The sequence below is a fragment of the Acidobacteriota bacterium genome (genome assembly GCA_009838525.1).
Classification (GTDB): Bacteria; Acidobacteriota; Vicinamibacteria; order Vicinamibacterales; family UBA8438; genus VXRJ01.
In genome coordinates this window covers 36,520-150,896 of the sequence record VXRJ01000010.1, presented here as the reverse complement: position 1 = coordinate 150,896, position 114,377 = coordinate 36,520, and the positions used below count along the sequence as shown (strand labels likewise).

The 114,377-nt window shown below is 67.7% G+C and carries 95 protein-coding genes, 1 tRNA gene and 1 pseudogene; 54 read left to right on the top strand and 43 right to left on the bottom strand.

Going from position 1 to position 114,377, the window contains the following annotated elements:
* Positions 1–16: 16 nt before the first annotated feature.
* From F4Y45_02140 to rsmI, 4 genes are read right to left on the bottom strand one after another with little or no spacing between them, the layout of a single operon-like run.
* Positions 17–2,317, bottom strand: a complete 2,301-nt coding sequence (locus F4Y45_02140) for an AAA family ATPase (GenBank protein ID MXY23306.1) — start codon at positions 2,315–2,317, stop codon at positions 17–19.
* A gap of 5 nt (positions 2,318–2,322) precedes the next feature.
* On the bottom strand, positions 2,323–4,167 hold the full coding sequence (gene glmS, locus F4Y45_02135; GenBank protein MXY23305.1) for a glutamine--fructose-6-phosphate transaminase (isomerizing): 1,845 nt from the start codon (positions 4,165–4,167) through the stop codon (positions 2,323–2,325).
* A gap of 40 nt (positions 4,168–4,207) precedes the next feature.
* Positions 4,208–5,626, bottom strand: a complete 1,419-nt coding sequence (gene glmU / locus F4Y45_02130; GenBank protein MXY23304.1) for a UDP-N-acetylglucosamine diphosphorylase/glucosamine-1-phosphate N-acetyltransferase — start codon at positions 5,624–5,626, stop codon at positions 4,208–4,210.
* On the bottom strand, positions 5,623–6,564 hold the full coding sequence (gene rsmI, locus F4Y45_02125) for a 16S rRNA (cytidine(1402)-2'-O)-methyltransferase (protein ID MXY23303.1): 942 nt from the start codon (positions 6,562–6,564) through the stop codon (positions 5,623–5,625). The genes glmU and rsmI overlap by 4 nt, the downstream gene beginning before the upstream one ends.
* On the opposite strand from rsmI, the gene F4Y45_02120 reads away from it, so the two are divergent.
* Together F4Y45_02120 and F4Y45_02115 are read left to right on the top strand one after the other, a co-directional pair.
* Entirely contained in the window at positions 6,431–8,326 is a 1,896-nt protein-coding gene (locus F4Y45_02120) for a DUF885 domain-containing protein (protein MXY23302.1), read from the top strand. The genes rsmI and F4Y45_02120 overlap by 134 nt on opposite strands.
* 14 nt (positions 8,327–8,340) lie before the next feature.
* Complete coding sequence (locus tag F4Y45_02115) at positions 8,341–8,691, top strand: zinc ribbon domain-containing protein (protein ID MXY23301.1); 351 nt, start codon at positions 8,341–8,343, stop codon at positions 8,689–8,691.
* Position 8,692: 1 nt separating this feature from the next.
* Here F4Y45_02115 and F4Y45_02110 read toward each other — a convergent pair whose 3' ends face one another.
* Complete coding sequence (locus F4Y45_02110) at positions 8,693–9,580, bottom strand: UTP--glucose-1-phosphate uridylyltransferase (GenBank protein MXY23300.1); 888 nt, start codon at positions 9,578–9,580, stop codon at positions 8,693–8,695.
* Positions 9,581–9,688: 108 nt separating this feature from the next.
* Here F4Y45_02110 and serS point away from each other — a divergent pair, with 108 nt between their 5' ends.
* Positions 9,689–10,975, top strand: coding sequence for a serine--tRNA ligase (gene serS, locus F4Y45_02105; protein MXY23299.1), 1,287 nt, complete (start codon positions 9,689–9,691; stop codon positions 10,973–10,975).
* A gap of 6 nt (positions 10,976–10,981) precedes the next feature.
* Here the strand turns inward: serS and F4Y45_02100 are convergent, their stop codons facing one another.
* Complete coding sequence (locus tag F4Y45_02100; protein ID MXY23298.1) at positions 10,982–14,434, bottom strand: TonB-dependent receptor; 3,453 nt, start codon at positions 14,432–14,434, stop codon at positions 10,982–10,984.
* On the opposite strand from F4Y45_02100, the gene F4Y45_02095 reads away from it, so the two are divergent.
* On the top strand, positions 14,211–15,677 hold the full coding sequence (locus F4Y45_02095) for a beta-lactamase family protein (GenBank protein MXY23297.1): 1,467 nt from the start codon (positions 14,211–14,213) through the stop codon (positions 15,675–15,677). The genes F4Y45_02100 and F4Y45_02095 overlap by 224 nt on opposite strands.
* Positions 15,678–15,719: 42 nt before the next feature.
* Here F4Y45_02095 and F4Y45_02090 read toward each other — a convergent pair whose 3' ends face one another.
* Positions 15,720–17,297: an aspartate aminotransferase family protein gene (locus F4Y45_02090; protein ID MXY23296.1), complete on the bottom strand. Its 1,578-nt coding sequence runs from the start codon at positions 17,295–17,297 to the stop codon at positions 15,720–15,722.
* A gap of 154 nt (positions 17,298–17,451) precedes the next feature.
* On the opposite strand from F4Y45_02090, the gene F4Y45_02085 reads away from it, so the two are divergent.
* Entirely contained in the window at positions 17,452–18,504 is a 1,053-nt protein-coding gene (locus F4Y45_02085) for a DUF2272 domain-containing protein (GenBank protein MXY23295.1), read from the top strand.
* Positions 18,505–18,533: 29 nt separating this feature from the next.
* Here the strand turns inward: F4Y45_02085 and F4Y45_02080 are convergent, their stop codons facing one another.
* The 3 genes from F4Y45_02080 to F4Y45_02070 all read right to left on the bottom strand — a co-directional run bounded on the left by F4Y45_02080 (position 18,534) and on the right by F4Y45_02070 (position 26,313).
* The gene (locus F4Y45_02080) at positions 18,534–21,284 is read right to left on the bottom strand and encodes a TonB-dependent receptor (protein MXY23294.1); all 2,751 of its coding nucleotides are present in this window, start codon (positions 21,282–21,284) and stop codon (positions 18,534–18,536) included.
* A gap of 110 nt (positions 21,285–21,394) precedes the next feature.
* Entirely contained in the window at positions 21,395–22,789 is a 1,395-nt protein-coding gene (locus F4Y45_02075) for an L-serine ammonia-lyase (GenBank protein ID MXY23293.1), read from the bottom strand.
* Positions 22,790–23,265: 476 nt separating this feature from the next.
* On the bottom strand, positions 23,266–26,313 hold the full coding sequence (locus F4Y45_02070) for a TonB-dependent receptor (GenBank protein MXY23292.1): 3,048 nt from the start codon (positions 26,311–26,313) through the stop codon (positions 23,266–23,268).
* Between the two features lie 203 nt (positions 26,314–26,516).
* Here F4Y45_02070 and F4Y45_02065 point away from each other — a divergent pair, with 203 nt between their 5' ends.
* The 11 genes from F4Y45_02065 to F4Y45_02015 all read left to right on the top strand — a co-directional run bounded on the left by F4Y45_02065 (position 26,517) and on the right by F4Y45_02015 (position 38,217).
* On the top strand, positions 26,517–27,404 hold the full coding sequence (locus F4Y45_02065; protein ID MXY23291.1) for a hypothetical protein: 888 nt from the start codon (positions 26,517–26,519) through the stop codon (positions 27,402–27,404).
* A 35-nt stretch (positions 27,405–27,439) separates the two neighbouring features.
* Complete coding sequence (locus F4Y45_02060) at positions 27,440–28,837, top strand: cytochrome c (GenBank protein ID MXY23290.1); 1,398 nt, start codon at positions 27,440–27,442, stop codon at positions 28,835–28,837.
* A gap of 244 nt (positions 28,838–29,081) precedes the next feature.
* Positions 29,082–29,882 (top strand): hypothetical protein, encoded by an 801-nt coding sequence (locus tag F4Y45_02055; protein ID MXY23289.1) that lies wholly within the window; start codon positions 29,082–29,084, stop codon positions 29,880–29,882.
* A gap of 61 nt (positions 29,883–29,943) precedes the next feature.
* Entirely contained in the window at positions 29,944–31,518 is a 1,575-nt protein-coding gene (locus F4Y45_02050) for a tannase/feruloyl esterase family alpha/beta hydrolase (protein MXY23288.1), read from the top strand.
* A 77-nt stretch (positions 31,519–31,595) separates the two neighbouring features.
* Complete coding sequence (locus F4Y45_02045) at positions 31,596–33,740, top strand: PQQ-binding-like beta-propeller repeat protein (protein ID MXY23287.1); 2,145 nt, start codon at positions 31,596–31,598, stop codon at positions 33,738–33,740.
* A 21-nt stretch (positions 33,741–33,761) separates the two neighbouring features.
* The gene (locus F4Y45_02040; protein ID MXY23286.1) at positions 33,762–34,760 is read left to right on the top strand and encodes a hypothetical protein; all 999 of its coding nucleotides are present in this window, start codon (positions 33,762–33,764) and stop codon (positions 34,758–34,760) included.
* Positions 34,761–34,785: 25 nt separating this feature from the next.
* On the top strand, positions 34,786–36,117 hold the full coding sequence (locus tag F4Y45_02035) for an alpha/beta hydrolase (GenBank protein MXY23285.1): 1,332 nt from the start codon (positions 34,786–34,788) through the stop codon (positions 36,115–36,117).
* The gene (locus F4Y45_02030) at positions 36,114–36,635 is read left to right on the top strand and encodes a hypothetical protein (protein MXY23284.1); all 522 of its coding nucleotides are present in this window, start codon (positions 36,114–36,116) and stop codon (positions 36,633–36,635) included. The genes F4Y45_02035 and F4Y45_02030 overlap by 4 nt, the downstream gene beginning before the upstream one ends.
* Before the next feature lie 108 nt (positions 36,636–36,743).
* Positions 36,744–37,286, top strand: a complete 543-nt coding sequence (locus tag F4Y45_02025) for a hypothetical protein (protein MXY23283.1) — start codon at positions 36,744–36,746, stop codon at positions 37,284–37,286.
* Positions 37,287–37,291: 5 nt separating this feature from the next.
* Complete coding sequence (locus F4Y45_02020; GenBank protein MXY23282.1) at positions 37,292–37,693, top strand: hypothetical protein; 402 nt, start codon at positions 37,292–37,294, stop codon at positions 37,691–37,693.
* Positions 37,694–37,725: 32 nt separating this feature from the next.
* Positions 37,726–38,217, top strand: a complete 492-nt coding sequence (locus F4Y45_02015) for a hypothetical protein (protein ID MXY23281.1) — start codon at positions 37,726–37,728, stop codon at positions 38,215–38,217.
* Here the strand turns inward: F4Y45_02015 and F4Y45_02010 are convergent, their stop codons facing one another.
* On the bottom strand, positions 38,218–39,279 hold the full coding sequence (locus F4Y45_02010; GenBank protein MXY23280.1) for a hypothetical protein: 1,062 nt from the start codon (positions 39,277–39,279) through the stop codon (positions 38,218–38,220).
* Between F4Y45_02010 and F4Y45_02005 the strand changes: the two genes are divergently transcribed.
* Positions 39,242–41,377, top strand: a complete 2,136-nt coding sequence (locus tag F4Y45_02005; protein MXY23279.1) for an alpha/beta hydrolase — start codon at positions 39,242–39,244, stop codon at positions 41,375–41,377. The genes F4Y45_02010 and F4Y45_02005 overlap by 38 nt on opposite strands.
* A 94-nt stretch (positions 41,378–41,471) precedes the next feature.
* On the opposite strand, the gene F4Y45_02000 is transcribed toward F4Y45_02005, so the two are convergent.
* Positions 41,472–41,816, bottom strand: coding sequence for a type II toxin-antitoxin system PemK/MazF family toxin (locus F4Y45_02000; GenBank protein ID MXY23278.1), 345 nt, complete (start codon positions 41,814–41,816; stop codon positions 41,472–41,474).
* Positions 41,810–42,046, bottom strand: coding sequence for a ribbon-helix-helix protein, CopG family (locus F4Y45_01995; protein ID MXY23277.1), 237 nt, complete (start codon positions 42,044–42,046; stop codon positions 41,810–41,812). The genes F4Y45_02000 and F4Y45_01995 overlap by 7 nt, the downstream gene beginning before the upstream one ends.
* 139 nt (positions 42,047–42,185) lie before the next feature.
* On the opposite strand from F4Y45_01995, the gene F4Y45_01990 reads away from it, so the two are divergent.
* Both F4Y45_01990 and F4Y45_01985 read left to right on the top strand, forming a co-directional pair.
* Positions 42,186–42,803, top strand: coding sequence for a PadR family transcriptional regulator (locus F4Y45_01990; GenBank protein ID MXY23276.1), 618 nt, complete (start codon positions 42,186–42,188; stop codon positions 42,801–42,803).
* Complete coding sequence (locus tag F4Y45_01985; GenBank protein ID MXY23275.1) at positions 42,800–43,549, top strand: hypothetical protein; 750 nt, start codon at positions 42,800–42,802, stop codon at positions 43,547–43,549. Before F4Y45_01990 ends, F4Y45_01985 begins: the two co-directional genes overlap by 4 nt.
* A 12-nt stretch (positions 43,550–43,561) precedes the next feature.
* Here F4Y45_01985 and F4Y45_01980 read toward each other — a convergent pair whose 3' ends face one another.
* Both F4Y45_01980 and F4Y45_01975 read right to left on the bottom strand, forming a co-directional pair.
* Complete coding sequence (locus F4Y45_01980) at positions 43,562–44,551, bottom strand: Fic family protein (protein MXY23274.1); 990 nt, start codon at positions 44,549–44,551, stop codon at positions 43,562–43,564.
* A gap of 240 nt (positions 44,552–44,791) precedes the next feature.
* Positions 44,792–45,655, bottom strand: a complete 864-nt coding sequence (locus F4Y45_01975; protein ID MXY23273.1) for a dienelactone hydrolase family protein — start codon at positions 45,653–45,655, stop codon at positions 44,792–44,794.
* 190 nt (positions 45,656–45,845) lie between these two features.
* Between F4Y45_01975 and F4Y45_01970 the strand changes: the two genes are divergently transcribed.
* From F4Y45_01970 to F4Y45_01945, 6 genes are all read left to right on the top strand, one after another.
* Positions 45,846–46,922: an alpha/beta hydrolase gene (locus tag F4Y45_01970; protein MXY23272.1), complete on the top strand. Its 1,077-nt coding sequence runs from the start codon at positions 45,846–45,848 to the stop codon at positions 46,920–46,922.
* Positions 46,923–47,060: 138 nt separating this feature from the next.
* Entirely contained in the window at positions 47,061–48,152 is a 1,092-nt protein-coding gene (locus F4Y45_01965; protein MXY23271.1) for a hypothetical protein, read from the top strand.
* Between the two features lie 8 nt (positions 48,153–48,160).
* The gene (locus tag F4Y45_01960) at positions 48,161–49,717 is read left to right on the top strand and encodes a BCCT family transporter (protein MXY23270.1); all 1,557 of its coding nucleotides are present in this window, start codon (positions 48,161–48,163) and stop codon (positions 49,715–49,717) included.
* A gap of 66 nt (positions 49,718–49,783) precedes the next feature.
* The gene (locus F4Y45_01955) at positions 49,784–51,004 is read left to right on the top strand and encodes a carboxymuconolactone decarboxylase family protein (GenBank protein MXY23269.1); all 1,221 of its coding nucleotides are present in this window, start codon (positions 49,784–49,786) and stop codon (positions 51,002–51,004) included.
* A gap of 257 nt (positions 51,005–51,261) precedes the next feature.
* Entirely contained in the window at positions 51,262–52,467 is a 1,206-nt protein-coding gene (locus F4Y45_01950) for an AAA family ATPase (GenBank protein MXY23268.1), read from the top strand.
* 3 nt (positions 52,468–52,470) lie between these two features.
* The gene (locus F4Y45_01945; GenBank protein MXY23267.1) at positions 52,471–53,055 is read left to right on the top strand and encodes a DUF4276 family protein; all 585 of its coding nucleotides are present in this window, start codon (positions 52,471–52,473) and stop codon (positions 53,053–53,055) included.
* On the opposite strand, the gene F4Y45_01940 is transcribed toward F4Y45_01945, so the two are convergent.
* On the bottom strand, positions 53,052–54,044 hold the full coding sequence (locus F4Y45_01940; protein ID MXY23266.1) for a PQQ-like beta-propeller repeat protein: 993 nt from the start codon (positions 54,042–54,044) through the stop codon (positions 53,052–53,054). The two genes, F4Y45_01945 and F4Y45_01940, sit on opposite strands and share 4 nt — an antisense overlap.
* On the opposite strand from F4Y45_01940, the gene F4Y45_01935 reads away from it, so the two are divergent.
* Positions 54,010–57,015, top strand: a complete 3,006-nt coding sequence (locus F4Y45_01935; GenBank protein MXY23265.1) for an ABC transporter permease — start codon at positions 54,010–54,012, stop codon at positions 57,013–57,015. The genes F4Y45_01940 and F4Y45_01935 overlap by 35 nt on opposite strands.
* 23 nt (positions 57,016–57,038) lie before the next feature.
* Here F4Y45_01935 and F4Y45_01930 read toward each other — a convergent pair.
* Positions 57,039–57,128, bottom strand: a tRNA-Ser gene (locus F4Y45_01930).
* 45 nt (positions 57,129–57,173) lie between these two features.
* On the opposite strand from F4Y45_01930, the gene pyrF reads away from it, so the two are divergent.
* Positions 57,174–57,959 (top strand): orotidine-5'-phosphate decarboxylase, encoded by a 786-nt coding sequence (pyrF, locus tag F4Y45_01925; GenBank protein ID MXY23264.1) that lies wholly within the window; start codon positions 57,174–57,176, stop codon positions 57,957–57,959.
* Positions 57,956–58,474, top strand: coding sequence for a DinB family protein (locus F4Y45_01920; protein MXY23263.1), 519 nt, complete (start codon positions 57,956–57,958; stop codon positions 58,472–58,474). The genes pyrF and F4Y45_01920 overlap by 4 nt, the downstream gene beginning before the upstream one ends.
* Positions 58,475–58,525: 51 nt before the next feature.
* On the opposite strand, the gene F4Y45_01915 is transcribed toward F4Y45_01920, so the two are convergent.
* Complete coding sequence (locus F4Y45_01915; GenBank protein MXY23262.1) at positions 58,526–60,178, bottom strand: acido-empty-quinoprotein group A; 1,653 nt, start codon at positions 60,176–60,178, stop codon at positions 58,526–58,528.
* A 63-nt stretch (positions 60,179–60,241) separates the two neighbouring features.
* On the bottom strand, positions 60,242–61,171 hold the full coding sequence (locus F4Y45_01910; GenBank protein MXY23261.1) for a c-type cytochrome: 930 nt from the start codon (positions 61,169–61,171) through the stop codon (positions 60,242–60,244).
* Positions 61,172–61,215: 44 nt separating this feature from the next.
* On the opposite strand from F4Y45_01910, the gene F4Y45_01905 reads away from it, so the two are divergent.
* Positions 61,216–62,031 (top strand): DUF4159 domain-containing protein, encoded by an 816-nt coding sequence (locus tag F4Y45_01905; protein ID MXY23260.1) that lies wholly within the window; start codon positions 61,216–61,218, stop codon positions 62,029–62,031.
* 40 nt (positions 62,032–62,071) lie between these two features.
* On the opposite strand, the gene F4Y45_01900 is transcribed toward F4Y45_01905, so the two are convergent.
* From F4Y45_01900 to F4Y45_01880, 5 genes are all read right to left on the bottom strand, one after another.
* Positions 62,072–62,482: a putative toxin-antitoxin system toxin component, PIN family gene (locus F4Y45_01900; protein MXY23259.1), complete on the bottom strand. Its 411-nt coding sequence runs from the start codon at positions 62,480–62,482 to the stop codon at positions 62,072–62,074.
* On the bottom strand, positions 62,472–62,723 hold the full coding sequence (locus F4Y45_01895; protein ID MXY23258.1) for a type II toxin-antitoxin system Phd/YefM family antitoxin: 252 nt from the start codon (positions 62,721–62,723) through the stop codon (positions 62,472–62,474). Before F4Y45_01895 ends, F4Y45_01900 begins: the two co-directional genes overlap by 11 nt.
* 77 nt (positions 62,724–62,800) lie before the next feature.
* Complete coding sequence (locus tag F4Y45_01890; protein MXY23257.1) at positions 62,801–63,817, bottom strand: hypothetical protein; 1,017 nt, start codon at positions 63,815–63,817, stop codon at positions 62,801–62,803.
* A gap of 108 nt (positions 63,818–63,925) precedes the next feature.
* A complete protein-coding gene (locus F4Y45_01885; protein MXY23256.1) occupies positions 63,926–66,295 on the bottom strand; it encodes a carbohydrate binding family 9 domain-containing protein in 2,370 nt (789 codons plus the stop codon).
* A complete protein-coding gene (locus F4Y45_01880) occupies positions 66,295–67,191 on the bottom strand; it encodes a hypothetical protein (GenBank protein ID MXY23255.1) in 897 nt (298 codons plus the stop codon). The genes F4Y45_01885 and F4Y45_01880 overlap by 1 nt, the downstream gene beginning before the upstream one ends.
* A 131-nt stretch (positions 67,192–67,322) precedes the next feature.
* On the opposite strand from F4Y45_01880, the gene F4Y45_01875 reads away from it, so the two are divergent.
* Positions 67,323–68,480, top strand: a complete 1,158-nt coding sequence (locus F4Y45_01875) for a hypothetical protein (GenBank protein ID MXY23254.1) — start codon at positions 67,323–67,325, stop codon at positions 68,478–68,480.
* Between the two features lie 87 nt (positions 68,481–68,567).
* On the opposite strand, the gene F4Y45_01870 is transcribed toward F4Y45_01875, so the two are convergent.
* A complete protein-coding gene (locus F4Y45_01870; GenBank protein ID MXY23253.1) occupies positions 68,568–69,710 on the bottom strand; it encodes an exo-alpha-sialidase in 1,143 nt (380 codons plus the stop codon).
* A gap of 99 nt (positions 69,711–69,809) precedes the next feature.
* Between F4Y45_01870 and F4Y45_01865 the strand changes: the two genes are divergently transcribed.
* Entirely contained in the window at positions 69,810–71,369 is a 1,560-nt protein-coding gene (locus F4Y45_01865; protein MXY23252.1) for a lytic transglycosylase domain-containing protein, read from the top strand.
* Here F4Y45_01865 and F4Y45_01860 read toward each other — a convergent pair.
* Positions 71,364–71,804, bottom strand: a complete 441-nt coding sequence (locus F4Y45_01860) for a two pore domain potassium channel family protein (GenBank protein ID MXY23251.1) — start codon at positions 71,802–71,804, stop codon at positions 71,364–71,366. The genes F4Y45_01865 and F4Y45_01860 overlap by 6 nt on opposite strands.
* A gap of 53 nt (positions 71,805–71,857) precedes the next feature.
* Between F4Y45_01860 and F4Y45_01855 the strand changes: the two genes are divergently transcribed.
* The gene (locus tag F4Y45_01855) at positions 71,858–73,192 is read left to right on the top strand and encodes a M20/M25/M40 family metallo-hydrolase (protein ID MXY23250.1); all 1,335 of its coding nucleotides are present in this window, start codon (positions 71,858–71,860) and stop codon (positions 73,190–73,192) included.
* Positions 73,193–73,259: 67 nt separating this feature from the next.
* Here F4Y45_01855 and F4Y45_01850 read toward each other — a convergent pair whose 3' ends face one another.
* Complete coding sequence (locus F4Y45_01850; protein MXY23249.1) at positions 73,260–75,221, bottom strand: PQQ-binding-like beta-propeller repeat protein; 1,962 nt, start codon at positions 75,219–75,221, stop codon at positions 73,260–73,262.
* A gap of 89 nt (positions 75,222–75,310) precedes the next feature.
* On the opposite strand from F4Y45_01850, the gene F4Y45_01845 reads away from it, so the two are divergent.
* The 4 genes from F4Y45_01845 to F4Y45_01830 all read left to right on the top strand — a co-directional run bounded on the left by F4Y45_01845 (position 75,311) and on the right by F4Y45_01830 (position 77,445).
* A complete protein-coding gene (locus F4Y45_01845; protein ID MXY23248.1) occupies positions 75,311–75,826 on the top strand; it encodes a cytochrome c in 516 nt (171 codons plus the stop codon).
* Between the two features lie 61 nt (positions 75,827–75,887).
* On the top strand, positions 75,888–76,238 hold the full coding sequence (locus F4Y45_01840; protein ID MXY23247.1) for a DUF2384 domain-containing protein: 351 nt from the start codon (positions 75,888–75,890) through the stop codon (positions 76,236–76,238).
* Positions 76,239–76,254: 16 nt separating this feature from the next.
* Positions 76,255–76,770, top strand: a complete 516-nt coding sequence (locus F4Y45_01835) for an RES domain-containing protein (protein ID MXY23246.1) — start codon at positions 76,255–76,257, stop codon at positions 76,768–76,770.
* A 15-nt stretch (positions 76,771–76,785) separates the two neighbouring features.
* The gene (locus F4Y45_01830) at positions 76,786–77,445 is read left to right on the top strand and encodes a TlpA family protein disulfide reductase (GenBank protein MXY23245.1); all 660 of its coding nucleotides are present in this window, start codon (positions 76,786–76,788) and stop codon (positions 77,443–77,445) included.
* Positions 77,446–77,559: 114 nt separating this feature from the next.
* On the opposite strand, the gene F4Y45_01825 is transcribed toward F4Y45_01830, so the two are convergent.
* The gene (locus tag F4Y45_01825) at positions 77,560–79,632 is read right to left on the bottom strand and encodes a PQQ-binding-like beta-propeller repeat protein (protein ID MXY23244.1); all 2,073 of its coding nucleotides are present in this window, start codon (positions 79,630–79,632) and stop codon (positions 77,560–77,562) included.
* Between the two features lie 67 nt (positions 79,633–79,699).
* On the opposite strand from F4Y45_01825, the gene F4Y45_01820 reads away from it, so the two are divergent.
* Positions 79,700–79,993 (top strand): hypothetical protein, encoded by a 294-nt coding sequence (locus tag F4Y45_01820; protein ID MXY23243.1) that lies wholly within the window; start codon positions 79,700–79,702, stop codon positions 79,991–79,993.
* 63 nt (positions 79,994–80,056) lie between these two features.
* Entirely contained in the window at positions 80,057–80,887 is an 831-nt protein-coding gene (locus F4Y45_01815; GenBank protein MXY23242.1) for a cytochrome b/b6 domain-containing protein, read from the top strand.
* Between the two features lie 37 nt (positions 80,888–80,924).
* Here the strand turns inward: F4Y45_01815 and F4Y45_01810 are convergent, their stop codons facing one another.
* From F4Y45_01810 to F4Y45_01795, 4 genes are all read right to left on the bottom strand, one after another.
* Positions 80,925–82,226: a hypothetical protein gene (locus tag F4Y45_01810; protein ID MXY23241.1), complete on the bottom strand. Its 1,302-nt coding sequence runs from the start codon at positions 82,224–82,226 to the stop codon at positions 80,925–80,927.
* A gap of 116 nt (positions 82,227–82,342) precedes the next feature.
* The gene (locus tag F4Y45_01805) at positions 82,343–82,807 is read right to left on the bottom strand and encodes a hypothetical protein (protein MXY23240.1); all 465 of its coding nucleotides are present in this window, start codon (positions 82,805–82,807) and stop codon (positions 82,343–82,345) included.
* A gap of 16 nt (positions 82,808–82,823) precedes the next feature.
* Positions 82,824–83,378 (bottom strand): zf-HC2 domain-containing protein, encoded by a 555-nt coding sequence (locus F4Y45_01800; protein MXY23239.1) that lies wholly within the window; start codon positions 83,376–83,378, stop codon positions 82,824–82,826.
* Between the two features lie 22 nt (positions 83,379–83,400).
* A complete protein-coding gene (locus F4Y45_01795; protein MXY23238.1) occupies positions 83,401–84,102 on the bottom strand; it encodes a sigma-70 family RNA polymerase sigma factor in 702 nt (233 codons plus the stop codon).
* A gap of 144 nt (positions 84,103–84,246) precedes the next feature.
* Here F4Y45_01795 and F4Y45_01790 point away from each other — a divergent pair, with 144 nt between their 5' ends.
* The 3 genes from F4Y45_01790 (at position 84,247) to F4Y45_01780 (ending at position 89,854) form a co-directional block, all read left to right on the top strand.
* On the top strand, positions 84,247–84,804 hold the full coding sequence (locus tag F4Y45_01790) for a periplasmic heavy metal sensor (GenBank protein ID MXY23237.1): 558 nt from the start codon (positions 84,247–84,249) through the stop codon (positions 84,802–84,804).
* Positions 84,805–84,980: 176 nt separating this feature from the next.
* Positions 84,981–88,367, top strand: coding sequence for a DUF1553 domain-containing protein (locus F4Y45_01785; protein MXY23236.1), 3,387 nt, complete (start codon positions 84,981–84,983; stop codon positions 88,365–88,367).
* 8 nt (positions 88,368–88,375) lie between these two features.
* Positions 88,376–89,854, top strand: a complete 1,479-nt coding sequence (locus tag F4Y45_01780) for a DUF1501 domain-containing protein (protein ID MXY23235.1) — start codon at positions 88,376–88,378, stop codon at positions 89,852–89,854.
* Positions 89,855–89,929: 75 nt separating this feature from the next.
* On the opposite strand, the gene F4Y45_01775 is transcribed toward F4Y45_01780, so the two are convergent.
* Both F4Y45_01775 and F4Y45_01770 read right to left on the bottom strand, forming a co-directional pair.
* The gene (locus tag F4Y45_01775; protein MXY23234.1) at positions 89,930–90,505 is read right to left on the bottom strand and encodes a ribonuclease HI; all 576 of its coding nucleotides are present in this window, start codon (positions 90,503–90,505) and stop codon (positions 89,930–89,932) included.
* Between the two features lie 147 nt (positions 90,506–90,652).
* Positions 90,653–91,903, bottom strand: coding sequence for an ATP-binding protein (locus tag F4Y45_01770; protein ID MXY23233.1), 1,251 nt, complete (start codon positions 91,901–91,903; stop codon positions 90,653–90,655).
* A 514-nt stretch (positions 91,904–92,417) separates the two neighbouring features.
* Here F4Y45_01770 and F4Y45_01765 point away from each other — a divergent pair.
* The 4 genes and pseudogenes from F4Y45_01765 (at position 92,418) to F4Y45_01750 (ending at position 94,135) form a co-directional block, all read left to right on the top strand.
* Positions 92,418–92,678: a hypothetical protein gene (locus F4Y45_01765; protein MXY23232.1), complete on the top strand. Its 261-nt coding sequence runs from the start codon at positions 92,418–92,420 to the stop codon at positions 92,676–92,678.
* 29 nt (positions 92,679–92,707) lie between these two features.
* Positions 92,708–93,136 (top strand): hypothetical protein, encoded by a 429-nt coding sequence (locus F4Y45_01760; protein ID MXY23231.1) that lies wholly within the window; start codon positions 92,708–92,710, stop codon positions 93,134–93,136.
* Positions 93,137–93,365: 229 nt separating this feature from the next.
* Positions 93,366–93,566, top strand: a pseudogene (locus F4Y45_01755) (cobalamin-binding protein).
* A gap of 71 nt (positions 93,567–93,637) precedes the next feature.
* Complete coding sequence (locus F4Y45_01750) at positions 93,638–94,135, top strand: SRPBCC family protein (GenBank protein ID MXY23230.1); 498 nt, start codon at positions 93,638–93,640, stop codon at positions 94,133–94,135.
* A 17-nt stretch (positions 94,136–94,152) separates the two neighbouring features.
* Here the strand turns inward: F4Y45_01750 and F4Y45_01745 are convergent, their stop codons facing one another.
* Positions 94,153–95,373: an ATP-binding protein gene (locus tag F4Y45_01745; GenBank protein MXY23229.1), complete on the bottom strand. Its 1,221-nt coding sequence runs from the start codon at positions 95,371–95,373 to the stop codon at positions 94,153–94,155.
* Between the two features lie 23 nt (positions 95,374–95,396).
* Between F4Y45_01745 and F4Y45_01740 the strand changes: the two genes are divergently transcribed.
* The gene (locus tag F4Y45_01740) at positions 95,397–96,203 is read left to right on the top strand and encodes a hypothetical protein (GenBank protein ID MXY23228.1); all 807 of its coding nucleotides are present in this window, start codon (positions 95,397–95,399) and stop codon (positions 96,201–96,203) included.
* 50 nt (positions 96,204–96,253) lie between these two features.
* On the opposite strand, the gene F4Y45_01735 is transcribed toward F4Y45_01740, so the two are convergent.
* From F4Y45_01735 to F4Y45_01720, 4 genes are all read right to left on the bottom strand, one after another.
* Entirely contained in the window at positions 96,254–97,543 is a 1,290-nt protein-coding gene (locus F4Y45_01735) for a TolC family protein (protein ID MXY23227.1), read from the bottom strand.
* The gene (locus F4Y45_01730) at positions 97,543–98,769 is read right to left on the bottom strand and encodes a copper oxidase (GenBank protein ID MXY23226.1); all 1,227 of its coding nucleotides are present in this window, start codon (positions 98,767–98,769) and stop codon (positions 97,543–97,545) included. Before F4Y45_01730 ends, F4Y45_01735 begins: the two co-directional genes overlap by 1 nt.
* A gap of 93 nt (positions 98,770–98,862) precedes the next feature.
* Positions 98,863–99,246 (bottom strand): hypothetical protein, encoded by a 384-nt coding sequence (locus tag F4Y45_01725; protein ID MXY23225.1) that lies wholly within the window; start codon positions 99,244–99,246, stop codon positions 98,863–98,865.
* Positions 99,247–99,259: 13 nt separating this feature from the next.
* A complete protein-coding gene (locus F4Y45_01720) occupies positions 99,260–99,946 on the bottom strand; it encodes a DUF2911 domain-containing protein (GenBank protein MXY23224.1) in 687 nt (228 codons plus the stop codon).
* 68 nt (positions 99,947–100,014) lie between these two features.
* Between F4Y45_01720 and F4Y45_01715 the strand changes: the two genes are divergently transcribed.
* A complete protein-coding gene (locus tag F4Y45_01715; GenBank protein ID MXY23223.1) occupies positions 100,015–101,163 on the top strand; it encodes an ATP-binding protein in 1,149 nt (382 codons plus the stop codon).
* Positions 101,164–101,269: 106 nt separating this feature from the next.
* On the opposite strand, the gene F4Y45_01710 is transcribed toward F4Y45_01715, so the two are convergent.
* Positions 101,270–101,707 (bottom strand): hypothetical protein, encoded by a 438-nt coding sequence (locus F4Y45_01710; GenBank protein MXY23222.1) that lies wholly within the window; start codon positions 101,705–101,707, stop codon positions 101,270–101,272.
* Positions 101,708–101,770: 63 nt separating this feature from the next.
* On the bottom strand, positions 101,771–102,997 hold the full coding sequence (locus F4Y45_01705) for a cytochrome C (protein MXY23221.1): 1,227 nt from the start codon (positions 102,995–102,997) through the stop codon (positions 101,771–101,773).
* Positions 102,998–103,025: 28 nt separating this feature from the next.
* On the opposite strand from F4Y45_01705, the gene F4Y45_01700 reads away from it, so the two are divergent.
* The 7 genes from F4Y45_01700 (at position 103,026) to F4Y45_01670 (ending at position 110,753) form a co-directional block, all read left to right on the top strand.
* Positions 103,026–103,757, top strand: coding sequence for a hypothetical protein (locus tag F4Y45_01700; GenBank protein MXY23220.1), 732 nt, complete (start codon positions 103,026–103,028; stop codon positions 103,755–103,757).
* A 7-nt stretch (positions 103,758–103,764) separates the two neighbouring features.
* Entirely contained in the window at positions 103,765–105,624 is a 1,860-nt protein-coding gene (locus tag F4Y45_01695; GenBank protein ID MXY23219.1) for a DUF1592 domain-containing protein, read from the top strand.
* A complete protein-coding gene (locus F4Y45_01690) occupies positions 105,621–107,024 on the top strand; it encodes a DUF1552 domain-containing protein (GenBank protein MXY23218.1) in 1,404 nt (467 codons plus the stop codon). Before F4Y45_01695 ends, F4Y45_01690 begins: the two co-directional genes overlap by 4 nt.
* Before the next feature lie 18 nt (positions 107,025–107,042).
* Entirely contained in the window at positions 107,043–108,413 is a 1,371-nt protein-coding gene (locus tag F4Y45_01685) for a PQQ-binding-like beta-propeller repeat protein (protein ID MXY23217.1), read from the top strand.
* A 225-nt stretch (positions 108,414–108,638) separates the two neighbouring features.
* A complete protein-coding gene (locus tag F4Y45_01680; GenBank protein ID MXY23216.1) occupies positions 108,639–108,974 on the top strand; it encodes a helix-turn-helix transcriptional regulator in 336 nt (111 codons plus the stop codon).
* Positions 108,940–110,211, top strand: coding sequence for a type II toxin-antitoxin system HipA family toxin (locus F4Y45_01675; protein MXY23215.1), 1,272 nt, complete (start codon positions 108,940–108,942; stop codon positions 110,209–110,211). Before F4Y45_01680 ends, F4Y45_01675 begins: the two co-directional genes overlap by 35 nt.
* 11 nt (positions 110,212–110,222) lie before the next feature.
* Positions 110,223–110,753, top strand: coding sequence for a hypothetical protein (locus F4Y45_01670; protein MXY23214.1), 531 nt, complete (start codon positions 110,223–110,225; stop codon positions 110,751–110,753).
* A gap of 49 nt (positions 110,754–110,802) precedes the next feature.
* On the opposite strand, the gene F4Y45_01665 is transcribed toward F4Y45_01670, so the two are convergent.
* Positions 110,803–112,098 (bottom strand): PQQ-binding-like beta-propeller repeat protein, encoded by a 1,296-nt coding sequence (locus F4Y45_01665; GenBank protein ID MXY23213.1) that lies wholly within the window; start codon positions 112,096–112,098, stop codon positions 110,803–110,805.
* A gap of 198 nt (positions 112,099–112,296) precedes the next feature.
* Positions 112,297–114,261, bottom strand: coding sequence for a PQQ-binding-like beta-propeller repeat protein (locus tag F4Y45_01660; protein ID MXY23212.1), 1,965 nt, complete (start codon positions 114,259–114,261; stop codon positions 112,297–112,299).
* Positions 114,262–114,377: the final 116 nt, after the last annotated feature.

Below are 114,377 nucleotides of genomic sequence, written 5' to 3'. Positions count from 1 at the left end.
TGTCCTGAGCGGCCGATCACGGCTGTCGCTTCAGGTTGGCGTAGCGCGCCAGCAGTTTCTTCCGTCCGACCGTTGCGAAGCGGACGGTGAGCTTGAGGTCGCCATCCACCGGCTCTACCTGAATCACTTCGCCGCGGCCGAACGTCGGATGCCGCACGCGCGCTCCGCGCGAGATCCCACCGGCTGACTGGTCCTCGTCCGCGTCATCCCACGGCGGCGCGGCCGCGTCCTCGTCGCGGTGCGCCGCAGCTGGCCGGCGCAACGGGTACCGGCGCGGCGACCAGCCGTTGCGGCGGCCCCCGCGGTAGGGCCGGGCGGTGAATGCCGGTTCGACCACATCGACCAGTTCCTGCGGTATCTCGGTCAGGAATCGCGACGGCTCCGTCGACTGATACTCGCCGAACACGCGGCGCCGGGCGGCGCTGGTGAGGATCAGGTAGGACTGGGCCCGGGTCATGCCGACGTAACAGAGACGGCGTTCCTCCTCGATCGCCGCGTCATCGTCGCTCTCGACGGATCGCATGTGCGGAAGCAGTCCATCCTCGAGTCCGGCGATCACCACGAGGGGGAACTCCAGTCCCTTGGCCGCGTGCAGGGACATCAACCAGACTCGCGCGTTCGGCGCGCCCTCCTCCTCGTCGGCTTCGGAAAGCAGCGACAGGCGGTCGACGAAGCCCGACAGGCTGGGGTCGACTTCACGCATCTCGTAATCGGCGGCGGCCGACACCAGTTCCTTGAGATTCTCCAGCCGGGCCTCCGATTCCTCGTTCCGCGCGTCGCGCAGCGCCTGGAGGTAGCCGCTGTCCTCGAGCGTCCGCGACACGGTCTCGGAGGCCGAGGCGCCGCACGCCAGCACCTCCTTTAGCGACAGGATGAGTGTCCGGAACGACGCGAGCACCCGATGCGCGCGCTTCGGGAGGTGGTCGCCGTCGACGGCGCGGCCAATCCGCGCCCAGAGCGAGTGCGGCGATCCGCCGCTACCGCCAGCGTCGTCATCCAGGGGTCCGTCGAACAGCGGCGCCGCGACAGCGGGGGCCGGGGCAACCGCCTCCAGCCGCTCCAGAACGCCCGGGCCTATACCGCGGGCCGGGACGTTGAGGATCCGCCGCAGACTGACGTCGTCGTCCGGGTTGAGGATCAGCTTCAGGTAGGCGAGCGCGTCCTTCACTTCCTTCCGTTCGTAGAAGCGGACGCCGCCGACCATCCGGTACGGAAGCCCGTCGCGGATCAAGACGTCCTCAAGCGCCCGGGATTGCGCGTGGGTCCGGTACAGAACCGCGGCACGGTCGGCGTCGGCGCCGAGCGCGTCGCGCAACCGCCGCAGGATGAAGTCCGCTTCCTCGAGTTCATCCCCCGCCTGGTGGTAAACGACTCGGTCGCCTCCGGCCAGGTGCGCGATCAGGCGCTTGTCCTTGCGCTCTCGGTTCCGGCTGATGACGCCGGTTGCGGCGTCGAGGATCACCTGCGTTGAGCGGTAGTTCCGTTCCAGCAGGACGACGGTGGCGTCGGGAAAGTCCGCCTCGAAGTCGAGGATGTTCCGGATGTCGGCGCCGCGCCAAGCGTAGATGGACTGATCGGGGTCGCCGACGACGCAGAGGTTCCGGTGCTCGGCCGCAAGGTGGCGCACGAGCAGGTACTGTGGCCGGTTCGTGTCCTGGTACTCGTCGATCATCACCTGCCGGAATCGACGTGCGTAGTGGATGCGGGCATCCTCCGATTCGTCGAAGAGCGTCACCGTCCGGAGCAGCAGATCGTCGAAGTCCAGGGCTTGGTTGGCTACGAGCGTCCGCGTGTAGAGCTCGAACACGTCAGCCAGTTGTTCGTCGGCGAAGCTGGCTGCGTCGCGGCGGACGTCCGCCGCGCTCGCCAGCTGGTTCTTGGCGTGGCTGATCCGGGCCAGAAGCGAGCGGCCCGGGGTCACCTTGGGATCGAGACGCAGCTCCTCCATCGCCTGGCGGATGACGTTGAGCTGATCGACGGTGTCGTAGATGACGAAGTCGCGCGACAGCTTGATGCGCGGTCCGTGGCGCCGCAGCACGCGAGCACAGAAGCTGTGAAAGGTCGATACCCAGAGCCGGGGCGCTTCGGAGGCGAGCAGCGCCTCGACGCGCTCGCGCATCTCGTCGGCCGCCTTGTTGGTGAACGTGACGGCCAGCACCTCCTCCGGCGTTACGTAGCCGTTGCCGATCAGGTGGGCGAGCCGGTAGCAGATCACCCGCGTCTTGCCGGATCCGGCGCCGGCCAGGATTAGCAGCGGCCCGTCCCGATGCAGGACGGCGGTCCGCTGCTCCGGGTTGAGCTGATCGAGGAAGTCCAGCGCGGCTACTCCACCGTCACGCTCTTCGCGAGGTTGCGCGGCTGATCCACATCGCACCCGCGCAGGACGCCGATGTGGTAGGCGAGCAACTGCAGCGGTACCGCCATCGGGATCGGCATCAGCAGGGGATGCGTCGCCGGTACCTGGATGAACGCGTCGCGCGCGGGGTCGAGGATGTCGCGGAACGCCTCTTGCGGCGCATCGCTCACCGCGATGACCGCGGCGCCCCGGGTCTTTGCCTCCTGCACGTTCGCCTGCATCTTCTCGAAGACGCGGTCCTGCGGGATCAGCGCCACGACTGGCAGGTGCTCGTCGATCAGCGCGATCGGACCGTGCTTCATCTCACCCGCCGGGTAGCCCTCGGCATGGATGTAGGAGATCTCCTTCAGTTTCAGCGCGCCCTCGAGCGCAATCGGGTAGTTGATGCCGCGGCCGATGTACAGGAAATCGGTCCGCCGGTAGAACCGCTTCGCGATAGCCTCGATCGCGTCGTTCGCCAGAAGCGCATCGCCGACGAGGGCCGGCACGCGCGCGAGCGCGTCCACATGTGCCCGCTCGGTCTCGGCGTCGATCGTGCCGCGCGCCTGGGCCAGGTGCAGCGCCAGCAGATTGAGCGCGATCAGTTGCGCGCTGAACGCCTTCGTCGACGCAACGCCGATCTCCGGACCGGCGTGCGTGTACACCGCGCCGTCTGCCTCTCGAGCCGCCATGCTGCCGACGACGTTGCAGATGGCGATGCTGTTCGCGCCTGCCGTCTTCGCCGCGCGCAGCGCCGCCAGCGTATCGGCGGTCTCACCCGACTGCGTAATCACCACCGCAAGCGTCCGCTCCCCGGCGATCGGCCCGCGATAGCGGTACTCCGAGCCGTAGTCCACCTCGACGCGGATTCGTGCGAGCTGCTCGATCAGGAACTTGCCGACCAGCCCCGCATGCCACGACGTGCCGCAGGCAAGTAGCACGACGTGATCGATCCCGCGGAGGACCGCGTCCGGAATCCCCAGCTCGCCGAGGAAGACACGCCCCTGCTCCTCGGAGACGCGGCCGACCACTGTCTCCTGCAGAGTCATCGGCTGCTCGAGGATCTCCTTCAGCATGAAGTGCTTGTGCCCCGACTTCTCGGCCATCACCGGGTCCCAGTGGATCCGCTGCGTCGCCTTTGACACGGCGGCGCCGGCGAAATCGGTGAACTCGACACCGCCGTGCGTCACGACCGCCATCTCTTCGTCGCCCAGGAAGACGACGTCGCGCGTGTGATTCAGGATGGCGGTGACGTCGGAGGCGATCAGAAACTCGTCCTCGCCAATGCCGACGACGATCGGCGGGCCGTGCCGCACGGCGACGATCTTGTTGGGGTCGTCGGCATGCACGAGCACCATGCCGAAGAGGCCGCGCAGTCTGGCGAGCGCCCGGCGGACGGCCCGGTCGATTCCGTCTCCGCGCAGTTCGCTCTCCACGAGGTGGGCGACCACCTCGGTATCGGTCTCCGTCGCGAACCTGTGCCCTGCCGCCTCGAGTTCGCGCTTCAGCTCGAGGTGGTTCTCGATGATCCCGTTGTGGACCACCACCAGCTTGCCGGTGCAGTCGCGGTGAGGGTGGGCATTCTCCTCGGTGGGGCGTCCGTGGGTGGCCCAGCGGGTGTGGCCGACACCGTAGTCGCCGTCGACCGGCTCGCGCGTGATCGCTTCCTCGAGCCGCGCCAGCTTGCCGGCGCTGCGGCGCACTTCGATGCCGCCGCCACGAACGAGCGCGATGCCGGCGGAGTCGTAGCCGCGGTACTCGAGCCGGCGCAACGCGTCGATCAGGACGGGAACCACCGGCTTGCTGCCGACGTACCCGACGATGCCGCACATGGTGGGTTGGCCGAACCGGTTGATGGTCTGGCCGGTCGCGCTACTCCTTGTCGGTTGCGCCGGCGCCCGCTTTCCTTCGTATCTTATCCGAGCCGCCCGGCTTGATGACCTGCCGGCTTCGCGCGAGGGCGAGGGCGCGGGGCGGGACGTCCTCCGTGACGACGGAACCGGCGCCGACGTAGGCGCCCTTGCCGACGGTGACCGGGGCGACCAATTCGGTCCCGCTGCCGATGAAGACGTCGTCCTCGATGGTCGTCCGGTGCTTTTGCCGGCCGTCGTAGTTGCAGGTGATCGTTCCCGCGCCGATGTTCGCGTTGTCACCCACCGAGGCGTCTCCGACGTAGCTGAGGTGCCCCGCCTTCGCGCCGGCGCCGAGCGAGGCTTCCTTGAGTTCGACGAAGTTGCCGACCCGCGCCCGGACGCCGATCGCGGTGCCGTGGCGGAGATGCGCGAATGGCCCGATCGTCGCCTCGTCCGCCACGGTGGCGCGCACAATGAGCGAGTGATCAAGTACCGTGACGCCTTCGCCGAGCGTGGAGTCGGCAATCCGGACGCCGGCGTGCAGGTCGCACCGCGTACCGATGCGCGTCCGCCCTTCCAGAATCACGTTCGGGTGAATCACGGTGTCGGCGCCCACTTGGACATCGACATCGATGTACGTGGATGCCGGATCGATGATGGTGACGCCTGCCGCCATCAGTTCTTCGTTCTTGCGCTGTCGCATCACGATGCCTGCTTCCGCCAGTTGCGACTGGCTGTTAATGCCACTGATCTCCACCGGGTCGGCGGCAACCGTGCCCACGTCCAGTCCCTGCGCCCGGTATGCCTGCAGTATGGCCGGCAGGTACCGTTCGCGTTTCGGGCCGGCCTCCTCGATCTCGCGAAGCGCGGTGAAGAGAGGCCCGATGTCGAACGCGTAGACGCCCCCGTTTACTTCGCGGATGGCCCTCTGCGCGTCGGTGGCGTCCGCTTCCTCCACCACGCAATCGAACCTCGCGCCGTCGCGGATGATGCGGCCGTAGCCGTAGGGCCGGTCGACCTCGGCGGTCACCATCGTCGCCGCCGACCCCGTGCGTTCATGAGCTTCGACGAGCGCTGCGACCGTCCGGGAACGAATTAGCGGCGCGTCGCCCGAGAGGACGACGGCGGCGCCCCGTGCCCCTCGCAGGACGGGCTCCGCCTGGAGCAGCGCGTGCGCGGTGCCGAGCTGCGGTTCCTGGCGGACGAATCGAATTCCGTTGCGGCAGCCGTTGAGCGCGGCCTGAACCGCCTCCGCGCCGTGCCCCACGACCAGTACCGTCGAGGTCGCGCACAATTGGTCGGCCGCGCGCAGCACATGCTCGATCAGCGAACAGCCCGCCAGTCGATGCAGCACCTTGGGTCGCGCCGACTTCATCCGCGTCCCACGCCCAGCGGCGAGGACGACGACATGCCGGTCGGCCGGATCGATCGACGTCATCGCTCCTCGCCGGGATGATACCCGCGCCCCGTCTCAAGTGCCCCGTAGACCGCGCGCCCGGAAACGCCGTAGCGCGTCGCCAGTGTGCGGATCGCGGCGCGCCGACCCAGCCCGTCTATTTCGGTCAAATGGCCGAATTCAGCGACAAGCACGGCTTCGGCCGGCAACTCCGCGGAGGCCTGCCGGGGCGGCGGCGGCGCGACGATCAGCGTGTACTCGCCGCGCGGCGTCCCAAGCGTGGACGCCAACGCCTCGGAAATAGGGCATACAACATAATTCTCGTGCAGTTTTGTCATCTCGCGGCAAATGGCGATGGTGCGGTCGCCAAGACACGACTGCAAATCGGTCAGCGACGCCCGGATCCTGTGCGGCGCCTCAAAGAACACAACTGGTCGAGCCTCGTCTTCCAGCCGGGCGAACCACTTTTTTCTGGCATTAGACCTAGAGGGCGGAAACCCGGCGAATGTGAAGCTGTCCGTCGCCAGACCGCTCGCCACCAGGGCAGTCAGGATTGCACTGGGTCCGGGGATCGCCTCCACCCGGATCGCCGAGTCGAGGGCGGCGCGGACGAGCCGACGGCCCGGGTCCGAGACCAGGGGCGTGCCAGCGTCACTGACGAGGGCGATGCGGTCGCCTCTCGCGAGATGGTCGAGCAGCACGCCGGTCTTTCTCGCTTCGTTGTGCTCGTGAAAGCTGACGCAGCGGGTGCTGATGCCGTAGTGAGCGAGCAGCCTGGCGGTCCGGCGCGTATCCTCGGCGGCGATCAGATCCGCCTCGGCGAGTGTCCGCACCGCTCGGTAGGTGATGTCTTCAAGGTTGCCGATCGGCGTCGCGACGAGGTGTAGCGTCCCGGGCGGCGGCGCAGAGGGCACGGAACTGCAGGGCGAAAAGGGCGCGTCGCAACGCCGTGGCAACCGCCGGTTACGACAGCGGAGCATTCGTATTGTACCATCAGTGGAGTCGCGGCCGCCTGCCCGTCACCCCCGGTACGCGCTGCGGACGGCATACCGTTCTTTTGTTGACCGATTGCACGTGATGACCCGCCCGAGCACGCCCGAACCGTCGGAACCGCTCGCGCACTTCGTCGAGGATTATCTCGGCTGGCTGCACGGCAACTATCCGACCGAGGCCGCGGTCGACGGCATCCATGCGCATGACGATCTGCTCGAAGATCTGAGCCGGGAGGGGATCGATGCGCGTATCCGGGATCTGGGCGGTTGGGCTCGTCGCCTGGAGGGGATAAGCGAGGAAGCGCTGACGCAGACCGAAGGGCTCGAACGCCGGATGCTCGCCGATCGAATCCGCGCCCGGCTGTTCGAGCTCGAAGAGGTTCGCGACTGGGAGCGCAATCCGCTGGTCTACGCGGACACGCTGGCGACCAGCCTCGCCGCGCAGGTGCTCTTCGCTTACACCGAACTACCGAACCGCGCCCGGCGGGTCGGATCGAAACTGCGTCAGGTGCCGCGGCTCGTGTCGGCGCTGGAACGGAACGTCCAGGAGGCGCCGGGACTGTTCGTCAAGACCGGGATGGAATCGCTCCGGGGTCTGGTCCGCTTCATCGATCACGACCTGCCCCGCGCTTTCCGCGATCTGGACGACCTGCACCTCCTGGGCGACCTTGCCGACGCATCGACCGAGGCGACCGGAGCGCTCGAGGCCTGTCTCGAACGGTTGCGCGCCAGGGCCCCGCAGAGCCGCGCGTCGTTCCGGCTGGGCAGGGATCGGTTCGAGCGGAAGCTCCGGCTCGAAGAGGGAATAGACGTGCCCGCCGATCGACTGCTGCAGGTTGCCCGGCGCGAGCTGGCGGCCACGCAGGAGGAGTTCGCGCGCGTCGCCTCGGAGATCGACAAGGACCCGCGCGAGGCGTGGCGGCAGACGAAGGCGCGGCATCCGTCGGCGGACGAACTGATTCCCGTGGCGGCCGAACAGGTGGAAAAACTCCGGACCTTCCTCGAGCGCAAGCGGATCGTGACCATCCCGCCGCATGCCGGCGTCGTCGTTCGACCGACGCCCGACTTCTACCGCTGGACTTTCGCCAGTCTCTGGACGCCCGGCCCGTTCGAGTCCACCCCCTTGCCGGCGTACTACTACCTGACGAATGTCGACGCTGCCTGGGACGACGCTCGGCAGCAGGCCCACCTGCGCGACATGAACCACGCCGCGCTCTGGTCGATCTCGACGCACGAGGTGTTCCCGGGGCATTTCCTGCACTTCGAGCATCTGCGCCAGGTCGCCGCCCCGCTCCGGAAGTCGAATTACTTCGCCGCGACGTCATTCGTCGAAGGATGGGCTCACTATGCCGAGCAGATGGTGCTCGAGGAGGGCTTCGAGCGTGGCGACCCCGAGATCCGCCTCGGCCAGTTAGCCGAAGCGCTGGTCCGCCTCGCGCGTACGGTCGTCGGGATCCGGTTGCACACGGAAGACCTGTCGGTTGAACAGGGCGTGCGTTTCTTCCGTGATGCCGCGTACCTCGAAGCCGAGAGCGCGCGGGCCGAGGCCGAGCGGGGGACTTACGATCCTTCCTACGTTCTCTATGCGCTCGGCAAGCAGATGCTCCGGAAGCTGCGGGCGGACGTTGCCCACCGCGAGGGCGAAGACTTCACGGTGCAGCGTTTTCACGACGGCCTGCTGGCCCAGGGCAGCATGCCGTTCTGGATGCACCGCGCCCTGATGGCCGCCGACGGCGCGTTGATCGACTAGGGGAGATTCAATCGATGCCGCTCTACGAGTACGAGTGCGAGCATTGTGCTCACCGCTTCGAACGGATTCAGAAGTTCTCGGACCCGCCGCTGGAGAATTGCCCGAAGTGCGACGGCCCGGTTCGCAAGCTGCTGTCGTCGCCGGCGATTCAGTTCAAGGGGTCCGGTTGGTACATCACCGACTACGCCCGCAAGCCCTCGGGGGATCAGGCGGCGGAGACGAAGAAGGAGGAAGCCGCATCGACCACCAGGGAATCCGCGGCCGGATCCTCGGATTCGAAGGCCTCCGACTCCAAGGCCCCCGACAAGGGCAAGACCGAGAGCGGGACGACCGACGCCAAGCCGACGGCCGCGACGGCGACGTAGCTCATTCGGCGTTCCGGATCTCGTCGGCCAGCCACGCCCGCAGTTCGGGCGCCAGATCGGGTCGCCGCAGGGCGACGTGGATGGCCGCCTTCAGGTAGCCCAGCGGGTTTCCCGCGTCATGACGCTTGCCCCAGAGTTCGCACGCGTAGATCGGTCGCTTGCGTGCCAGCCGCCGCAAGCCGTCCGTCAACTGAATCTCTCCGCCGGCGCCCGGCGCCGTCGCCTCCAACTCGTCGAACAGGTCGGGCGTCAGGAGGTACCGCCCGACGATCCCCAGGTTCGACGGCGCGTGTTCCGGCGCCGGCTTCTCCACCAGATCGTTTACGCGCCAGACACTGTCGCGCACCGCGGTCGCCGCGATGATCCCGTACTGCCGCACCGACGCATGCGGGACGCGCTCCACCAGCAGGACCGGTCCGCCGGTTTCCCGGAAAACGTGCAGCATCTGCGCGAGCGCCGGCGGGTCCGCGTCGATGAGGTCGTCGGGCAGCAACACGGCGAACGGCACATCCCCGATGGCGTCGCGCCCGCACAGGACCGCGTGCCCTAGGCCGCGCGGCGCATCCTGCGGCAGCGCCGACACGTCCGCCATCGACGAGAGTTCGCGGGCCATCGCGAGCAGGTCGGCCTTCCCGCGCCTCGCGAGTTCCGCCTCCAGATCGGGAGCCGGAGCAAAGTGCAACGCCGACAACGTGTTGCCCGGATTGGTCACCAGGACGACCTGCCGAATGCCGGACGCGACCGCCTCCTCCACGCCGTACTGAATGATCGGTCGGTCGACCAAAGGCAGCATTTCCTTCGGGACCGCCCGGGTCGCCGGCAACATGCGGGTTCCGAGACCAGCGACCGGCACGAGCAGCGTGGAAACATCGGCGGGGGGCGTCGGCATGGCGCCCGGATCCTAGCAGCCCGTGTCGAAACCCCGCTACCTTCGACCGGCGATGCATCCCGGGCTGCTAGCAGAGAGTCTGGCGGGCGCACGGTAGAATGGCCGCCGATGATCGACCCGGCACTGCTCCGTGACCGTCCCGACGATGTCCGTGGCCGACTCCGGACGCGCGGCGATCACTTCGAGGAGGAACTCGATCGGCTCGTCCAACTCGACGCCGAGCGGCGCGCGATCCTCCCGGTCCTTGAGGCCGCGCGGCATGCGCGCAAGCGGATCGGCGAACAGATCGGCACCGCAAAGCGGGCGGGAGAATCGGCCGACCACCTGGTCGCCGGGGGCCAGGAGCAACGCGCGCTGATAGAGGAGCAGGAAGCGAAGCTGAAGGGGGTGGAACAGGCGCTGCGCGGCGCGTCACTGGCACTCCCCAACCTGCCACACGAGACCGTCCCCGAAGGCGCAACGGAACAGGAAAATCACGAGATCCGGCGCCATGGCGAGCCGACGAGCTTCGATTTCGAGCCGCAGCCGCACTGGGATCTCGGCCCCGCCCTCGGCATCCTCGACTTCGAACGCGCCACCCGCATCGCCGGCGCGCGCTTCGCGGTGCTCTCCGGCGCCGGCGCACGCCTGGCCCGCGCGCTGATCAACTTCATGCTCGACCTTCACACGGCCGAGCATGGCTACACCGAAGTCGAACCGCCGTTCCTCGCAAGCGCGGACGCCTTGACGGGGACCGGGAATCTCCCGAAGTTTGAATCCGACCTGTTCCGGATCGCCGGGGACTGGGATCTCTACCTGATCCCCACCGCCGAAGTGCCCCTCTGCAACCTGCACCGGGGCGAGATCCTCGACGGCCGTGACCTGCCGGTGCGCTACGTCGCGTACACGCCTTGCTTCCGCAGCGAGGCGGGAGCCTACGGCAAGGACGTCCGCGGACTGATCCGCCAGCACCAGTTCGACAAGGTGGAGCTTGTCGCCTACGCCGCACCGGCGCAGTCGTGGGACGTGCACGAAGCGTTGACGCGCCACGCCGAGGAAGTGCTCAAGCGCCTCGGCCTTCCCTACCGGACCGTCCTCCTCTGCACCGGCGACATGGGCTTCGCCGCATCAAAGACCTACGACCTGGAAGTGTGGCTCCCGAGCCAGCAGACCTACCGCGAGATCTCGAGCTGCAGCAACACCGAAGCGTTCCAGGCGCGCCGGGCCGGCATCCGCTTCCGGCGCGACGGCAAGGGCAAGCCGGAGCACGTCCACACCCTCAATGGGTCGGGCGTCGCCGTGGGCCGCGCCCTGGTGGCGATCCTCGAGAACTTCCAGCAGCGGGACGGTTCCGTGGCGGTGCCCGAGGTTCTCCGGCCCTACATGGGCGGGATCTCCGTCATTCGCTCCAGCTAGCGCTGGTCAGCCCCCAAACCGCCAAGTGATCGCCATCTTGAAGCGCCGCCCCTTGGGGTCGTGCGTGAAGCCGTCGTAGGCCTGCTCCACGTTGGCCCACGGCGGCCGCTGGCCGGTGAGGTTGAGCGCGTATAGCGTCAGGTCCATGCCGCTGGCGGGGAAGCGCCAGACGAAGCTCGCGTCCCAGGTGAGGAACGAGTCGATCACGGCCGCCGCCGTGGTGGTGGCGGGGTCTTCGTAGGACGAGATGTAGCTCACGTAGTTCGCGAAGGTGTACGGCCCTGCCGAGTAGGTGGCGGACCAGCGGCTCTTCCAGCGGGGCAGCGGCACCGCGATCGGGTGGCCGAAGTTCAGATACCCTGCCGCTTCCTGCGCGGCGTCCAAGGTCAGGTTGGTGCCTTCCACCAGCAGCGCGCGTGTGTCGTAGGCGAGGGTGTAGGTGGAATCCCAACTGGCCACGAACTGGCCCGGCCCTGCGTCCTGCCGCAGCGCGAGGTGGGTGTCGACGCCCGAGGTGGTAAGCCCCGGCCAGTTGACGAGGTCGAGCTGGATCCGCTCCAGGTTTTGGGCAATGCAGCGGTCGGCCGGCGCGAGATCGGACGCCCGCCCGTCGGGACAGATGATGAACGGCGAAACCGCGTCGCGCGCGGCCGCGTCGCCGCCGTCGTAGAGGCTCGTGACGCCGAGGTAAGGCATCGAGCCGATGACGTTCTCGAAGTCGTAGTGCCAGTAGTCGACGGTCGCCTCAAGGCCGCCTTCGAGGAACAGGACCGCCCCGGCGTTGTAGGTGAATGCCCGCTCCGGCTCGAGATCCGGCCGCCCGAAACGGTCGACTGCCTGGTACGCGCCGGTCACCGGAATCCACTCCAGGGTTGTGAGGGGGCTCGTGTTCAGGTCGTCGAGGGACGGCGTCCGGAAAGTGGTCTGCACCGACCCGCGCAGCGACAGCGAGTAATGCAGGTTCTCCGCCACCTGAAGCCGCATGCCGACCTTCGGATCGAAACTGCTCACGGTGCGGCCGGCGATGTTGTAGAACTCGTAGTTCGCGGCGAGTTGCGTGTCGACACGGGGGCCGATGCCGAGGGCCAGTTCCCCGAAGAGGCGCTGCACCCGCTGGTCCGCGGCATAGGGCCGGTGGATGTTGGTGAAGAGATAGGGTCCGAACCGGTCGCCTACCGCACACCCGAGGTCGCCCGCGACCGGGCAGGGATTCAGCGTAACGTCGCCCGGGTCGTTCGGGTTCCCGTCGGCAGTCATCCCCCGGTACTGGTACCCGACCGCGAAGTCGGCGACGTTCTCGACCAGGTTGCCGCTCAGGGTGGCGTCGGCGACGAAGAGGTCGGTCGTGCTGACCAGGTCCACTTCCTCGTTAAGCCACAGCCGCAACGCCTCGGGGTTGGCGAGCCCGGCGACATAGTCGGGGTTTGCGTTGTTCTCGAAGGGCGAGCCCGGTTGATCGGAGTACTGAATGGCGTTGCTGAACGGGTTGAAGTACATGCAGGGTCCCTGGCCGGCCACCGCGCCGCCAAGCGGCCCGAGGACCATACCTGCGGGAGAGCTCCGGTCCGCCATCACGCCGACGCCGCAGTCGGGGCCACCGTATCCGCGGAAGGCCCGGAAGACCCGATCCGTATAGACGGCCGGGAGGTTGAGGTTGCCGCGGGCGCGGGAATAGGTGACGCCGACGTCCCAGTGGGCGCTGCGCCCGCCCATCGTGACGTCGCCGTCGAGCGAGGCGGCGACCCGCTGGGTCCGAGACTCGCGGCGCAGCCGTCGGCCCGGACCCGAGTTGCCGAACGGGCGGCCGTTGAAGTACCACGGTGCGTCGTCCGCGCAGGCGCTCATTGGATCGGCCTTCGCGTCACCGACGTAGCTGGAACAGAACGCCTGACGGCCAGGGTGGCTGGCTGCCACCTCCATGATGGTCGTGCTGATCAGGGGGAACGGCGGATAGGACGGCGTCGTGTACCACTGCGGGATCACCGCATCGGCCCACAGCGCTTCGACGTGATAGTTGGTCCGGCTGTTCACCGGACCGTTGAGCTCGGCGAAGATGCGCGTCTGATCCTGCTCGTCGATCAGGTTGTCGTAGGGCGCGTAGCGGAACCGGCACGTCCAGCCTTCGTCAATGCCGCCGAAGTCCGTGCAGCGCGGATCGAAGACGTCCGCCGTCCACGCCGCTGGCGCGCCTACCGCGTACGTGCCGGGGTTGCCGATGCTCGACCATCCCCCCCGGGTTCCCGGCGGGTACGCGCTCAGGCGGTCCAGCGCCCACGGGCGATCTGCCATCTGCAGTTCCTGCCTCCCGACCCGTTCCGCGGAAAGGACCGCGCTCGACGAGCCGATCCGGCCGCCCCAGATGCCGGCGATGGTCGTGTCCCCCGCTCCGCTGAACCAGTCGTGCGCGACGTTGAATTCGAAGCCCCGGAAGTCGTTCCGGGTGACGAAGTTGGCGACGCCGCCGACCGCGTCCGAGCCATAGGTGGCCGACGCGCCCTCCTTGAGGACTTCCAGCCTCCCGACGGCGATGGCCGGGATCGTGTTCACGTCGACGAAGCGCCCGCCGATGAGCCGCGCGGGGACCGGCACGTGGCGCCGGCCGTTGATCAGCACGAGGGTGCGCGAGGCGCCGAGGCCGCGCAGGTTGACGTTCGCCACGTTCTCGGTGAGCGTTGCCGGCTGGTTCGAGTTGTACCAACTGTTCCGCTCGCCGACGACACCGTGGCTGACATTGAGGGTCCGGAAGAGATCGACCAGTTGCGTCGCTCCCTGCTGCTCCAGAACGTCGCGGCTGACGACGGTGACCGCACTGGGCATGTTGATGGCCGGCGCCTCGATGGCGGTGCCGGTCACGGCGACGGTCACCTCCTCGAACAGCCCGCCGAGCGCCAGGCTGACATCGAGCATTGCCGAGCCCCCCGCGGTCAGTTCGACCGCCCGTTCCGCGCGCTCGAAACCGGGGAGGACAAACGTCACCGCGTAGCTTCCGGGAGGAAGCGCCGCGAGCGCATAGCGACCGTCGGCGTCGGTCACGGTCAAGCGCGCGGCTGCCGCCGTCTCGGCGGAGGCCTCAACGGTCACGCCCGGCAAGACTCCGCCCGTGTCGTCGGTGACGGTTCCCGTGATCTCGCCGTCCTGTGCGGCGACGGTCACTGGCAACGCGAGCAGGCATACCGCCAGGTGTACTGCCAAAGGGAGAGCCTTCATCGTCTTCCTCGCTTGGGGTGGGGTGCGGATGCCGACAGCGGTACGGCTAGTCATGCTGTGTTGGCATGGTACTATACCTGCCGGGAACAGCCGTTGGCCTCGGATCCGCGGCCGAACGAGGTCGCGCAGCACGGCGGATTGCAAGCAGGGGAGCTCCGGTCTTCCCGGAGCGAAACGGGGTGACGCGATGCGGACAACAGTCGCGCGTTGGTGGTTCGTGTGGTCGTTCGTTGCGGTTGCGACGGCCGGCATGGTGTCGGGCTGCGGTTTTCAGGCCGCGCCGATCGCGGTCGAGGAAGATGCGGTCCGCGATCTTGCAGCGGTTAGCCCGGGCGAGGTAGGCGTTTCCGGCGAGCGGCTCGACCGGCTTGCGGCGGGGATGCAGGGGATGGTCGATGACGGGCGTCTCGCCGGCGTGGTGACGCTGATGGCGCGCGGCGGCAAGCTCGTCCACGCGCACGTCGCCGGAGTTCAGGATCTGGAGAACGGCGCCCCCATGGAACGCGACTCGATTTTTCGGATCTACTCCATGACCAAGCCGATCACCGGCGTCGCCCTGATGATGCTGTACGAAGAAGGCAAGTGGCGGCTCAACGATCCCGTCTCACGCTACATTCCGGGGTTCGCCGATCTGCAGGTGCACGACGGCGACAACGCCGACGGTTCGCCCCGGCTGGTGGATGCCGAGCGCCCGATGACGATGGCCGAGTTGATGTCGCATTCCGGCGGCCTCGCCTATGGTCTCGGGACCGCGAACCACGTTGACCGGCTGTACCGGGAGGAGCGGGTGCTGAACGCGGACGCGCCGCTCCAGACCATGATCGACAAGCTGTCCGACCTTCCGCTCCTCGCGCAACCGGGCACGCGCTGGTACTACAGCATCGGCGTCGATGTGCAGGGTTATCTGGTCGAGCAACTCGCCGGCCAGCCGTTCGCGGAGTTCCTCCAGGAACGGATCTTCGACCCGCTCGACATGGTCGACACCGCGTTCTATGTGCCCGAGGAGAAGCTCTCACGCGTGGCGGTCATCTACGGTGATGGTGACGATGGAGGTCTCGCGCCTGTCGACATGGGCCCGACGCGGACGTCCATGCCGGCCGGACCGTCGGGTGGCGGCGGGCTCTGGGGAACCGCCGGTGACTACCTGCGCTTTACCCAGATGCTGCTCAACGGGGGCGAGCTGGACGGAGTTCGCCTGCTCGCCCCGCGCACGGTCGAACTGATGCGCACGAATTTCCTCTCGCCCGAGGCGCTGCCGACCATGCGTCCGGGGCAGGGCTTCGGCCTCGACTTCGCGACCGTTCACGATCCCGCCGCGGCGGGCGAGCCGTACGGCGCGGGTTCGTACTACTGGGGCGGTGCGGCGGGCACATGGTTCTGGATCGATCCGAAGACCGACCTGACGTTCGTCGGGATGATCCAGCACCGCGGCGCGGCGGTCGGCCGGGTCCAGGGAATCTCGCGGAATCTGGCCTACCAGGCGATCATCCACTAGAAGGGCTCAGCGAATGCGCGCCCCGGGGCGTGGCCCGCGGGCTCAGGCCTGCTCGCGGATGGCCTCGCGCGCGTCGAGAATGTCCCGGACGAGCCGCTCCACGTCCTTCTCGTCGATGAACGGGGAGAGGATGAAGCTCTTCAGGCCCACCGTCGGCTCACCGTAGTCGGTCAGCCGATAGTTGTCGGTCATCGAGATATGAACCCCCTCGCCCCGCATCGCGCGGTCGTAGAGGTAGCGGTAGAGCCGCCGGTTGTAATCGTTGTGGCGCAGCAGCTCTTCCCGCGCGGCAGGGTCGGTGCGCTCCCGATCCTTGATCGTCCAGGTGTCCACGCCGTCGGGATAGACCCGGAACACCGTCACCGTCCCGACGCCGTCGTCGTTGAGCACAGTGGTTGAGTCGTGTCCCTCCAGATGCTCGCGCAGCGCCTCGGCCATCTCGACGAGGTGGCCGAGGAGAACCCGCAGGCCAGTCCGTCCGAACAGTCGCAGGTTGGCATAGGCGGCGAGCACGCCGGATCCGCCGCGCGAGGTCTCCAGGGTGTAGACGCCGGGATGCCGCTCGCCGCTCTGGAACAGGTACGGCATCTGCTCCCGGCCGCGCACCAGAAGCTGCATGTCGGCCCGGTTGCGGACGAGGAGCAGGCTCGAGACGTACGGCGCGAAGCCCGTCTTGTGAAAATCGATGCCGACTGAGTCGGCCCGGTGCAGCCTCGAGAAGCGCCGGCGGGCGGACGCGAGAGCCCGCACCGTGCGGGGACGGAACCCGAGCGGGTTGTCCTCGAAGTCGTAGTCGTTGAACACCGACCACGCCCAGCCGATCACGGCATCGGCATGGATGTGCGGCGTGTAGTCGAGGTCGTAGTCCTCGACCAGCCGGTCGCGCAGATCGGCGATGGCGTCGAGGTCGTCGATCCCGAACGCATCGGTGGTGCCCATCGTCGCCACCAGGGCGACAATGCGCCGTCCCTGGTCGAGCAGGTCCCGGCAGGCCTTCTCCAGAAGATCGATGCGGATGTCGTTCGTCAGATGCGTCGGCACCTGAACGACGTTCGCTTCGCCCAGGCCCAGCCAGCCCGCCACGTTCAGGCGGCAGTAGTGGCTCTGGCCCGACGCCAGAAGCGCGCCTCCGGCCGGCACGCCGGTGTCCATCGCGTCAGGAAACGCCTTCTCGATGCCGAGTTTCGCGCCATAGAGCACGGTCCCGGTCCCGCCGAAAGTGAACACGCCGGCCGCCTGCTCAGGGTCGTAACCGATCAACCGCGACGCCATGGCCGCGACCGCAGCCTCGGTCAGCATGAGGCCGAACGACGTGTCGTCGGAGACGAGATTCGGGTTGTAGATGGCGGGCAGCAGCGAGCCGATGACGCTCGGGATCGAAGGGGGCGGGACTACGTTGATCTGCGTGCGGGGATGGCCCCAGATCGGCATCCCTTCCAGTTGGCGCACCAGCAGGCGCGCCACCTCTTCCACGCTGCGCCCCTCGTCGGCCAGTTCGGCCTGCTCGGCGGGCTCGTAGTCCAGCGCCCGCGGGCGGCCGAGCAGTGGAACCTCGGACTTGAGGTCGTCCACCGCATCGAGCGCGCGCAGGATGGAAAAGACGAAATACGCGTCGTGCATACGATCCGAGACCGGGGCGGGAAAGGTGTCTCGGATCCGGGCCAGATGCTCGCGGTAGCGGGGCTCCTTCACGAAGGGCGTCCTGATCCCATTCTATTCCCAGCTACCGTCGTCCGGAGACTTGGCATAATGGTGCGCCGTAGTCGAGGGACGGATGGAACGCTCGAAAATGCGCGTGGGCGTAGCGGTGGTGCTGGCCGTAGCGGTCGCGGCCGGCGAGGGGAGCGTATCCGTGGGCTTTGCGCAGGGGACGTCGTTCGAGCGCCTGCCTACTGCCCGACTCGACGTCACGCCGCCATCCGGGCGTGTGAGCGGCGCCCCGGGCAGCATGGTGATCCGCCGGACAACGTGCGGCGACCTGCCCATCGACGAAGTCCGCCGCCGCATCGTGGATATCGCCGTGCAGGAATGGGCGTTCTTCGGATTCACCGTCGTGGACCAGACGAGGATCGACGCCTCTGGGCGGTCGACACGACGCTCCTGGCGCCGCTGGCGGCCGAGTCCCGCCGAATCCACCCGGGTTGCCGATTCGATTGCTGGCTACTGGGCCGTGACGCCGCAGGGTAGCTGGATACTCAACGCGCAGAACGGCATCTGGAACGGACCGGCCGGCGTTGCGGCGAGGTGGCGGTATCCGTGGTCGGCGGCCTTCGTGTCCTGGGTGATGTGCGAAGCCGGTCTCGGCGACGCGAGTCGATTCAAGCGCGCGGTGGCGCACCACACGTACATCGACCAGGCCATCCGGGCGCGTGCCTCCGACGAGACGCCAGCTGGTTTTGCGGCATACGACATTGGCGCGATGGCGATTGCGCCCGGCGATCTGTTGTGCAGCGCTCGGCGGCCGGCCTATCGATCGATTGCCGAAAGGCGCCGCCAGATGGGAGCCGGCGCCCGTACGCACTGCGACATCGTGGTGAAGCTCGACCCCGCCCGCGATCGTATCCTCGCCATCGGAGGCAATGTGCGGGGGAGGGTGAGTCTGAAGCTCTTGCCGGCGGCCCGTGAGCCCGGCAAGCACCTGCGTCCTGTCGGCGGCTCGCGTCCCCTGTTCGCCCACCTGAAATCGCGTGCGGCGCCGATCGGGGCGGATGCGTTCGAGCGCACGCCGACGATGCGGGCGCTGGTTTGCGCGGCCGAACTGCCGGTCCGGGCCAGGCTCACGGCCGAGCACCTGTTACCTGATGGCGCCCGGGCCTCCCGGTGCTGACGGCGCACCAGCCCGTCCCCAGAGGCCGACTAGTTCCCGAATGCGTACCGGAAACGCACGCCGGCGCGTCGCGGCGCGAGCACGTTGGCAAAGTAGCGGCGCGACAGGAAGCCGTCGTCCGTGAGGCCGATCTTGCCGGGTGTCAGGCGCACGCCGGTCACCGCGTACTCGTCAAGCAGATTCTCCGCGTAGAACGTCAACCTCCAGTCCCCGCGCGCTATCGACGCCGACAGGTTGTGGAGGTCGTACGCAGGCAGCGCCTCGCCGCCCGCGCGCAGCCCGATCCGGGTGAAGACGTCGCCGACATAGGTATAGCCGTACAGCAGTTCGACCGCGGTGCCGCTACCCAGCAGTGTCGCGTACGACGCGAGCAGGCTTCCCTGATTCCGCGGCGCGCCTGACAGTCGGTCGCCTTCGAAAGCGTCTGCCCCGCCGTCCAGCAGCCCGGGAGAATCCTGGCTCAGCTTCGCGTCGGTGAACGACCACGATCCACGGAAGCGCAACGCGCTCGTCAAGCCCGCGTTCGCGGCCAGCTCGACGCCGCGGCTGACGGCGGCGCCGCCGTTCAGTGTGATCGGTTCTGCGCTGAACGGCGTGAGCCCGGCCACCTGAATGTCCTCCCAGTCGACGTGAAACAGGGTCCCGCTGAGAGTGAACCGCTCGTTGTCCCACGAGCGCCGCACCCCCACCTCGTAGTTGCTGGTCGTGTCGGGCCGGATCAGCGCCTGATCGGCGTAAATGCAGCCGGACTGGGGCGGGTCGTTGGCCGGATCGTCGTCCGTCAGCAAAGCGATCTCGTCCTCGTTGCACACCCGGAAGTTGTTGCCGCCGCCGATCCGGTAGCCCTCGGACCGGGCGAAGTAGACGTTCGTCGCGTCGTTGATGCGGTAGCGGACGCTTGCCTTTAGCAGCATGCCGCTGTCGTCGGACGCGAAGTCCGTGAACGGCGAGTTGTACAGCGGGGTATACGGAAACTCCGTGAGGTTGCCGGTCTCGATGCGGTAGCCGAACCAGCGGCCGCCGCCGGTCAGCCGCCACCGCTCGCCGAGGTCACGTGAGATTTCCCCGAACAGCGCGCGCTCCCGGACGTCCTGTACGCCCAGGCTGTAGTACTCGACCGGCTCGCTCACAGCACGCCCGCTGAGGATCGGCGTGACGCCGGAGAATCCGGTCAGCCCGGGAGCGAACTCGTGGCTCGTGCCGCGGCTCTCGTAGTCATTGAAGAAGCCGCCGCCGACCCAGTGCCACGGCCCATCGCCGGTGGAGACGAGGCGCGATTCCCAGTTGAACCGCTCCTCGCGGCTCTCTTCCCGCGTGTAGGCGCTGAAGGCGCGAAAGCTGGACGTCAGATCGCCGGCAGAGACGGAAGGGTCGATCGCCTGCGCCCGCGCCAGGGCCGGGAACCGGCTGGGCAGCAGCCCCGCGATGCCGAACTCCTGGATTAGCAGGTCGGTCTGGTCCCGTTGCCCCAGCGCTTCAAACTGCGAATAGCCGGCGGCTATCGTCAGTTGCGCAACACCCAGCTCCCAGTTCAGTTCGAGGCTCAGCAGCTCGTTCCTGCGATCGTTCGGTTCGAGGTAGCGGTGGGCAGCGGCGTAGCGCCCGGTTTCGAAGGCGCGGGCGTGGTTGATCTGCCGCGCGCCCACGCGCTGATCCTGCAGGTGGTACGCCAGGAGCGCCGAGAAGTTGGGCCCAGCCTGCCACAGCAGCGAGAGTCGGGCTGACAGGGTCTCTTCGGTGTTCGCATCCGGCTGCCGCCGAAGGTTCGCCGCAACCACCTCGGGATTGGCCAGGTCCGGCTCCGGCTCGGAGACACCCGGCGTCTGGATGAGATAGTCGTAGTCGATGAACCCTGGGTCCGAGTACCGATCAACCGAACCGCGGATCGCCAGCCGGTTCGCCACGAGCGGGAGGTTGAACGTAAGACCAGCATCGGAACCGGCCGCCGCGCTGTGCGAAAGGCCGAACAGGTCTCCCCGGACTTCGAAGGTGCGCCGCGCGGTATCCGGCCGCCGCGGGAGATAGCGCACGGCTCCCGCCAGGGTTCCCGCGCCATAGAGCGTCCCCTGGGGTCCAAGCAGCACCTCCACCCGCTCGACATCGTGCAGCCGAAGGTCGACGGCGAGAGGAATGTCACCCAGGTACGTGGCTACGCCGTTGTTGTAGTTGTTGCCCGCCTGTTCCGATGCGTTAATCGCATCGGTGTGGAGGCCGCGCACGATCACGACGTTGCTCCCGCGCGCGCCCTGATCCACGACGGTCAGGCCGGGCGTCCAGCGCGCCAGCTCCGTCAGATTCCCGATGGCCCGCCGCTCGATGTCCGCGCCGGTCACCGCGGAAATGCTCATCGGTACTTGCTGGAGCGGTTCCTCGATCCGTGTCGCGGTGACCACCACGGCTTCGTCGAAGGTGGCGAGCCGTAGCGTTATGGGCGGCAACGCGACCGGATCGGCGGCAACTGCGATGGCGTCCGTCGTCACTTCTCCGAAACCGCTGAGGAACGCCGTGACCGTGTACGTGCCTGACGCCAAGCCCTGGAACGCGAACCGGCCCGTCGCGTCGGTGAGGATTTCCTGCGAAACGCCCGGCCCGCCGCGCAATGTCACGGCAACGCCGGGCAGAACGGCGCCGGTCTCGTCGGCGACGATGCCGCTGACCGCCGCCGATTGTGCGGCGGCGAGCGGCGCGGCGATGGTGAACCCGAGAAGCGCGACGCCGAGACTCGCCAGAAGAGTCCGGGAACGGCGGGTCAGCCGCCGAAGTGACGGGAAACCAGCCATAGCGCCGCGAGAACCACGACCTGGACGACTACTACCGCAAGGTAGGTGCGCTTCACGCGTGGAGTATATGCACAGAAGCCCCAGCCCGACGGCGAGAAGGGAGGGCGCGACTAGCACTCGATGATGCTGACCGGCACACTGACGGCATGCATCGCCAGTCCGCCGCGGGAGGTTTCCTTGTACTTCTCCTGCATGTCGCGGCCGGTGTCCCGCATCGTCCGGATGACCTTGTCGAGAGAGACGAAGTGCCGCCCCGTGCCGCGCAGGGCCAGGCGCGAAGCGTTGATCGCTTCCACCGACGCCATGGCGTTGCGTTCGATGCACGGGATCTGCACCAGGCCGGCCACCGGGTCGCAGGTCAGGCCGAGATTGTGCTCCATCCCGATCTCGGCGGCGTTCTCGACCTGGGCGGGCGAGCCGCCGAGCACCTCGGTCAGCGCGCCGGCGGCCATCGAGCAGGCGGACCCTACCTCGCCCTGGCAGCCCACCTCGGCTCCGCTGATCGAGGCATTCGCCTTGAACAGGAGGCCGATCCCGCCGGCAGTCAGCAGAAACCGGACGACGCCGTCGTCGTTCGCTCCGTCACAGAACCGGGCGTAGTAGTGCAGCACGGCGGGGATGATCCCCGCCGCCCCGTTCGTCGGGGCGGTAACGACGCGGCCGCCCATCGCGTTCTCCTCGTTCACCGCCAGAGCGAACAGATTCACCCAGTCAATGACGGCCAGGGGATCGTGGCGCGCGGCGTCCGGCTGACTGTTCAGTTGCCGGTACAGCGTGGCTGCCCGCCGCTCCAGCTTCAGGCCGGGCAACTGCCCGTGGTTCTCGCAGCCCCGCCGCACGCACTGCTGCATCGCTTCCCAGATCCGCAGCAGGCCGGCTCGCACCTCCGCTTCCGGCCGCCAGGCGCACTCGTTGCGCAACATCACGTCGCTGATTGCCAGCCGGTGGTGGCCGCACAGCGCGAGCAACTCCCGGCCCGTGCTGAACGGCAGCGGGAGCGAAGTGTCGCGCTCGGTGAGCACCGCCTGCCCATCAGCGTCCGCGGTTGCCACGAAACCGCCGCCGACGGAGTAGTAGATTCGTTCCTCGACGACGTCGGGGCCCGCGAACGCGACGAAGCGCATGCCGTTCGGGTGCCCGGGGAGGCTCCCACGCCGTTCGAACACGAGGTCTGTCTCCGTGTCGAAGTCGATCGCTTGGCGGCCGAGCAGGGTCAGGCGCCGGTTCTGGTTGATCGTGGCGATCCGGGCCGGGATCCGGTCGATGTCGGTCTGCTCGGCGGTTTCCCCTTCCAGTCCGAGCATCAACGCCTTGTGGCTGCCATGGCCGCGACCGGTCGCGGCGAGCGAGCCGAACAGTTGCACCTGGACGCGCGTGACCCGCTGCAGGCTGCCGGCCGCCTCCAGCTCCAGCCCGAACTGTCGCGCCGCCCGCATCGGTCCGACGGTGTGGGAACTCGACGGGCCGATCCCGATGGTGAAGAGGTCGAAAACGCTGACGGCCATGTGACCGGACGTCCTCTTTCCGTTATAGCACCGTGCGGCGGGTGAGGTGCGGGAACGGGGCAGATCAGGACAGCCGGGGTCTAAGGCTGCCAGAAGATCGAGATAGAGGAAGAGGCTGCTATGTCCAGAAGCGCACTCGTCTTGCTGATTGCAATCTGGTGTGGATCCCTGCTGGCTGTGGCGAGCTGGGCCGGTGCGCAGTGGTCGCGGCCATGGGCGCCGCTTACGGAGCCCGTCGTATTGACGGGTGAGGAAGTCGGGTTCAGGGTTCACGGGATGCACGGAGACAAGCCGATGGGGGTAATCGTCCTCCGTGTGAACGGTGAATGGTTGGAGGCGGAGCTCGGAACGGCTCCGGGCAACGTGCTTCCTCCACAGCCGGCGCCTCCTGCTCCGCCTCCGGCGCCTTCGCCCCCGCCGCGGTAGCCGCCTGGGCCGCTAAGCTGCGCGGTTGGATCGTCCGGCGCGCCGCCAGTTCAGAACCGGACGCTGAGCCCCACCTGGCCGCGGCGCGTATCGCCGAGGCCGCTGCGTAGTGCGCCGTCGAAGTTGAAGAGCAACGATCCGTGCGCGCTGTCGAGGAAGTTGTCGGCGTTCGTCAGGTTGAACACCTCGACTAGCGGCTCTACGACGGCGCCGTTGCGAAGCGTGAAGCGCCGGGAGAACCGGATGTCCCAGGTGAAGAACGCGTTGTCGCGCCGCAGCGTGTTGCGCGTGAGAATGGTGCCGTCCGCACAAATGCGGTCCGACGGCTGTGCCGCCCGCATGCCCCGGTTGGCGCAGGACTCGGAGGCAGGCGAGGCGGAGAGGTAGCGGACCACGTTGTTGAGCTGCAGGTCACCCGGGAGGGCAATAAGCAGGTAGCCGCTCACCTGGTGTCGACGGTCACGATCCGACCATCCGTATTCCGGCGCGAGGTTGCTGGCGTCGGCGTACCGCAGGGTGAACGGATCGCGCTCGTTGTCGTCGTCCGAGCGGTCGAAGGCGAGCGTGTAGTGGGTCTCGAAAGTGACCGGCCGGCTGCGCACCGCGCCGCGCCCGCGCAGTCCGAGGGTGAGGGCGGAATACCGCGAGCGCGCGCTGCTCTCGGCGACGGTCAGCGCGTTGATGCCGCCTCCGGAGGGATGGGTGCCTAGCCCGAACGGGGAGCCGAAGGCCGGATCGTTCCGGTTCACGAACCGGAACAGGTGGTCGGTCCTCGCGTGGATGAACGTGGCGCTTGCCGCGACGCCGCGGCCCAGATCCCGGTCCACGCCGGTGCTGAACGACCAGGTGCGCGGCAGCTCGAAGTCGCGATCGGCAACCTGGATGTCCGGCAGGAACGGGGGTGTCGTGGAAGCGTCGATGAGATGGTCGATGGAAGGCACGGGGCCGAGTACCGGAGCGTCGGCGCTGCTGCGGAACAGAGTCTGCTGAAAGGCGCCATTGGTCGACCGGTGCTGCGCGAAAACGAGCATCGGGATCCGCGCCACATAGGATCCGGCATTTCCACGCACTACCGTCCGGCCATCGCCGGCAACGTCCCAGGCTACGCCGGCGCGCGGCTGGAAGTTGTCGAAGTCGTCAGGAATCCGGCCATCGGACGGAAAGCGTGGGTCGTCGAGGTACGGCGCGAAGAAAGCGTCCTGCGGTTCGACGAAGACCTTCGGGTGCCAGGTGCCTTCCCAGCGGAGCCCGAGGTCCAGAGTCACGCGGTCGTGCGGCTGCCAGGTGTCCTGAATGAACACGCCCAGTTCCTGCGTATCAAGCGCCTGCGCCCCGAGCTGGTTCGAAGGAATTCCAGGCACGGTCACGGCTTGCAGGTAAAGGAGCACAGGGCCTGCCACGTCCGCCCCCGGCGCGCAGACGCCCAGGGCGCTGGACGATCCGTCGGAGCAGGTGACGTAGTGGTTGCCGTGCGTCACAAAGTCGATGAAGCCGTCGACCGAATCGAAGATGTAGCGGCCGTTCGCCAGCCCGACGAACTGCTGCTCCGCGTGGGTCCGGTTGTACTCGAACCCCGCCTTGAAGAGATGACTGCCGGCGGCGAACGAGAGGTTGTCGACCACCTGAAGCCGGGTGTCGAAGTAGGGATCGACGGGAAGGAAGAACGGCAGCCCGATCCGAAAGCCGTCGGCGAAGTCCATCGAGATGTCTGGGAACGGCCGCCCGCCCAGCCGGTCGAATTGTGGCGGGCCGGCAGTCCGCGCGCCGCGCAGCACCGGGCCGTCGTACCGCCGTGGCCGGTCCTCCCGTGCCCATTGGATGCGGAACTCGTTGGAGAGCGCGTTGGTTAGCAGGGAGCGGAGGCTGCCGTTGAGGGCGTGTGAGTACCCGCCTTCGATCCCGTTGGCCGACGCTCCCCAGGCGTCGACGTCGAACGTGCCGTTCACCTGCTCCGCCCACGTGTAGTTGTACTTGACGGAGGCCTGGTGCCGGCCGTCCAGGTTCAGGTCCACCTTGGCGAGGAGCGACCGCGCGTCGTCGGTGCGCCGAATCGGCCCGAACTCGCCGTCGAACAGGCCCGGCCAACGTGTCTGGAGGAACTGATCGAGCCGTTCCAGGTTCGCCCGGTTCACCACATGGCGGGTTGACTGCTTGGTTTCGTCGGACTCCTGCTGGTCATACGCAACGAAAAAGAAGGCCCGGTCGCGGACGAGCGGACCGCCCAGCGTAGCGCCCGCCTGGTTGCGGCCGAAATCGGGTTTCTCACCGCCGCGCGCAGCCGGAAAGGGCGCCGCGATCTCGTCCCACTGGCCGTAATAGTGGGCCGAGCCCGTCAACACGTTGGTTCCCGATTTCGTGATTACGTTGACGAACCCGCCCGCGGAGCGGCCGTACTCCGCCGTCGCACCCTGGTTCACCACCACCAGGTCCTCGATGGCGTCCTGATTGAAGGTGAAGGCGGGCCGCTGCCCGCCGCGCTGCTCCCCGAAGAAGGGGTTGTTGAAGTCGGCGCCGTCGACGATGAAGTTGTTGAAGATGCCGCGCTGCCCCGCGATGTTGAGCTCGTCGCCGTCCGGCCCCTGCGAGATGGAAGTGCCGGGCGTGAGCAGTGTCAGGTTCAGGAAGTTGCGGCCGTTGCTCGGCAGCCCGTCCACCACGTCTTCCCGAATCCGCTGCGAGCGCGTGACGTCCGTCGTGTCGACGGGCGACGGCAGCTTGCTGACGACGGTCACCGTCTCCGCCGCCACGACGCGCAGCTCCACCTCCAGGTCGAGCGTCTCGCCCACACGGAGAACCGCGCCCTCGATTCGCTCCGTGCCGAATCCCGCGGTGGCCGGCGCCACCGTCAGGTCGTAGGCTCCCGGCGGCAGCAGCGTACGCACGAACGTCCCAGAGCCGGAGGTCACCACCGTCGTCACCAGGTCCGTGTCCCGGTTCTGGATGACGATCACCGCGGCGGGCACGGGGTCGCCCGCCGGATCGCTGACAGTGCCCCGGATGATCCCGGTCGTCGTCCCCGCCTGCGCGGCCAAGTGCGCCGCGTTCAGAGCGAGAACGCTAGCCAGCAGTACCGACAGGGTGACGTGGTGTTGCCGCATGCGGACCGGAATCGGTCACCCCAGTATCGCAGACCAGGACTTCGGCCGCACTGCGATTGAAACGCGGTGATGGCCGTCGACCCCCGCTTGGATGTCGAGATCGTGGCCGAGGGACCGCGAGGCCGCTCCGGCATGCGCTATGATGCCGGTTTGTCCGTTCGTGGGACCTCGGCCGGTTGCGCCCACGTTAGCCTCAGCACACGATGAGACCGACAGGAACGCTCGTGCTCGCGCTCGCGGTGGCCAGCGCCCTCGGCGGCGCCGATCTGGCAGCGCAGCGCGCCTCGGAGCGGCGGGTCGCCAACCCGGGCGAGACGCAGTTCGACGTGCAGTTGCTGCGGCCGTCGGGCGGACCCGTGGTGCCCATCTTCGAGGGGTGGTACCGGAACCCTGACGGCACGTTCGAGCTGTCGTTCGGCTACTTCAACGTGAACACCAAGGAAACCCTGGAGATCCCGCTGGGGCCCGAGAACTTCATCGCGCCAGCCGAGTTCGACGGCGGCCAGCCGACGCGGTTCGAGCCGGTCCCGGAAAGCGACCGGCGCCACTGGGGCGCTTTCACGGTGACGGTGCCGGCGGATTTCGGCGATCGCGACGTGGTCTGGACGCTGCACGTCCGCGGGCAGACGCTTTCGGTGCCGGGGCGGCTGACCAGCCCCGCCTATGAGTTGGCCGGTTGGGAGTTTCCGGGACGGTCGACCGTGTCACCGCTGCTGCGTTTCGCGCTGGACGGACCGGCTGGTCGCGGGCCCAGGGGGATTACCGGCAAGCGCCTCCAGGCGAAGGCGGGAGCGCCGCTCGATCTCGGCGCCTGGGTGGCTCGCGACGCCGCGGCCGCCGAGGACGAACGTCCCATCAACGTCAAGTGGTTCAAGCACCAGGGCCCGGGTGACGTCACGTTCGTCGAACGGACCGCCGAGGTCGAGCCGGACGCTTGGGCACAGGAGGGTGGGGCGAAGGTCACTGCCACGGCGACTTTCGCCGAACCTGGCGACTATCTGCTACGGGTGCTTGCGTTCAACGTGATCCGGGAGTTCGAGTTCCAGTGCTGCTGGACCAACGGGTTCCTGCCGGTTACCGTAGTTCCGTGACCGCCGATCGGAGCTGGCAGGGGGAGAAGACGCTCATGGCGAAGTCGGACAGATTGATTGGCTGGCGCGGAAGTCTCGGCGCAGGGCTGGCCGTGGCGCTGCTGCTCGCGGGCGCCGGCGGGGCTCTCGCGCAGTCCGGCGGCACGGGCGCGCCGTCGGCGGCCGACGCGCAGCCCACATTCAGCCGGGACGTCGCGCCCATCCTGCAACGCTCGTGCCAGCAGTGTCACCAGCCCACCGGCATCGGGCCGATGTCGCTGCTCACCTATCGGGAAGCGCGTCCCTGGGCGCGCAGCATCCGGGACCGGGTGGAGAGACGCCTGATGCCCCCCTGGCACCTCGACCAGACCGTGGGCATCCAGGCCTTCAAGAACGACATCTCCCTGACCGAGGACGAGATCGGCACTATTGTCCGATGGGTGGATGCGGGAGCGCCGGAGGGTGATCCGGCCGACCTGCCGGAACCGCTGGAGTTCCCGCCGGCCGACGTCTGGGAGGTGCAGGCCGTGCTTGGCCGTCCGCCGGACTTCATCGTTCGGTCGACGCCCTACACCGTGGTGGCCAACGGACAGGATCAATGGTGGGAGCCGGAGATCGAGTTCGAGGGCTTCGACGTGCCCCGGTACATTCGCGCGGCGGAGTTCAAGCCGTCGTATCCGGTCGGAATCAAGGTCACGCATCACGGGCACGCCGTGTTGCGGGGCGAGGAGCCGGCAGACGGGGAGGAGCGACCGCCGTCGGTGCGACTGGTCGGGATGGGCATCGGCAAGCGTTGGGACGTGTTGCCGGAGGGGGTCGGCAAGCTGCTGCCGCCGGGTCCTGGCTCGGTCCGCTTCAATCTCCACTACTTCCCGGTGGGCGAGGAGGTGACGGAGGTGGCCCAGGTCGGCGTGTGGCTCTACCCCGAGGACGAGGTGCCGGAGAAGGTGACTGCCGGCGAGCGGCAGTTCTATGTTGACGGCACGCATCGCGAGAGGTTGCGCGCCAGCGACATCCTCATTCCGCCGCACGGACATCTGGTGCTCGAGGACCAGTACGTCATGGAGGAGCCGGCGCTGATCCAGAGTTTCCGGCCTCACATGCACATGCGGGGCACCGAAATGTCGATGACGGCGCTCTACCCCGACGGCCGCCGCGAGTTGCTCAGCAGCGTCAACCGTTACGACCATAACTGGCAGATCGCCTACGTCTACGACGAAGACGCGCAGCCACTGTTGCCCAGGGGGACCGTCCTGATGCTACGTTCGAAGTTCGACAACACGGCGGCGAACCGGATCAACCCCGATCCGGATCAGTGGGTCGTGTTCGGGGCGCGGGGGGTCGACGAGATGTCCCACGCCTGGATCGGCATCACGTACCTCGACGAGGCCGAGTACGACGAACTGGCCGCGGCCCGCGAGGGCGCCGGCGGCTCGGCGGAAGAGTCGCAGTAGGCAGCGCCCCGTCTGCAGCGCGGCCGGCATCCGCCGGACCCATTGACCGCCGGGGAGGAACGGCGGACCTGAGTGGTTTCGGCGCGATGCGCCGGCATGCCGGTTCGGGATTGACGATCGCCCCTCGTGTCGATATCGTGCAGTTAGCTCGGTGCACCGCGCCCTCCGGGGGTATACGCGTGATGATGACCGGCAATCCGCCCCGTTCGAGGCCGTGGCGTGCGGGCTTTCCAAGGGAGGCACCATGACCGGAAGGCTCGCTAGCGTGGGCGTCCTGACCAGTGCGCTTCTGGCCGCATGCGGTCCGAGTCCCAGTTTCGAGAGCGTCGCGATCGGCCAGACCGGCGTGAGTGGAGCGGCGGAGGTGTCGGTCCCGGTGCCGCCAGGGGAGAACGAGAGTGGGGATCTCCTCGTGGCGATCCTCGGCGTGCCGGGGAATCCGAATACGTCCGGGCCCGACGGATGGACGGCGGTGCCCGGCTTCGGTGGCTTCAACGGGGCCACGTGCCAGGCGGATGGACAGGGGACCGCGTGTCAACTGGCCGTCTTCTACAGAATCGCCGACGGATCGGAGTCCACCGCCTCCTTTTCCTGGAGCGGCAGGCGGCAGGCGGCAGCTGCCGTGGTGCGGTTCTCGAATGTCGATGTGAACGCGCCGATCGGCGCGGCGGGGCACACGCGCGGGTCGTCGGATACCCCGAACGCGCCGGTGGTCGAAACCACCCGGGACGGGTCCCGCGCCCTGCGGATCGCCGTGGGCGAACTGGACGACGCCGGCCGGTTTCTCCAGGGGGCGGTGGCGCTGACAGACGAACCTCCGCGGGTACGGCTGAGCATCGTCTCGTTTCCCCCCGCGGCGGACGATCCGACGAACGGCTGCGGCCCGCCGTTGTCCGCATGCGTCCAGATCGAGCGTGCCGTGGGGCTGGCGGTCTCGGATACGCGTCACGCGTCGGCCGGCGCCTCCGGCCCGGTCTCGTGGGAGCTCGGCGGCGGCGACCAATGGCTCACGGCTACGATAGAGATCAAGCGGCCGCCCGGGTAAGGGCGCCGACGCTGGACGCCGCTCGTGGCTGCACCCGCGAGTGCTTGTAGGGAGGATTTCCATGCCGTCGATGAATCGAACTTTCCTGGCGCTGCTCACCGCCGTCAGTCTGTCCGGCGCCGCCGCTTGCGCGGCCTCCGGCACGGATGGAGCGGACGCCGCGGATCCGGTCAACGCCTGCGGCGATCTGGCGGCGCTCGACCTGATCGACATGCGCATAGACGCCGCCGAATCGGTCGAGGCCACGGACGGTGTGCCAGCCCACTGCCGCGTCAGCGGGGTGATCGAGACCGAGATCAAGTTCGAGCTGTTGTTGCCGGAACCCGATGCGTGGACCGGACGCTTCCTGATGGGCGGCGGTGGTGGGTTCGTGGGCAGCGTGCAGAATCAGGCCCGTGGTCTCTATGCCTACGGCGGTGGCCCCCTCGAGCGTGGCTACGCGACCGTCGGGACCGATACCGGGCACGAAGGAAACGGCATCCAGGCGTCCTGGGCGCTGAATCATCCCGAGCGCCAGGAGAACTTCGGACACCGGGCGGTGCACCTGACCGCCGAGGCCGCGAAGTCGATCATCGGCCACTACTACGACCGCGGACCCGACTACTCCTACTTCGTCGGCTGCAGCCGTGGCGGCGGACAGGCGATGATGGAGTCGCAGCGGTACCCCGAGGACTTCGACGGTATCGTCGCCGCCGCTCCCGCCTATCACTGGACCGGCATCGCGGCCGGCTTCGTACAGAACCAGCAGGCGATCTATCCCACCGGCGACCTCGACTCGCCCGTCCTGACACCGGACACTCTGGAGTTGCTCGGTTCAAGCATTCTGGCCGCGTGTGACGGCGACGACGGCGTAGTCGATGGCGCCATGACGGATCCGCGACGGTGCGACTTCAAGCCTGCGGATTTGCCCCGCTGCCCCGATGAGGTGGCGGCGGCCGGCTGCGTGACGGCGGCCCAGGTCGCGGCCATCGAGCGCGTGTACGAGGGTCCGACCTCGAACGGCGAGCGGGTCTATAGCGGCTTCAACTACGGTGGTGAAAACGACCGTGGCGGATGGGACTCGTGGGTCGTGGCGGCCGACGCGCGTCGGGCCACGGGCGTCCCGAACGCCCAGTTCGGGTTCGGCACGGAGCTGTTCAAGTACTTCGTCTTCAGCGATCCGGCGTGGGACTACACGCAGTACGACTTCGCCACCTGGGCGGAGGACACCGCCGCCACGGCGGACATCCTGAACGCGACCAGCACCGACCTGAGCGCCTTCCGTGACCGCAACGGGAAGATCATCTACTGGACCGGCTGGTCGGATCTGGCCCTCGCGCCGGAGGGAACGATCGACTACTACGAGCAGCTTGAGGCGGGTGATCCCTCGGCCCGCGACTACGCTCGCCTTTACATGCTGCCGGGCGTGTTGCACTGCGCCGGTGGCCCCGGGCCGGATCGCGTCGACTGGGTGGAGGCGATCCGCGCCTGGGTCGAGGATGGCCACGCTCCGGAGCGCCTCGTGGCGTCCAAGCTCGATGCGGACGGCCAGGTGACGCTCACCCGTCCCGTCTGTCCGTATCCGCAGGTGGCGGAGTACGACGGCAGCGGCGACGTGAACAACGAGCAGAGCTTTCGCTGCGCGACGGCGCCGTGACCCTGGCCCACGACCGGAGGCGGCGCTTTCCTCCCTTCCGTGCTATCTGTAGCGAGCCGGTAAGCCGGAGGAGCACGATGAAGCGTTACCGCACGACAAGCGGCATCCTGTCGGCAATCGTCTGCCTGCTCGGCATGACTTCCCCGGTCGCCGCGCAGCTTCCGGGGGTCGCGGACGGGGAGTGGCGCTATCTGGGCGGCGACGCCGGCCACACCCGCTCCAACCCCTGGCTCACGCAGATCAACGCCGGCAACTTTGCCGACCTGGAGGTCGCCTGGATCTGGCGAGGCGACAACTTCGGGCCCGGGATGGAATACACCGTGCGGTCCACGCCGGTGTTCGCCGACGGCGTGCTCTATACCGTGGCCGGCCAGCGGCGGCAGGTGGTGGCGATTGACGCCGCGACCGGCGAGACCCTCTGGACTTTCCGTGAGCCGGAGACGATGCGTTATCTCCGATCGCCGCGCAGCGACTTCGGCAAGGGTGTCGCGTATGCGGAGGTGGACGGCCGGGGCGTCGTCTTCATCACGTCGCCCGCCTTCTTTCTCTGGGCGTTGGATGCCGAGACCGGGCGACCGCTCGAGGGGTGGGGCGAGCCGGTCGGCGTCGACGCCTTTTCCCCGAACGGGGTCGTGGACCTCATTCCGCCGCTGGTAGCCGACTGGGGCCCCTGGCTGGCGTGGGACGGCCCGTATGACCCCGGCCATGGCATTCCCCAGCAACTCGGGATGGTCACCGCGTCGTCGCCCCCGATCGTGGTCAACGGCGTGGTCGTCGTGCTGGTGGGGCATGAGCCGAGCTACGACCAGACCCGCATCGAGAACGTGCCCGGCGACATCATGGGTGTCGATGCCCGAACCGGCGAGGTGCTGTGGAAGTTCCACATCATCCCCCGTCCCGGCGAATACGGCCACGAGACCTGGGAGAACGACGCGTGGCGCTGGTCGGGCGACATGTCCACCTGGGCGCCAGCCTCGGCCGACCCCGAGCTCGGGCTCGTCTACCTGGTGACCAACGCCTCGACGGTCCAGTCCTACACGGGCCATCGGCCGGGCCACAACCTGTTCGGCGGAAGCGTTCTGGCCCTCGACGTGGCGACCGGGGAGCGGCGGTGGCACTACCAGATCCACCGCAGCGACCAGTGGAACTACGACATACCGACCGCGCCGATCCTGATGGACCTGACGGTCGACGGCGCGCGGGTGCCGGCGCTCATCCAGAACACCAAGCAGGGGCTCATCTTCGCTTTCAACCGGGCCACCGGTGAGCCGCTCTGGCCGATCGAGGAGCGACCGGTGATGCAGACCCAGGTGCCGGGCAACTACACGGCCGCCACTCAGCCGTATCCGACCCGGCCGGAACCGCTCGACCCGATCGCTGCCGATGGGTTGACCGAAGACTACGTGCTCGACTTCACGCCGGAGCTGAAGCGCGAGGCGCTGGAGATTCTGAGCGAGTTCCGGGTCGGAGGCCTGTACATGCCTCCGCTGCCGTATCCGCACGACAACGACTACCGGAACGTGATCGGTTGCATGGGCGGAGTCAACATCTACAAGCCGCCGGTGGCCGACCCGACGACCGGGATCCTGTACGCGTCTCACAGCCGGGCGTGCAGCGCGCCGCGCTTCATGGTGCCGACCAACGGCGTCGATGAGCCGCGCGGGTTGCCCGGACGGTCGGCCGAAGCCTGGCGGGGCCGGGAGCGGCACACGCCCACCACGGGCACGACCGTGGCGGCCTGGGCGCCCGGCGGACCGGCTGAGTTCCCGGCCCAGATCGACGGGCTGCCGGTGTACCGTCCCCTTTTTCAGGCACTGTCCGCCTACGACATGAACACGGGGGAGCGGCTCTGGGAGATCCCAATCGGGGAGACTCCCGAGCGGTTCCGGAACCACCCTCGTCTGGCCGGCGTCGATCTGCCCAACCTGGGCGGTTCGGGGCATTCCATCCAGATGGTGGTGGGCGATCTGCTGGTGCAGACCACCGAGGATCTGCGGGGCGAGGCGGAGCTCAGTGAGAACGGCCAGCCGCTGCTGCGGGCCCGAGACAAGCGGACGGGCGAGATCGTCGCCAGCGTCGAGGTGCCCATTCCGGGCCAGTACGGCATGATGACGTACCTCGATGAGGGAGTGCAGTACATCCTCATGCAGGCGGGGAGCGCGCGGCGCGGGCAGCCGGGAGCGCTCGTGGCGCTGCGCCTGCCGGAAGACGCAATCCGGTAACACAGCAGGAGGTCGTAAGAGATGTCACGAAGACGTTGCACGGCGCCGGTCGCCGTATTCCTGAGCGCCCTGCTCGCACCCGGGCTTTCCGTCGCACAACAATCATCCGCGGATTCCGGCGCCCCATCGTTGCGGACGGCGTGGGGCGACCCGGACCTGCAGGGCGTCTGGAATCACGGCACTGCGACGCCGCTCCAGCGCCCCGAAGAGTACGCGGGCAGGGAGTTCCTGACAGAGGAGGAAATCGCCCAAGCCAACCTGGAAGCGACAACCTTCGCTGAGTCGAGTCGCAGGAGCGAGCTCACGCCCGAGCGAGACGTCGCGCTCGCGTACGACCAGGTTTGGTGGGATCGTGGACTCTCGGACGGCCGCACGGCGCTGATCGTCGATCCTGCGGATGGTCGACTTCCGCCGCTCTCTCAGGAGGGCGAGGCGCGTTTGGGATCACGCCAGCCTGGCGGCGGCGGGGGCGGTCGCGCACGTACCTCGAACGGCCCCGAGGACCGGAATCTCTGGGAGCGCTGTATAACGCGGGTTCTGCCACGACTCGGGGGTGTCTACAACAACAACTTCCAACTGTTCCAGACCCCGACGCACGTGGCGATTCTGCATGAGATGGTGCATGAGACGCGGGTCATTCCGCTCGACGGAACCCCACATCTCGACCCAGGCATCCGGCAGTGGCTGGGCGATTCGCGTGGGCGATGGGAGGGCGACACGCTCGTAGTCGAGACAATGAACTTCACCGACAGAACACCCTACCGAGGGTCGACCTCCAACCTGCGTCTGGTCGAACGCTTCTCGCGTCTCGACAGCGGCACCCTGCGCTACGAGGTAACGGTTGAAGACCCGGCGACCTGGACGCGCCCCTGGACGGCGGCTCTGGACATGCCCATGACCGAGGGCGTCATGTACGAGTACGCGTGCCACGAGGGAAACTACGGGATGGTGAACCTCCTCAGGGGCGCCCGTGTAGAGGAAGGGTCAATGCCACCCGGCGCCGAAACGGGGAACCCTTAGCATGACTATCAATCGCAGAGCATTCATGGTCCGCGCCAGCGGCGCCACCCTTGGCCTGTCCGTGACGCTCGCGGAGAGTCCAGCCACGGCACGTGCGCCGGCCCGCGCGCCTGCCCCCGCGCAGTCGGAGCTGGAGGGATTCGATCCGCACGCTCTCGTGACTCTCGTCAATTCGGATCCGGAGTTCGAGATCACCGCCCACGAGTGGAACGCACTGGTGCAGGTTGGAATCGACACCTACCACTATGGTGTAACCGTCCGTGGCGGACGGGTGGTCGAGGTCGTTCCGACAGATCCCAGCGCGGACTTCGACGTCAGAATCGCCGGCCCGGTTGACGCCTGGCGTCAAGGATTCGGTGACTACGGTCTTCAAACCTCCGGAGACGACACCGATCACCGTTGGCCCTACCAGGCGGCCATCCTGCGCCTCGCGGCGCTGGTTCGAGCCGCGTTGGGGGCGCCGGTTCCGGAACTTCTGGGAGAGCAGGTCGACCGGGAGTTCGATTCGATCGTCGGCCGCTACGTCTACGTCCGGATCCGAGGTATCCAGTACCGCGTGTACTTCGAAGAAGCCGGCGAGGGTCTGCCGATGGTGCTCCAACACACCGCCGGCTCCGACAGCCGGCAATGGCGGCACCTTCTCGAGGACCGCGAGCTTCAGCAACGGTTCCGGATGATCGCCTACGACCTGCCGTTCCACGGGCGGTCGCTCCCGCCGACCACGGACCGATGGTGGGCCACCGAGTACCGAATGGACACGCAGCATCTCATGGATTCCATCGTGGCGATTTCCAACGCGCTGAACCTCGATCGCCCCGTCTACATGGGCTGCTCGGTGGGTGGCTATCTCGCCCCCGACCTCGCCTACTACCATCCCGACAAGTTCCGGGCGGTGATCGGTATCAATTCATCGATTGCGGGCGGGCGAGTCGAGGACAAGGGCAAGCCGTATGTGAGCCCCTTCAGCCATCCGCAGAACAGCACCGCCTACATCGGGGCCCGGATGTACATGATCACCTCCCCGGAGGCCCGCGAGGCGTTCAGGAGGGAGACGGGCTGGATCTACAGCCAGGGCGGCCCCGGGATCTTTGGCGGCGACCTCTACTACTTTTCGGTCGAGCACGATCTCAGAGGGAAGGCGCACACCATCGACACTTCCCGGGTCGGCGTCCACCTCCTCAGTGGCGAATACGATCCGACGGCAAGAGGGCCGGCGGAATCGCTGGCCGCACTGATCGACGGGGCCACCTACGACGTGATCGAGGGTGGGTCGCACTTCGCGATGAGCGATGACTATCCGCGCTTCCGCAAGCACCTTCTGCCGGTGCTCGATCAGATCTACCGGGAGAGGGCATGACCCGCGCGGCCGCACGAGGTTTCGTGGCGCTGGTAGTGGGAGGGGTGTGTCTCGTCAGCCAAGGGCCCGGCTTGGCCCAGCAGACCGAGGCGCCCGCGGAACTACGGTCGCTCCTCGAAGGGACCTGGGAACTCGTGGAGTGGCACGTCGATGGCGAGGTCCTCCGTCCGCCGGCGGCCGGCGGTCGCTGGGTGAACCACGACGGTGTCGTCGTGGCCACATTCCACCGCGAGACGGCGGCTGGATTCGAGTCGTTCATTGGCTACGGCACCTACGAGATGGACGCCTCCCACTGGAGCTATACGTACGACCGGATTGAAACCGCGAGCGGACCTTCCGCCGGGGAAGCCGCCGTCACGGTGCGGCCGGGGGGCGAGCCTCGGCGATTCACGATTGCCCGCGACGGGGATGCGGTCGTTCTCGAGGGGACGAACGACCGTCGTGAGTACGCGGACGGGTACTTTTCCTACCTGCCGAACGGCACGCTGCTGCGCAAGTACCGGAAGGTCGAGGAGTAACCATGCCTCGGGGGAATCCGTTTGCGCGCGCCTCGCGGAGCGGACGAGACTCGTATCTCGGACGCGTTCCAGGAACCGGTGTATAACGGGGACCGCAGGAGGGTGAGCATGAGCGCAGAGTCGATCGTAAGGAAGAACCTGCTCGGAATCGCGGCCACGCTGGTGCTGGTCGTCCTGGCCGGGGGTGTCGTCTGGACCGTGAACTGTCCGTGCGAGACCACGCCCGGCTTCGTGCTGCTGGGCGACGCCCACGAGGAGCCGGTCACCGACTGGAGCTTCGCGAACGACGTCGATTTGTGCGCGATCCAGATCGGCATCTGGATGAGACCGCATTCCGTGAACGTCAACTGCATGGCGACGCCGGATGGCGCGCTCTTCATCAGTTGCTCGGTCGGCGCGCAGAAGTACTGGTGTCCGCGAGTCGGGGAGGACCACTCAGGGCGGCTCCGCCTCGACGGTGTCGTCTACCCCGTCTTCCTGAACCGGGAGGTGGACCCGGCCTCGCTCGATCGGGTCTGGGCGGCTCGGATTCGGAAGCTGCAGAAGCCGGAAGTACAGGCACGGCAGCCGGGGGGCGGTGGCGAACCGCCTCCGCTCGACACCCCGCGGCCGGAGAGTTGGTGGACGTTCAGGGTCGAGTCCCGCGGGTAGCCGTCATGAAGCTGGCGCTGAGTTTGTTGCTGGGGCTGAGCCTGGCGCCGACGGTCGCGGATCACGCGCGCGCCGCGCAGGATCGCGATGCGGCGGACGCCAAACCCGTCGACTTCCGCTGGGTGGGGACAACCTCCCACGCCTGGGGAGCCTGGGTCACGCCCGGGGCCGCCGTGGAGGACTGGATCGAGCGGGCCATCCCCCTGTGCGCCGAGGAGGAGATCTGCGAGATCAACGTCTTCGAGGGGCCCGAGCACGCGACGCACGAGTATCCGGTGCCCGAGGCGAACCGGGCCGGCCTGAAATGGATCCTGCGATACCGTCACCGCGAGACGCCCCGCGTCGTGGTCGAGGAGGCGCGGGCCGAGCCGGGACGCGAGCCCCGCACGTGGACTTTCGATCGATGATTCCTGGCCGGTAGGATCACGCAGAGGATCGCATGTCGAAGACAACCGTGTATTTCGTGCTGGGTTTCCTGGTCGGAGGCGCCGCCGTGGCATACGCTGTTACGGCGCCCTACGAGCGGTTCCCCGGCGTGGTGATCGGCGGTGAGTTGACGCCGCCGCCCGCGGACTGGAATTCGGTCAACGACGGGGGGGTCGTGCTCCTCAAGCTGGCCGGCTTTCCGCCTTTCGTGATCCGCATCGTGTACTCGACCGACGACGGCGGAATCGTCACCGCCACCCGGCCCGATGGCGGCTACTGGGCCGCCCGGGTACGGGGCGGGCGCGCGGATGGGTGGATCCGGATCGGCGACGCCACGTATGCGCTCACGGCGACCGAAATCCTCGGCGACGAGCGGATCCCGTACCTGGAGAACTACGCCGCCAAGAACGGGATGAGCATGGGGTACGACTTCGACGGCGAGATCATCCCCGGCGCCAACGAACCGGTACACACCTGGGAAGTGTTCTACTGGACGCCCAGGTAGCTACCGCGCAGCTTCGGCTTCCTGCCGCTCGATGTTGCGGTAAACCTCCTGAATGTGGCGGATGTCGTGATTGCCCTCGTGGCAGGCGTACTCGTACATCGGCCCCCCGGTCGACAGGATCGGCACCTCGGCGGTCCACGGCTGGTCCCACGTGTCCGGATCCTCGACTGTGAACGTGAAGTGGATATGGTCGTCCGCCACGCGCGTGAACCGCTCCACCACCTTGAGGTTGCGGCTCGAGCCCTGCCACGCCGTCTTGTCGTTGAAGTGGCTGCTCTCGATGACCAGGGTGTCACCCTCCCAGTACCCACGTGAATCGCCCGGCCACTGGCGGATCTTCTCCGACATGGGCGGCCGTCCGTCGATCGGGACGATCCGGGGCCCGTTGGTGCTCTGCTCGGTGAAGATCACGATGTGCGTCGGCGTCTGCAGGATGTGGTGGATGTCGTTGTACGAGGGCGGTTGCATCGGCGGCGCGTTGTAGCGGTAGTTGAGGCACCGCTCGCTGTGTGGGCGCAGTTCGTAACCGTCGAAGGCCCCCCGGTCGCCGCGGGCCGCCCGACTCTCGGCCGCCCGCGCCTCGGCCTTGGCGTTGCGCGGGGGAATCCGGCCGTTCGGCGGGTCGATGATCAGCGACGTACGCCGGGTCGACAGCCCCTTCGGCACCGGGGTGGCAAGCCAGATGGCGTTGTCGTAGTGGACGTAGCTCTCGTCGCGGTGTGTCTGGTCGAGAACCCGGGCCCGTTCCTCTGGATCCTCGATCTCGATGACGAACCGTGCCAGTGGATCGGCCCCGTCGACCGTCAGTTGCGACACGAGTTCGGCGAACTCCTCTTCGGTGTAGAACGCCTGGTCTCCGAGATACTCGGGCCGCTCCATCGGCGTGAAGGTCTGGGTGGTCCAGTAGCCCTGCAGATCGGGCTGGCCGTCCGGCAGGCGCGGCATCTCCCAGTCCGGATCCGGGTTCGGGGCGCCCCCGGACTGGCTCTGGGCGAACGCCGGCCCGGAAGCCAGCAGGGCAACCATGAACACGGTGGCGATCGTTCGAAGACGATGGTCCATCTCAAGCCTCCCTCGGAGGTTCCGTGGTTACTCGGAGTTCACCCATAATCGCTCATGTTCCGGCTGTTCGCAAGCCCTCGGGGAGGACGCCGGCAGCCACGCCGGACGGGCCGTGGTACCAGTAGGATTGACGAGGAGATGCAGCCGTAGGGGAGAACCCATGATCAACGAACGTCCCACCCGCTTCGCATGCGTGGCGTTGTCACTCGCGGCCGTGGCGCTGGCACTCGCCCTGCCGGGCGCGGTCTCGGCGCAGTCGCATCAGCCTCCGGCCGAACCTCCGTCGGACTGGGGACCCATCTCGATCAATCTGGAGGAGTACGAGTATCCGCATCCGGTCGAGTTCATGAACTTCCGGGTGTTCGGCCAGGACGTGCGGATCGCCTACATGGATGTTGCGCCGACCGGGCCGGCGAACGGCCGCGCCGTCGTTTTCCACCACGGGGGCAGTTACTACGGGTGGTACTGGAAGAGCCAGATCGAGGCGTTGACCGAGGCGGGCTACCGCGTCGTCGTCAAGGACCGGCTCGGCTGGGGCAAGTCCTCCAAGCCGATCCTCCCGTACAGCATGAGCCTGCACGCCTCCAACACGGCCCGGCTCATGGATCATCTCGGCATCGCCGAGGCCGCCATCGTCGGACACTCGATCGGCGGACAGATGGCAACTCGCTTTGCCTTCCTCTATCCGGAGCGGACGACGCATCTGGTCACGATCAACCAGATTGGCCTGACCGACCGCCGCGCGGGGCGTGGGTTCAGTCCGTTCGACGGCGAAATCGACGCCGATCCCGACTTGCAGGCCGCCTACGAGGCGGACGTCCGCACCGACACGCGGCGCTACGTGGAGTGGAAGCCGGAGTTTCTGGATCACCTCCGGATCCGCCACGGGCAACGGCTCAGCGGCGACTGGCCACGGCTCGCCTACGTGCGCCGGCTCGGCGGCAATCTGCGATCGATGGACACGGTGGTCAACGACTGGCCGCACATCAAGACGAAGACGCTGATCCTCGGCGGCGAGATCGACGGGCCGGACTTCCCCGCGAACGCGCGCCGGGCCGCCGAGATCCTCCCGAATGGCGAGGTCTTCCTGATCCCGAACGTCGGCCACAACCCGCACGAGGAGGTGCCGGACATCGTCAACGCCGAGCTGATCCGCTTTCTCGGCGCCAATCCGGGCACGCAGGCGATCCGGATCGAGCGCCTGCTCGATGGCCCCATCATCACGCCGGACATGGACGAGCGCATGGGCAGCAACATCGCCGGGCCGTCACTCATCCGCGTGCCGGACTGGATCGAGGATCCCCTCGGCCGCTACTACCTGTACTTCGCGGATCACCGGGGCCTCTATATCCGTCTGGCCTACGCGGACGAGCTGGCCGGACCCTGGACGATGTACGAGCCGGGGACGCTGCAGATCGAACAGTCGCACTTTCCCACGACCTGCCCGCCGTGCGGCGTCGACTCCCCGAATCCGGAAGGGGCGTATGCGCACATTGCCTCGCCGGACGTGCATGTGGACGACGAGCGGCAGGAAATCGTCATGTACGTCCACGGGCGCGAGCGCGGCCCGCAGGTGACCCGCGCCGCGGTCTCGACCGACGGCCTGCATTTCGAAGGGCGCCCCGAGATCCTCGGCCGGCCCTACTTCCGTGCCTTCCGTCACGATGGTCACGTCTACGCCCTGGCGATGCCGGGCGTCATGTACCGGGCGCGCGACAGCCTGACCGGCTTCGAGGAGGGGCCGGACCTGTTCAATCCGAACATGCGGCATTCGGCCCTGCTGAAGCGGGGCGACACGCTGTTCGTCTTCTGGACGGAACGGGGCGACGCGCCGGAGCGCGTCTGGGTGGCCAGCATCGACCTGACCGGGGACTGGCACGACTGGGAGGCGAGCGAGCGCGTGGAAGTCCTTCGCCCGGAGCGGCCGTGGGAGGGTGCGGACTTGCCGGTCGAGCCGTCCCGGGGCGGCGCCATCAATAGCCCCGTGAACCAGTTGCGCGATCCGGCGATCTTCGAGGAGGACGGCCGCATCTACTTCCTCTACGCCGTGGCCGGCGAGCGGGGAATCGCCCTCGCGGAAGTGCACGTCGACCCGTAGCAGCCTGTAGTGCAACCCTGCGCATCGCCGCTCGAATGTAGCGGAGGGCACCGCGGGCTGTTAGCCTGCCGACCAGAAGGGCTGGCGATAGCGGTCAGAGATCCAAGACGCGCCTGAGCCCGGCATCCACGCGCATCATGAGTCGGGGAGGAATCTGTCCGACCCGACGGGAAAGATAGCTTTCGTCCAGAGTGATGATCTGCGTGACGTTGGCTACGGAGTCAACCGGGAGCCCGGTGCTCTTCGCGGGAAGAAGGACGTTACCGGGCATGTCGACGAGCCGCGCGTTCGACGTGAGGATCACCCCCAGGATGGTGTTCAGTCTGCTTCGGTTGAAGGCGTCGGCCTGGACGATGAGGATAGGGCGCGCAAACCCGGGCTCGGAGCCGCGAGGGTCATCCAGATCGGCCCACCATACCTCCCGCCGTGTTACTACCATTTCGTGGAACGAACGCTGCGGGCCTGAGCCCTCCGCAACGCCGGCTCGACGGCGTTCGATTCATGGGCAAGCACTTCGTTCAGCTTCGACGTGACATCAGCGTCCCGGTGCTTGGCCAGGTACTCGGCGACCGCGACGGCGAACAACTGGCTTCTCGACACCCCCTGGCGTTGCGCCAGGTCGTTGACCGACAGGAAGAGCTCGTCAGGGAGTGAGATGGCCGTTTTCATACCGAGATTATACCGTGGTTGTACTCTCTGCCAGAACACCTACGGACCTCCTCCCCGGGACGCTGGTCTCGAAAAAAACCGCATTGACAAGGCTATGTCGGGATTTATATAGTAGCTATATCATCATTGATATAGCGACATGAGTCTCGACCACATTCTCCTCGGCCTGCTGCGCGAACCGGCCACCGGCTATGACCTCAAGAACGCGTTCAGCGAGCACGCCCGGCACTTCTGGTCGGCCGAGTTGAGCCAGATCTATCCGACCCTGAAGCGACTGGAGCAACGCGGCCTGCTCCGTAGCCGGATCGAGCCGTCCCCGAAGGGACCCAACCGCAAGGTCTATGCCTTGACGGACGAGGGCCGGACGGAGCTGCTCCGCTGGTTGCACACTGGCCCCACGGTCGGCACGGAGCGTTTTGCTTACCTCGCCCAGCTTTACTTCATGGATGCGATCGGTGACATCCACGAAACCCGCGCGTTCATGGCGACGCTCCGGGAGCGGCTGGCCCGGTGGCTGGCGCAGCTGCAGGCGGTCGAGCGGGACGTGACGATGACCCACGGCGGTGCGCCGGAGCACTACAGCGACGGCGGCTTCCACCGCTTCGCGGCACTGCGTATGGGCATTCACTCCATCGGGTCGAAAGTAGCGTGGTGCGACGAAACGCTGGCCGCCATTGATCGCCGTCTGGCCGCTGCACGCGTCGCCGGGGGCCTCGTGCAAGGAGAGGCGGCGGAACATCGAGAGGAGCCGGCATGATGACCATCCTGGAGTTGACGCTCGGCGGGTTCGTCCTGGCACACGTCGCCACCGGGTTCGTTGGACTCGTGGCGTTCTGGATTCCCGTCTTCGCGCGGAAGGGAGGCCGGTTGCACGTGCGGGCCGGCCGCGTCTACGCGTACTGCGCCTATGTCGTGACGCTGTCGGCGGTCACGGTGTCGGCCGGACGGATCGTGTCCTACCAGCTCCAGGGCATCGGTCTCGCGGAGCGGCCCGATCTCTATGGCTTCGCCGTGTTCCTCGGCTACCTGGGGGTGGTGACGTTCGCCACGGTGCGTCAGGCGATGCGGGTCGTCGCGACGCGCAGAACGCCGGAGAAACTGCGTACGCCGTTCCATGAAGCACTCGGCTGGGCGTCGATCGCCGGTAGCGTCACGGTCATCAGCTACGCCCTCGCCGTCTGGTCCGATCTCTCGCCGATTCTGCTGGGACTCAGCCCCATCGGCCTCTTCACGGGTCCCGGCATGCTCCGTCTGATGCGCAACCCGGGGGCGCGTCACATGGGCTGGTTCTATAGCCACCTCGGATCAATGCTCGGGGGCGGCATCGCGTTCCACACCGCGTTCGCCGTTTTCGGCGCGCAGCGTTTCTGGGCCTACGAGCTCGCGGGACCGTTCGCCATCGTCCCATGGATTCTTCCGACGGTCATCGGCATTCCGGCCATTATCGTCTGGACCCGGTACTACCGCCGGAAGTTCGCCCCGGCGGCGTCGGCGCCTGCGTAGGGGCCGGATCGACTAGCTGGCGGAGACCTTGGGGTCGCGCCGGTAACGGCTCGCCACGTACTCGTCGACCCAGCGGCGGGAGCTGCGCCAGTGACCATCGGAGCCTCGCGTGGCTCGGAGTCGGCCACGTTCCGCCGCGGCCCGTAGCGCCGATGCCTTCATTCCCGGCGTTTCCAGCGCGGCCAGCGGCACAAGTCGCGCCGGGCCAGCCACTGCCGGGATGACGAACCGGTGCAGACTATTGAGGATGGCCCGGGCGAGCATCTCTCCCAAGGGACTCGGCTCGCCAGCGTCGGCGCGACGCAACGCCTGAAGGTATCGGGCACGGTCACGCTTGTAGATGATTGCGGGCGGGTAGCCGAGGCGGACAAGTACAAGGTTGAGAATCAGCCGTCCGGTTCGGCCGTTTCCGTCCAGAAACGGATGGATCTGCTCAAAGCGGCAATGGGCCGCTGCGAGCACCTCGGGGAACAGGGTGTCGGTTGCTTCGAGAGCGTTCACGCGGTCGACCCACGTCGTCATTTCTCCGGGAATGAACGGCCATGACACGGGCGCCATGCCATCGGGAAAGGGATGGACCTCGTGCTCGCGGAAGTTACCAGGCGCCTCGCGCGAGGTCGCGCTCGGATGCGGCGACACCTGCCAAACGGGCGTCAGTGCAGCCTGGTGCACATGCCGCACCTCCTCCAGAGTCAGGATCCGTTCAGGATGCGCGAGTCTGTTCGGGCTGATTGCCTGACGGTAGACCCAGTCCGCTGCGTCGGCGTAGCCTCGCACTTCCATGTACTCGTGCAGTTCCTTGTTGCCGACAGCTCTCCCTTCGTTGAGGAGTCGCTCGACCTGCTTCAAGATCAGGGTGTTGCCCTCTATGGCGGTGGAGTGGTGAGCCTCCTCGTACCAGATGCCACGCCAGATGCCGGCCGCTTCCGCCTCCACCGGGCTCGGTAGACCACCCAGTCGTTCCCGCAACTCCGTGATCTGGATCGCGAGCTGACGGTAGATATCCGCGCGCCGGGGCCTGCCGCGGCCCCGCAGAAAGTATTCGTTCACGGCAAAGTAAATTTATCGAACACTTTCCCGTTTGTCGAGTCTGGCAGAAAATAAATTTACCGAACACTTTCTGCGGGGCGAGGTTAGACGTACGAAGCTTCGGACCAGCCGTGTGGGTGGCCGATCATGGCCGCCAGCGCGCCCTTGCGGGCGCGCCGGCGCCAAAGCTTCTGGCCGGAGCCTCCGGGACTATCAGAGGGCGCGTTCGAACAGGGCCAGCAGGCGGCTCCACGCCCGCTCCGCCTGGGCTTCGTGGTAGACCTGCGTATCGGGCGGGCACCAGCCGTGCAGCGCGCCCTCGTACACTTCGATCTCCGCCGGGAGGCCTGCCGATTCGAAAGTGTCGCGCAGGACGTCCTTCGCCTCGGGCTGGTTCTCGTCGTCGTTCTCGGCGATCGCGAACAGGTAATGGGCCGTCATCTCCGGCACCAGCAGGTGAGGGCTGTCCGGCTGGTCGGTCACGAGGCCGCCGCCGTGGAACGAGGCGCCCGCGCCGATGCGGTCGGGCAGCGCGGCCGCCGTCCGCATGGTGATGGGACCGCCCATGCAGTAGCCCATCGTCCCCATCTTCCGGTTGCTGTCCACTGACGACTGGCTATCGAGGAAGCCGACGAAAGCCCGTGCATCCCGCACGTGGGTGTCCGGGTTCAGGGTTCCCATCAACGGCATCAACGTCTCGCGCAGCGCCGCGAAATCCGTCGAGTCGACGATCGGCGCCCGCTGCGTCCGGTAGTACTGGTTGACCACCAGGACCGAGTAGCCGGATTCCGCGAGCCGCTTGGCCATTTGCCGCTTCGCCGGCCGCAGGCCGAAGGCGTCGGGCCAGATAAGGACGCCGGGATGGGCTCCGCTGGACGGGTGCACGAAGTAGCTGTCGCACGTGCCATCCGGGGTCGTCACGTCGATTTCGGATTCGGTCACGTCTTGGGCGTTCACGGGCTGGGGGAGCAGGAACGCGAGCCCGGCTCCCGCCGAGACGGCCCCGAACTCCCGGCGCGTCATCCCCTTCGCACGAAGGTACCGCGCAGTGTCGGCGTCGGTTCTCACATCACACATCTTGGCCTCCTTGCTGAAACCCACCCAGTGGGCTTCGGATTCTCCTGATGATCGCTTGATATTACGCGAATCCGTGGCAACCGGGGCTAAGAATCTCGACGCCAGAACGGCCGGACCAGGCGATGCTGATGCTGCGCCCGCTTCAGCAGGACGTGCAATTCCCCATTGAAGCAGGCAGCGGTTCTGGGGAATGATGGGGCGCAGAACGGGTTTGAGGACTTTCCGGCTCCCGGGGGCCGGTAACGGGGGGAGACGGATGGTCAGACGATACGTGGTCAGAACGGCGGTGGCATGCACCCTGGCGGCGCTGGCCGCGTCGTGCGGATCGGCGGATGATGATGCGGAACCACCTGCCGTTACGGGCGACACAGCGGCTTCCGGCGCGGCCGGGGATATGGGCGAGCCCGCCGGCGATATAGCGCAGACGCAGATCGACGTCGGCGACTTCACGTTCGACGTGCGGACGGCCGGTCCCGATGACGGCGAGGTCGTGATCCTGCTCCACGGCTTCCCACAGACGTCCTACGAGTGGCGCCACCAGATCCGCGCGCTCGCCGAGTCCGGGTTCCGCGTGGTGGCGCCCGACCAGCGGGGCTATTCGCCGGGCGCGCGCCCCCCGGAAATCGAGGACTACGCGCTGCCGCTCCTGGTCGGGGACATGCTTGGCCTCGCCGACGCTACCGGCGCCGACCGCTTTCACATCGTCGGCCACGACTGGGGCGCCGTCGTCGCCTGGGCTATGGCGGTGGCCGCTCCCGACCGGGTGATCACGGCGAATCCAGTCTCGGTTCCGCACCCGGACGCCTTCGCCGCGGTGCTTAGCGACCCGGAATCGTGTCAAGTCGAGGCGTCCGCCTACTTCGACATCTTCGTTCAGCCGGATTCGGAGGACGCGTTCCTTGCCGCCGATTCCGCCGGACTGCGCGCCATCTTCGCCGGTATCGACGACGAGGCGGTGGAGGAGTACATCCGCGTGCTCGGATCCAAAGCGGCGCTCGGCGCCGCCCTCAATTGGTACCGCGCGAACGTCGCCGACCGTAATCTCCAGGGGCCGGCCGCGGGCAACGTCACGGTGCCCACGATGTTCACGTGGAGCGACGGCGACACCGCGCTCTGCATCGACGGCGCCGTACTCACCGAGCAGTATGTCGACGGGCCCTACCGCTTCGAGGTCCTTGAGGGTGTGAACCACTGGATTCCCGACCTCGCACCGGAGGCGATGTCGTCGCTGCTGGTCGAGCACATCACGCAGTACAGCGAGCGCTGATGGCGTCTGTCGAGTGGGAGATCACGCGCCGATAGATTCCATAGCATCAACTTGGGTTTTGCGATGGGCCCGTTGCCGACATCTTCAGCGTCCGGCACTTCAGCCGAAGCCGGCCCGACCCGCCACCAACACGCGGGTATGTCCCTGTCGGCTTTGGCAGCGGCAACCTGCCTGATCGCCGCTGGCGCCTTCATTTCGCTTGCCGCGCAGTCGGAATCGACCCTGGAGCGTCTGCTGGCCGATCAGGTCGATTTCTCGGACGACGACCTGCGGGCGCTGGACGATGGCGCGGTGGTGATCACCACCCTGGACACCCGAGTCCGTCAGGAGCTTGCCCACATTGGTGTGGTCTACCTGGATGTGTCCGCCGCCGAATTCGTCGATCGCTTCCGGGACATCGAGGCGTTCGAGAGCGGCCCGGGCATTCCGCAAATCGGCCGATTCAGCGATCCCCCGCGGATCGAGGATCTGCAGGGACTGACACTGCCCGAGGTGGACCTCGAATCGTTGCCGTACTGCCGCCCCGGCGATTGCGAGCTCAAGCTCTCGACGGACGGGATGAAGCGATTCCGGAACGAGGTGGACTGGACGTCGCCAACCGCCGCCGAACAGGCTAACCAGATAGCCCGGGAGATGATTCTCGAACTGCTCCTGGCTTACCGGGCGGAGGGGAACGGAGCGCTCGGAGCCTACGCCGACAGCGACAGGCCGATGGCGGTGGCCGAGCAGTTCCGCGGCCTGCTCACCAACCGCGATCCGCTGCCCAACTCCGTGCCCGCGTTGCTCACATACCTGGAGCACTACCCGCTGGGTCTTCCCCCGGGCGCCGACGAGTTCTTCTACTGGACGGTGGCCGACTTCGGCCTCAAGCAGACCATCCGGGTGAACCATGTCACGATCTACCCGCTGGCTAGCGGCGCAATGCCCGGCGAGGTGTACGCTATCGCCATCAAGCAGCTGTACGCGAGCCACTACTTCCACACCACGCTTGAGTTGCGCTTCGTGACCGGTCATCCACTCCAGTCCGACCGGGACGGCTCGGCCCTCGTTTCGATCACGCGGTCGCGCAACGACGGGATGACCGGGTTCAAGGGGTTCTTCCTGCGGCCGATCATTCGGGGACGTTCGCGCGATGCCGTGCGCGGCTATCTGGAGCACGTCCGGCGGCAGGTTGAGAGCCCCGCTCCGACGACCAAGTCCCGGGGCACATCGCCGCCAACCGTGCCTTGAGCCGGCGCATGGCGATCCCCGGGCGGACGAGCTACGAGCTCGGTCGGGACAACGTCCAGTTCCTCGGTCTCGACGTCCACAATCCGGTCTTCGCCGTCTCCAGCCTCACGATCATCGCGTTCGTCGCCGGCGTGCTGGCGTTCCTGGACGCGGCGGCCGGCGTTTTCGACGCGCTCTACACGTGGCTGACGTCGACGTTTGACTGGGTCTTCATGAGTGCCGGGAACATCGTCGTCGTCTTCTGCCTGATGCTGCTGGTGACGCCGCTCGGCCGCATCCGCCTCGGTGGTCCCGACGCCAGGCCCGACTACTCAGTCTGGTCATGGTTCTCCATGCTGTTCGCGGCCGGCATCGGCATCGGCCTGATGTTCTTCGGGGTGGCCGAGCCGCTCGACCACTTCCTGAATCCGCCGCTCGGCGTCGACCCGGCAGACAGCGCCGCCGCGCACCGGCTCGCGATCGCCTCCGCCATCTTCCATTGGGGCGTGCATGCATGGGCGATGTTCGCGGTAGTCGCACTCGCACTCGCCTTCTCGGCTTACAACCTCGGATTGCCGCTTACGCTGCGATCCGGGTTCTATCCGATTCTGGGCGAAGCGGTGTGGGGCCGCTTCGGCCACGTCATCGACATCCTCGCCGTGTTCGCCACCCTCTTCGGGTTGGCGACGTCGCTGGGCCTGGGCACCGAGCAGACGGCGGCGGGATTGGCGCACCTGTTCGGCGTGCCGGACACGGATACGACGAAGGTTCTGTTGATCGCCGGCATCACGGCCATCGCCATGGCCTCGGTGGTTGCGGGGATGGACCGGGGCATCAAGCGCCTGAGCCAGGCCAACCTGCTACTGGCCGTGGTGCTGCTCGCGTTTGTGCTGGCCGCCGGCCCGACCTTCGACCTGCTCTCGGGATTCGTCGCCAGCCTCGGCCACTATGCGGTGGCGATCGGACCGCTCAGCTCGTGGGTCGGCCGGGACGACTTCGACTTCCTACACGGGTGGACCACCTTCTTCTGGGCGTGGTGGCTCTCGTGGACGCCCTTCGTCGGCATGTTCATCGCGCGGGTCTCACGGGGACGCACGGTGCGCGCCCTCGTCGGCTGCATGCTGGTCATGCCGGTGCTGGTCTCCGCGCTCTGGATGCACGCTTTCGGTGCGACCGCGCTGTCGCACTACCTGGCCGCGGGCCAAACCGCCGCGGTCGAGGCGGTCCAGGCACAGCAGCCGGAACTCGCCCTGTTCCGGATGCTGGAGGTGCTTCCGTTTGCCGGCCTCACGTCCGTCGTCGGCATCGTGCTGGTGGTCGTCTTCTTCGTAACGTCTTCCGACTCCGGCTCGCTGGTCATCGACACCATCACCGCTGGCGGCAAGCTCGACGCGCCGGTCGCCCAACGTGTCTTCTGGTGTGCGTTCGAGGGCATCGTCGCCATCACCCTGCTGCTCGGCGGCGGGCTCGTGGCGCTGCAAACCGCGGCGCTGGCCACCGGCTTCCCGTTCGCCCTGTTACTGCTGGCGCTGTGCTACAGCATCTGGAAGGGGTTGCGCGCGTACGCGGCCCGAAGCCCGTCGTAAGGGGTTGGCCGGAGCAAGACTTGGGTGTTCCGCGAACGGGACGTTCGCCCCGAGGGAGGTATAGCCATGGCGAAGAGGATGTTTCGCATCGCGGTTGCCGGAGCAGCGCTGCTCACCCTGCTCGGCGCCGGTCCGGCCATGGCCCAGGCGCTGCCCGACCCGCCGCCCGGAGATCGGCAACCGGTGGGTCTGTCCGCGCCGCGCATCGCGCCGCTCCCGGAGTCGCAGTGGACCGACGAGCACCGCCGCCTGGTGGACAGGTATGCGGGCGACGGCCGCTCCGATAACCAGCTCCACACGCTGCTCAACGTCCCCGCCATCGTGGAAGGTCTGATGCCGTTCACGGTTTACCTGACGGAGGCGTCGACGCTGACGCCGCGGCACCGGTCGCTGTTGATCCTCCGGGCGGCCTGGCTGTGCGGCAACCAGCCGATCTGGGCGACGAACGCGGCGCGGGCGCGTGACGGCGGGATGACGGACGGCGAGATCCGCCGCATCGCGGAGGGACCGGACGCGGCGGGATGGGACCCGCTCGAGCGGACGCTCCTGCAACTGGCGGATCAGTTGTATCTGAACTCGTCGGTGGCCGACGCCACCTGGAGCGCCCTTGCCGCGCGCTTCAGCGAACATAACCTGATCGACGCGGTCGAGACCGCCAACCACTTCATGGTGCTGTCGATGATTTACAACGCGTTCGGCATCCAGCCGGATGACGACACGCCGGATCGGTTCCCTGCCGACGTGCCCTACCGGATCACGGTGCCCGAGCGCGAGCCGCGGCTGGCAACAGCGCGACTGGAGCCGCTCGACGGGCCCGGCATCGCGGTCAGGCGGACGTTCGCGCGGCATCCCGCGATGGCCGAAGCGCGCGGCCCCAGGGCGGGCTACATCAACCGCATCTCGCCCCTCTCGCCGCACGACCGGGAGATCCTGATCCTGCGCATCGGATGGAACTGTCAGGCGGTCTACGAGTGGGCCAAGCACGTCGGCACGGTGGGCCGCGCACGCGATCATGGCGTCGACCCGCGCGCCGTGGCCCTCGGTCCGGATGCACCGGGCGCCGGCGGCCGCGAAGCGATCCTGCTGCGGCTCGTCGACGAGCTGTACCAGAACGCGATTGTCTCGGACGAGACCTGGCGCGCCCTCACCGCGGAATACGACGCCGTCGAGGCGATGAGCGCCGTCTACACGCCCAGTTCTTACCGGGCGACCTCGATGTCGCTCAACGCCTACGGCGTGCAACTCGAGCCGGGCGACGAGGGCTTCCCCGACGTGCCGCTGCGCTGAGGTGCCGCCGGAGGGCTCAGTCCGGCAGCCGGAAGACGATCAGCCCCGGCACTTCTCCGCCCACCGTTAACGCGATGTGCTGCTCCCCTTCACCCCTCGCAGGGTGCTGCCTCCTGGGCCATGGGAATCGGAGGCAGCGAGCCTACCGGTTTCCGTGGTAGCGGCGGGGCCTCGCTGACACAGCGCTCGTGACGGTCCCACGTCCACTACGCGGTGGTGTTGCGGCCCCGCGTCGTAGGCGCTAGGCTGCACGGACCATGGATCGTCGGCTTCTAACCCGTGTCGTCCTTCGGAACTACAAGAGCATCGCCGCGTGCGACGTGGCGCCCGCGCAGCTGTCGTTCCTCGTGGGTGCTAACGGATCGGGCAAGAGCAACTTTCTTGACGCGCTTCGCTTCGTGGCCGATTCGCTGCGATTCTCGATAGACCATGCGCTGCGTGACCGCGGGGGGATCAACGAGGTGCGCCGCCGGTCGGGCGGTCATCCGACGCATTTCGGGATCCGCGTTGCCTTCAATCTCGGCGAATCATGGGGACACTACGCATTCGAGGTGGGCGCCAAGCCGCAGGGGGGCTTCGAGGTGCAGCGCGAGGAATGCTATGTGCTGAGTCGCGACGGTGTCGAGCCGCAGTTCTATGAAGTGGAGGGCGGACATGTCACCCGGAGTGCCCTTTCCCTCCCTCCGGCCGCCGTTGCCGACCGTTTGTACCTCGTCAACGCCTCGGGTCTCAACGCCTTTCGGCCCGTGTACGATGCACTTTCGGGTCTGGGGTTCTACAACCTCAATCCCGAAGCGATCAGGGATTTGCAGCCGCCTGATCCGGGAGATCTCCTGAAACGGGACGGTAGTAACGCGGCGAGCGTCCTGTCCAACCTGGCGACTCGGGCACCGGTTTTCAAGCAACGAATCGAGACTTATCTAGGAAAGGTCGTTCCTGGTGTCGCGGGCGTCGATCGTCGGTCGGTAGGTCCTCGGGACACTCTGGAATTCCGACAGGAAGTGCGGGGCGCTCACTATCCGTGGCGGTTCTTTGCCAGCAACATGTCCGACGGAACCCTACGGGCTCTTGGTGTGCTTCTGGCGCTCTTCCAAGGCGCGGGCGATGGCGCGACGCGTCGCAGCCTCGTCGGTATAGAGGAACCGGAGGTGGCCCTGCATCCCGCGGCTGCTGGCGTCCTGGTCGACGGACTCCGCGACGCGGCCGAGCACGCCCAGGTGCTGGTTACGAGCCACAGCCCGGATCTGCTGGACGATGATGAGATAACGGCCGATTCGATCTTCTCGGTCGTGGCCAAGCATGGCGAAACGCGCATCGGTCCGCTGAACGACGTCGGGCGCGCGGTGCTTCGAGATCAACTGTATACGGCCGGCGAGTTGCTCCGGATGGGGCAGCTCGAGCCAGATCCCCGACTCGCGAACGTGTCGCTACGCCAGATCGCGCTGTTCGGTCCCGAATCCTGAGCTGTGTTCCGACTCGCAACCATTGTCGAGGGTCACGGCGAGGTCGAGGCGGTTCCGATTCTGCTACGGCGCATCGCGGAACAGGTCGCGCCCGCCCTCTCCTTGCGGCTACCGCGGCCAATCTGTGTCAACCGACAGCGCGTGTTGAAGGCCGGTGAACTGGAGCGAGCCGTTGAGTTCGCCGCCCGGCAGGGGCAGACAGGTGGTGGCGTACTGGTCTTGCTCGATGCCAACGGTGACTGCCCCGCCGAACTGGGACCACAGTTGTTGCGCCGTGCCACCGAAGCACGAGGGGACCGAGCCATCCGCGTCGTGTTGGCGGCGTCGGAGTACGAAGCTTGGTTCTTGGCAGCAGCAGGTTCAATTGCCGGACGGCACGGCGTTCATCCAGGTACGGTCCGGCCGAAGCATCCCGAGTCGATCAGAGACGCTAAGGGTTGGCTGAGCAAGCAAATGCCGACAGGACAGCGCTACCGGCAGACCCTCCATCAACCCGCGTTCACGGCGATCTTCGATCTCGAGGCGGCTCGGACGGCGCCGTCGTTCGATAAGTTGTGGCGGGACGTGAGCGCACTACTGAACGCCTAGTCCTCAGCGATCTTGTACAGGTAACGGTACCCACGCAGGAACAGCTCGTCGTCCACCAGCGCGGGTGAGGCATCGAAGCCATCGTCGAGCTGGTTCACGGCCAGCACCTCGTAGCGGGACCCCTGCCGGAGTACGAGGGTCGCGCCGTCGCGGCCCGTGATATAGACCCGTCCGGCTGCCCCGACCGGCGAGGCGAAGACGTTGGGCGTCGCCTGCAGGCGCTGGAGCGCATAGTGCGGCTCACCGGTCGCCGGATCCAGTGCGGACAGGATGCCGTCGTTGCTCTTCAGGAAATACAGGACATCGTCGTAGAGCAACGGAGACGGCACGTAGGGGGTGTCGCGGTCGAGTTGCCAGGCGATGGCATCGGTGCCGGCGATGTCGCCGCGCGCGTCGGCCAGACGGATGGCCTGCAGGTTGTTGCCACGGTAACCGCTCATGACGTAGACCATCCCGTCGGCGTGCACGGGGGATGGAATCGCGTTCATGGTGGTGCCACGGCTGTGCCAGACCGTCAAGCCGGTCTCGAGGTCGTAGCTGTAGACCTGGTTCATGGCCGGGGTGACCACCTGCGCGCGGCCGTCGTGCTCGACGACGAGCGGCGTGGCCCAGGTGTCGATCTCGTCCCGGTTCGACCGCCACCGCTCCTCCCCGGTGCGGGCGTCGAGCGCGGCGACGAACGACTGGCCGCCGACGTGATCCCAGGTCACGACCAGCGTGTCGCCATACAGGGCCGGAGTCGTTCCTTCTCCGAACGCGTTACGCATGTGCCGGGTGCCGAGATCGACTTCCCACAGCGGCTCGCCGTCGAGGTCGTAGGCGTAGAGGCCCCACGATCCGAAGAATGCATAGAGCCTCTCGCCGTCGGTCACCGCCGAACCCGAGGCGTAGCTGCCGTTGGGTTGTTGGTAGCCTTCGTGGGGAAGCGCCTCGTGGGCCACGCGCTCCCACAGGATGTCGCCGGTCTCGCGGTCGAAAGCCAGGACCATGAACCGGTGCGCCCGCACCTCGTGCGGACCCCGGCGTCCGCCACGACCGCCCCGATCACCGCGGCTGCCGCGCCGTTCCGCCCGGGCCTGGCGCTGCGGGGGATCGGGCGTTTCGAGCGGCACCGGTTCCCCGAACGGAACCGCGGTCAGGAGGAAAACCTTGTCGTCCCACACGATCGGCGAAGCCGACCCGCGCCCGGGAACCTCGACCTTCCAGGCGACGTGCTCGGTCTCGCTCCAAGTGAGCGGCGGATCGGCGTGCCGGGAAACCCCGTTGGCTTCCGGCCCTCGCCACTGCCCCCAGTACCGGTCGGCGTCGGCAACCTGCGCGCCGGCGGGCAGCGTCCAGCCGAGCACAAGCCACAGAGCCACGGTTGCGGTAGGCGGTCGCTTTTTCTTCACTGAGCTGGAACCTCATCAATGGACGGTCGGCAGAGAGCGCGCTTCACTGCCCGCGTCGGCACGGTCGATGACATCACGATTAATGACGAGGCTCACCCCGCTCTTGATTACCGTCCGGGCGAGTGCTTGGCGCTACGATCAGAGAATTGTGTCGGATCTCCGTTTCGCGTTGCGTGGCCTCGGTCGCCAGCCGCTCGCCTCGGCGGTTGCGATCGCCACGCTGAGTCTCGGTCTCGCGGCCGTGACGACGCTGTTCGCGGTTACCGACGCGGTGATTCTGCAACCGATCGGTGAGGACGATTCCCGGCTGGTTCGGGTCTGGAAGGACGACGTCGAGCGAGGCAACGGTGTGCTGTTTCCGATCTCGTATCCCGAGTATCTGGTCTGGAAGGACGAGGTGTCGGGCTTCGAGGCAATCGCCGCCATCAACTATGCCGACGGCGCGACGGACGCCGTCGTGATCGACGACGAACCGGTCACAGCCAATATGGTGCGGGCCTCGGCCGAACTTCTGCGCACCGTCGGAGCCCGGCCTGCCTACGGGCGCCTCCTCGAAGCCGGCGACGACGTCGAGGGAGCCGAGCTCGTCGCCGTTGTCAGCCACCGTTTCTGGCGCCGGGTGAGCGGGGACCCGGCGTTCGTCGGACAGCGCATCAGCAACGCCGGAGACACCCCAATCACGATTGTCGGCGTGCTGCAGCCCGACAGGGCCTACCCGGTCGACGCCGATATCTGGTTGCCGCTGGTTCCGGCGTTCGCGCGCGACCCCTACGTGACTCTGGACAACCCGCGGGGCTTCCAGTTCCACGTCGTGGGAAGACTCGCGCCGGGCGTCACGATCGGCCAGGCGCAGTCCGAACTGGAGGTCATCCACGGCCGGCTGAGCGCGGCGTACCCGGAGGACTACCCGCGGATGCCGATCGTGGCGACACCGCTGGCCGACACGGTCTTCGGACACGTTCGGCCCACGCTGGCGCTCTTGCTGGCCGGCGCCGCGCTCGTGTTTCTCGTCGCGGGGGCGAACGTCGCCATCCTGCTGCTCATGCGGGCCGAGTCCCGCCGCGTCGAGATGGCGGTGCGGTCGGCGCTGGGCGCGACTCGCGGACAGCTCCTGAGACAGACCGTGATCGAGGCGGGGGTTCTCGGTGTGGCGGGCGTCGGCGGCGCGCTGATTCTGAGTCGCGGACTACTCGCGCTCACCAGCGTCGTCGATCCGGGTCAGGCGCCGCGCATTGCCGAGGCGTCGCTCAGTCCCCAGGTGCTGGTGTTCGCCGTCGTCGCGATGGCGGTGTGGACCCTCGTGTTCGGTACCGCTCCGGCGTGGCAGACGCGGGTGACGAGACTGTGGGGATTCCTTACGCATCGCTCGGCCGAGCATGCACGCGGAACCGGCCGCCGGCTCCAGGTGATGGCCGCCGTCCAGATTGCGTTCGCCGTGGTGGTCCTCGTCGCGGCCGGGCTCTTGACCCGGTCGCTGGGGCAACTGCAATCGATAGACCGTGGGCTCGAATCCGACGGTGTGGTGACGACGCGGATACTCCTGCCGTGGCAGCGCTATCGCACTCCCGACGAGGTTCGAGCGTTCTACGACCGCGCGATTGAAGCCGTCGAACGGATTCCCGGCGTGATCTCGGCGGCGCCGTATCACCTGCCGCCAGGCACGGCCACGACCGGTCTCAGCTCTCCCTTTCAGTTCGAAGGCCAGACGCCGGACGAGTCGGCGACGAACGAGTGGGCCAATTGGGATATCGCGATGCCGCGGTATTTCGAGACGATGGGTATCCCGATTGTGAGCGGGCGCGCCTTTTCGCGCACCGACACGGCCGATGCGCAACTCGTGGCGATCGTGAGCGAGAGCGCCGCCGCGCGCTACTGGCCTGGCGAGGACCCGATCGGCAAACGGGTCCGGATCAGTCCGAGCTTCGAGTGGTCGACGGTGGTGGGGGTTGCCGCCGACCTGAGGTATCGCGAGCTCATCAACAACTGGATGACGGTCTACTATCCGGCCATTCAGTCGTTCCATTTCGACGCCAGCAACCTCGCGATTCGCACCGAGCGGCCGCCCGCGACGTTGCTGGCCACCGTCCGCGAGACCCTTCAGGGCATCGAGCCGTCGGTACCCATAGACACGCTGACACCGATGGACGAGCTGCTCGCCGCCGAGCTCGCGCGCCCGCGACTCGCGGTGCAGATCTCGATCGCCTTCGGACTGGTGACGCTCGTGCTGGTCACGGTGGGTCTGTTCGGCATCGTGTCTTTCGACGCGAGGCAGCGACGGGTAGAGATGGCGATCCGTTCGGCGCTGGGAGCGAGCCCGCGCGCGCTACGCCGCCTCGTCGCGTGGCGAGGCCTGCGGCTCGCGGCGACGGGAATAGTCGCGGGTCTCGCCGCGACCGCCCTGGGAACACAAGCCCTCGCCGCGGTCCTGTACGGCGTCTCTCCGCTTGATCCAGTCACGGTGGCCGCGGTCGCCGGCGTGCTGGCGCTCGTGGCCGGGATGGCGTGCTGGATTCCCGCCCGACGGGCGGCGGCCACCGATCCCTCGGAGATGCTTCGAAGCGGCGAGTAAGTCTGCGCGGCGCAGTGCAACTATGGCGGAGGGACAGGGATTCGAACCCTGGAGCGAGTTTCCCCGCTAACGGTTTTCAAGACCGCCGCCTTCGACCGCTCGGCCATCCCTCCGGAAGGCCTGCCTTAGGCCTGATCGCTACTGTACCATCAGGCCCCATGGCGCAGACCCCCGGACAGGAACGATTGATCGTGGCGCTCGACGTCGACAGCATCGAGCGCGGGGCGGAGCTGGCGGATCAGCTTCGGCGCGTGCGGATGTTCAAGCTGGGCTGGCGCCTGCTGATGGCGGGGTTGCGGACGCGCGGACTGGCGGAGCTGTGGCAGTCGATTACGGGCACCGGGCGCCAGATTTTCGTCGACCTGAAAGTGCCGGACATCGGGAACACGGTGGCGGACGTCGTGGGCGATCTGGCGCGGGATCCCCAGGTCCGGTTCCTGACGCTGCACGAGAACATGCAGGCGCGTGACATCGAGCGAGCGCGGGCGGCACGCGGGGAGAGCGCGACGCCGCAACTGCTGATGGTGCCCTTCGTATCGAGCCTGTCGGCGGAGGATTTTCCGAAGGTCGCGCCTGCGGCCGTGGCACAGGGAATGACGATGAACGAGTGGATCCTCGAGCGGGCCGGCTCGGCTCTCGACCGCGGTTGCGACGGGATCATCGCGTCCGGGGATGCGATCGCGCTCTGCCGCAACCGCTGGCCGCGGGATGGCGCGCGCGAGGTGGTCATCGTCAGCCCGGGTATCCGGCCGGCGGGTTCCGGGGCGGACGATCACAAGCGGCTGACGACGCCAACGGATGCGATCCGGGCGGGCGCCGACTATCTGGTGGTGGGACGTCCGATCCTGCACGCGCCGGACCCCGCCGCCGCAGCCGACGCGATTATCTCGGAAGTGGACGCGGCGCTCTTGAGCGGTGCCGAGAAAGCGAAGGAGACCGGATGACAACGCAACCTGAAGTCTGGCTCCGCGGCCCCGTCGAAGGCTTCGAGCCGCTGCTCATGCCGGCCGTGCACTCCTTGCTGCAGGCGCGCGAGGATATCGAGGGCTTGGTCGCGTCGGTGCCGGCCGACCATGTCTGGCAGCGCCCCGGGGGCGCTGCGTCGATCGGCTTTCACGTCCGCCACCTGGGAGGAGCGCTCGATCGCCTGCTCACCTATGCGCGGGGCGAGATGCTGTCCGACGCGCAGCGGGCCGCCGCACGGACCGAACGCGAGCCCGGCGAACCGCCCGAATCGCTAGGCGAGGCCGTGGCCGCCGCCGGTGCATTGATCGAGCGTGCGCTGGACCAGTTGCGGGCCACCACCCGGGAGGATCTCCTGGCCCCCAGGAAGGTCGGTCGCCTGGGCCTTCCGAGCACTACGCTGGGCCTGGTCTTCCATGCGGCGGAGCACTGCACGCGGCATGCCGGGCAGGCGATATCGACGGCGAGGATTCTGCAAGGCGCGAGCGATTCGTAGCCGTTGGCACGTGCCGCTGCCACGGTCAAGGCGGCTGGCGCCTGCGCCCCGCTAATTCAGCACGAACGCAAACAGCCGTTGATCCACGGCGATCAAGACGTGCTGCCGGCCGTCCACCAGGTAGGTCTGGGGAGCGTTCGAGATGTTGCCGACGCGCGTGTGCCAGACCAGTTCCCCGGTCGCGGCGTCGAACGCCACAAAGTTCCCGCTGCCGTCGCCCGTGAAGACCAGGCCGCCCGCCGTCGTCAGCACACCCGCCCCGCCGCCGCCGCCGACCGGCCAGGGGTGTCGCCAGACCTTCTCACCGGTCCGATAGTCGATGGCGGTGAAGGCGTTGCCCCCCGAGCCCACGACGATCCGGTCCTTTCCGCCCAGCCCCATCGATCCCCGCGGGTCGGGGTCGGTCAGGTAGAGCAGATTAAACCCGTTGTTCTCCTGCGTATAGAAGAGGCCGGTATCCGGATTGAACGCCGGCGGCTGCCAGTTCACGACGCCGCCCTCGACCGGCGAGACCAGCGCGCCCGGAATGATGGCTTCCTTCTCCGGTGCGGGCTCTGGTTCGCCGGTTTCGCGGATGTGGCTGGCCCAGTTCGCCGTGGCGCCGTAGCGGCTGGTCGCGACATGCTCTCCGGTGACGCGGTCGACGGTGAAGAAGTAGCCGTTGCGAGCCGCGGTCGAGACCAGCTTGCGCGGAACGCCGTCAATCACGCCGTCGATCAGGATCGGGGTCTGCGCCGAGTCCCAGTCGTGCGTGTCATGTGGCGACGTCTGAAAGTACCAGGCCATCTCGCCGGTCGCCACGTCAACCGCGATCAGCGTGCAGGTAAACAGGTTGTCGCCCCGCCGCGCGATGCCTGTATAGCCAGGCGTCGGGTTGCCGGTACCGAAGATGTAGTAATTCGTCTCCGGGTCGTAGACGCCCGGCACCCAGACCTGGCCGCCGCCGTGGCGCGCCGCGTCGAGGTTCGGCCAGGTGTCGATGCCGGGGGAATCGAGGGTCATCGGCACCGTGTAGAAGATCCACTGCCGCTCCCCCGTCTCCGGATCGAACGACTGCAGGAAGCCGGGCGCGTCGAGATCGTTGCCGGTGCCGACCAGGACGTGATCCCCTGCCACGATCGGCGCCATCGTCGAGAAGTACTGCTCCTCGAAGCCCGCAATCTCGACGTGCCACCGCTCCTCGCCGGTGCGGCGGTCGAGCGAGACCAGGTAGTTGTCGGGCGTCTCGAAGAAGAGCGCGTTCCGCCAGATCGCGGCGCCGCGATTACCGATGTGAATGCTCCCGCGGGTCTTCCAGAAGTAGTGCCAGATCTCGTCGCCGGTGCGCGCATCGAGCGCCCAGACGTGGTCCGGCGCGGTGAGGTAGAGGACGTCGTCCACGTACAGGATCGCCCCCTTCAGCCGCTGGCCACCGATGATGAAGTCGCCGGTGCCCTCTCCGCCGACGAAGTCGGGCGCGCCCGGTCCTTCGAGCCGGTTCGGCATCCCGGTGTCGATCGCGCGCGTCCAGGCGAGTGACATCTGGTGGACGTTCTCGGTGTTCACCTGGGTCAGCGCGCTGTAGCGCCGGCCGGTGTAATCGCCCGAATAGGTCGGCCACGTCGCCTCGAGCGGTTCGAGCAGCGCCGCCGGATCGAGCCCGTCTTCGTTCTGGGCCGAAGCGACCGCGACGGGCAACAGCGCGATCACCGCCAGCGGGACCATCAGCAGGGCCCGCCGGGTCCGTCCGGCGCCGGCTCCTTGTCGCTTCACCATGCCCTCGACCTCCTACCGTAGCGTCGCCAGGTACGCCGTGACGTTGTGAATGTCGGTATCCGTGTAGATCGGCAGCAGCTCCGTGTGCCGCCCCGCCGGATCGTCCAGCTCGACGCGTGGTTCGTTGCCGCGCCGGCGGAACGAGCGGCGCTCACCGTCGGCGGTCACCAGCGAGACGTAGAAGTCGTCGTAGCGGTCGAGCGTACCGACGACGCGCTCACCTGACGACCGCGTCACCGTGACCGTGACCGGCGGCCGCTCGGCGCCGAGCCGCTGCCCGCGCACCCAGGTGTTCTGCAGCTCCTGCGACTCCGTGATCTCCGAGGCGATGCCGGCCAGGTCGCCGGTCGGGGAGTGGCACGCTGCACAGTTCGCCTCGAAGTACGCGCGCCCCGCATCGGCGTCGCCGACGAGGATGTTCAACTCGACTTCCGCCCCCTCCGGCGGACCGCCCTGCCGCGTCGCGGTAGCCAGGACGCTGTGCATGTAGACGGCCACCGCAAGCGCGTCGTCCTCCGAGAGCGACTGCGGCGGCATCGACGACCCGCCCAGTGTCGTCTGGCCGTCCCGGATCACGGGCCAGATCAGCTCGCCCTCGCGGTCGCGCAGCACCAGTTGCGACCGCAACAGGTTCGGGCCGCCCAGGTCCCCGCCGCGCAAGTCGATGCCGTGGCAGGCGCGGCAGTGAAGGCCGTAGAGTGCCTGACCGCGCTGAATCACCTCGGGGTCGCCCGGCGGGCGCTGGAACGCGTCGTACGGCTCCTGCGTCCGGTCGCGCTGCCGCGGCTGGGTCTGTGCCGCGACGACGAGTGTCGCGCCCGCGAACAACAGCAAGGCGGCGCCAATCTTCCGAGCGATGCCGGTCATCGTGCGCCGGCGTCCATGCTGGCCAAACGCGAATAGCATTCGTGCCGTGAATGTTAATCGGCAAACAACATTCATGGGCGACTCGGTTCGTGGCTTAATATCGCTTGAGAGGACCTCGAATGCGCCGATGGCAGCGGTCGCTCCGGGCCCCAGCGCTGGCTGCCGTCGCGGCCACCGCGCTAGCGATGGCTCTGCTCGTCGTTGCGGTGACGGCAACCGGCGCGCAGCCGCTGTTCCGCGGCGTCGGTGACTGGGGCAGCATCGGCCTTCCCTACAAGGCGGACTTCACGTTCGTTCGCCTGCGCTGGGACCGCGGCGAACCGGGCGGGCCAATGTACGGCCGCGGCCCGAATTTCTGGATACACGAGTTCCCGCGTGCCGAGCAGCACTTGATGACGCTGCTCGACGACTTCACCACGGTGGACGCCAACGTCGCGGGAAGCCTCATCCTCACGCTGGACGACCCTGCACTTTTCCGCCACCCGATTGCCCTGATGCAGGAGCCCGGCTTCTGGCTGATGACCGACGAGGAAGCGGCGCAGCTCCGCGCCTTCCTCCTGAAGGGCGGCTTCGTCATCTTCAACGACTTCGAAGGCCGCCAGTGGGAGAACTTCGAGGGCCAGATGCGGCGCGTCTTGCCCGACGGCCGGTGGCTCCCGCTGGACCCCGGCCACCGCATCTTCGACAGCTTCTTCCAGGTGACGGAACTGGATCTTCCCAATCCCTTCAATCACCACCTGGCGGGGCTCGTCCCCGAGTACTTCGGCCTCTTCGAGGACAACGACCCCGATGGCCGCCTTATGGCCATCGCCAACTACAACACCAACCTGGCCGAATTCTGGCAGTCCGGCGGCACCGGTTTCTTCCCCGTCGAGCCGATGAACAACGGCTTCGAGCTGGGGATCAACTACATGATCTACGGCCTGACGCACTGACCGCGCGCCGGAGTTCGGGCGCTACGGGGGATGCGGCTCGTTACCGTCGAAGCCAATCCCTGGGAGTCAGGATGGGAATGCCCTGGAAGGGCGAAAGCACCAGCAGGTCCTCGTCGCCGGTCACAAGGCTGTCCGCCCGCCCCTGCAACGCGGTTTCGAGGAGCTTGTCGTCGTGCGGATCGCGGCATCCGAGCGTCGCGCCGACAATCGACACCCAGGCCGAAACCGCTTCGAGTTGTGCGAGGAAGACGGCGCGTGCATCCGGACGGGCGTACCGATCGAACTTCGGCGACAGCATCCGCGTCCGCAGTTCGTCGAAGGTCTCGTCCGAGAAGAGCAGGATCCCGCCGGTCTCGCGGAGGGCGTCGATGACCGCCCGGGGAGACCCGGAGGGTTGGAGCGCCGCGCTGATCAACACATTGGTGTCGATCACCACCCGTTCAGTCGTCATCGCTCAGGAGCGCATCCAGCCGGGCTTCGGTCAAACCGCGCGCCGTGGCTTCGGCCCCCAGGCGGTCCATCGTTTCGGTCAGGCGCGCCCATGCCGCGCCCCGCAGCCGTTCGTACTGCTCCATCGACATGACGACTCCGACCGGCCGGCCCTTCTTCGTCAGTCGTACCGGTGCGCTCTGGGCTGCATCCAACAGTTGTCCAAACCGGTTCTTGGCCTCCCTGGCCGCGATCTCCTTCATGTGGACATTATAGCTATTATGGCTCCATAGTCGCCCGACCGGGGCGCCAATGCATCAGGCCGCCGCACCGCCGGCGGCTACTGCTCGTCGAGCGACGTGACCTTCTGCGTGTTCTTGTTCCGCGCGCCGGCCATGATGCCGGTCAGGCCGTAGTTGCCTTCATGGCAGGCGTACTCGTAGAGGACGCCGTCGGTGCGGCGGAACGGAATGACCACCGTCCAGGGTCGGGTGTAGTTGTTCGGATCCTGGATAGTGAACTCGTACATGACGGTGTCGGCGTCGATACGCGTGAACTTCTCGATCAGGTAGGTATCCTTCGAGCTGCCGGCGAAGTTGGTCTCGCGCAGGAAGTTCCTGGTTTCGACCACCAGTGTTTCGCCTTCCCAGCGCCCGCGGGAGCTGCCCACCCACTGCGGGACCTCGGCGTGCGGCTGATCGATCGGGATGATCCGGACGTTGTGGATGTGTTCGTTCAGCAGCGCGACGTAGCCGGGCGTCTGGAAGATGTGCACGTTGTTGTTGTACGACCCAGGGCGCATCGGCGGACCGGAGTTCGAGCCCATCAGGCAACGGTCGCCGAGGCTGCGGTCGGTGTAGTGGTCGGCGAAGCCGTTCCGGAGGTTGAGCCGGCGGATCTGCTGCGCCCGGGCGAACTCGTCGGTATACGGAATCCGGCCGCTTGGCGGATCGACCACGAGCGAGGTCCGCTTGTCGCTGGTGAGCTCGATGCCTCGCTCGTACCAGAACTCGTTGTACGAAAGGACGCCGCCTTCGGCGCGTGATTGGTAGCCGGCGCTCGGCGCGCCAGTCTCGGGGTCGAAGAGATCGCGGTTCAGCCGCACCCGCTCGGACGCCTCGAACTGCGCCGCTTCCTCCGGGTCAAGGGTCTCCTTGTCGGCGAGAGCGGCGGGACGCTGCAGCGGGGTGAGCGTCCGGAAGGTGAAGATCCCGGAGATGTCGGGCTGGCCGTCGGGAGTGCGCATCGGCATCGTGGGCGCGGAGCCGTCCGACGACTGCGCGAGGACCGACGGCGCGGCAAGCGCGACGGCACCGCCGATGGTCACGGCGGCGACAGCGATTCGGAGGGTTTTCATGGCGGTCTCCTTCGCGTCGAAGTCCCTATCCTACTCTCAAACAGGCTGGATGACGGGCGGGTTCGATAGCCTCTGCGGGTCTGGAGGCTTCTGCACCAGGGCTGCCGGTCAGAAGCGGAACAGCCGGTTGAACTTCACGACGAACGCCCGGTTCACGAGGCCGGGGAAGCGCCGCATCGTCGTGTCGCGCTGTTCGTTGAAGACGATGAACAGCTCGCTGCCCGGCTGATACTCCCAGCGGAACCGGACGTTGGCGGAGACCGCGTCGGCGGCGGAGTTGTACTGCAGCAGCGCGCTGGCGAACATCAGCGGCGTCATCGTGTAGGTGATCCGCGAGCCGATCAGATTCGTCGTGAACGACCCCTCCACCAAGTCGATCTGGTTGATCGACCAGCTTGGTTCCACCGAGAACTGGTTCGTAATGCTGGCGCGTCCCCGGCTGACCGTGAAGGCGGTCTTCGTTCCGCTGTAGAAGGTGCCGTGCTCCACCATCATCGTGCCGCCGATCCGTCGCTGCGGCCCGAACTGGTAGCTCACCTGGCCGTTGGTGAAATCGTAGCCGGCAACCGGTAACGTGACGCCCCTCGCGATCGGAAACGGCACCGGCAGGAACTCGTACGACTTCATGGCGTTCACCGTGAACATATCGCTGTTGTCGAGTTCAATCGTGAAGATGCCGGTTGCCTCGCGTGTCTCTACCTGGCCGGCCAGGTTTTCGACGTAGGCGAACGACCCGCTCCACAGGAAGCGGCGGACCCAACCGATATTCTGCGGCCGGGGGCTGAAGCGGAACAGGCCGTAGCTGCGCCGCATGTCGCGACGGCGGACGAAGCCGATCTCCGGATTGAAGGAATCGCCGACCAGCAGGTGTTCCAACTCTACGCCGTACCGGTCGCCCCGGTAGTCGAGCTGTGCGCGGTAGCTGGTGTCGTTGCCGGTGAGCCCGGGCGTGCGGGTCTGCGCCCAGTGGGTGTTGATCGTGACGTCGTCGTAAAAGCCGAAGACGGCGTCGGCGCCGTACGCCTCGTTCGACCCGTCGCCGATCCGGCTCTGCGACCGGCCGGTGAAGAGCAGGCCGATGGTGCTGCGCCGCAGGATGTCGCGTTTCGCCCGGAGCACGGTGAAGTTGGTGCCGGGCGCGAGCGGCGCCGCGGCGGCCAACGCGCCGGGGGTCAGGCTGGTCGAGACCGGCGCGTCGGCAAGCAGCTCGCCCGAGTGGATGTTGATCGCCCCGAGCGTGAACGCGCCGGCCCGGCCAGTCAGCCGGCCCCCCGCCCGGAGGGGCACCTCCCGCGTCCCCTCGAGGCCGATCCGCCGGCTGTAGAACAGAATCGGCATGTCGTTCGCTCCCGCAATACGGCCGCTCGTCGCGCCGCCGCCGAAGCTGAAGATCCCCTGGTTCTCCAGGAAGAACTCGCGCTTCTCGGGAAAGAAGAGGTTGAAGCGCGTCAGGTTGATCTGTTGTTCGTCCGCTTCAACCTGCGCGAAGTCGGGATTCAGGGTGAAGTCGGCGGTGAGTCCCTCGGTGACACCCAGCTTGGCGTCGATACCAAAGTCGCCGTTCGGGTCATTCGACAACCGCGCTGCCGGATCGGCCGGCGCCAGATTCGTCGTGAGGTCGCCGATCACGTACGGTTTCACCTCGAATAGGCGCGATGCGGGGGGTGCATCGATGCCGACCAGCGTGGCGGCAAGCGATGCGCGGAAGTGTCCCCGCAGTCCCTGCGCGGCCGAAAGCGGCGTCAGATAGGACGACTCGTTCTTCCAGCGGTTCACCCGGCGCGCCTGGAAGCCCCAGACCTGCGGTCCGCCGGCGCGGTAGCGGAGCGACTTGAAGGGTAGCGCCGCCTCCATCGTCCACCCGCCTTCGAAGCGGCCCACGGAGAAATCCCAGATGGGGTTCCAATCCATGTTTACCTGCGACTCGTTGGTGGTCTGCGCGTCGATGCGGCCACCGACCGCCGTCACCTCGAACATGATCACGTTGCGCCGGTCGTAGAAGGTGTCGAACGACCAGGCGAAATTATCGTCGCGCACGACGCGGAAGTTATCGCGCCGCATCTCGTTCGCAACAATCCGGTCGGGGCGCGTTTCCCAGCACCGGGCGACGACGTAGACGTTGTCGTCGTCGAACAGCAGCCACACCTCCGTGCGCTCCGTGGCCGGCGCTCCCTCGACCGGATCGTTCTGGATGAAGTCGGACATCGACTGCACTTGCTCGTAGATCTCCTCGTCGAGATCGCCATCGATGTCGATGCGCTGCCCGATACGTGTGGCGCGAAGCGTGACTCCACTGGCATCACGCACTATCACGGCGGGCGGCACAGGTGGTGCCGGTCCGAAGATCTCCGTCGGGGCCGTGGGTGCCGACTGCGCCGCGGGCTGCGATCCGGCCTCCCCCGGTTGGCCTGCCGTTACCGCCGGGGCCGCGAGGGCCAGCGCCGCCGCGAAAACAAGAGCAGGAACCCGGGTCGCCATCAGCGTCCTGCGGCCTGCTCTTCTTCCCACCGCGCGATTTCCAGTATCGCGGTCATGCCGACGTTGCCCTCATGACAGGCGAACTCGAACATCGGCCCCTCGGTCCGCGGCATGCGGATCTCGGCCGTCCACGGGCGGGACCAGAGCGACGGGTCCTCGAACGTCACGGCGTAGCGGATCGCGTCGTCGCCGGTCCGCGTGAAGCGCTCGGTGAGCGTCACGTTTTCCATCGAGAGACGCTGGAACTCCTGGTCAGGGTGGAAGTTGGTGGTTTCGACGACGAGGGTGTCGCCCTCAAAGCGGCCGCGCGAGTCACCCAGCCACAGGCGGATTTCGTCCGGGAGGCGAGGCCGCCCATCGAGCCAGACCACGCGGTACTCGTGCACCATCTCGAAGAAGAGAATCAGTTGGTCCGGCGCCTGCGCGATATGGATGTTCTGACTGTAAGGGCCGCCGAGGCGCGGGATGCCGTACGAGATACAGCGCCCCGGCAGGTTGCGCTCCTCTGGGTTGTCGAACCCGTCGGGCGAGCGAGCGTCAAGCGCTGCGCGGCCCGCCTCCGACCACGGAATCCGGCCGTCGGGCGGGTCGACGATCATCGCCGTCCGCCCGTCGGAGAGCGAGCGCTCCCACCAGACCACGCGGCGCGCACCGACCCCTTCAGCCGACGTCTGGGCGGCATTCACCTCCGCAACTTCCGCCTCGTCCAGCAGCGGCCGCTCACCGTAGCGTTCGGGCCGCTCGAGCGGGGTTGCCGTGCCGTGGTTCCAGAGACCCTGCAGGTCGGGGTCTCCCCAGGGGGTGTGCGGCGCGGTCTGGGCGCCGCCGGCTGTGGGCAGCAACAGCATGGCGATGGTTACCGCGGTGCGGCGCGCGGCCAGGGCCGAAGAAGCCATCGAGAATCGATCCTACCGCCGATTGACGTCCCCGTGGCGGCGTGCGTTTCCCCGGTTGGAACCTGTAACGGTTTCGGCTAGGATCGGGCTTCTGAACGGGTTCCGACGACCGGATCCTAGGAGAGAAGACCATGATGGACTATCGATTCGTAGTCAGGCGCGGTGGGACGCTCTTCGCGCTGGTGGCGATGGCCGCCGCGGTGGCCTGCGGGGGTGGCGCGGAGATGGCGCCGGCCGACGACGCAGCAATGGCGGAGCCGATGGGCAATGCCGATCTCGTGCAACGTAACCTGCCGAACCCGACCAGTGACGTGCTCACGCAGTGGGCTGAGTTGCCGGACGACCGCACATGGGGATCGACGGCGGGCATCGACATTGATCCCACCGACGGTCACGTCTGGGTGTACGACCGCTGCGGGGCGAACGGACTGGACGGCGGCTGCGCCGCCAACCCGACAGTCGATCCGATCCTGAAGTACGACCGCAACACGGGCGAGTTGCTCGCCAGCTTCGGCGCGGGACTGTTCGTGCTGCCGCACGGTCTGCACGTCGACGACGACGGCAATGTCTGGGTAACCGATTCGCAGGGGAACGACGAGATCGGACATCAGGTGTTCAAGTTCAGCCCCGAGGGTGAAGTCCTCATGACCCTCGGTGTGGCCGGCGAGCCGGGCAGCGACCCGGAGGGACGTCATCTGAACGAGCCGTGCGACGTCGTTACCTGGGGACCGACAGGCGAGATCTTCGTTTCGGACGGTCACAGCGGCCAGAATCCCGATCCGCCGGAGGGTCGGACCGGCCGCATCCTGAAGTACGACGCCGAAGGCAACTTCATCAAGCAGTGGGGCGAGATCGGTTTCCGTCCCGGGCAGTTCCGCACGCCGCACGGGGTGGAGTTCGACTCGCAGGGGCGGCTGTTCGTTGCCGACCGCGGCAACCACCGGATCCAGATCTTCGACCGCGAGGGCGAGTTGCTCGACATCTACTACCAGTTCAGCCGCATCAGCGGGCTGTTCATCACCGCGGATGACACCCTGTACGCCATCGACTCGGAGTCGACAGAGCGGAACCACTACGGCTGGATGAACGGCGTACGGATCGGTTCGGCAGGCGAGGATCGCGTCACCGGGTTCATTCCGCCTCACATCCCGTCCGAGGGGAGGGTCTTGCAGGGGCTGGCGGGCGAGGGAATCGCGGTCGACGAGGATGGCAACGTCTTCGTTGCCGAGGGCCCTGCTTCGCGGCCGTTCGCGGGCGGCGGTCTGACCAAGTATCCGGTGGCGAACTAGCGCGCCCTGGCGGGCGCGTCGGCAGGACTGCCGATTCAGCGGCTAAGGGGTTTCCCGTGGCGCCGTGCGCGGCGCGGGGACTTCCGTCTAGTAGATGACGAGGAACCGGCCGTCGGGTTCCGCGACGATGGCGGCCACGCTCCCTTCCGGAATCTCCGGTCCGGTCCCGCGGTCGTCGGTCGTCCTGCCTTCGCCGAAGAGCTGCCAGTGGAAGGTCCCGCCCGACTGCCAGCCCGGACCGTCGCCCCACGCGAGAAGCGTCTCGTGCCGTTCATTCACGGCCACCGCCGGGTTCTTCTGCCGCGCCAGGAGCTCTCCCGCCGGCGACGAGGTTGTTTCGCCGGCGTGGATCTTCCTGAAGTAGACTTGACCTTCAGTTTCCCAGGCCACGGTGACGCCATCGGGCCCGTTGGCGAGGCTGGTCGTCGAGATCGGGCAGGCGTTTATCTCCCACGGGTCGAGCTCGCGGTCGCTGAACGTCTCGCCCCCGTCCCCTGACATCAGCAGCCGCTGGCTCCGCCGGATGTTGTCGCCAGCGCCGCGGTAGGAGACGTAGACGTTGCCCCTGGACGAGCCCGATGCGCCCGCCAGCGCATGCAGCCCGCAGCAGTCGCACGCCCCCTCGGCGGCCGGGCTGATCGGCCGGGGGATCGAGAACGTCCGGCCGTCGTCCTGCGAGGCGGCCATGAAAACGGCGCGTTCGGAATCGGGCGGCTCTCCCGTGTGCCAGAAGATGTAGACGTTGCCGGACTCGTCGGCGGCCACTGACGGCCCTGCCTCCACGCCTTCTCCACCGGCAAGCGCGAACTGTGGCTCGAAGCCGGTTCCCGTATCGTTGGTCCGTGTGTAGAGGAACTCGGTCCGGCCCAGCTTGAACCAGACGACGTGCAGCCGGCCATCGCGGCCCAATGCCATCTGCCCGCCGTCGATCGGGCCCATCCCCACGACCGTGCCCCGCTGCGAGTTCACGTACTGCGGCTCCGACCAGGCGGACGCCCCCGACGCCCGCGTGACGTAGCGAAGGTCTCCCGCGCGCGGCTCGCCTTCGAAATAGACGACATGGACGGTCCCGTGGTCGTCCAAAAGAGCCCTCGGCAAGCGGCCCCCATCCGGCAGACGGAGCAGAGACACCTCATCGTGGAGTGTGATCGGCCCGTCTGAATTGCCGGCGCAGCCGGCGCCGAGCAGCATGATGGCAAGCGCGACGGCCAGGGGCCTGTTGGTCAGCATGGCTCCAACAATACCGCAGTCGGCAGGGCCGGCGCCGCTCCGTGGGGCTGCAGGTTCCACTCGCGCCGGCCGATAGTAGACGCATATAATGGCGCGCAGATGCGCGGGAAAGCGTTCCTGGTGCAATCTCTCGGTCAACGGCCAACCACGGTGCTCGGACCACTCGTAGCGGTCGTCGCGACCGGTCTGCTGGTGGCGGGCCTCGCGGACGAAACCGCCTCCGTGGTCGTCCGGGCGCAGTCGGCGCATGAGGTGGGGCCGCCGGTGCCGGCGGAGTTGCCGGAAGCCGCCGCAGGCACGATGCAGGCGGTCGCGGGTCAGGCTCAGGCCCGCTACGATGCCGACGTTGCCGCCTTCCGGATCCACCGTCCCGCGTACCCGTTCTGGCAGCACATTTTTACAATCCCCGACGGCAGCATCGTCTACGGCAGCGGTACCGACGGCCACCTGTTAGCGACGTTCCCGCAACGTGGCAATTGGGCCCGCGATGGCGAATGGGTCGACCCGGCGCACGCCAACGTGCTGCAGGGACAATCCCTGCCGCGCCGGCTCGGGGACCGTCGCGACCGGGTGGCGGAGTTGCTCGAACCAGTCGTCGGGGATGTCCTCCATAATCCGACCCGCGGTCGCTTCCTGGCGCCGCACGCGACGCGCCACGGCGACTTCCTGAAGGAATGGGGCCGGATCTACGAGCGGTTCGGCGTGCCGGCGGAGATCGGCCTCGCCCAGGCGATGGTCGAATCGGGACTGAACGGCCGCGCTCGCTCCCGCGTGCGCGCGCTCGGCTTCTGCCAATGGATGCCGCGGAACTGGAGTCTGCTGAAGCGGCTCTCTCCGTACGTCATCGAGGGTTACAACCAGACGACGCAGGCGCCATTCTGCGCCGCCTACCTGTCAATCCTGGCGACGATGTACGGCAGCTTCATTCCGGCGCTGTCGGAACATCACGCCGGTGGCGTCAATGTCGGGCGCACGATGATCAACGGTGAGCGGCTGGGCGCGAACGACAAGCGAGAGCAGTATCTGCGCGGTTCGGACTTCGCCAAGGCGCTGCGGCAGATCTCTATCCGGCGCTACCGGCAACTGTTCCGCACCTACGGGCCGCGCTCGGCGCTTTATGCGGAGATGGTGTTCGGCAACGTCTATAACGTCCGCCGGCTGATCCTCGAGATGCCGCAGTCCCGGGTCTACGCGATGCGCGCGCCGCGGAACCTCGCCATCGGCGCCATCTCCGACGTAACCGGTCTGTCGCGCGATGAACTGAAGCGGTACAATCCGGCCCTCGTCCGCCAGGTGCCGCGCGGCGCCAACGTCTATCTTCCGATGTACGTCGAGGAGTTCGGACCGGACGTATCGTTCTGGCACCGTCCGCCGACTCCCGAGTACGCGGCCGTTCTGGACGAATTCCTGGGGATCGAAGCCCCTCTGGAGGACTGGCACACGCGTGCGTTCGCCGAGCGGCTCCGGGAGTTCGCCGCGCGGTTCGCGGAGACCGGAACCGAAGAGGGAACGGTCATGTCGACGATGATCCGGTTCACGATCGACAGCCTGATCAACAACCGTCGCGGCGCCATCCTCACGGAGTTCCGCAGCAGCGACCGGATCCAGGGCCTCTTCGAACGCGGCCGCCAGGAGCTCGCTGCTCAGGGCGGCTCATAAGCCTCCCCGGACATCCCTCCAGTGCGTCTGCATCTCGAAGAACGTGTAGGAAGCCGTCCAGGCAATCAACACCAGCCCGGTCACGGACTCCGTCACGGCGAGCACCTGCCCTCCCCGAACCGGCACGATGTCGCCAAATCCAAGCGACGAGTAGACCGTGCCCGAGAAATAGAAGATGTCGAGCAGGGTCGGCTCGAAGACCTCCATGTCAAAGTGCGCCAGTTCGACAGCTCCCGCATCGATCAGCAGGTACCACGCGACGGAATAGACTCCGACCTCCGTTATGTGAGCCCCTAGCGCCAGCGTCACGGCAAGCGCGACGCCCACTCGCCTTGATTTCCACACCTTCCGAACGAAGAACGAGATGAAGACGAGCGCTTCGTAATGCAGTCCCACCGTGATGAGCGACAGGAGGGCGGCGGTGAGGGTCATCACGACGGGGACCACCCTATCCGATTTGCGCCCGGTCGTGTGAGAATACGGTTGCCATGCCCCGAAGACTGCCGCCCCTAGGAGCTTGGCGCCGGCGCGCCGGGCATGGCGCGCTGGCGCTCGTCACGCTCGTGTGCGCCGCCGCTTGTTCCCCATTGCCGGCCAGCGTCGCCGCACGGTCCGGGGCACAGACTGGCGACGCCGTCATGGCGGCGGCTCAGGCGGAACGGGAGCCGATGATCGCGACGATGCGCGATCTCGTCTCGATCGAATCGGGCAGTCGCGACGCCGAGGGCCTGCGGGAGATCGCGTCGCTCATCGCCGACCGGTTGCGCGCCGTCGGGGGCGACGTGGAGCTGGTGTCCCACGATGATCCCTACGTCATGGTCGATACCCCGGAGGAGATTGGCCAAAGCGTCGTCGCCCGATTCCGCGGCTCCGGCACCGGGCGCATCCTGTTGCTGGCGCACATGGACACGGTCTATCTGCGCGGCCAGCTTGCCGAACAGCCTTTCCGCATCACCGACGGCCGCGCCTACGGCTTGGGCATTGTCGACGACAAGCAGGGGATCGCGCTGATCCTGCACGTCCTGTCCGTGCTGCGCGCGCTCGAGTTCGACGACTACGAGCTCATCACGGTGCTGATCAACGGTGACGAGGAGGTGAGTTCCGCCGGCTCGCGCTTCCTGATCACGCGGCTCGGAGCGGAGCACGACGTGGTCTTCTCGTGCGAAGGGGGCGGATCGACGGATCGCCTCGCCCTCACCACGGCCGGGATCGGCGCGGTGCTGTTGAAGGTGACCGGCCGCGCGTCGCACGCCGGCGGCGCGCCGGAGCGCGGCCGCAACGCCTTGTACGAACTGGCGCACCAGGTGCTGCAGATGAGCGACCTGAGCGATCCTCGGCAAGGTATCAAGTTGAACTGGACGATCGCGTCGGCCGGCGCGACACGCAACGTCATTCCGGCCGAGGCGAGCGCGACCGCCGACTATCGGGTGTTGCGCGTCGCGTCCTACGACGTAGTGGAACGACGGGTGCGCGAGCGGATCCGCAATCAGTTGATTCCCGGCACCACCGTCGAAGTCACCTTCGAACGCCGCCGTCCACCCCTGGAGGTGACCCGCCGGGCGCGCCGGCTGGCCGCGCACGCGCAGTCGATCTACCGCGAGCTGGGCCGCGAGCTGGGCGTTTCCGATCAGGCGGCGGGTGGGGGGACGGACGCCGCCTTCGCGGCGCTGGAGAACGACGGGGCGGTAATCGAAGGCCTCGGCCTCGTTGGCTTCGGAGCCCACTCCGACACGGCCGAATACGTGGAACTCTCTTCCATCGAACCCCGCATCTACCTGCTCAGCCGCCTCATCATGGATGTCGCGCGCGGCGACGCGCCCTGACGGCGCGCCGTGGCCGGCGCGTTGGAAGCTCCGTTGCCACGAGAACTCCTGGCGTGGATGGGCTTAGTCAGGACGCGCTCTCCGGCAGCCGGAACGCGATCAGCTCGCCTCGGTAAATGCCACCACCCACCGCGAGGACCAGGTACTGCCGGCCGTCGAGCAGGTAGGTCATCGGCGATCCGGTCTGCGCGGCCGGAATCCGGATCGCGCCCAGTTCCACGCCGGTGGCCTTGTCATAGGCCCGGAGCATCGCGCCCCGGGTTCCGTCCTCCCGCGTGATGGTTCCGCCCTCGCCGCTGATGACGAGGGTCTTCGTGGTCAGCGTTCCAATCCCGCCCGAACTGCCGCCGGCGCCTCCGGTCCGTCCGGTCCGCGGAATATCGAGCCCGCGCAGCGATGGGTGATTCCGCACGCGGTCAGGTGTTTCTCCATGCGCAATCTGCCAGACGATCTCACCTCGGTTGAGGTCGATAGCGGTAATGCGGCCCCAGGGCGGTTTCAACAGAGGCAGCCCGCGCACCGTCAGTGAGCCGGCCCGCCCGTTGATGTAGTCCATGTCGGACCGCGACGGGTCATTCACCAGGCCGAGCGCGCGCATCAGCGTGTGCGAATATAGGTAGAGGATGCCGGTTTCCGGATCCCACGATCCACCCGGCCAGTTCGCGCCGTTCGGAACGAAGAGCGTCGCGCGCTTGCCGTCCTGCCCCTGCACGATGGGCGGCGTATAGACCGGCCCCACCTTGAACTGCGAGATGAACTCCAGTGCCTCGGCATGCAACTCCGGGGTGAAGTCGATCAGCTCTTCGACGGGGAAGCCCTGACGCTCGAACGGCGGCGGCTTCGTCGGGAAGGGCTGGGTCGGCGAGTACCACTCACCCGGCACGTTCCCCTGCTCGACCGGACGCTCCTCGATCGGCCAGACGGGCTCGCCCGTGAGCCGGTCGAAGACGAACACCCACCCCTGCTTGGTCGGTTGCGCCACTGCCGCGATATCGCGCCCGTCCACGGTGATGTCCACCAGGATCGGCGGGCACGGCACGTCGTAGTCCCAGATCGGATGGTGGACGAACTGGAAGTGCCACTTCCGCTCGCCCGTCTCCAGATCGACGGCTACCAGGCTTTCGCTGAAGAGGTTGTCGCCGGGTCGGTGGCCGCCGTAATAGTCGCCGGTCGGGATCTCGACCGGGAGGTACGCGATGCCCAGTTCCTCGTCCACCGTCAGGTTGGTCCAGACGCCGGTGTTGCCGGTGTAGACCGCCGAGTCGTTCAGCCAGGTGTCGCGGCCGAACTGGTTCGCGGTTGGGATGGTGTGGAAGATCCACTTCCGCTCGCCGGTCCGCGCGTCGAAGCCGCGGATGTAGCCCTTGATGTTCTCGCGGCTGGGCGGCGCGCTGCCGCCACGGTGCGACGCCCCGACCACCACCGTATTGCGGGCGACGATCGGCGCACTGTTCCAGCCGATCTCGCCGGTGAGTGGATCGATCGCCTGGTCGTTGTGCCGTTTCAGGTCGACGATGCCGTTCTCCCCGAACGTCGGCACCGGGATCCCGGTGCTGGCATCGAGTGCAACCAACTGATAGCCGATCGTCACCAGGTAGATCCGCTCGTCCTCCCGGCCGTCGGTCCAATAGGCGACGCCCCGCCCCGACATCCGCCGGAGCGCGTTGGCTCCCCGTTCGCCCTCGTCCAGGCGGTACATCCAGAGAAGTTCGCCTGTCGCCGCATCGATCGCCACCGCGTTCCGCCGGCTGCCCGCCGTCGCGTACAGGACGCCGTCCACCATCAGCGGGGTGGTCTGGTAGTTGAAGTCCGGCCCGGGACCGAGGTTCTCCGTCTTGAAGCGCCACGCGACTTCGAGGTCGTTGAAGTTCGATCCGTCGATCTGATCGAGCGGCGCATAGCGCGTGCTGCCGAGGTCGCCGCCGTAGGTGCGCCACTCGCCGTCCGGCGCGCCGTGCTGCGCGGCCGCGCCGACGGGCGCAAGTGGGAGCACGAGCCCCACGATGAGCGCGGTTGCTTCCCTTCGCATCGAAGCCTCCTGCCCGGCGAGTCTCGCACAGTCGGCCGGGAACGCCAACCACTTGCGGCCCCGCGCGGGGCGTGGTTGGATCAGGCGCGATGAACACCGACCGATGGACGCTGGCGTCCTCGGGTGCGACGGCGGGTGCGCCGGGGGGTGCGCCGGCCTCCAGGCCGGCATTCCGCTGCGTGCTCGCGACCTTGGCTTTTGGCGCCTTGGGTTTCGTCGTCGTGTCAGCGGCCGGCCGCCCGGCGGCCCAGGAATTGACCGTCTGGGACGGCGTGTACACGGAGGCGCAGGCCCGACGCGGAGAGCCGGTCTATGACGCCGAGTGTTCCGAATGTCACGGTCCCGGCATGGAGGGGATCGACATGGCCCCCGGCTTGGCCGGTGGAGACTTCGTCTGGAACTGGGACGGGCTGCCGTTGGGCGACCTCTTCGAACGGATCCGGATCTCGATGCCGCAGGCTGACCCCACCAGCGTCAGCCGTGCCGAGAAGGCCGACATCCTGGCCTACATGCTCGAGATGAGCGGTTTCCCGGCTGGAGACACGGAACTTTTTGCCCGAGCCCGCGAGCTCAACCGCGTCACGTTCCGCGCCCTTCAACCCTGAACGCGAAACCCGCCGTCCGCTGAAATTACGGTAGAATGCGTGATAGAAGGTGTGATCTGGCATGCACATGCAGGAATTCATCGAGGATCAGCTGTTCTCGCCATTGCTGATTGCGCAGGCGCTCCGGACAACAAAGGCTGAGATCGCCGAGACTCTCGGTCTGGCTCACGATGCGCTGTCGCGGAGCGCGCGCATTCGGGCGCCGAGGACGCAGACGCGCCTGCGGCAGATGATGGAGATTCTCAATCGTGTCGAAGCCGAGGTGGGCTCACCACTTGCGGCCTACGCCTGGTTCCGTTCGCAGCCCCTGCCAGGCTTTGGGGGCATGACACCGGACCAGCTTGTTCGCGAAGGCCATGCCGACTACGTGCATGGCTACCTCGACCGCGTCATTGCGGGTGGTTACGCCTGACCGACAGTCAAGGTGGATGCGGTTCCGCGGTATCGCCTACCAGGCGCACGACCCGCGCTGGTCATGGAACCCGCTCTCAGGAGAGGGTGCGCGTCGCTACGGAGGCCGCTTCAATCGGCGTGGGGTCGCCGCTCTCTACCTGTCGCTCTTCCCGATCACCGCGATTCGTGAGGCACAGCCGGCAGGACGACCGATGCAACCGCTTACGCTGTGTGCGTACAGGGTTGATGCCGAACCCGTCTTCGACGCGCTCAGCGCCATGGACCGGCAAGCGTTCGGCGTCTCCGACGCCGAGCTTCGTTGTCCGACCTGGGAGCTTGACATGCGAAATGGACGGATCCCCGCGTCGCAGGGGTTGTCCGACCAGCTCATCGAGGCGGGTTATGTCGGCCTGCGGGTCCGGAGCTATGCGCCCGGCAGCGGTCCGGACGACACGAACGTCGTCTTCTGGAAGTGGGGGAGTCGTCGGCCCAGCCAGGTTGTGCTGATCGACGACGAGAGGCGCCTCCGGAGCGGACCCGAGTCCGCGTGATACGCTCACCCCGCCATGCCGCTTTTTCCGGGCCGTCCCGCCCCGAACCTCTCCGTCTCGGAGTGGGTCCAGGGTGAACCGACCAACCTCGATCAACACCGGGGCAGCGTCGTCCTGCTCGAGGTCTTCCAGGTCAACTGTCCAGGCTGTTTCTTTACCGCCATTCCCGAAGCGATCAAGGTCCACGACCACTTCGCTGGCGAACCGGTCACCGTGTTCGGCGTAGCCACGGCCTTCGAAGACTGGGACAAGAACACGCTCGACAATCTCCGGCGGCTTGCCGAGACAGGAGAAGTGATCGGCGAGACCCGCCGCATGCTGGAGCAGGCCAGAATGCTCGACGACGGCCGCCTTCGGTACCGAATCCCCTTTCCGCTCGCCATGGACGAGCTGGTGCCTGTGAGCGGTGAACCGACCCGGGATCAAGCCCTCGCTGCCATCCGGCCGCAGGTGCCGCAGTTCGACGTCCTCCCGCCGGATCAGCAGTCCCAGTTGATCGAGCGGGTCAGCGCGTACCTCGCTACCCGCCAGTATGCGCCGAAGACGTTCGACACCTACGCCCTCCACGGCACGCCGTCGGCCATCCTGATCGACAGGAACGGCAAGGTCCGTGAAACCACCTTCGGCCAAACCGGCGATCTCGCTCCGAAGATTCAGATCCTGCTCGACGAGTAGGCGGCGCACCCCGAAGCGGTGCAGCCGGCAGTGCAACCCAAGAAAGAGAGCGCGGGCCGATCCGGATTGGATCGACCCGCGCTCCAGGTTGCGCGACTCGCGACTCTCGCCGCTCTAGTTCAGTGGCAGGCGCAGCGCGGCGAGCGAACCGGGGAAGGTACCGCCCTGGCCGATCTGAACGACGATGTACTGGTGACCGTCGTGCAGGTAGGTCATCATGCCGTACTGGCCGGTGGCCGGGAGCTCGACGGAGCCGAGCTTCTCGCCGGTCGTCTTGTCGTGCGCGTTGAGTACCGGCGGTCCGCTCGTGCCCTCCGTGGCGAGCAGCAGGCTGCCGGTCGTCATGAGGATCGGGCGGGCGCGCTCGTGTCCGACACCCGAGAGGTCGACGCCCTGCAGTGAGGGGTGATTCTTCAGGCGGTCGGAAGGCTCCCCGACAGGGATGGCGAAGACGTGCTCGCCGGTATTCATGTCGATCGCCGTGATCTTGCTGAACGGCGGCTTGTACATCGGCAGGCCCTGCGGTCCGGAGAAGGCGACGCCGCCGCCCTGGACCCAGTCCGAAATGGTCGTGCCGGTCGTCGTGCACTCGCCGGAGTCCGACGTGCAACTGTGCATCTCGGCGTCGACCTCCGCGCCCGGCCGGACGGTCCGGCCCGAGCAGGCGTGCCCGTTGGACTGGTAGAGGTAGCCGGTCTCCGGGTCGAGGGTGGCCGGGTGGGTGATGTTGAGGCCGCCCGCGCCGCACGCAATCCAGGGCCGCTCCTCGGTGTGGTTATTCGGCAGCGGCGGCATATAGGGACCGCCGATGCGGAATCCGCTGATGATATCGACCGCTTCCTGCTTCAGTTCCGGCGTCAGGTCGATGACGTCATCTTCCGAGATTCCCAGGGGGTTCAGCGGCGCCGGCCAGGTCGGGAACGGCTGCGTCTCCGCAAGCTGCTCGCCCGGCACGATGGACGCCGGAACCTCACGCTCCTCGATCGGCCAGACCGGCTCGCCGGTCTCGCGGTTGAACGCGAACGTCATGCCCTGCTTGGTGGTCTGAATCGCCATCGGCACCTGCTGCCCGTCGACGTTGACGTCGACGAGAATCGGGACGTTCGGCAGGTCGTAGTTCCAGATGGGATGGTGCACCGTCTGGAAGTGCCAGACGCGTTGTCCCGTCTCGACGTCAAGCGCGATCGTGCTGGTGCCGAACAGGTTGTTCCCCGGCCGGAAGCCTCCGTAGTAATCGATGGTGGGCGAGTTCGTCGGGATGTAGACGATGCCGCGCTCGAGGTCGGCCGACAGCGGCGCCCACGACGAAACGTCGCCGGTCCAGTCCCACGCGTCGTTCTCCCACGTGTCGAAGCCGAACTCGCTCTCGGACTGCGGGATGACATTGAACTTCCACTTGTGATCGCCGGTCCGCGCGTCGTAGCCCAGGATGTCGCCCGGGACGTTCTCGATGCGGCTCTGGCTGTAGCCCTGCTCGTGCGAGTTGCCGACCACGACGGTGTCGTTCACCACGATCGGCGGCGACGAGCTGGTGATGTAGCCGATCTCCATCGGGATCCCTTCATAGGGGTCGTAAGGGTGGCCAAGGTCCTTCAGCAGGTCGACGACACCGGTCTCGGGGAAGCCCTCGATCGGCACTCGCTCACCGAAACCCTCGAGGTGCTCCCCCGTCTTGGCGTCGAGCGCATGCAGAAAGAACCCCGGCGTGATCACGTAGATGACGCCGCGGCCGTCGACCTCTCCATAGCCGACGCCCTTGCCGTAGCTGGCGCGCATCGACTCCTGCCACCGCCGCGTCTCCGGCTCGCGGTAGGTCCAGAGCGTTTCCCCGGTAGCCGGATCGATGGCGACGATCGTCCGCCGGTAGCCGGCGACGGAATAGAGGACGCCGTCGATATAGCTCGGGGTCGAACGCGACAGGTAGTAGGGATGCGGGCTGAAGTTGTCGCCGCGCCAGACCCACGCGACCTCTAGATCCTCGAAGTTGTCGGCGTCGATCTGATCGATGGGCGAATAGCGGGTGCCCCAGGCGTCCGCGCTCTGGTAACGCCATTCGCCGTATGGATTGCCCCGCGCCGCTTCCTGCGCTTCCGCGGGCGCCATCAGCATCGCCGCGCCGGCGGCGAGCGCGAGGGCTAGGCCGAGCATCGCGGCCCGGCGCCATCCCGATCTGCGGACTCTCATCATCGTGCCTCCAGGGTGGTCCGGTGGAACGCCTAGTCTACCGCAGTCGCGGCCAGTAAAATAGCCGGTTATGCCTGTCGTGTACGTGGACGAGCGGGGGGTCGAGTACGTTTCGGTGCCGCTGCCGAACCACGAGGTGACGGACGCGGTTCCGATAGACGCGAACCGCCGCCGGACGGTGAAGGACCCGGCGCCGATCTACACGGGAACCGACGGTGCGGAGCTGGCGGCCCAGCCGCGCGCGCACCGGAAGCACTGGACGGAACAGCAATGGGTGGCGTTCGGGGAGTACCGCCAACTCGAATCGGAGCTGGCTCGCGAGGACGAACCCGTGGCGGCCGCGATGGTCGTCAAGATGTCCTAGCCCGCCGCGGGGCGCGCGCCCGCCGAGCGCAGGCGGCCGCAGGACGCGCGAAGGAGAAAGAGCATGGAGTTCGTCGTCTGGGGGCACGATCCCTGGCAGCGGCCCATCCTGCAGCACCTGAACTGGGATCCGCTCTGGGTCACCATCTTCTGCGTCATCATGTTCGTGCTGGCCCATGCCGCGTACACGATGCTGTCGGCAGGCCATCGGCGCACGCGTGAAGAGGCGGACGCGATGGAGGCGAAGCACACCTCCGTCCCCGCCCGCATCCTGCGCCATTCGCTCATGGCGCGGCTCTTCCACTGGTCGATGTCGATCACGATGTTCGTCCTGCTGGTGACCGCCTTCTTTCCGATTCTCGGCCTGCAGTTCGACTGGGTGCCCTGGCACTACTGGGCCGGGATGATCTTCACCGGCGTCATCGTCTGGCACATCGTGCACACCACCGTCTGGCTCGACTTCTGGTCAATCTGGGCCGGGCCGAAGGACATCCCCGCGTTCAAGGCGCTCATGCTGCGCGAGACCGGGAAGATCAAGGCGGCGCCGAGGCCTGCGAAGTACCCGTTGGGGAATCAGCTCTACCACTGGATCCTCACCATTGTGGGCGTGACGGTGATCATCACCGGCATCCTGATGATGTTCCGGATTCCGACCCCCTTCTTCGAGCCGAACCAGTACCTCATGAGTGAGCAGGTGTGGGGCTGGGTGTACGTCCTCCACGGTCTCGTGGGGGTTTCGCTGGTCGGCCTGGTGGTGGCCCACATCTACTTTGCGCTCCGGCCGGATCACTGGTGGCTGACAAAGGCGATGATCTTCGGATGGATCACGCGGCGGCAGTACCTGGAGCACCACGAGCCGGCGCGCTGGCGCGTCAGCGATGAGAAACCCTGGTAGCACGGCGCCCCGTTAGCCACGGCGTTGCCGCATCCGCCTACCGGCGGCGCCGTCCACCCAGCCGCGTCCGCACGAACATCACGGCGGCCGTGACGATCATCTGCACCGCCGTCGCCAGCGCGTCGACCGTCACGGTCCAGCGGCTGACCGCCGGCAGGAGTGGGGCCGCACCCACCGCGCCCACGACGAAGACGGCCATCGTCCAGAGGGTGATCGGGTTGGGCGCGCCGGGCATCGGCGCCCCCCCGAAGCCGGCAAGCGCGGCGACGTAGAATCCGGCGCCGGTGAACGTCTCTGCGCGGAAGAGAACCCAGCCGAGCGTCACTGCGGCTATCACCCAGGCATGGCGCGCGGCCTTCGGCAGTTGCCGGAGGCGAGCTCCGCACCAGCGCGTCCGTTCCAGCCAGACGAGTCCGCCCTGGAGGGCGCCCCAGGCGAAGAGCGGCGCCGCGGCGCCGTGCCAGGCGGCTACGGCGACGAAGGCGAGGAGCGGCGGCACCCGCAGGTAGGTGCCGGACCATGCGACCAGCGTTACGTTCCAGCGGCGCCAGAATCCGTCGAGCGAATCCGCCGCATAGGGCCAGTCGAAGTTCTCGGGCAGCCGGAAGCCGAGCATCCGTCCGAGGCCGAGCGCTATGTCGGCGACGCCGGACAGGTCGTAGTAGACCTGCAGGCCGAAACAGGCGAGCCCCGCCCAGGCGAGCGTCGCGCTCAATTCGTCCGGCGCCGCCCGGAGCGCCGCCTCGGCCGGAACCGCCAGCGTGCGGCCGATCAGCAACACCTTCACCAGGCCGATGGTGATCCGCCGCACGCCGTACGCCGCCGCCGCCATGCTCGGCTCGCGGGTGGCGAGCGGCGCGTAGAGGTCGTGGTAACGCAGCGTCGGTCCGGCAAGGAGTGAAGGAAAAAAGAAGAGATAGGCGAGCGTCTGCCCTGGGTTCCGGCTGGCCGTCGCGTTGCCCCGGTAGAGGTCGACGATGTACGAGAGCCCATGCCAGACGAAGACCGAGAGGCCGAACGTCGCCAGCAGGCCTGGCACCGCGAACGGTGCGCCGTCGAACGGACCGCGCCACTCCACCAGGTCGGCGCCGCGGGCCGAGTCGAGGAACGAAACGGAAACCGGAAAGCGGTAGAAGATGAGAAGCGCCAGGTAGAGCGTGATCGCGAACGCGAAGCAGAGCTCCGGCACAGCGCTCACCCGGTCGCGGCGGTTCGCGGCGCCGATGCCGCGGCCGAGCAGATAGAGCAGGAAGGCGAGGGCCGCGGCAACGCCTGCGAACCAGGGGTCCGCCGCCGCGAGCAGCAGCAGCCCACCCGCGGCGATTCCCCAGTTGGCCACGGGCGGTAAGTCTACCGGTGCCGGGCGGCGGCCCGGCCTCTAGAAGTTTCGCGCCAGCGAAACTTCCGACGCGCCCGGCGGGCGCGCTCGCGCCAGCGAAACTTCCAACGCGCCGGTCACGGCGCGTGCGCGCGCAGCGGCCCGCGTCCGCCCGGCCCGCCGGGCCATCCCGATCCGCCGCGCCGCCGCCGCTCGTCATCCAGCCGCACGATCACGGCGTTGAACGTCTCGAGCTGCTCCGGAGTCAGGATGTCGGCAATCTCGGACCGGAACGTCTCCTCTTCCGTTTCGATCCGTTGCCGCATTGCCTCCCGCTCGGCCCGGAATCGTTCCCGCCGCGCCTCGAACACCTGCTCCAGGCGCTCTTCCTGCTGATCGGTCAGATCGAGCCGTTCGGAGATCCGCTGCATCAGGCGCCCGCGCATCGGCGGGCCTGACATCTCCCGGCCGGCAAAGGCCGGCGGTCGGGGACGGGGACCGAACCATCCGAACGGTGACGAGCGAGTGACGATGATGCCCGCCGCCAATCCGGTTACGAAGATCACCAGGACGAACAGGGCGACCCATAGCTCTCGTCTCATCTCGGTCATCCTTACCCTACTGCCCGGCAAGCAGCAGATCGATCAACAGGTCGTCGCCCTCGGCGTCCACCTCGTCCTGCCAGAGCCGCATCACCGCGTCGTTGGCTCCGTCGTCGGTCGCCCACGCGGCGGCGAGGTCGGTGAAGGCGATTGCCTCGCCCGCCGCCGCAGTCTCGTCCGCACCGTTGGTTGCGGACCCGAAGCCGAGCGTGGCGGCCACCGCCAGCGTCGCGGCGACCGGAGCCAGCCGGATCGTCCAGACCCGCCAGTTCAGCAGGTCGAGCCAGGCGCCGCCTGCCACGGCGGCAGCGTCGAGCGCGCCAGCCGGATCCTGCGCCGGCAGATTGGCCATGACTCGCGTTGCAAAGCCGGGGCGCACGGCCGCATCGGGCCGCGCCGCCAACAGGGCGCGAGCCGAGCGCTGCGCGTCGAGCTCGTCGCGGCACGCCGCACACCCGGCCACGTGTAGATCCAGCGCAGCCTGCCGCTTCGTATCGAGCGTCCCCTCGGCGGCGCGCACGAGCAACGACTCCGCCTGTTCGCACGTCATGGTTCCGCTCCCGTCTCTCATTGTGTTCTCGTCGGGACGACCGTCATCTGACCGTGCACAGCAGCGGCCGCAACCGCCGCCGTGCGCGGAAGATACGCGACTCGACCGTGCCGATCGGCGCGCCGGTCACCTCCGCGATCTCCTTGTAGTCGAGTCCCTCGATGTCGCGCAGCACGACCGCCAGCCGCCAGTCCTCTGGCAACTGTGCCAGGGCGCCGTCTATCGCTTCGCGGGTGGTCAACGTCTCCTCGACGCCGGTCGCCCCCGACGGCACCTCATCCGCGCGGAGCGCGGCCTCCTCGTCGTCCAGGCTCTCGCTGCCGACGCGCGCCTGCCGGACGTGCCGCTCGAGATGCGTCCGCGCGGCGTTGGATGCGATCTTGTACAGCCAGGTCTTGAACGCGCTATCGCCCCGAAAACTCCGCAGGCCCTTCCAAGCCCGAATGAACGCTTCCTGCGCCACGTCTTCGGCCGCGCCCGTGTCGTGCACGATGGCTGCCGCGAAGCTGACGATGCGCGCCTGGTAACGAATCACCAACGCCTCGAACGCACCGGCATCGCCGCCGCGCGCCGCCTCCACGTCGGCGCGATCCGGATCGACGCGCTCGGCATCGGCTGGATCGGCCGCCCAGACGGCCTTGTCAGTCGTCACCCTAGTTCGGTCGCGCCGTCCGGCATCGGGCCAGGCGCTTGCCACTGCCAGGCTCGTCCCGACCGTCCATCGTTCGCTCTCGACGCCAGTCATCATCATCATGGTTCCGTATCGCGCTGGCGTTCTCCATAGACCGCGGCTTCTCCTTCGTTATTCCCGTCGATTCACCGGGAAGAATCGCTCCCCGGGACCAGTCGGTAAGCACAGGATGCACGGCAGCACGGAAGGAGGCACACGATGAGAAAGCACGTTACACGAAAGCAGGTTCTGGGAGCGGTCGTTGCCCTGGGGGTCACGATGGTCCTGACGCAGGGCGGATTCGCGTGGTTCGGCGAGCCGGCGTCTGCGGAGGAAGAGACGGCGGCGGCCGTCGAGACGCAACGGCGCGGCTTCCGTCCCGGCGCCCGCGGAGGTCCCGGCCGGGCCGGGCTGCTCCCGCTCCGACGGCTCGATCTGAGCGATGCGCAGGAGGAACGGATCGATCGGATCCGCGATGAGGCGCGGGAAGCGGCCGCCGAGGCGCGCGAGCCGATGCGCGATGCGCGGCGGGAACTGCGGGACGCGATGCGCGGCGAGTCGGTGGAGGAAGGCCGGATCCGGGAGTTGGCCGCCGCCGTTGCCTCACTCGAGGCCGACGCGCTGGTCCGGCGGGCCCGGCTCCGCGCCGACATTCTGGAGGTTCTGACGGCGGAGCAGCGCGAGGAGGTGCACGAGTTGCAGGAGCGTCGCCGGGAGCGACTCGAAGAGCGGCGCGAGAGGCAGATTGAACGTTTTCGCAATCGTCGTCGTCAATGACTGCAAGCGCGAGTTTGGGCCTGCGGACTGTCCCTCCTGTCCGCGGAGCCCTTTCGGGTGGGCGTTCCATGACGAGGCGCATGGGACGCCCGCTCTTTTTTTGGCGCCGGGCACGGTTTGCTCCCACTTGGCGGCGGTAGTACATTGCCCCTCTGGCAGCATTCAACTGGCCCGAGATGCTTCTGAAGCAGGCACTGGCCGTGGCGACGGCATTCGCGGGCGCGGCTGGGCTGGCCGCGGCCCAGGCGCCGGCCGTGCAGCCACCCACGGCGGAGCAGGCGGAGTTCTTCGAGACCACGATCCGTCCGCTCCTCGCCAACAACTGCTACGCCTGCCACAGCGCCAGCGTCGCGACGCCGTTCGGCGGTCTGCGGCTCGACAGCCGCGAGTCGATGCTGGAGGGTGGCGATACGGGTCCGGCGCTTGTTCCCGGCCGCCCGGCTGACAGCCCGATCGTGCAGCGGCTGCACGGCCGCCCGGTCCTGATGCCGCCGACCGGCGCGCTCGAAGCCGCCGAGATCGAGACCGTCGCCCGCTGGGTTGAGATGGGCGCTCCCTGGCCGACGGCCCGCGCCGCGGCCGACACCCCCGATCCCTCCGAGCCGTTCGACCTCGAAGCGCGCCGCACAACGCACTGGGCGTGGCAGCCGGTCGATGCGACGGGGCCGCCGGCCGTCCGTGACGAGGCCTGGCCGGCGACGGTAGAGGATCGGTACATCCTGGCGCGGCTCGAGGCCGCAGGACTCAGCCCGGCCGGCGACGCTGACCGCGCGGCGCTCGTCCGGCGGCTGTCGTTCGACCTGCGCGGCCTGCCCCCCACGCCGGCCGAGATCGCGCGCTTCACCGCCGACCGGTCACCGACGGCGTGGGCGGACCTGGTCGACCGCTACCTGGGATCGCCCCACTTCGGCGAACGGTGGGCGCGCCACTGGATGGACCTGTTCCGCTACAGCGAGTCGCACGGGAGCGAAGGGGATCCCGATATCCCGTCTGCCTGGCGCTACCGGGACTACCTGATCCGCGCGTTCAACGCGGACGTTCCGTACGACCAGTTGATCCGCGAACACCTGGCTGGCGACCTGCTTCCGGAGCCGCGCATCGATCCGGACGCCGGGACGAACGAATCGCTCCTCGGCACCGCCAACTTCCGCCTGATCGAGCATGGCTATCAGCCCGTCGACCCTTGGGAGGACCGCGTCAAGTGGACCGACAACCAAGTGGATGTCGCCTCCAAGGCGTTCCTGGGACTGACGGTGTCGTGCGCCCGGTGCCACGATCACAAGTTCGACGCGATCAGCCAGCGGGACTACTACTCGTTCTTCGGCACCCTGTATGGAGCCCGCCCGACACAGCGCGCGATCGACGATCCCGACCGGCTCGCAACCAACCGCGACGCGCTCGTGGATCTCAAGACGGAGATCCGGGCCGCGCTGGCCGACCGCTGGATCCGCGACGCGGCGGACGTGAGCGGGAAACTGCTGGCGATGCTCGACCCGGCGCCGGACGCGGCCGGGCCGGATGCGGCGGCGGCGGCGGAGGACGCGGAACCGCCGACCGTCGAGGCGCAGGCTGCCGCGGCAGCGGAGGAAGCGGCCCAGCGGGTTGCCGGCAGCGTCCTCGCCGCTTGGCGCGCCCTCGCGGCGGCGGCCGACTTCCCGGACGCCTGGGACGAGGTCGAGGCCCACTGGGAAGCCGAACTGGCCGACCGCGAGCGGTTCAATGCCGAGCAGTTCGAACCCGCCTGGGACCTGAGTGATCCGGACGACTACGCCGCCACCGTCGGCCACGGGGTCGGCCGCACCGCCGTTCCGTCCCGCCCCGGAGAATTCGCCATCGCACGCCGGGGCGACAACCTGCTTACCGGCATCTACCCCGCCGGCGCCTACACGCACCTGCTGTCGGACAAGCACGCCGGCGTCATCCAGACGCCCCGCTTCCGGATCGACAGCGACTACATCAGCTTCCGGGTGCTGGGAGGCAACCTCAGCTTCGCGCAGTTGATCATCGAGAACTACGCGGTCCCGCGGGGCGGCATCTACCACCTGCGCCACAGCCCGAAGCAGGACGCGATGAGCTGGGCGCAGTGGGACACCAGCTTCTGGAAACACTTCACCGCCTATATCGAGTTCGCGACGCAGGACGACGCCACGATGTTCATCCTCGACCCCGAGGATGGCCGTGCGCAGAACCGGCCGGTGCGTCGCACCGACGGCCGGTCGGCCATCGGGGCGAGCCGCATCGTATTTCACGACACAAGGGCGACGCCGAAGGAGACGGTCGTCCCGGTTCGCTCCCTCTTCGAACGTGACGCGGCGGACGACCGCGCGCCGGGGAACCGGGAGGAGCTTGCGGCGCTGATTGGCCGGCGCCTCGCGGAAGCGGTCGCCGCCTGGGGCGACGACACGTTGACCGAACAGCAGGCGGTCTTCCTGGACGAGTTTGTCCGCGCCGACCTGTTGCCGCGCTCGTTGGAGGAACTGGTCGAGCTGCGGGCGCCGGTCGCGCAGTACCGCCTGCTGGAACGGGACGTGCCGGTGGCGCGCCGGGCTCCGGGCGTCGTTGACGAAGCGGCTCCCGATCAGCCGCTGCTCGTCCGCGGCAGCCACACGAACCTGGGCGATCTGGTGCCGCGGTCGTTCCTGACCGCACTCGATGGGCGTCCGTACGACGAACCGGGGCAGGTACGCTTCCGTCTCGCCGAAGCGATCGCCGCGTCCGACAATCCGCTCACCGCGCGGGTTGCGGTGAACCGCGTCTGGCGCCACCTGTTCGGCTACGGCCTGGTCCGCACCGTCGACAACTTCGGCCGCCTCGGCGATACGCCGTCGCATCCGGCGCTCCTCGATCACCTCGCGTCGGAATTCGTCCGGGACGGGTGGTCGGTCAAACAGCTCGTCCGTCAACTCGTCCTAAGCCGCGCCTACCGGATGGACAGCCAGCCGTCGGCCGCGGCGACGGACAGCGATCCGGAGAACCGCCTGCTGCAGCATGCCAACCTGCGCCGGCTCGACGCGGAGGCGATCCGCGACGCGATGCTGAGCGTCTCCGGTCGTTTGGACCCCGAGATGTACGGCCCGTCGGTACCGGTCCACTACGCTTCGGCCCTGTCCGCGAACGAGGACTTCGACGACAACGGCCCGGTGGACGGCGACGGCCGCCGGAGCATCTACCAGGAGATCCGCCGCAACTCGCACAACCCATTCCTGGCGGTCTTCGACCTGCCGACGCCGGCGACGACGCGCGGCCAGCGCGACACGACGAACGTTCCGGCGCAGTCGCTGGCGTTGCTCAACAGCCCGTTCGTCGTCGGGCAGGCAGCGGAGTGGGGCCGGCGTCTCGCCGAGGGAGAAGCGGGGACGGTCGAGGGACGCATCGACCACATGTTCGTCAGGGCTCTTGGCCGGCCGCCGGCGGAAGACGAGCGCGCGCGCATTGTCGGCTACCTGAACGGAGTGGCCGCCGAGCGCGGCGCCGAGACGTCCCTGCTGCTGTACGATGCCGGCGTTTGGCAGGACGTGGCGCATAGCCTGTTCAATCTGAAGGAGTTCATCTTCGTGCCGTAGGAGCAGCCATGTCCTTCGACCCACGCCAGCATCCGACGGTGCGCCCCTTCCTGACCCGGCGCGAGATGTTGCGGCAGACGTCCACCGGTTTCGGCTGGCTCGCGCTGACCGCGCTGATGGCGGACAGCGCCTACGCCGGTCTCGCGCGGCAGGCGGTTCCTGCCGCCGGCTCGGCCGACGGTCCGCTGGCCGCCAGGGCGCCCGATTTTGCGCCGAAGGTGAAGAACGTCATCTTCTGCTACATGTCGGGCGGGCTGTCCCACGTCGATTCCTTCGATCCGAAACCGCGCCTCGCCGCCGAGGCCGGCCAGCCCATGCCGTTCGAGACCGAACGGACGATGTTCAATCAGGACGGCAACATCTGGCCCAGCCCGTGGGAGTTCACCAACTACGGCCAGAGCGGCATCCCGGTCAGCGCGCTCTTCCCGCACATCGGCGGCGTGGCGGACGAGCTGACCGTCATCCGATCGATGACCGCGCCGTTCATGGAGCACGCCCAGGCGAACTTCTACTTCCATTGCGGCATGCCGTTCACCGGCTTCCCCAGCATGGGCGCCTGGATCACCTACGGCCTCGGCACCGAAAACCAGAACCTGCCGGGATTCGTCGTGCTTGGCAGCGGCGGCATCCCGCTCGGCGGCATCCAGGTGTACGGCAACGGCTTCCTGCCGGCGGTCCACCAGGGCTCGCTCATCTACCCGGGGCAGGCGACGCCGCTGCACAACGTCCGGCCGGCGGAATCGGACGATGCGCAGCGCGCCCGGCTGTCGGTGATCGACGACCTCGACCGCGGCTTTCTCGACCGGACCGGCGATGAGCCGCGGGTCGAAGCGGCGATCGACAACTACGAGATCGCCTACCGGATGCAGACGGCGGTGCCCGAGCTTACCGACTTGAGCGGCGAGACCGAGGCGACCCAGCGCTTGTACGGGATGGACTCACCCAACGCGTCGACCGCCGCCTACGGCCGCCAGTGCCTCGTGGCGCGCCGCCTCGTGGAGCGAGGCGTCCGCTTCGTGGAGTTGACGATGGTGGGGACCGACGGCATGGGGCAGGCGGCCAATCCCTGGGATCAGCACACCAAGCTGATAGAGGGCCACACCGCCAATGCGCTAACCGTCGATCAGCCGGTTGCCGGTCTCGTGAAGGACCTGCGCTCGCGCGGCCTGCTCGACGAGACGCTGGTCATCTTCAGCGGCGAGTTCGGCCGCACGCCGTTCATCCAGGGGACCAACGGCCGGGACCACAACCCCTACGGCTTCAGCCTCTGGCTCGCCGGCGGCGGCCTCAAGAAGGGCTTCATCTACGGCCAGACCGACGAGTACGGCTACCGCGTGGTCGAAAACGCCCACACCGTGCGCGACCTCCACGCCACGGTGCTCCACCTGCTCGGTCTCGACTACACCGGCCTCACCTACCGGTTCGGCGGCCGCGATTTCCGGCTGACCGACGTCGACGGCCATCCCATCCGAGGCATCCTGTCGTAACGGGAGACGGCGGATCGCAAGCCGCGCGGGTTTTCGCTTCGGGCTTCCGGGTCCGGGTGTGGTTGCCACGGGCTGCTAGAGGGTCGAGCGCATCCAGGCGGTGGCGAGACTGTCCGCGTACTCGTTCCAGCGATTACCGGTGTGGGCAGCGGTCCACCGCAGCTTGCAGCCCGGGTGCGCGCGGTAGAGGGCGAGCAGTTCTCGCACCAGTTCCAGGTTCTTGATGGGACCCGCCTTCCGCTTCCAGCCGGCCCGTTCCCAGGCCGGCGCCCAGCGGGTGATGGTGTTCACGCAGAGCTCGCTATCGCTGAGCACGCCCACGTCGGCATCCTCCGGCAGCATCGTGAACGCCTCGATCAGCGCCCGCAGCTCCATGCGGTTGTTCGTCGTCTTCGGGTCGTGGCCGTGCGCCTGCCGGACGATCCGACCGTCCTCGACCCAGACCACGCCCCAGCCGCCGGGGCCGGGATTCGGGACGGCGCTGCCGTCGGTGAACACGCCCGAACCGGCGCCGGTGCGTTCCGGGTACTTGGCGAGGACCTCGGCGAGCGTGAGGTTCTCTTCTCGCAGCGTGCGGCCACGGTTCGTGCCGCCACTGGGACCGGTCCGGCCAGCGCGTCGCGCGCCGGGGCGCTTCTTCGGCGAGTGCATCCGGCAATACCTCGGTTGCCAGCCGGGGTACTTGTCGAGCACGGCCTGAGCGACAGTGAACGACGTCTGGCACACCTGGCACGTGAAGCTGGGCATGGCGGGAAGATACGAGGATCGTCGTCTCGATAAGCAAGCGCCGGGAGGCCGTCAGGGCCCGAGGGCTCCGATGGGTATGACTCCTACTTCCCCGGGGCGCACGTGGCCGTATCCACTGGGAACGATCACCGCCAGGGCGGAGGGCTTCCCGTGGTCGCTCTGCTCCATGCGTTGGGCGAGCCTGCGCAGGTTCTTCACGCCGTCGTCTACCCAGCGTTCGCCGAGCTTGATCTCGAACGCCACCCAGCGTCCGTCCGCCGCCTCGACCACAGCGTCCACTTCCAGTCCGTCCTTTTCCCGGTAGTGGAAGACCTGTGCATCGGTGTTCTGGGCGTAGACACGCAGGTCGCGGACGACCAGAGACTCGAACAGCAGTCCCAGGAACTGGAGGTCGGCCGTCAGGCGCGCCGGGGCGGCACTCAGGGCGGCGGCTGCGAGTGATGGATCCACGAAGTGCCGGACCGGCGTTCGTCGGAGCGTCGTGCGCGACCGCAAGTGCGGTGACCAGGCCGGCTGGTTTTCCACCACCATGAGTCGTTCGAGTGCGTCCAAGTACTCGGCCACAGTATCGGTCTTGAGAGCCTGGTCGTCGTCGCCTGCGTCGGCAGCCAGTGTCGACAGGGAGGCGGGCGTCGCCACGTTGCGCGCCAGCGAGCGCAGGACACGGCCCACCTTCACCGGGTCGCGCGTCTTGGCTCCGGCCCGCGATACGTCGGTACGGCGGACGTCGTCCAGATAGCCGCGGTTCAGGCGGAGGACGCCGGCCAGAGCCTTGCCGACGTGGCCCGGCCAGCCGCCTGCACAGACGAACTCGGTGAGGGCGGCGATTGACATTTCCGATTGCGGCGTCCGTTGCTCCGCACCGTCGAGCAGCCGTCGTAACGAAATCTCCCCGCTGGAGTGCCCGCTTTCGTAAAGCGACAGTGGGCGCATGCGCAGGCGAACAAGACGTCCGGCACCGGTGTGCCGGGCGATGTCGTCGGCGGGCACGGCGGAACCGGTGAGAATGAACTGGCCGGGGGTGCCGCGGCGATCAATCGCCCTGCGGACGTGGTTCCAGATGATCGGCTCGAGTTGCCATTCGTCGATCAACCGCGGCGTCTCACCGTCCAGAACGATTGCCGGGTCTACGCCGATCATTCGTCTGGCATTGTCGTCCACGTCGAGCAGCACTTCGCTGAGTGCCGCCCGGGCGGCGGTGGCCGTTTTCCCAGTTGCCCTGGGCCCTTCTATGAGAACCGCTCCGGCGGCTTTCAGGAGATCGGCCAATTCGGCATCGACGATTCGCGGCAGGTAGGTCATAACCAGCCCAATTTTCTGGCACAGGTTGTACTCCGGCAGCGGTGCGCCACGCAACCCTAACGGGTGATTTGTCGACGTTACAGCGGGTGATTTGTCGAAGCTTCAGCGGGTGATTTGTCGAGCGACTGGCGGGTGTTTCGGCCGGACCCTTTGCATAGGACTGCGGAACTTCAGTCCGTTCGGCAGCATGTGGCACGGGCACGCCGCGGAGCTTTCAGGGTCGGGCCGCGGTTCTTCCTATTGCCTGCTCCCTCGCGAGTCGTAGATCAGCTCAGGCACCACGACTTCCCAAGACTCCCGCAACGCCCTGAACAACGCATCGAACGCCACGAGGTCGCCATCCCGTGACGTCAGCCAATGCCAAGTAAGCAGCAGGTCGGCGCCGACCTTGCCGAGTTCGGTGCGTTCGTCTTCGAAGAGCGTAAGCGCGAGCCGGGCGTCGTGCTTCGGATCGTTTCGCCGTTCGCGGACGAGCCGCTGCGCGCAGGTGCGGCAAGTCGAAGTGGATCAGGTTGTGGCCGAGGATGACGTCCGCCGGTTCGGCGAAATCGTCGAGGTCGCGCAGGGCGCCATCAAGCTCGCGTTGCTTGAGCCTGGTGCGGACGAAGGACCTGCCGTTGGAATCGACGGCTGCCAGCGCGTTGATTCGCTCGTTTCGCTTGCCGACCTCCAGGTCGAGGGCCAGATAGCGCATCAGAATTCGCGTGGCGACTCGTTACCGGAACCGCACATTCGTTATCGTCTGCACGAACATCGGTTCGATTATCCCCGATGAAATCGGTGGCGTAATCCTGATCGGCTACGATGGGAAGAGGGGGTGCCGTGGGCGAAATCGTCGTCAATGTCGGCCTGGAAAACTACGTGGACCGGAGCAACGCCAGGAGCGGACTCCGGACGGAACCTGTGCGCCGCACCCACGTTGACGGCGTCGTCGACACGGGCGCGGTGATGCTCGTGCTGCCTCAGAACGTCGTCGAACGGCTCGGACTGGAGGAGCTCCGAACGGCCATCGTGACGTACGCGGACGAGCGCAGGGACGAGCGGCCGGTTGCAGGTCCCGTCGCCATCGAGGTCTGCGATCGGTTCATGGTCACAGAGTGCGTCGTGGGCCCGCCGCTGAGCGAGCCGCTGATCGGGCAGATCGTTCTGGAAGGCTTGGACCTGATCGCGGATTGTGCGAACCGGACGCTGACGCCGCGGACGCCGGATTATCCCTCTCTCAAGTTGAAATGAACATTGCCTGGTCGGCGGGGTCGGCGGTCCCTTCGGCCTGCGCGGGCTCTAGCCGCAGCCGGTGCGCTCGCTGGTTCGCCAGCCCTCGAGGCTAGCAGAGGCGTTCAGCCAGCTGCTTCCAGGACTCCTGTACGCTCGTCAGGTGTCCGAGCCCCGCTTTCCCGAACGCATCGTCTGCATGACGGAGGAGACCACGGAGTGGTTCTACCTCCTGGGAGAGGAGCACCGCATCGTCGGCTCGTGGTGCGGGCGGAAGTTCCGGCCGGAGAAAGTGACTGCCCGACCCGGTTGGGACCGGATCAACGCGGTACGTGCGGGCGCGGTTCACGAGATCAAGTCGACCATCATCCTGCAGCCCGGTCCGGCGTGCCTGACCGACGGTGTGCGGGGGCTGCAGGCCATCGTCGAACAAGCAGCGCGGGCCACGTAGTCCTCCGACCGTGCGCGGCCCGCCTCGGACAGCCTATCGCTGGCCACGAAACCCGAAGAATCGCTCGGGCTATGCTGAAAGTAGTGGCCCGCAAGACGCACCGGCTTCACGTATCAATCCGGCTGAGGCGCCCGCTGAGCGAGGTCTTCCCGTTCTTTGCCGACGCCCGCAATCTGGAGCGCATAACACCGCCCTGGCTCCGGTTCCATGTGCTGACGTCCGGCAAGATCGAGATGCGCGAAGGATTGACCATCGACTACCGGCTGCGCCTTCGGGGGATCCCGATCCGGTGGACCAGCCGGATCTCGGCGTGGGAGCCGCCGGGCCGGTTCGTTGACGAGCAGGAGCGCGGCCCCTACCTGGTGTGGCGCCACGAACACCGCTTCCGGGAAGAGGTCGGCATGACGGTGGCGGAGGATGATGTCGCCTACGCCGTTCCGGGCGGCCGCGTGGTGAATCGCTTCCTTGTCGCCCCGGACCTGCGGCGCGTCTTCGCGTACCGCTGCACGCGCCTGCGGGAGATCTTCGACTCACCGGCTGACGCTCGCGATTTCGTGCGGGTGGAGTGATCGCTGGCTGGCGCAAGTCAGCCTGCTGCCACGCAGAAGTGCCAGGGGACGGCTCGGATTCCCTTGCCGAGCGAGCGGACCCGATCCGTGCGGCAGGCGAGGAGGCCGCTGCCGCCGGTCAGCTCACACCAACGGGCGAGGTGGTCGGCGTGCCGAAGGGTCGGGGTGCGCGTGGCCTTCACCTCGATGCCGTATAGGCGACCGTCGATGTCGGCGACGATGTCCACTTCGAGACTGGCGCTCTGCCAGTGGAAGAGGCGGGGTGGGCTGCCGCCGTTGTGGGCCGCCTTGAGGAGCTCGGCGACGACGGCGGATTCGGTGAGGGCGCCGAGGGCCGGGCCCTGTAGGATCGCGTCGACCGTCCGATAGCCGAGCATCCAGCTGGCGAGACCCGGATCGACTAGGTGGAGCTTGGGGCTCTTCCGGATCCGCTTGCCGAAGTTGCGGTGATACGGGGGAAGCAGCGCTACGAGGCGGCTCGCGACCAACAGGTTGAGCCAGCGCTTGGCGGTCGGTCCGGTCACCCCCGCGTCGCGGCCGAGGCGGGCCAGGTTCAGCACCTGCCCGGTCGAGGCGCAGGTCAGGGCGAAGAAGGCGCGAAACGTCTCCAGGTCCGATACCTGCTCCAGGTTACGGAGATCGCGTTCCAGGTAGGTCTGAACGTAACTCTGCATCCAGAGATCGCGATCGACACGCCGATTGAGGCGGGGTTCGGGATAGCCGCCACGGTGGAGCCAGTCGCCCAGGTCGGGTGGCGGCGCGACGGTGCGGATCGCGCGCCCCGCGACGAGGCGCGCGAGCGTGGGCGTGCTGCGGGCGGCTGCGATCTCCGCCACCGAGAGCGGATCGAGGTGGAGCACGGCCACGCGTCCCGCCAGCGTCTGGCTGACGCCACGCATCAGGGTGAAGTCCTGTGAACCGGTCAGCAGCCAGGAGCCCGGTCGCCGGTTCTCGTCGATCGCCTCCTTGACATAGTTAAGGAGTTCCGGCACGTACTGAATCTCGTCCAGGATGGCGCGAGGACCGGCGTCGGCAACGAAGCCGGTCGGGTCGTCGCGTGCGACCTCCCTCACGTCCGGACGCTCGAGCGACACGTAACGATGGGTCGCGCCGAACTCCTCGCGCAGTAGTGTCGTCTTGCCCGTTTGCCGCGCGCCCGTGACGATCACGGCGGGAAATGTCCGCAGCGCTCGGCGGATAGTGGTGGTGAGGGTGCGGGGGAAGTACGCGGCGCCCATTTTGAATTGTGCAAATACAATATATGATTTTACATTTGCAATGGCCCGGCCGCCGTATGCCCAAGGGCCGCTCGGGTATCATGGGCGCCATGTCTGATACATCGACTGACTGGAAGAGCCTGAACCAACGTCTCGTAGCCGCGCTGAAGCCAACCGGGGCGCCCGTGGCGATCTCGTTTCATGCGCCGGGAGAGACCCCTCCGGCGGACCGGGTGACGCCGGACTATCCGGAACCGAACGATCGCGGGCGGACCGGGCAGGTCCCGGCCGGCTGCGTTTTCTGGATCCACGGCGCGGAAGGGACGTTTGCGACGGAGGCGGCGGACCACGCCAACTGCAGCGTCGGCAGCTATACGCATGGCTTCATGACGCTGGAGGAGGCCGCGGCGAAGGATGACGTCGAGGCGGTCCTTGCGGCCGGCTGGGTGGACCAGGCCGCGGTCATGGGTCTCCCGCACGTCGCGGAGCGCCCGGGTTCGGTGGTCTACGGACCCTTGGCCGAAGCCGCGGTGACGCCCGACGTCGTGCTGCTTCGAGTCAATGGCCTGGCGTTGATGACGCTCAAAGGCGCCTGCCCGGATGTGGTGTTCGAAGGGAAGCCGCAGTGCCACATCGTGGCGATGGCCAAGGAGCAGGGCACGGTCGCCGCCAGCGTGGGCTGCGCCCTGAGCCGCGCCCGGACCGGCATGCGGCCGGAAGAGATGACCTGCGTCATTCCGGGCGGCCGGCTGGCGGAAGTGGTCGACCGGCTCGAGGCGACCGTCAACCTCGACCGGATGATGGCGCACTACGCGGCGTCCGACGCGCAGCGGTTCGGCAGCGAGTCGTAGCCAGTGCCGGCCTGGAGGCCGGCGCACCAGGCAGACGCCGGATCACCCGATCAGGGCGACATCAGGCCGTCCTCCAGCAGCAGGCCGTCTATCAGGATGGCGGCGCGCCACGCCCGGCCGAGAGCGTCGAGGTACATCTCGCGCATGGTGAAGAGACGCTGCCGGGCCGTAAGGACGTCGGTGTACTCCGCCATCATCTGCCGGTAGCGTTCCAGGCGGAGGCGGTGCGCCTCGTCTGCCCGCGGGACGATCTCGTCGCGGTAGGCGCGGACATCGTCCGCCCCCGCGGCGTAGGTCTGATACTCCCCCGCGAACCGGGCGCGCAGATCCAACTCGACGCGCGACACTTCAGCGCGCGCCCGCGTCAGTTCCGCTTCGGCCGCCGCGATGCCGTCACGGTTGCGGTTCCAGAGCGGAATGGTGACACCGACATCCGCAAACGCTTCCATGCCGACCGGCGACGGGCCATGGTCGAGCAGCTCGCGGTTGTAGCGCGGACCGGCGCGGACGACCAGGTCGGGCTTTGTTTCCTTGCGCGCGCGCACGACCGACGCGGCCGCCCGCGTCACCGCCGCTTCGGCCGCCCGCAGCTCCGGGCTGTCGCGCAGCAGCACGGCCAGCGCCATTCCCTCGTCGACGGGCGGCGGCAACGCGGCCGGATCGGCGGCAAGTGGCGCTGGCCGGAGCGACGGGTCGCCAACCGCGACGCCCAGCTCGCGCCAGATGCGCCACTCGTCGTGCCGCGCCGCCTCCGCCGCCACCTGCGCGGCATGCGCGTCCGCTTCGGCTTCCAGGAGATCCGGTCGGTCGACGACGCCGATATTGGCGAGCTGCCGGGTCGTCGTCACCACGTCGGCCGCGTGCCGGGCCAGCTCGTCCCGAATCGTCACCCGCTCGGCGGCCAGCACCGCTTCACGGTGGTGCAGCCGGACCATCGTCAGGACGCGCTGCCGCTGCGCCGCCTCGTGCGCGCGCGCCTCGGCCGCCTCGCCCCGCCGCACCGCGCGGTCGGCTCCGAGGCGCCCGCTGATGGGGAAGACCTGCTCGACGAAGACGCCGTGCTCTCCCCAACGGATAACCGGGCCGCCGCTCACCTCGTCCGCCGTGTACCCGATCGACGGGTTGGGCCATCGCCCCGCCTGCCGGGCGAGCGCGTCCGCTGCCGTCACGTCCGCCGCCGCCTGCGCCAGCGTGGGGTTCTGCGCGAGCGCCATCTGCTCGAGGGCGGCAAGCGTGAGCGACTCGCCTGAAGGCTGCGCCTGCGCGCCGCGCGGCGCCGACGCGGCGATGACCATCATCAGGGCGACGGCGCCAGCGCCGGTTAGCCAGGGCCGCGGCATCACGCCACCTCCCCGTTCCGGCGGGCGGTGATGTCGGCCTGAATGGCGTCGTAGAGGTCGTCCTCCAGGACGCGCACCAGCGTCATCATCCCCATCATTCCGCCGGTCCAGGTCGGGCGCAGGCCGCGTGTTTCCGGCTTCTCCACCATCGAGTCCATCGCCATGAACATGTCCTGCGGGAAGCCCGGCACCTGCGGCGCATCGTCGGAGGTGCCGTGACGCATCTGCATCGGGCCGACCATCGCCACCATGTGGTTCATCATGTGATGCGGCAGGTGGCAGTGGAGCATCCAGTCGCCCGGGTACTTGGCGTCGAACTCGACGTCCCGCGCCTGGGCGACGCCTACCAGCACCGTGTTGCCCGGCTGCCACGCCGCGCGCGGGATGCGGCCTCCTTCGGTTGCGACCGTCTCGAACGTGTTGCCGTGCAGGTGGATGGGATGGTGGTCCATCCCCAGGTTGACCATCCGGATCCGGACCCGCTCGCCCCGCCTCACCAGCAGCGGTGTCGTCGCCGGCCCGGCGCGGCCGTTGATGGTGAACCAGTTGAAGTCCATCTCCAGCGTGTTCGGGACGTTGCTGTTCGGCCGTAGCGCCCACTCCTGGAAGATGAGGCCGAAGTCGCGGTCGACGCGCGGCGCGTACGCCTCGCGCGGATGCATGATGAAGAGGCCGATCATGCCCATCATCTCCTGCATCGCCATGTGCGAGTGGTAGAAGAACGTCCCGTGCTGATGCAACGTGAACTCGTAGACGAAGGTCTCACCCGGCGCGATCGGGTCCTGCGTCAGACCCGGAACGCCGTCCATTTCAATCGGAATCTCGAAGCCGTGCCAGTGCATGGCGAAGAGCTCCGGCAGGCGGTTCTCCACCACGAGGCGGACGCGATCCCCCTGGGTCACCTCGATCGTCGGACCCGGCATGGTGCCGTTGAAGCCCCAGCAGTCGACCGGGCGGCCCGGCAGGAAGTCGCGCCGGACCGGCTCGGCCACCAGGTGGAACTCCTTCACGCCGTCGGCGTCGATGCGGCGTGGCTGCAGCGTCGGCAGGTCGGGGGTGACCACCGGCAGCGGTCTTGAATCCTCGTCCGCTGTCGCCGCTGTCGCCGCCGTCGCCGCGGCCGGTGCGCTGGCGATTGCCGCGCCGGTCGACGGCTCTGCCGAAGCCGCCGCGGCGCCGACGCCTGCAAGCGTCACGCCGAGAAACTGTCGTCGATTGGTTCTCATCGGTCTGCTCCCTAGCGAACGGGCTGAACGCCCGAACGCCGGCAATCGGTCGATTCGGCTGAACGAAAACCGAGACGGGAACGGACGAAGAGATCAGCAGCGAAGCGGTGTGAGGAACCCGCCGAAATCCAGTGCAGGCGAGGGCGCGCGATCCGTGATCACCGGAAGGACGAGCGGGATGCCGGCAACCTGCGGCATCGTCGGGACGACGACGGCCAGCGTATCGACGCGATCCATCCCGGTCTTGGCGACCGGCCGCGTGCGCGAGGCATCGTCATGGTCGCACCCGGTTTCGGAACCGGGGGCTTCCGGATGGTGCGTACCGCTGTCGTTCGCCTGCGCGTCATGGCACGCGGGATCTTCCGTGCGCGATAGCTCCGCCGGCAACTCCAGGCAACTGTCGACGCATAGGGCCTGCACCCCCGGCAGAAGCGCAAGCAGCAGGGCGATCGCGAAGTGGAGCGCGGCGTGCGCCATCACTCCGACTGTATCACTCCGCGGCGATCGTGAACGGCACCGACGCCAACCGGGTGTCCCAGATCAGGGCGAGGCGGCCGCCTTCGGGAGTCATGTCGAGGAACTGCCAGGAGAGCTGCTCGAAGGCGACCGGCAGGGTCTCCAGCTCCATGGGCGTCCGCAGCACATCGCGATCATCCGTGTAGTCGAACGCCCCGAACAGCGCGTCCCGGTTCTCGGCGTCGTAGCCTCGCTGCGCGGGCCAGGTCGAGACGATGAAGGTCCAACCGTCATTCGCCAGGTCGATGAACAGCGTGTACTCGCCCGGCTCGATCCGCGTGCCGCCGAAGATCAACGGCGCTTGGGTGACGAGGCGCGTCGTCTCGTTCGCGCCGGCTCGCCACACCGGAGCGCCGTCGTTGAGCATTTCCGACCAGTCCGGCGGGCCGAAGAGGTCGCGGCCGCGCTTGAGAGGCTGCCCGTAATAAACATCGATCCAGGGGCCGTGAAGATAGCCGTACTGTACTGGGTCGAACGTGCCGCCCACCTGGGTGGCTGAGTGACCGGGCGGACTGAGCGGGCGTCGCTCTGCTGCGGGCTCTTGCGTCGGCGCGGCGTCAGCCGGCGCGTCGGCGACGGCGGCCAAACCCATCGTGACGATCAAGGCGCCCAGCATGACACGGGTCGTAGAGTTACCACTCACGGAAGTCGAGCGTACCATCGTCGCACGGGCGCGACAACCGCGTAGTTACATTGAAAAATGAACACGCAGCGCTCATAATTCAATCTATGCAGGTCCAACGGCCGCACCATCTACGCCGGTTGACGCAGCTACTGCAAGCGTCTCCCGTCGTCGCCCTGCTCGGCGCCCGGCAGATTGGGAAGTCCACTCTAGCCCGGCAACTCGTCGCTGCTCGCAGCGGATCTACAACCTGGTTCGACCTTGAGGATCCCGCAGATCTAGCCAGGTTGGCGGATCCCGGCCTGGAACTGCCACGGCTTCGCGGGCTTGTCGTCCTCGACGAGATTCAACGCCTGCCGGAGGTGTTTCCGCTGCTGAGGGTCTTGGCCGACCGACCGCGGGCGCCGGCGCGGTTTCTGGTTCTCGGCAGCGCGTCGCCCGAATTGCTTCGTCAGACGTCGGAGACCCTTGCAGGGCGCGTCGCCTTCCACGACCTCGACGGTTTCGGACTTCGCGACGTGCGCGACATCGATCGGCTCTGGCTGAGGGGTGGGTTTCCGCGGTCTTATGTCGCGCGATCGTCCGGGGAGAGCCGCCGCTGGCGCGACGACTTCATCCGGACGTTCCTTGAGCGCGACCTGCCGGCGTTCGGCAATCCGCTGCCGTCCGTTACGATGCGCCGGTTCTGGACGATGCTCGCCCACTGGCACGGCCAACTCTGGAACGCCGCCGAGTTCGCCCGGTCGTTCGGCGTTTCCCACACGACGGTGGGCCGCTACCTCGACTTGTTGACCTCGCACTTCGTGGTGCGGCAAGTCCGTCCCTGGTTCGAGAACGTCCGCAAACGGCAGGTTCGATCGCCGAAGGTGTACATTGCCGATTCGGGCATCCTTCATGCATTGCTCGATCTGAACGACCGCGAGACGCTCGCCTCGCACCCGAAGGTCGGCGCGTCATGGGAGGGGTTCGTCATCCAGCAGATCGTCCATGCCACCGGCAAGAGGACGGAGGACTACTACCATTGGTCCACCTACACCGGCGCGGAACTCGACCTCTTCGCGATCCTGGGTGGCCACCGCTATGGCTTCGAGATCAAGCGCACGTCCGCGCCGCGCCTAACGCCGTCGATGCGATCCGCTCTCGAGACGCTGGAGCTTCATCGGCTGTACGTGGTGTATCCGGGCGACCGGCAGTTTCGGATGGCCGAGAGTGTAGAAGCGCTGCCCGTCTCACGGCTCCTCGACGAGCTGAGCTGATTCGTGCCTTGCAGCCGGGCGCCTCACCGCTCTCGATGTCACGCGGGGTTTCACACGGCCTCCTAGAGGTGCCAGTGCGCGTGGACCCTGGCGGGTCGATTGGGCGTCACCGCGGAGCGGCGACGGCGACCCCGTGTTCGTATACGAGCCGCCCGCCCCGCTCGGCCGTCTGGTAGAGAAGGACCAGGGTCGCGAGGCCGGCCGCGGCGATCGGCAGCCAGACCGTTCGGGGGGCGATCCGGCCGGTCCATTCGAGGGCGGCGCGGGCGAGAGCGACGGCGCCCGCGTAGATCGTGGTCCAGAGCGCCCAGTTCCAGTGCTCGTCCACCAGGGCGTGCGCCGGGCCGGGGATGCGGACCAGCTCGGCGTCGTTCCGGCCGGTGAAGTAGGCGGCGAGGAGCGTCGCGGCGCCGGCGAGATACAGACCGGTTGCGACGCGCCGCAGCGTCGAGCCGCGCGCGGTTCCCAGGGCGACGAGGTCGATTACGGCCGCCGTGACGATCAGGGCGATCGGGAAGTGGACGATTTGCGGGTGGAGCGGCATGGGTTCACCAGATGCCGGCGTGGACGCCGGCGCACCGACCATGGACGCCGGCGCACTCAGGCACTACGGCGCCACCCGCCAGGGGGAGACCTGCGGCCACTCGCGCAACGCTTCCAGCGCCCACTCGTTGGTTTCGTCCGCGTGGGTGTGGCACGACGTGCACGGGTTCGGGATGCCGTAGCGAATGGTGTCCGCGGGCGAGATGAACCGGAACGTGTGGCTGCTGACGTTGACGTCGGCGATCGTGCGCGCGATTCGCGGCATGTGACAGGCGACGCACGCGCTGCCTTCGCCCTCGGGATCGTGCTGCGTGTGGTACTCGAGCGATCCGATCGGCCCCGGTTGCAGATACGGCTGGTGGCACGACGTGCAGACTTCGTTGCCCGGCGCAATGAGGTCCGCGTCGTGCTCGGTGCCATGGACGTCGTGGCAGTCCGTGCAGGTGACGCCCTTCACGTACATCATGCTCCCGACGTAGTCGTTTCCCTGCATCCGGTTCTTGTGCGCCGAGCCTTCCTGCCAGTGCGTGACCGTCTCCTCGCCCAGATGGGCGGGGTCGAGCTCCCAGAAATCGCTCAGTCGTTCGCCGGGCCGGAAGCCGACCGGCCAGTCGACGTATTCCCCGTCGATCGGGTTGCCATGCGGCTGGCCCTGCGAGTGGCAGGCGATGCAGATGTCGGTGGCGCGGACCGGATCGAGTCTGGCGGGGTTGACGGTCGTCTCGGCCACCGGGTCGAAGACATGCTCCCGCCCCGGGCCGTGACACGCCTCGCAGCCGACGTTCCACTCGGTGACGGTCCGAGTCGGGAGGTCATAGTTCACCGAGTGGCAGCCGTCGCAGAGGGGGCCGGTCGGCCGCTCCATCTGGTCCTCCGGATAGTGCTCCACCCACCACTCGTTGCGCGGCCCGTAGCGCCGCCACTCGCCGTTCTGCACGTCCCACTGGGCGGGGAGGACGAAGAGGTCGTCCCCCCGCTGTGTGAAGTAGCGCTGCTTCCACTTGCTGCCGTAGGTGAACGTCACGTCGTCCGGACCGAACGTCACCAGGGGATGGGGGTTGTCGAAGTCGCCCAGGATCACATCGGGACGCTCGGCCGGATCGACGAGGACGTTCGCCATCAGCGTCTCGCTCCACCGGTCGTGGATTTCTAGGTGACAATCGCGGCAGGCGGCGGAGCCGGTGTACTCGTCCGGGTAGTCGGCAGGATCGAGTGGCGGCGGCGACGGTGTGCCGCAGCCGGCCGCCAGCGCGGCGGCAAGCGCCAGGACGCCTCGGCGAGTGCCGGTCATTGACTGCCAGTGTAAGACTATCGGGAGGATGAGGACGAAACGTGTGAGCGGCGCCGTGATCGGGGGATGGGTCGCGGCGTCGATCCTGGTAGCGTGGCCGGCATTGGCGGCGGCGCAGGAGGACGATCCGCCCTGCCGCGTCTTCTGCACGCCCGACTTCAAGGTGGAGCCGACGTTCACCTTCGAGCCGCTCGGCCGCGGGGGGCGCGTCCAGGAGTTGGACGCCGCCGGCAACCCGGTCGGCCCTCCCGTCCGCGAGGCGACGGAGCTGGTGCCGGAGCTGATCCTGGCTCTGGGCATCCCCACCGAGATTCCGCGGATCGGTTTTACTCTGGAGACGATCTTCACGCCGGCCGGCCAGACGGACACCCACCCCTTCACTGGCGCGAGCGGGACGTTCCGCGACAACGGCATCGAGTTCGAGTTCGAACTGAACATCGACTGGCTGACCGGCGATCAGACCGGCGGCTGGGTGGAGAGCCACTTCGACATCGTCGACAAGTTCAGCTCGGGCGAGCGGCCCGGCGACCCGAGCGTTTACACGCACAAGCTGAACTTCGAGCTGGATACCGCCTTTCTCATCTTCAACTGGCTGCCGGAGGGGAATTGGCTGAAGGGGGTGGAGGTGGAAGGATCGCTCGACTACGTCGCCACCGGACTGCCGCGCGCGGGCGACGTCATCGGCAACGAGATGTGGCTCGACGACGCTTCCCCCTGGGGCTTTTCCATCGTCCTGGTCTTCCCGATGGCCCCGCTATAATCGCGCGATGCGGGCCATCTGGCGGCTCTTTCGGCGCCTTCTGCCGGCGCTGGCAGCCTGCGCGATCGTGCCGCCGGGCGCCGCCGCCCAGTCGCCGGACCCGGCCGGGGCGCCGCTGCTTGCCCTGACGCCGGCCGAGTACAACAACACGATCGCCGACCTGCTGGGTTTTCCGCGCGACGGCAAGCTCTGGCCGGAGCGCCCCGCGCTCGCGGCGGCCCTCAGTCCTGTGCGCGAACCGAGCAAGGGCGTATTCGCGCCGCCGCCTCCGCCCCCGGTCTGGCCGTGGCGTTTTCCGAGCGAGGCGGGCACCGACGGGTTCGAGGGAATCGTGCAGGGGCAGGCCCCTTCGCCCTACCAGGTGGAGGAGCTGCACCTCGCGGCGATGCACTTCGCCTCGTTCGCGCTGGTCTCACCCACTTTCTTTACCTGCGACGATTGGGAGTCGCTCCCACGAGACGCGCAGCGGGAATGCGCCTGGTCCAGCCTCGAGCGCCTGGCGCGCCGCGCCTATCGCCGCCCGCTCGATGACCCGGAGCGGGAACGCCTCGAGACGTTCTGGAGGGAGAACGAGGCCGCCGGGCCACTCGACGAGGCGGTCGCGCTGACGGTCGCGGGAATTCTGCAGGCGCCGCCGGTCCACTTCCGGACCGGGCGGCCCACCGTCGGCGGCGCGGCGTCGGCTGGCTCGACGGCATCCATCGATCCATGGTCGCTTTCCTCGCGCCTCTCCTATTTCCTCTGGGACTCGATGCCGGATGACGAGCTGTTCGCGGCGGCCGAGGCGGGCCGCCTCGGCACCCGGGCGGAGGTCGAGGGGCAGGCGCGGCGCATGCTCGACGATCCGAAGGCGCGCCCCGCGATCGTCCGGTTCCACCACCAGTGGCTCGGAACCGACGACGTGCTGCTGATCGCTCCCGCGCGCCGTGCGTTCGGCCCGCTCTTCGGCATCGCGCCGCGCATCAGGACGGCGAGCGACGACGACCTGGAATGGCCCGCCATCATGGGGCCGGTGCGCCACTCGATGAAGTACGAAACCGAACTGTTCGTCGAACGGACGGTCTTTGACGGCGCCGGCACGTTCACGGCCCTGATGACTGACAACCACGGTTACCTGTCGGACGCGACGGCGCCCATCTACGGCGACGGGGCTAGACGAATCCCCGGGCGCCCGCCGGTCACGAAGCCGATCGAGCTGGTCGTCGCCTCGATCGGGCGGGAGAAGACGCTCACGCTCTATCCCGCGTCGTTCCCCGAGACGGAGCGGGCCGGCGTGCTCACGCTGCCGTCGGTCCTCGCCCTCGGCGCGTATGCGGTGCAGCCCGGTCCGATCCTGCGCGGCGTCCGGGTCCTCGAACGACTCGCCTGCATGCCGCTCGGCGAGCCCGTCGAAGGGGCGGAGGCGGCGCTTCCTCCCGATACCCTCACCGCAGAACGCACCAACCGTGAGCGGACCGAGGCGGCGACCAGATCTCGCATTTGCGCCACCTGCCACGAGCGGATCAACCCTCCCGGCTTCGCCTTCGAGCACTACGACGCGATCGGCCGCTGGCGGGCGGAGGACAATGGCCGGCCGGTCGATGCGAGCGGTTCTTTCCGCCTGGCGGGCGGTGAAGAAGTCACCTTTGCCGATGGGGTCGACCTGGCGCGGCAACTCGCCCGGAGCGACCGCGTGCGCGACTGTTACGTCCAGCACTGGACGCGCTACGCCCTCGGGGATCACCTGGCCGGCGATGCGGCCGAGGTCCGGGAGTTGCAGGCGCGCTTCCGGATGGACGACTCGATCAAGAATCTCCTGATCGCCATCGTTGGCAGCGAGTTGTTCCGGACGGCCGTAGCGGGCGGCGGCCCGGAGGACCATCCATGATTACGAGGCGGCAGGCGCTCCGGATCGGCGGTTTCGGCGCTCTCGGGGCGACGCTACCGGGCGGTGCGCTCCCGGCGTGGGCCGCGCAGGAGGCGCCGCCGCGCCGGCTGGTCCTTGTCAGCCACTGCCATGGCTGGCCGTACGAGACGTGGCGCATGCGCGCCGACGGTGTCTCCGAGACGGCGCCGTGGGAACTCGACCTGACCCGGCTCGACGTGTCGGCGTTCAGCCAGCCGCTGGCGCCGCTCTTCCCGCACCGCCGCCGGATCCTCGCCCTCGACGGCCTCTCGCTCGCGACGGCGGAGCTCGACACCGGCGGCAACCGTCATGACCGGGGCTGGATCCACGCCTGGACTGGCAACAACGCCAACTTCGCGGCCCGCGACACGCGATCCACATCGGCCTCGCTCGATCAGCTCGTGGCGGCGCACATCGCGCGGCCCGACCGGATGCCGTCCCTCGAGCTGTCCGTCGATGCGGCGCTCGAGGCGGGCCGACCCATCGCCTATACGCCGGGCGGGATGCGCCTGCCGGTGGAGAACACGCCACCCGGGGCGTGGGACCGCGTCTTCGGCCCCGCCTCGTCGGGCGACGCGGTTGGCGCCCGCCGCCGGATGGCGCTCGACTTCGCGCACCGCGAGTACCGCTCCCTCGCCCCACGCATGCACGGCGCCGCGCGGGCGCGGCTCGATTCGCACTTCGGCTTGGTGGAGCGCCTCGGCGGGCGGCTCGAAGGGCTCGCCACGCTTGACTGCGAGGCCCCGTCGCGGCCCGCCGCCGCCTTCGAGCAGTACGATCGCCGCTTCGATGCGTTCGCGGACATCATCGCCGCCGCGTTCAGTTGCGACATCACGCGGGTCGCCACCCTCACGCTGGGCGAGATGCCTACCGCCGAGTTCGGGGCCGCCGCCATCAGCGACAAGGTGCACAAGGGAATCGCGCACTACATCTACGACGATCCGGCGAAGTACGCCGCGATGACCGACTACGTGGAGCATCACGCCCGCCAGGTGGCGCGCCTCGTCGGCGCGCTCGAGGCGATCCCGGAAGGGGATGGCGGATCCGTGATGGACCACACGCTCATTGTCTGGGGCTCCGAGCTGGGGGACGGCTGGCACGGCTACCGCCACTACTGCCCGGTGCTCATCGGCGGCGAGTGGGCGTTTACCACCGGCCGGTACCTCTACTGGCCGCACACGACTCCCGCCGAGATGCGGGTGCCGTCGCAGGTCATCGCGCGCGGTTCGACGAACCTGTGCGGCCAGCCGCACCAGCGACTGCTGGTGAGCGTCGCGCGCGCGATGGGGCTCGATGTCGATCAGGTCGGCCTCGGCTTCGTCCGCGGCCAGCGGGGTGACTTCATCGACGTGACCGGACCGCTCGACCGGCTTTCCGTCTGACGCGATTCAATCCACACCATGCCGAACGCACGCACACGTCTCATTGCTGTTGCCATTGCTGCCTTCTGCTCCGCCGCGGCCGGATTCACGGTTGCCCTCCAGGCCGAGGACTGGCCGCAGTGGCGCGGCGTCAACCGCGACGCCATATGGCGCGACACCGGCATCATCGACCGCTTCCCGGAGGGCGGCCTGCGCGCCACGTGGCGGGTCCCGATCCGCGGCGGGTTCGCCGGTCCGGCGGTGGCCGGCGGACGGGTCTTCGTTCTCGATTATCAGGAGACGCCCGGCAGCCGGACGATGGATGGCCACGAGCGGCTGCTGGTGCTCGACGAGGAGACCGGAGCCGAGCTCTGGCAGGCGGAATGGCCCGCCACCTACCGGAACATCCACATCAAGTTCGCGAACGGGCCGCGGGTCACACCGACGGTGGATGGCGACCACGTGTACATCCTGGGCGCGGCCGGCATGCTGTCGTGCTTCGACGTGGCGAGCGGCGGTCTGGTCTGGCGGGTCGACACCACCGTCGACTACGACGTGACGGTTCCCGCCTTCGGCGTCTCGCAGGCGCCGCTGGTCGAGGGGGACGTGCTGATCGCGCAGCTCGGCGGCGAACCCGACGCGATGGTGGTGGCGTTCGATCGGGCGACCGGCGAGGAACGGTGGCGTGCCATCGAGGCGAGGTACGAGCCGGGTTACTCGTCGCCAATCGTCATCGAGGAGGGCGGTGTCCGGCAGTTGATCGTCTGGCACGCCGGCGGGGTCGCCTCGCTCGATCCGGCGACCGGCGAGGCCTGGTGGGAGTACGAGTTCGTGGTCCCGAGCGGCTTGACGATCAGCACGCCGGTCCGGAGCGGACGCTACCTGCTGGTGTCGCAGATCGAGAACGGCGGCCTGATGCTGGCCCTCAATCCCGACCGGCCGGCGGCGAGGCCGCTCTGGGAGGGGGCCAACCCCGATCGGACCGATCATCCGCCGCAAGGGGCGACGCTCGGCACCGCGGTGATGGTCGATGGCGTGATGTACGGCCTCAGTGGCTACGGCGAGTTCCGCGGCGTCGACGCGGCGACCGGCGAGCACCTCTGGTCCACCTGGGACATGACGCCGCTGGAACGGTGGGGGAATTCCTACCTCGTCCAGCACGAAGACCGCGTCTTGGTCATCAACGAGACCGGTGAGCTGCTGATTGCGCGGTTCACCCCCGGCGGCTACGAGGAGATCGACCGCACCCTGCTGATGACGCCGAACATGCAGACGCAGGGCGGCGCCTCCGGCCGCTGGGACAACCGGCCGGTCCTCTGGGCCCATCCCGCCTTCGCCAACCAGCACGTCGTGGTCCGGAACGAGACAGAGGTGGCCCGTCTCTCGATGGCGGCCAGCGACTACGAATAGGTGTTAGCAGATCCGCAGGGTCCGCACCCTAGTCAGTTGATCCCTGGCTGGCCCGAAGTCGATCTCTGCTAGAGGACCATCGCGCAACAGTTCGCATACGTCGTCACACCTGTCGGGCGTTCTGTGATTCCCCAACCGTGGCCCCCTAGTGGTCCGACATCTTGTTGACTTGCAACAACGTAAACTATATCTAAATCTATATTGATGCTTTAAACTGCATAGAATATGGCCGGATCGCTGACGGAAACGGCGCAGGCACTCAAGGCCGCCAGGCTCGCCAAGGGTATGAGCCAGCGCGAACTGAGCGCCCGAAGCGGACTCACGCAGGCGCATATTTCCAGGATTGAGAACGCCGCGGTAGACGTCCGCCTGCCGAACCTGATCGAACTGGCCCGCGTCCTCGACCTGGAGATGATGTTGGTTCCGCGCCCACTGGCGCCGGCCGTCCGCGACATCATCCGGTCGCACCGATCAGCTGACGGTCGGCCTTCGGCACGGTCGCGGCCGAGGCCAGCCTATCGTCTGGATGACGACGAGGACGCCGCCCGTGGCCGACGTTGATCTGCTGGAGGTCCGGCTCCACGGCGAGCCGATCGGTACCCTGACACGCCTCAGTGACGACCGGGTGGCTTTCGCGTTCAGCCGCGACTACATCGAGGATCCCGGGCGCAACACGTTGAGCCTTGCCTTTAAGGACGATTTGGGCGGCCTGCTTACCGACCATCCGCCCACACGTCCACGCCTTCTCCCCTATTTCTCGAACCTGTTGCCGGAAGGCGCCCTGCGCGACTACCTGGCACGACGCGCCGGCGTGAAGTCGCAACGCGAGTTCTTTCTGCTCTGGGCGCTGGGCGACGACCTGCCAGGGGCGGTGACCGTCCGCCCGGCGGCCGCTCCGCCGATCCCGGCGCCGGACCGGGAGCAGCGCGACTGGTCGTCCAACGATCAGCCGCGCGACGACCGGCCGTTCCGGTTCTCACTCGCCGGCGTGCAGTTGAAATTTTCCGCCGTTGCCGGGACGGCCGGCGGACTCACGATCCCGGCCCGTGGGGTCGGGGGTTCCTGGATTGTCAAGCTGCCCTCGCCGACCTTTGACGGGCTTCCCGAGAACGAACAGGCGATGATGACGCTCGCCCGGCGCGTCGGGATCGATGTCCCGGAAACCCGCCTGCTCCCCGTTCGGGATGTAGCCCACCTCCCGGAGGGAATCACCCGGTTGGGCGCTACGGCGTTCGCGGTCCGGCGCTTCGACCGGTCGGACGACGGCAGGGCCGTGCACGCCGAGGACTTCGCGCAAGTCTTCGGCGTTTACCCGGAAGACAAGTACGGACGCGCCAGCTACCGCAACATCGCCGAGGTAATCTGGACCGAAACGGGAGAGCCGGGTATCACCGAGTTCATCCGGCGACTGGTCTTCAACGCGCTGATCGGCAACGCCGACATGCATCTGAAGAACTGGTCGCTCGTGTACCGCGAGGGTCGAACGGCGGCGCTTGCCCCGGCCTACGACTACGTCTCGACGATCGCGTACCTCCCCGACGACACGATGGCGTTGAAGTGTGTCCGCACGAAGGAGTTTTCCCGGTTCTCCATCGACGAACTGCGCAGCCTCGCCGACAGGGCCTCCCTGCCCCGTACGATCGTGCTCAACACGGCGCGCGAGACCGTTGCCCGGTTTCACGACGCCTGGGCCAACGAGAAAACCCATCTCGGCCTCCCGGACGCCACCATCGCAACCATCGACGCACACGTCGACCGGGTGCCGCTCGCCGCCGCGCCCGACGCATCCATCAGGTAGAGTACCGCCCGATGCGGAGCACTTTCGCACTCATCGTTCTGGCCGTCCTCGCCGCCGCCGGTCCGGCCATCGTCTCCGCCCAGGCACCGGATTTCTCCGGCTACTGGACGCTGGATCGGGACGCAAGCCGGATCACTCCGCCAGCGTTCAGCGGCGGGCGCGGGGGCGCGTCGATCGATCGGCTGTTCATCACGCACGCGGCGAACGGCACCCTGATCGTCGGGACCGAGACGAACGGACTGAAGGCGTGGTCGTGGACCCCCGGCACCGAGGGGACCATCCCGGTCGGGCGCGACACGACGATGCGCGCGTCGTCGCGCTGGGAGGGTGATCGCCTCATCGCCGAAGGAACGCAGGGCCAGACGCGCATGCACGAGGTGATGTCGCTCGAAGCGAGCGGCCAGCAACTGACTATCGAGGTGACGACGACGACGCCGGAGGGAGAGACGGTGAACCGCCTCGTCTATCTGAAGGATCAGCCGGTGGGCTCGTGCGACACCTGGGCGATGCCCTGCAAGGACTTCACCGAGCAGCAGCGCTAGGAGGCGCGGGCCGGCGCAACATGGTCGCCAGCCCCAGCCCTGCGATCAGCTATTCCGCCAAGTCGAAGGCGACGATTCGTTCGCGGTCGCGGGCATAGAGCGTTGTTCCCACCAGCGTCGGCACGGTCCAGGCGCGCGTGTTGAAGACAGGCGCGGTTGAGAGCGTCGTCATCCCGGACGGCGTCATCTCCGCGAGCGACAGATCGCCATCCTCCTCCAGGATGATCACCTTGCCGTCCGCATGCAGCAGGCTTGCCCGACTGAAGCCGCGCTGCCGCCAAGCGGTCTCACCCGTCTCCACCTGCGTCGCGGTCATGATCGCCGTAGCGCCCTGACCGCTCGTGCCGTAGACAAAGTCGCCGAGCCGAAGCGGGTTCAGGAACGTGAACCGGAGTTGCGGGTCGTACCACAGCTCCTCGGTCCGGGTGATGCTGCCGTCGCGGATCAGGCGGAGGGCACGGCTCCCCGCGATGTAGCCCGACGAGAGAAACAGGATGTCGTCCTCGTCGCTCCAGAGCGGCACCTGGAAGTTGAAGTCGTTTCCCGCGTCGTGGGGATGCGCCCAGAGGACCTCGCCGTCCGCCGGGTTCATGCCAACCACTGCCTGGCCCGCAAAGACCACCACCTGATCCTCGCCATCGACCGTGATCAGGCCGGCCGGCGCTTCGGAAACGAGGAAGCTGCCGCTACGCCAGACCACCTCGCCGTCCGACTGCCGGAGCGCCATCACCGACTGCCCCGGTCCCCCCACCTGCATGATGATCGTGTCGCCGTAGGCCAGCGGGCTCGCCCCGTAGCCCGACTTGATCATCGATCGAATGAGCAACGGCGGCGCGCCGAAATCGCTGACGAAGTTCCGCGTCCAGAGCAACCCGCCCGTCGCCGGATCGAAGACGTGCAGTTCCTTGTTCGTCCCGATGGTGAAGAGCCGGCCGTTCTCGAGGAGCGGCGTCGCGTGCGGGCCCGCGCCCTGGCCGAAGTCCTGAACGTCAGACGGATACGAGTACTCCCACAGCGTCTCGCCGGTCGCCGCATCGAGCGCGATGACCGTTTCCTCCGCCCTCCACGGCGCTTCGCCCCCGTCGCCATAGGCAACGCGGTACAGGGTGAACAGCCGGCCGGCGCCCGCGATGATGGCCGAGTGTCCGGCGCCCAGCGGACGGCTCCAGATCTCGGGCGGTCCGGCTTCCGGCCAGGCGGTGGCCAAGCGCGGCGCTTCCGCGATGATGAAGTCGCCGCTCGGGCCGCCCCACTTGCGCCAGGCTTCCCCTTCCTGAGCGACGGCGGCTGGCATCAACAGCGCCATGAACGCCAGCACGGTGGCCGTACCCGCCTTGCGATCCATACTTAATGTTGTTGGTAGAAGTCTCAATATAAGGCAACTACGCCACCAGCTTATATTAATGAATGGCGGCCAGTCTTTAACAAGCTGGTTGTTGCTGTATTTCACTCCCCGATGCGGAGATCGCCGCCCGTGTGCAGGTCGAGAGCGGCGAGCGTAGCGCAGTCACGTCTCGCGTAGAGCCACGAGTAGTGGTTCCCGCTAGTCGGGAAGCGTCAGCGCGACGAGCGACCCCGGCAGCCGGTCCGGTCCGCCGCTGATGGGCATCACGAGGTACTGCTTCCCGTCGTGCATGTAGGTGGCGGGGATGCTGTTGGTCGGCGCCGGAATGTCGACCACGCCAACCTGCTCGCCGGTCGCCTTGTCGACGGCACGGAACTTCGCTTCGCCTCCGCGTCCCTCGCCATACATCAGCAGGGTGTCGGTCAAGAGCACGGTGGCGTGGGTCGGCTGGCCGGTATTGCCGATGTCGACGCCCTGCAGCAGACGGTGGTTCCGGAACCGCTCGGGAGTATCGCCGTTCGGGATCGACCAGAGGATCTCGCCCTGGTTCAGATCGATGGCGGTGATGCTGCCGTAGGGCGGCTTGTAGATGGGGAGCCCCTCGATGCGCAGGCCGCCGCCGCCATCGCCGCTTACCCAGTCCGCGACTGTGCGGCCGACCGGGTTCGGATCGTTCGCATCCGCTTCGGCCCCCGGCACGAGGAACGGCGAGCCGCACGAGCGGATGTGCGCCGTGTAGAGGATGCCGGTCGTCGGGTCGACGGCGGTGCCTCCCAGGATGTTCGTGCCGCCGTTGCCGCCCGGACACAGCAGCGCGCCGCGCTTCCCGCGGTCGTTGTCGCGGTGGAGGGGCGGCGTGAAGAGCGGGCCGTGTTCGTACTGGTTCAGGATGTCGAGGGCGCGCTCCCGAAGCTCCGGCGTCCAGTCGATCAGGTCGTCCTCGTTGATCCCCTGCATCTCGTAGGCTGGCGGTTTCGTCGGGTGCGGCTGGGTCGGCGCGTAGTACTCGCCCGGCACGTGGCCGCGCGGGGCCGGACGCTCCTCGATCGGCCAGACTGGCTCACCCGTCTCGCGGTTCAGCACGTAGGCGTACGACTGCTTGGTGGTCTGGACGATCGCCGGAATTGTCTGACCGTCCACTTCGATGTCGATCAGGTTCGGTGCGGTCGGGTTGTCGTAGTTCCAAATGTCGTGGTGGACGGTCTGGTAGTGCCACCGCCGTTCGCCGGTCCGGACGTCGAGAGCCAGGATGCTGGTGGAGAAAAGGTTGTCGCCGGGATGGAAGCCGCCGTAGTGGTCGTTGGTCGGCGGGTCCGTGACGATGTAGACGAGGCCCAGCTCCGAGTCGGCCGAGAGCGGCGCCCACGCCGACACGTTGCCGGTCCAGCGCCACGCGTCGTTCTCCCAGGTATCGAAGCCGAACTCGCTCTCCGACTGCGGGATGACGTTGAACTTCCAGAGGTGGTCGCCCGACCCGGCGTCGTAGGCGAGGATGTGCCCGGGAACATTCTCCTGGCGGGTCTGGCGATAGCCTTGCTCATGCGAGTTTCCAACGACGACGACGTCGTTCACCACGATGGGGGGCGACGAATTCGTGATGTAGCCCACCTCGGAGGGGATGCCGTCGGTGGGGTGGTACTCGTAGCCGAAGTCGGCCAGCAGATCGACCGTCCCGCCGTCGCCGAAATCCTCAATCGGATAGCCGGTGTCGGGGTCGAGCGCGTGCAGGAAGAACCCCGGCGTCACGACGTAGATCCGGCCCTCGCCGTTCACCTGCGCGTAGGAGACGCCCTTGCCGTAGTTCTTCCGCATCGAACGCTCCCAACGGACGGTGGGAGGCTCCCGGAAGGTCCATAGTGTCTCGCCCGTGGCCGGATCCATCGCCACGACGGTGCGCCGGTAGCCGGCCACGCCGAACAGCTTGCCCTCGGCGTAGATGGGCGTAGAGCGCATCAGCCGGTCGACATCCGGTCCGTAGTTGTCGCCGCGCCACACCCAGGCCACCTCGAGATCGCCGAAGTTCTCGGCATCGATCTGATCGAGCGGTGCGTAGCGCGAGCTCCGCTCGTCGGCGCCCCAGTGCGTCCATCCGCCGTCCTGCGCAGCGGCGGTTTGGGCGCCGATCACGACGGCAAGGGTGGCGAGACAGGCAGTCAGGGTCACGCGACCCGGCTTCCGGGTCGCGGCGGCGGGCCGGGGGGGGCTGACTCAGATACGTAGTTAGCGGTGCGGGCGGGGGGGCGCGTTGCGCGGGCGGGGTGGGGAGAACCAAAACACAC

Excerpts from the sequence above, each read along its gene's own strand:
- glmS (MXY23305.1), bottom strand. The coding sequence starts at position 4,167 with ATGTGCGGCATCGTCGGGTACGTCGGCAGCAAGCCGGTGGTTCCCGTC.
- glmU (MXY23304.1), bottom strand. The coding sequence starts at position 5,626 with ATGACGTCGATCGATCCGGCCGACCGGCATGTCGTCGTCCTCGCCGCT.
- F4Y45_02120 (MXY23302.1), top strand. The coding sequence starts at position 6,431 with ATGTCTTCAAGGTTGCCGATCGGCGTCGCGACGAGGTGTAGCGTCCCG.
- rsmI (MXY23303.1), bottom strand. The coding sequence starts at position 6,564 with ATGCTCCGCTGTCGTAACCGGCGGTTGCCACGGCGTTGCGACGCGCCC.
- F4Y45_02115 (MXY23301.1), top strand. The coding sequence starts at position 8,341 with ATGCCGCTCTACGAGTACGAGTGCGAGCATTGTGCTCACCGCTTCGAA.
- F4Y45_02110 (MXY23300.1), bottom strand. The coding sequence starts at position 9,580 with ATGCCGACGCCCCCCGCCGATGTTTCCACGCTGCTCGTGCCGGTCGCT.
- serS (MXY23299.1), top strand. The coding sequence starts at position 9,689 with ATGATCGACCCGGCACTGCTCCGTGACCGTCCCGACGATGTCCGTGGC.
- F4Y45_02095 (MXY23297.1), top strand. The coding sequence starts at position 14,211 with ATGCCGACAGCGGTACGGCTAGTCATGCTGTGTTGGCATGGTACTATA.
- F4Y45_02100 (MXY23298.1), bottom strand. The coding sequence starts at position 14,434 with ATGCCGGCCGTCGCAACCGCAACGAACGACCACACGAACCACCAACGC.
- F4Y45_02090 (MXY23296.1), bottom strand. The coding sequence starts at position 17,297 with ATGCACGACGCGTATTTCGTCTTTTCCATCCTGCGCGCGCTCGATGCG.
- F4Y45_02085 (MXY23295.1), top strand. The coding sequence starts at position 17,452 with ATGGAACGCTCGAAAATGCGCGTGGGCGTAGCGGTGGTGCTGGCCGTA.
- F4Y45_02080 (MXY23294.1), bottom strand. The coding sequence starts at position 21,284 with ATGGCTGGTTTCCCGTCACTTCGGCGGCTGACCCGCCGTTCCCGGACT.
- F4Y45_02075 (MXY23293.1), bottom strand. The coding sequence starts at position 22,789 with ATGGCCGTCAGCGTTTTCGACCTCTTCACCATCGGGATCGGCCCGTCG.
- F4Y45_02070 (MXY23292.1), bottom strand. The coding sequence starts at position 26,313 with ATGCGGCAACACCACGTCACCCTGTCGGTACTGCTGGCTAGCGTTCTC.
- F4Y45_02065 (MXY23291.1), top strand. The coding sequence starts at position 26,517 with ATGAGACCGACAGGAACGCTCGTGCTCGCGCTCGCGGTGGCCAGCGCC.
- F4Y45_02060 (MXY23290.1), top strand. The coding sequence starts at position 27,440 with ATGGCGAAGTCGGACAGATTGATTGGCTGGCGCGGAAGTCTCGGCGCA.
- F4Y45_02055 (MXY23289.1), top strand. The coding sequence starts at position 29,082 with ATGACCGGAAGGCTCGCTAGCGTGGGCGTCCTGACCAGTGCGCTTCTG.
- F4Y45_02050 (MXY23288.1), top strand. The coding sequence starts at position 29,944 with ATGCCGTCGATGAATCGAACTTTCCTGGCGCTGCTCACCGCCGTCAGT.
- F4Y45_02045 (MXY23287.1), top strand. The coding sequence starts at position 31,596 with ATGAAGCGTTACCGCACGACAAGCGGCATCCTGTCGGCAATCGTCTGC.
- F4Y45_02040 (MXY23286.1), top strand. The coding sequence starts at position 33,762 with ATGTCACGAAGACGTTGCACGGCGCCGGTCGCCGTATTCCTGAGCGCC.
- F4Y45_02035 (MXY23285.1), top strand. The coding sequence starts at position 34,786 with ATGGTCCGCGCCAGCGGCGCCACCCTTGGCCTGTCCGTGACGCTCGCG.
- F4Y45_02030 (MXY23284.1), top strand. The coding sequence starts at position 36,114 with ATGACCCGCGCGGCCGCACGAGGTTTCGTGGCGCTGGTAGTGGGAGGG.
- F4Y45_02025 (MXY23283.1), top strand. The coding sequence starts at position 36,744 with ATGAGCGCAGAGTCGATCGTAAGGAAGAACCTGCTCGGAATCGCGGCC.
- F4Y45_02020 (MXY23282.1), top strand. The coding sequence starts at position 37,292 with ATGAAGCTGGCGCTGAGTTTGTTGCTGGGGCTGAGCCTGGCGCCGACG.
- F4Y45_02015 (MXY23281.1), top strand. The coding sequence starts at position 37,726 with ATGTCGAAGACAACCGTGTATTTCGTGCTGGGTTTCCTGGTCGGAGGC.
- F4Y45_02005 (MXY23279.1), top strand. The coding sequence starts at position 39,242 with ATGAACACGGTGGCGATCGTTCGAAGACGATGGTCCATCTCAAGCCTC.
- F4Y45_02010 (MXY23280.1), bottom strand. The coding sequence starts at position 39,279 with ATGGACCATCGTCTTCGAACGATCGCCACCGTGTTCATGGTTGCCCTG.
- F4Y45_02000 (MXY23278.1), bottom strand. The coding sequence starts at position 41,816 with ATGGTAGTAACACGGCGGGAGGTATGGTGGGCCGATCTGGATGACCCT.
- F4Y45_01995 (MXY23277.1), bottom strand. The coding sequence starts at position 42,046 with ATGAAAACGGCCATCTCACTCCCTGACGAGCTCTTCCTGTCGGTCAAC.
- F4Y45_01990 (MXY23276.1), top strand. The coding sequence starts at position 42,186 with ATGAGTCTCGACCACATTCTCCTCGGCCTGCTGCGCGAACCGGCCACC.
- F4Y45_01985 (MXY23275.1), top strand. The coding sequence starts at position 42,800 with ATGATGACCATCCTGGAGTTGACGCTCGGCGGGTTCGTCCTGGCACAC.
- F4Y45_01975 (MXY23273.1), bottom strand. The coding sequence starts at position 45,655 with ATGTGTGATGTGAGAACCGACGCCGACACTGCGCGGTACCTTCGTGCG.
- F4Y45_01970 (MXY23272.1), top strand. The coding sequence starts at position 45,846 with ATGATGGGGCGCAGAACGGGTTTGAGGACTTTCCGGCTCCCGGGGGCC.
- F4Y45_01965 (MXY23271.1), top strand. The coding sequence starts at position 47,061 with ATGTCCCTGTCGGCTTTGGCAGCGGCAACCTGCCTGATCGCCGCTGGC.
- F4Y45_01960 (MXY23270.1), top strand. The coding sequence starts at position 48,161 with ATGGCGATCCCCGGGCGGACGAGCTACGAGCTCGGTCGGGACAACGTC.
- F4Y45_01955 (MXY23269.1), top strand. The coding sequence starts at position 49,784 with ATGGCGAAGAGGATGTTTCGCATCGCGGTTGCCGGAGCAGCGCTGCTC.
- F4Y45_01950 (MXY23268.1), top strand. The coding sequence starts at position 51,262 with ATGGATCGTCGGCTTCTAACCCGTGTCGTCCTTCGGAACTACAAGAGC.
- F4Y45_01935 (MXY23265.1), top strand. The coding sequence starts at position 54,010 with ATGTCGCCGGTCTCGCGGTCGAAAGCCAGGACCATGAACCGGTGCGCC.
- F4Y45_01940 (MXY23266.1), bottom strand. The coding sequence starts at position 54,044 with ATGGTCCTGGCTTTCGACCGCGAGACCGGCGACATCCTGTGGGAGCGC.
- pyrF (MXY23264.1), top strand. The coding sequence starts at position 57,174 with ATGGCGCAGACCCCCGGACAGGAACGATTGATCGTGGCGCTCGACGTC.
- F4Y45_01920 (MXY23263.1), top strand. The coding sequence starts at position 57,956 with ATGACAACGCAACCTGAAGTCTGGCTCCGCGGCCCCGTCGAAGGCTTC.
- F4Y45_01915 (MXY23262.1), bottom strand. The coding sequence starts at position 60,178 with ATGGTCCCGCTGGCGGTGATCGCGCTGTTGCCCGTCGCGGTCGCTTCG.
- F4Y45_01910 (MXY23261.1), bottom strand. The coding sequence starts at position 61,171 with ATGAATGTTGTTTGCCGATTAACATTCACGGCACGAATGCTATTCGCG.
- F4Y45_01905 (MXY23260.1), top strand. The coding sequence starts at position 61,216 with ATGCGCCGATGGCAGCGGTCGCTCCGGGCCCCAGCGCTGGCTGCCGTC.
- F4Y45_01900 (MXY23259.1), bottom strand. The coding sequence starts at position 62,482 with ATGACGACTGAACGGGTGGTGATCGACACCAATGTGTTGATCAGCGCG.
- F4Y45_01895 (MXY23258.1), bottom strand. The coding sequence starts at position 62,723 with ATGAAGGAGATCGCGGCCAGGGAGGCCAAGAACCGGTTTGGACAACTG.
- F4Y45_01890 (MXY23257.1), bottom strand. The coding sequence starts at position 63,817 with ATGAAAACCCTCCGAATCGCTGTCGCCGCCGTGACCATCGGCGGTGCC.
- F4Y45_01885 (MXY23256.1), bottom strand. The coding sequence starts at position 66,295 with ATGGCGACCCGGGTTCCTGCTCTTGTTTTCGCGGCGGCGCTGGCCCTC.
- F4Y45_01880 (MXY23255.1), bottom strand. The coding sequence starts at position 67,191 with ATGGCTTCTTCGGCCCTGGCCGCGCGCCGCACCGCGGTAACCATCGCC.
- F4Y45_01875 (MXY23254.1), top strand. The coding sequence starts at position 67,323 with ATGATGGACTATCGATTCGTAGTCAGGCGCGGTGGGACGCTCTTCGCG.
- F4Y45_01870 (MXY23253.1), bottom strand. The coding sequence starts at position 69,710 with ATGCTGACCAACAGGCCCCTGGCCGTCGCGCTTGCCATCATGCTGCTC.
- F4Y45_01865 (MXY23252.1), top strand. The coding sequence starts at position 69,810 with ATGCGCGGGAAAGCGTTCCTGGTGCAATCTCTCGGTCAACGGCCAACC.
- F4Y45_01855 (MXY23250.1), top strand. The coding sequence starts at position 71,858 with ATGCCCCGAAGACTGCCGCCCCTAGGAGCTTGGCGCCGGCGCGCCGGG.
- F4Y45_01850 (MXY23249.1), bottom strand. The coding sequence starts at position 75,221 with ATGCGAAGGGAAGCAACCGCGCTCATCGTGGGGCTCGTGCTCCCACTT.
- F4Y45_01845 (MXY23248.1), top strand. The coding sequence starts at position 75,311 with ATGAACACCGACCGATGGACGCTGGCGTCCTCGGGTGCGACGGCGGGT.
- F4Y45_01840 (MXY23247.1), top strand. The coding sequence starts at position 75,888 with ATGCACATGCAGGAATTCATCGAGGATCAGCTGTTCTCGCCATTGCTG.
- F4Y45_01835 (MXY23246.1), top strand. The coding sequence starts at position 76,255 with ATGCGGTTCCGCGGTATCGCCTACCAGGCGCACGACCCGCGCTGGTCA.
- F4Y45_01830 (MXY23245.1), top strand. The coding sequence starts at position 76,786 with ATGCCGCTTTTTCCGGGCCGTCCCGCCCCGAACCTCTCCGTCTCGGAG.
- F4Y45_01825 (MXY23244.1), bottom strand. The coding sequence starts at position 79,632 with ATGATGAGAGTCCGCAGATCGGGATGGCGCCGGGCCGCGATGCTCGGC.
- F4Y45_01820 (MXY23243.1), top strand. The coding sequence starts at position 79,700 with ATGCCTGTCGTGTACGTGGACGAGCGGGGGGTCGAGTACGTTTCGGTG.
- F4Y45_01815 (MXY23242.1), top strand. The coding sequence starts at position 80,057 with ATGGAGTTCGTCGTCTGGGGGCACGATCCCTGGCAGCGGCCCATCCTG.
- F4Y45_01805 (MXY23240.1), bottom strand. The coding sequence starts at position 82,807 with ATGAGACGAGAGCTATGGGTCGCCCTGTTCGTCCTGGTGATCTTCGTA.
- F4Y45_01800 (MXY23239.1), bottom strand. The coding sequence starts at position 83,378 with ATGAGAGACGGGAGCGGAACCATGACGTGCGAACAGGCGGAGTCGTTG.
- F4Y45_01795 (MXY23238.1), bottom strand. The coding sequence starts at position 84,102 with ATGACTGGCGTCGAGAGCGAACGATGGACGGTCGGGACGAGCCTGGCA.
- F4Y45_01790 (MXY23237.1), top strand. The coding sequence starts at position 84,247 with ATGAGAAAGCACGTTACACGAAAGCAGGTTCTGGGAGCGGTCGTTGCC.
- F4Y45_01785 (MXY23236.1), top strand. The coding sequence starts at position 84,981 with ATGCTTCTGAAGCAGGCACTGGCCGTGGCGACGGCATTCGCGGGCGCG.
- F4Y45_01780 (MXY23235.1), top strand. The coding sequence starts at position 88,376 with ATGTCCTTCGACCCACGCCAGCATCCGACGGTGCGCCCCTTCCTGACC.
- F4Y45_01775 (MXY23234.1), bottom strand. The coding sequence starts at position 90,505 with ATGCACTCGCCGAAGAAGCGCCCCGGCGCGCGACGCGCTGGCCGGACC.
- F4Y45_01770 (MXY23233.1), bottom strand. The coding sequence starts at position 91,903 with ATGACCTACCTGCCGCGAATCGTCGATGCCGAATTGGCCGATCTCCTG.
- F4Y45_01760 (MXY23231.1), top strand. The coding sequence starts at position 92,708 with ATGGGAAGAGGGGGTGCCGTGGGCGAAATCGTCGTCAATGTCGGCCTG.
- F4Y45_01750 (MXY23230.1), top strand. The coding sequence starts at position 93,638 with ATGCTGAAAGTAGTGGCCCGCAAGACGCACCGGCTTCACGTATCAATC.
- F4Y45_01745 (MXY23229.1), bottom strand. The coding sequence starts at position 95,373 with ATGGGCGCCGCGTACTTCCCCCGCACCCTCACCACCACTATCCGCCGA.
- F4Y45_01740 (MXY23228.1), top strand. The coding sequence starts at position 95,397 with ATGATTTTACATTTGCAATGGCCCGGCCGCCGTATGCCCAAGGGCCGC.
- F4Y45_01735 (MXY23227.1), bottom strand. The coding sequence starts at position 97,543 with ATGCCGCGGCCCTGGCTAACCGGCGCTGGCGCCGTCGCCCTGATGATG.
- F4Y45_01730 (MXY23226.1), bottom strand. The coding sequence starts at position 98,769 with ATGAGAACCAATCGACGACAGTTTCTCGGCGTGACGCTTGCAGGCGTC.
- F4Y45_01725 (MXY23225.1), bottom strand. The coding sequence starts at position 99,246 with ATGGCGCACGCCGCGCTCCACTTCGCGATCGCCCTGCTGCTTGCGCTT.
- F4Y45_01720 (MXY23224.1), bottom strand. The coding sequence starts at position 99,946 with ATGGTACGCTCGACTTCCGTGAGTGGTAACTCTACGACCCGTGTCATG.
- F4Y45_01715 (MXY23223.1), top strand. The coding sequence starts at position 100,015 with ATGCAGGTCCAACGGCCGCACCATCTACGCCGGTTGACGCAGCTACTG.
- F4Y45_01710 (MXY23222.1), bottom strand. The coding sequence starts at position 101,707 with ATGCCGCTCCACCCGCAAATCGTCCACTTCCCGATCGCCCTGATCGTC.
- F4Y45_01705 (MXY23221.1), bottom strand. The coding sequence starts at position 102,997 with ATGACCGGCACTCGCCGAGGCGTCCTGGCGCTTGCCGCCGCGCTGGCG.
- F4Y45_01700 (MXY23220.1), top strand. The coding sequence starts at position 103,026 with ATGAGGACGAAACGTGTGAGCGGCGCCGTGATCGGGGGATGGGTCGCG.
- F4Y45_01695 (MXY23219.1), top strand. The coding sequence starts at position 103,765 with ATGCGGGCCATCTGGCGGCTCTTTCGGCGCCTTCTGCCGGCGCTGGCA.
- F4Y45_01690 (MXY23218.1), top strand. The coding sequence starts at position 105,621 with ATGATTACGAGGCGGCAGGCGCTCCGGATCGGCGGTTTCGGCGCTCTC.
- F4Y45_01685 (MXY23217.1), top strand. The coding sequence starts at position 107,043 with ATGCCGAACGCACGCACACGTCTCATTGCTGTTGCCATTGCTGCCTTC.
- F4Y45_01680 (MXY23216.1), top strand. The coding sequence starts at position 108,639 with ATGGCCGGATCGCTGACGGAAACGGCGCAGGCACTCAAGGCCGCCAGG.
- F4Y45_01675 (MXY23215.1), top strand. The coding sequence starts at position 108,940 with ATGACGACGAGGACGCCGCCCGTGGCCGACGTTGATCTGCTGGAGGTC.
- F4Y45_01670 (MXY23214.1), top strand. The coding sequence starts at position 110,223 with ATGCGGAGCACTTTCGCACTCATCGTTCTGGCCGTCCTCGCCGCCGCC.
- F4Y45_01665 (MXY23213.1), bottom strand. The coding sequence starts at position 112,098 with ATGGATCGCAAGGCGGGTACGGCCACCGTGCTGGCGTTCATGGCGCTG.